The sequence below is a fragment of the Streptomyces sp. NPDC048197 genome, from assembly GCF_043202395.1.
Classification (GTDB): domain Bacteria; phylum Actinomycetota; class Actinomycetes; order Streptomycetales; family Streptomycetaceae; genus Streptomyces; species Streptomyces siderophoricus.
The window spans coordinates 1-110,756 of sequence record NZ_JBIDAJ010000007.1; the positions used below are offsets into that span (position 1 = coordinate 1).

Below are 110,756 nucleotides of genomic sequence, written 5' to 3' on the forward strand. Positions count from 1 at the left end.
GGTCGGACGAACTCCCACTCAGCATCGGATAGTTCATGGCGACGTATCACCCGACCATGGTCCACCACCCGAGATCATTTGAAGACACCCCCTAGAAGCCGTAGCGGCGGTGCCGGGCCGCGTAGTCGCGCAGCGCGCGCAGGAAGTCGACCTTCCGGAACGCCGGCCAGAAGACCTCGCAGAAGTAGTACTCCGAATGGGCGCTCTGCCACAGCATGAAGCCCGACAGCCGCTGCTCGCCGCTGGTCCGGATCACCAGGTCCGGGTCGGGCTGGCCGCGGGTGTAGAGGTGCTCCGCGATCCGGTCGATGTCGACGATCTCGGCCAGTTCCTCGAAGGAGGTGCCGCGCTCGGCGTGCTCCAGCAGCAGCGAGCGCACCGCGTCCGCGATCTCCTGCCGGCCGCCGTAGCCGACCGCGACGTTGACCAGGATGCCCTTGTTGTCGCCGGTGGCCGCCTCGGCCTCCTTGAGGACCGTCTGGGTGGCCTCGGGCAGCAGGTCGCGGTTGCCGACGTGGTGCACCCGCCAGCGGCCGTCGGCGGCCAGGTCCCGCACGGTGTTCTCGATGATGCCGAGCAGCGGCTTCAGCTCGGCCTCGGGCCGGTCGAGGTTGTCCGTCGACAGCAGCCAGAGCGTGACGACCTCCACATCGGTCTCCGCGCACCAGCCGAGCAGCTCGCCGATCTTGGCCGCGCCCGCCTGGTGGCCCTGCTCGGTCGTCCGCCCGTCGGCCCGCGCCCAGCGCCGGTTGCCGTCGAGGATGACGCCGATGTGCTTGGGCACCTGGGTGTGATCCAGGCGACCCTCCACCCGCCGCGCGTAAAGCCGGTAAACCAGATTCCGCAGTGCAGGCGGATACGGGATGCGCATCCCGGAAGATCGCAGCATGTGTGGTCCAGCCCCTCCGTGCCAATGGCGGTCGCCCCGTCGCCTCAAGTGGGCAACTTTACTTCTCGGCTGTCGAGACAGCCCCATCAGGTAGGTCAGTGGTACGTGATAGGGAGATGAGCATGACTGGCACCGACTACCGCGCCGCGGATTCCCGCTACGACTCGATGAAGTACCGGCGAACGGGCCGCAGCGGACTCAAACTCCCCGCTATCTCCCTTGGACTGTGGCACAACTTCGGGGACGACCGCACCCTGAGCTCCCAGCAGGCCATCCTGCGACGCGCCTTCGACCTGGGTGTCACCCACTTCGATCTGGCCAACAACTACGGCCCGCCGCCCGGCTCCGCCGAGCTGAACTTCGGAAAGATCTTCGCGCAGGACTTCCGCGGCTACCGCGACGAGATGATTCTCTCCACGAAGGCCGGATATCTGATGCATCCGGGCCCCTACGGCGAATGGGGTTCGCGGAAATATCTCCTCTCGTCGTTGGATGCGTCACTGAAGCGGATGGGCGTCGATTACGTCGATATCTTCTACTCGCACCGCTTCGATCCGGACACCCCGCTGGAAGAGACGATGGGCGCGCTGGCCTCCGCCGTCCAGCAGGGCAAGGCGCTCTACGTCGGCGTCTCCTCCTACAACGCCGAGCAGACCCGGGACGCCGCCCGCATACTGCGCGAAATGGGCGTACGGCCGCTGATCCACCAGCCGTCGTACTCGATGATCAACCGCTGGACCGAGGACGACCTGCTGCTCGACACCCTGGAGGACGAGGGCATGGGCTGCATCTCCTTCGCTCCGCTGGCCCAGGGCCTGCTCACGGACAAGTACCTGAACGGCATTCCCGAGGGCTCGCGCGCCTCCCAGGGCAAGTCCCTGGACCCGAACCTGCTCTCCGAGGATGTCGTGGGCCGGCTGCGCGGCCTCAACGAGATCGCCGGCCGGCGCGGGCAGTCGCTGGCCCAGCTGGCCCTGCGATGGGTGCTGCGCGACGAGCGGATGACCTCCGCACTGATCGGCGCCAGCAGCGTCGCCCAGCTGGAGGCCAATGTCGCGGCCCTCGACGCCCCGGCCCTCACGGACGCCGAGCTCGCCGAGATCGATCGGTTCGCGACGACCACGGACGGGGTCAACATCTGGGCCCGCCGGGGCTGACCCGGCCGGCGGACCACCGCCCGGAAGCACTGCTTTCCGGCCATCCCCGAAAGGGGTCCGCGACCCTCCCGCGGGCCGCAAAGAAAAGCGGGCCGGTCCGTGGGGGGGATACGGACCGGCCCGAGGGGGGGTTTCCACCATAACCCCGCGGAAGGGGTGCTGTGTGCACCGGCGCGCGCGGCGGCGTGGCTCCGGCGCGGCGACGGGGGTGGGAGGCGGGCCATGCGCCCCTGCGCCCGCGCGGGCGTACGGGCCCGGCGGCGCCCCGGCGGACCGGGGTCAGCGGGCCGCCAGTGCGGCCGGCAACAGGCCGCAGAACGCCCCGGCGATCAGGAAGGGCCCCAGCGGTACGGCGGTTTCCCGGGCGCCGCGCCGCACGATCAGCAGCCCGGCGGCGTAGAGCCCGCCGAGCAGGATCCCGGCCGCGCCGCCGGTGACCAGGGTGCGCCAGCCGTACCACCCAAGGGCGACGCCCAGGCCGAGTGCCAGCTTGACGTCACCCAGTCCGAGTCCCGCCGGGTTGACGAGGTGCAGGACCAGGTAGCAGGCGGCGAGCACGAGACCGGCCAGGAGGGCCCGCCACCAGGCGCCGGTGTCGCCGGTGAACCGGCCGGCGAGGCCCAGTGCCGCCGCGAGGACGGCGGCCAGCGGCAGCGTCAGCACGTCCGGGAGCCGCCGCACCCGCCAGTCGACGATCACCAGCAGCACCGCGGCCGGCGCCGCCAGCAGCCAGGCGGCGAGTTCCGGCCGCGGCCCGGTGGCCGCCGCCAGGGCCGCGCAGACCAGCGCGGTGACCGCGGCCGTCGGCACCCCGGCGGGCCCGTACGCCCCGCAGGCCGGGCAGCGCCCCGGCCCCAGCCAGCCGCGCGCCGCGCCGGTGATCGGGTGTCCCCCCGGGCACTGCGCGCGCCACTCCTCCTCGGGGCCGACGGCCATCCGGTGGGCGGGCCGCGGTATGAGCAGCCCGGCCGCGGCCCCGTAGGCGGCGGCGAGCACCATCAGCATCACTGACACGGTCCGACCCTATGGGGACGTCTCCCGGGGCACGCCGGGAGCTGATAGAACGCGGGGCATGGCGCGTTGGAGGAACGGACCGGGGGTTCTGTACGGCGCGGGGCGTGCGGTGCCGGTGGAGATCGCGGCCTCGTACCGTGCCCGGGCCCGCGGTCTGCTGGGCCGCGACGGCATCGAGGGGGCCCTGCTGCTGACCCCGGCGAGCGGGGTGCACACCTTCCGGATGCGGTTCGCCATCGATGTGGCCTATCTGGGCCGGGACTTCCGCGTGCTGGCGGTGCGCACCATGCCGCCGGGCCGCCTGGGCCGCCCGCGGCTGCGCGCCCGGCACGTCCTGGAGGCGGCGGCCGGTGCGATGACGGAGTGGGGCCTGCGCCCGGGGATGCGGCTGCGCGTCGAGCCGGCGCCCGCGCCGGAGGCCGCCGGGCGCTGAGCCCCGTACCGCCGGGTGCTGAGCCCCGTACCGCCGGGTGCGGTCACTGCTGCCAGTCGGCCACCAGTGCCAGCAGTCCGGGGAAGCGCGCCTGAAGGTCGTCCACCCGGACGTGGCTGCGCCGCTCCAGCCCGTACTGCCGCTGCCGGATCAGACCGGCCTCGCGCAGTGTGCGGAAGTGGTGGGTGAGCGAGGACTTGGGCCGGTCCAGGCCGAACCAGCCGCAGGTGTGGTCGAACTCCTCGGACTCCAGCAGCAGCGTGCGCACGATGCGCATCCGCAGCGGATCGCTCAGCGCGCCCATGACGACCTCCAGCCGCAGCGCGTCCCGCGCCGGCTCCGGCAGCGGTTCGGGCGCACCGGCCGGCACCGGTCGCTGCGCCCACTCGGTCCGGGCACGTGGGGTGGACGACATGCGGTGCTCCTCCGGTTCGGGGCGGTCGAGGCGGTCGGGCGGCAGTGGCGGGCAGTCGTTCCGCCGCCTCCTGCGCAGCCCACTTCGCAGTACGACTTGCATCGTACTGCGGTATGGCTGTACGAATCTCTTCGTACTGACTGTACGACTCGACTCGTACAGCGCGATGAGGAGGGGACACCCATGCCCGCAACACGCACCGCGCGGCCCGAGAGCAGGCCCACCGCGAGCCCGGCGCCGGCCGCGACCACCGCCGTACCGCCCGTGCGGGAGGTCTGGTTCGCCGCCTGGCCGGTGGTCGCGATCTTCGTGCTGTCGAACGCGGCGATGCCGCTGTACGCGGTCTGGCAGCGCCAACTCGGCTTCAGCTCCGGCACCTTGACGCTGATCTACGCCGCGTACGTGGTCGGTCTGCTGGGTGCGCTGCTGGTGGCGGGCGTCGCCTCGGACCGGCTCGGGCGCAAACCGGTGCTGGTCCCGGCGCTGCTGCTGGCCCTCGTCGCCTGCCTCGTCTACGCCACCGCACCCTCGGTGGCCGCGCTCGCCGTCGCCCGGCTGCTGACCGGCGTGGCCACCGGCGCCGCCGTCTCGGCCGGGATGGCCGCGGTCACCGATCTGGCCGCGGGCCGCCGGATCGGCCCGCTGCTGGCCTCCACCGCCATGGTGCTGGGCGCGGGGATCGGCCCCGTACTGGCCGGGGTGCTCTCACAGACCGCGCCCGCGCCGACCGTCACGGTCTTCGTCGTCGAGGGCGTCCTGCTGGCCACGGCACTGGCGGCGGTGGTCCGGATGCCGCTGCCGCGGCGGAGCGGGACGGCCGGCGCCGCGCCGGGCGGCTGGGTGCGGCTGCCCGCCGTGCCGCACGCCAACCGCCGCCATCTCGCCCTGGGCCTGGCCGCGTTCGCGCCGGGCATCAGCGCCACCGCCTTCGTGCTGTCGCTCGGCCCGTCGCTGCTCGCCGGACTGCTCGGTACGACCAACCGCGCACTGGCGGGCGGGCTGGCGCTGGCGATGTTCCTGTCCGCCACCGGCGTGCAGTTCGCGCTGCGCCGCCTCGCGGTCCGTACGGTCCTGCTCGCTTCCGGGGCGGCCACCGTCACCGGCACGCTCGCCCTGGTCACCGCGATCCACACCGGCACCCTGGCGCCGCTCGTCGTCGCGGTACTGCTGGCCGGGGCGGGGCAGGGTGCGGGCCAGCTGGGCGGGCTGACGCTGCTGAGCCGCGAGGTCCCGGCCGGCCGCCGGGCGGAGGCCAACGCCGCGCTGAACGCGGGCGGTTACTTCCTGGCGGGCGCCCTCCCGGTCGCCGACGGCTACCTCAGCGATGCCATCGGCCTCCCGGCGGCCGCCACCACCTTCGGCCTCGCGGTCGCCGCGCTGGCCGCGGGAGGTGTGGTGCTGGTGGCGCTACGGGGCGGGCAGGCGCGGTAGCCAGCGGGGCGGTGCGGGCTCCCGGCCCGTACCGCCCCGACGTCCGGCCGGCTGCTCAGAACCCGCTCATCGCCGCGTCCGCCACGCCCTCCAGCGCCGCGCGACCGATCCCGGCCCGGGCCGAGACCCGCAGCCCGCCGATCGTGGCGATGAGGAGGTGGGCGAGCGTGCCGGCGTCCGTCCGCGAGGTGAGGTCACCGGCCCGCTGCCCCGACTCGATCACCGCCCGGAGCGCCGCCAGCCGTGCGCCGTAGTCCCGTTCCAGCGTGGCCGCGACCGACGGGTCGTGGGCCGACACCTCGATGCAGGTGTTGACGACCAGACAGCCGCGGCCGTCCGCACCGGCCGCGCACTCGTCGTCGATCGTCCGCTGGAGCAGCGCGCGGATCTTCTGCCGGGCCGGCAGCTCGCTCTCCAGCAACGCGTACATCTCGGCGTTCTTGCGCTCCATGTAGCGGGCCAGGGCCCGTTCGAACAGGTCGTGCTTGCTCTTGAACGTGTTGTAGATGCTGCTGCGTCCCAGCCCGGTGGCGTCACAGAGGTCCTGGGTGGACGTCGCCTCGTAGCCGGTGATCCAGAACGCTTCCATCGCGGCGTCGAGCGCCCGGTCCTCGTCGAACTGCCTGGGTCGCGCCATGACATCAACCTAGCACGATTTGAATCACTCGGTCCAATATTGTCCGGCCGGCCCCCGTGGGCAGCTTGCCGTCCCCCGCCCCCGAGTGATCACATGCGCGGATGAACGCACGCCCTCCCGTCCTCGCCAACCCGGGCCGGCGGCTGCTCGCCGTCGTCATCGACGTGGTGATCGCCGTCGTCGCACTGTCCGTCCTCTCGGCGGCCATCGGCCTGGTCGTCACCCTGGGCCGCCCGGCGGACAACTCGCCCTTCTACCTGACCCTCCTGGCGGCCGTGGCGATGGTGTTCCTCTACTCGCCGCTGCTGACGGCCGGGTGCGGCGGCACGGTGGGCAAGCTGATCTGCGGTCTGACCGTCGTCCGGGTGGCCGACGGCCGCCGGCTGCCCTACGGGACGGCCCTGGCACGGCACCTCACGCACCTGGGGATGTGGGCGGTGCCGGTGCTCAGCCAGCTCGACGCGCTGTTCTGCCTCTGGGACCGGCCGTACCGGCAGTGTCTGCACGACAAGGCCGTGGGCACCCTGGTCCTGCGCACCCGGATGCCCGCCCCGTCCTTCCCGCCGCCGTACCCGCCCCCGGGCAACTACCCGCCGCCGGCCGGCTGTCCGGCCCCGGCACCCTTCCCGCCCGCGGCCGCCGTCCCGCCTCCGGCTACGAATCCGCCCGCGGGAAGCTGACCTCGACCCTGCGGTTCTTCTTGCGGCCTTCCTCGGTGTTGTTGTCCGCGATCGGGTACTGCTCGCCGTAGCCGCGGATCTGGAAGCCGACCTCCGAGCCGAGGTCCTTGGCCAGTTCCTCCTGGACGGCGGTGGCCCGCTTCTTGGACAGCACCAGGCCGTGACTCGCCGAGCCGAGGTTGTCGGTGAAGCCGAAGACCCGCAGGGTGGTGGCGTGCTGCTTCCTGACCTCGTCGGCGATGGTGCCGATCCGGGACACCGCGTCCCCGGTCAGCTCGGCGCTGTCCTTGCCGAACAGCACCTCGGCCTGCAGCGCGAACGTCACGTTGTCGTTGGTGTCCTGCCGCCGCTCCGAGCCGTCGTCGGTCTCCACGATCGACTTGATGTTCAGCACCTTCGCCGGCGCCAGCTCGGCCCCCTGCACCATCCGCAGATCGGGGTCGTGGGGGTCGATGCGCACGGGCGGGCCGGAGTCCTCGGTCACGCCCGGCGGATCGGCGTGGGCGGGGGGTGCCGACAGCGCGGCGGCCAGCAGCAGCGCGACGGCGGCCGGGACGGCGCCGCGGGGCATCCGGCGCGAACGGGGAGAACGGGGGGAACGGGACGTGGGATTCACGGTCATCGGGCGGCCCGCTCAGTCCGTGATCTGCACGGTCGCCGGCGGCAGGGTCGGCAGCTGGAAGTCGACCTCGGTCACCTTGGCCGGTGGCGCCGGGAACTGCGCGAATATCGGGCGGCTGGCCCCCGGCATCAGCCCGCTCAGGCCCGTCGTGCACAGGCACTCGCCGTTGGTGTCCCGCAGCACCAGATAGCGCTTCTTGCCCGCCTTGTCGACCAGGGTGGCGCCCGAGATGGACGAACGTGACCGCAGCTCGGTCTCGTTGGAGCGCCAGTCGATGGCGTTGAAGGCGCGGCTGCCGTGGTTGCTGACCGTGCCGTTGACGGTGACGAAGCCGCCGGAGTCGCGGACCACGGAATTCAGGGTGACCACGATGCCGTCCGGGCCCTTCATCTCGCCGATCACCTTGCTGGAGTCGGCCGCCGGGGTGCCGGGGCCGCCGTCCTTGGGCGTGCTGCTACGGGCCGGCGGCTTCTTGTCGTCCGTCCGCGCACCGCCGTCCCCGCCGCCACCGCAGCCGGACACGACGAGAGCCAGGCCGACAGCGCTCGCCATGGCGACCGCTCCCCTGGCGGCCTTCGTGGTGCGCCGAATGCTCATGGATGCGATTCCTTCGATCGTCGGGTGCCCGGTGCGGGTCGGTGGGGTGGTCGATGTGGTGCTCTGGGGCGGTCAGTGGGCCAGCCGTACGGAGAAGAGGTCGGAGGCGTCGGGGAGGTGCGTCGGGTCGCCGGCGTCGAGGAGCCATTCCTTGCCGTCACAGGTGATCGTGACGGGGGCGGGCCCGGGGTCGTCCTTGCCGGCGCCCTTGCCGTCCTTGCCCCCTCCGTCGTCCTTGCCGCCCTTGCCGCGGCCGTCGTCCTTGCCGTCCTTGCCGTCCTTGCCGTCGGCGTCGCCGCCGTCAGGTGCGGGGGCGCAGCGCGGGCCGACCACCGAGGTCGCCTCGGCCCGCGCGTGCTTGCCCGAGGTGCCGGGGATGACCGAAGCCCCCACGGTGTTCCGGGTCTTGACGGTCACTGCGAACGAGGTCGGCCAGGAGTCCGGGACGCAGCGGGAGACCTCGGCGTCGTTGCGTCCGGCGAACCAGTCCGCGCTCGCGCAGGCCGCCGGGGAAAGAACCCCGCGCCCGTTCAGCAGGTCCTCCCAGGCGGCCTTGTCGGTCTCGTAACTGCCGTCGCGGACGCCGTCGAGCAGGCCCTTGGTCAGCAGGTCGCGGTACTTCTGCCCGGCGGCGAGCGCGGCGGCGTCGGCGGCGGTCTGGGCACCGTTGCGGGTGGCCGCCGCCTGCCCCACGGCGAAGAAGGCGAGCGCGAGGAAGAGCAGGCCCGCGACCGCCACGAGGTAGAGCGGGAAGGCCTGCCCGGCGTCACGCGCGCCGCGGCGCGGTTCGGCGACCGTCATGGCGGTGGGGGCCCGGGGCCCTAGATGCCGACGACGTCGGAGATCTTGTTGGCGATGGCATTGGCGATCTGGCTGCCGAAGTCCGTGGTCGACAGGACCAGGACGATCGCCACGACCACCGCGATGATGCCGAGGTACTCGATCGAGGTCTGTCCCCGGTCGTTCCCCAAAAACCGCTTCGCCATCGTCTTCCCCTCCATGGGCGGCCGCACCGCTCTGGTCCGGCTGGTCTGCCCCCGTGGTGTCGGCGCGGTCGGCCGCGCTCATGACACCAGAAAAGTACGCCGGAACGGTGTTCCCCGGACAGGGATTCCGTACCCAATCCTCTTTCGGGGACACGGGCGGAAGATACAACGGCGCCTTTCGGCCACGCTCATGCACCTCGTCCACCCCCGCTCCCCCTCCGGACCGCGTCCCGCGCCGATGCCCATGCGGACCGGCCGGCCTCCCCGCGCCCGAGCGCGGCGGTGACCGCCGGTCCACCCACTGTGACACAACTCGTTGCTGTTGCGAAGGCGTTGACGGGAAAGCGGGCCGTGCACCGCACGCATCCGGCCGGGCCCGGCACGGCGTTCGGCCGACCGCCGCACGCCCGGACCGGCCGCCGCTACGGCGCCGCGCGGGTGCCGCCTCAATCCCCCATCAGCGAGCCGAAATTGGTGCCCGAGCCGAGGAAGAAACCCGCGATGAGCAGGATCATCGTCGCCGGCACCATGAACGTGGTGACCACCATGGTGGCCTTGGGGACGGCCCGGGCAGCGCGCCGGCGGGCGTTCTGGGCGTCGGTCCGGCGCATGTCGTTGGCGATCTGGATCAGGGTGTCGACGATGGGCGAGCCGAGTTCCTCGCCCTGCTGGAGGGCGGTGACGAACTGGGCGACCTGTTCGGAGTCGTTGCGTTTGCGCAGTTCCTCGAAGGCGGCGCGGCGGCTGACGCCCATGTCCATCTGCCGCAGGGTGATCCGGAGTTCATCGGCCCACGGGCCTTCGTATTTGTCCGCGACCCGGTCGAGTGCCTGGCGGAAACTCAGCCCGGCGCTGACGACGACCGCGAGCACGTCCAGGAAGTCCGGCAGGGTCCGCTCGATCGTGTCCTTGCGCTGGCGGATCGCGGCCCAGATGCCGACCTCGTTCCAGAAGAGGCCGAAGAGCACCATCAGGACGCCGAGAACCGGCTGACCGCGCAGGAACATCACCAGCGCGCCGATGAAGCCGAGGGCGCCGTAGACGGCACGGCGGGCGGCGTAGCGGTCGACGGTGAGGCCGCCGGGGTTGCCCGCCAGGTCGATCCGGCGGCGGATGCGGGCGGTGCGCTTCTCGCCCATCAGGCGCAGCACGAGCGGGGCGTAGCGCATGCCGAGGCGGTCCACGGCCGAGCCGACGGCCGTCGTCCGGGTCGCACCGACCTCCAGGGACAGCGCCAGGTCGGGCGGCAGCCGGGCCTCGCGGCGGTACAGGGCGACGCCGCAGGCGATGCCGACGACCGAAAGGGCGAAGGCCGCGGCCAGCAGAATTCCGATTCCCATTCCGTTTCCCATCCCGCTTCCCCTCCCGGCCCGTCAGACGTCGATCTTGGACAGTCGGCGGATGAAGAAGAAGCCCAGCCCGTAGAGGACGAAGGCGACCACGACCGCGAGCTGGCCGAGGAAGGAGGACGTCATCCGGTCGATCGCGCCGGGGGCGATGCGGTTCATCAGCAGCAGGGTGCCGACGCCGAGGAGCGGGACGACGTAGGCGGTGACGGTGACCTGGGAGAGCTGGGTGCGGACCTCGCGACGGGTCTCCTTGCGCTCCTCCAGCGTCGTGGTGAGGTTGCGCAGCGAGCCGACGACGGTGCCGCCGGCGCGGTTCGACAGGACGAGGGTGGTGACGAGGACGACCAGTTCGCGGGAGGGCAGGCGTTCGGCGAGTTCGCCGAGGGCCTCGTCGATGGAGTGGCCGACGGCGAGCTTGGCCGCCACCTTGGCCAGTTCCTCGCCGGCCGGTGCCTCCAGTTCCTCGGCCGCCATCCCCAGGGCCGTGCGCAGCGCCAGCCCGGCCTGGGTGGCGTTGGCCAGAATCCGGGAGAGTTCGGGGAGCTGGTTGATGAACTTCTCGATGCGTTTCTGGCGCTGCCAGTTGAGGAACGCGAAGGCCGCCCAGACGGCGACCAGCGCGGCGATCGGCCCGAAGAAGGGCGCCAGGACGGCATGCGCGACCAGCCAGAGGGCGACGACCGCGACGAGCATGCCCACGAAGAACTCACCGGGGGTGACGTCCAGGCCGGTGGCGGCCAGCCGGAGTTCCAGGCGGCGGCCGAAGCGGGTGCCGCGCAGGGCCCGGTCCACGGACGGGAAGCGGCGGCGCTTCCCGGTCGCCGGCAGTCCGTGCTCGTCGGCGAGGCGGTCGACGACGGCCTGCCGCTGGGCGCGCCCGGCCGCGTAGCTGCGGACGCCGACGACGGCGAGCACCGCGCACAGCAGGGTGGCCCCGACGGTGAGCTGGACGAGGGGGGTCGTGGAGGCCGTGGTGGGTCCCCCGGCGGCGGTGGTCAGGGCCCAGCCGGTCATGAGGTGGCCTTCCGGGTGGCGAGTTGGTCGTCGGTGGCCGCCACCCCGAAGGCGGGCGGGGTGGGTTCGCTCGCCATGAAGAGGCGCTCGGCCACCCGCCGGGGCAACGGGAAGTAGCGGAAGCGGCCGTGCACGATCCGGTCGGCGCCCATCGGCTCGGCGTCGAACCGGCAGACCGTCGCGATCCGGTAGTCCTCGTGGCCGCGCGAGTCGAGGATGGCGATCTCGCTGATCCGGCGGGAGCCGTCGGCGTGCCGGGTGAGCTGGACGATGCAGTCGACGGCGCTGTTGATCTGGTCCCGCAGCGCCTCGAAGGGGATCTTCACGTCCGACATGGAGGCCAGCGTCTGCAGCCGCATCAGGGCGTCCTCGGCGCTGTTGGCGTGCACGGTGGCGAGCGAGCCGTCGTGGCCGGTGGACATCGCCTGCAGCATGTCGAGCGTCTCCCCGCCGCGCACCTCGCCGACGATGATGCGGTCGGGGCGCATGCGCAGGGAGTTGCGTACGAGGTCGCGGATGGTGATCCGGCCCTTGCCCTCCACGTTGGGCGGCCGGGCCTCCAGCCGGATGACGTGGGTCTGCTGGAGCTGGAGTTCGGCGGCGTCCTCGACGGTGATGATCCGCTCGCCCTCCGGGATGAGGCCGGAGAGGGCGTTGAGCAGGGTGGTCTTGCCGGCGCCGGTGGCACCGGAGACCACCACGTTGAACTTGGCGCGCACCAGCCCGGCCAGCAGCAGCAGCATCTGCTCGTCGAGCGTGCCCCGGCCGATGAGTTCGGCGAGGGTGTAGGCGCGCGGGAAGCGGCGGATGGTGAGCGTGGCGCCGTTCAGGGCGAGCGGCGGGATGATGACGTTGACGCGCTCGCCCGAGGGGAGGCGGGCGTCGACCATCGGATTGGACTCGTCGACACGGCGGTTGACGGTGGAGACGATCCGCTCGATGGTCTGCATCAGCTGTTCGTGCGAGGCGAAGCGGACCGGGACCAGCTCGACCCGGCCGGCGCGTTCGACGTAGACCTGGTCCGGCCCGTTGACCATGATCTCGGTGATCGAGGCGTCCTCCAGCAGCGGTTCGAGCACGCCCAGGCCCAGCGCCTCGTCGACCACCCGGCGGATCAGCTGGGCCCGTTCGGCGGTGGAGAGCACCGGGCCCTCGCGGCTGATGATGTGGCCGAGGACGCGCTCCAGCCGGGACCGGCGCTCGGCCGCGGCCAGCGAGGACATCTCGGCGAGGTCGATCTCCTCCAGCAGCTTGGCGCGGTAGGTGGCGACCAGGTGGCTGTCGTGGCGCGGCTCGCCGGCCGGCTCGGGCGCGACGATCCGGGCTTTCAGACTCATCGCGGGGGTGCTCCTTCGTACGTGCTCGCTGCTGCCGCGCCCTGCGGGTCGGCGGGGCGGGGCATGGTGGCGCTGCGGCTGGCGGAGCCGAAGTCGTCGACGCCGGGGATGATCGAGGGGATGGTGACCCTGGCCGTGGCGCTGACCGCGTCGCCGCCCTCGCTGACGGAGATCGTCGCGCCCTCCGCGACCCAGCCGCTCATCGCGGCCCGGCCGGCGGACCGCGGATCGGTCTCCCGGTCGGCCCGGTCCATCGAGGCGGTACGGGCCGCGGCGCGCGCGCCGGTGCCGGCCTGCTGGACGGCGTAGGCCGCCAGCCCGAGTTGGACCACGGCCAGCCCGACGATCAGCAGGATCGGCAGGAAACCGAGGAACTCGATGGAGGCCTGGCCCCGGTCGCGGCCGTGGCGGAGCCTTGGGGCGGGACCGCGGAACCCTCCCGGAGCCCCGGCAGCACGACGACGGGAAACGGCCCCCGGGCGGCGCACCGTCCTCATCGGCTGTCCTCCTTCACGGCGCCGGCCGAGCCCGTGATGTGCCCCGGGAAGCTGGCCACGCCGGGGAAGAGCACCGGGACGCTGATCCGGACGGTGGCCTTCCACAGGCCCGCCTCGGTGGTGCAGGAGGCCGAGGAACCCGCCTGCCAGGCGGGCGGCAGCTGGTCCTCGGCGGCGGTACGGCAGGCGCCCGCGCCGCCGTCCCGAGTGGCGGTGGCCGCCCGCGCGCCCCGGTCGGCGGCGTGCGCGGCGAGCGAATAGCTGTAGCCGACCAGTACGAGCTGCCAGAGCAGCACCAGGACCAGCAGGATCAGCGGCAGCAGTCCCAGGAACTCCACGGAGACCTGTCCGCGGTCGTCGCCGCCCAGCGGGCGCCGCACCGCTCAGCCCTCCTCGTACGGGCCGGCCGGGTCGAACGGCCCGGGCCCGCCGGCCGCCGTCGCCGGCCCCCGCCGGACCCCGAACCGTCCGGCGCCCGACCCCGGTACCGAACCCGACGCGGCCCCGGAGGCCGTACCCGGACCCGTCCCGGAACCGGAAGCCGCCCCCGTCGTGAGCGCCTTGCGCTTGCGCCCCGTCAGCGACGGGCGCGCCCGGTGGCTGCCCCGGCCCTGCCGCGCGGCCGGTGACTCGACCAGCCCCAGCTCACCGGCGAGCGCCCAGAGCGCCTGCTTGACCGTCGACCGGGCGTCCAGGTCCTGCATCCGGCCGGCGTCCACACACGGCTGGAGTTCCTTGTACGCCGCCGGGACGTGCGCCCGGGCCGTCCGGGTGCCGGTGGCCTTGGCGACCACCGGCGGCTGGATCTCGGTGCTGCGGGTGAGCCGGTTGACGACCGTGGTGGTGTCCTCGGCCTTGCGGATCTGCAGCCGGTCCCACAGCCGCACCTGCCGCTTGGCGGCCCGTACGGCCACCACGTCCGGGGTGGTCACCAGCAGGGCGACGTCGGCGAGTTCGACGGCCGCGGCGTTCGCCGACTGCATCTGGGAGCCGCAGTCGACCACCACGACCTCGTAGCGGGAGCGCAGCGCGCCGAGGATCTGCCGGGCGGCCCGGTCGTCGACCTCCTCGCCTCGCTCGCCCTCCTCCGGCGCCAGCAGCAGCGCCAGGCCGGTGTGGTGGTCGTGCACCGCGTCCTGGAGGACCCGTACGGACAGGTCCTGGATGCCGGCCAGGTCGACGACCGAGCGGCGGAACTGGACGTCCAGGTAGGAGGCCACGTCCCCGGACTGCAGGTCGAGGTCCACCAGCGCGACGCTGCGGCCCGCGGCCCGGGCGGCCAGCGCCAGCTGGACGGCGGCGACGGTGGTGCCGACCCCGCCCTTGGCGCCGGTCACGGTCACCAGCCGGCCGGCCGGTCCGGGCCGGGCCTCCGGGTTTCCCCCCAGGTGCACCCGTACGCCGGCGGCCCACTGGGCGGCGGCCTGCACCCGGGCGGCCAACTCGTCGTAGCCGAGCGGCAGTCCGACGATGCCCCGGGCTCCGGCGTCCATCGCCGCGGAGAACAGCGCGGGCCCGGCGTCGGTGGTGATCAGTACGACGCCGACGGCGGGGAAGCGGAGCGCGATCTCACGGATCAGCTCCAGCGCCGGTGTCGGCCCGATCCGCTCGTGGACCAGGACGACCTCGGGCAGCGCCTCGACGGCGGGGCCCGGGCCGGTGTCCACGGCGGGCTGCGCCGCGGCCCCGGCCAGCGCGTCGAGCAGTGCGGTGCCGTCGGCGACCGCGGGCGCCGGTTCGGCGTCCGGCAGCTGGTTGAGCAGCGAGGTCACCGCGCGGGCGGCGTCCGGGTCGCCGATCGCCGGGAGGATGCGGATGGTCACCTGGGCCTCCGGGTCACTTGTCGCCGTCGAGGGTGTACGTGCGCTGGCTCGGCGGGATGGTGGCCTCGCTGCCGGGCGCGAGCAGCGCCAGCCGTACGTGGGAGGCGAACGACTCGGCGTACGCGACCCGCTGGGCGTCCTGGGTGTTGAGCGCGAAGGTGATCGGCACGGCCTCGCCGGCCTGCCGGTTGGCCGCGTTCGTGTCGCCGGGATCCTTGGCCTCCAGGGGCGTCAGCTTGCCGACGTCGATGACCTGGGCGCCGGACACGATCACCTTGGAGACCGGCTTGTCCTCGGGGCGCTTGCCCTCGAAGGTGGCGTAGATGTTCACCCGGGCCCCGGGGGTGATCTTGCCGGCCACACCGGTCGCGGCGTCGATCATGATGGCGATCTCCTGCTGCCCGGCCTTCAGCGCCGGCCGCTCGACGATCATGTCGTCCTGGAGCAGCGACCCCTTCTTCAGCGGGGTCACCGCGATCTTGCCGCTGACCTGGTCCAGATCGGTCACGGCGGTGGGCGGCAGCCAGCGCTGCGGCATCTTCACCTTCTCGAACTGCCCCGGATCCAGCGCTTTATAGGCCGCGACGTCCGTCTTCAGCCGGTACGCGGTCTTCTCCGGACCGACCTTGGACTCGACGTTCCTGATCACCGACAGCACGCCGACGAACGCGCCGACCGCACAGAGAACCGACAGGAGCAGCAGGATCACTCCGCGGCGCTGGCGTGAGTTCATGGGGGAGGGACCTCGATCGGGACGGGGGTGGGGCGGGAACGGGACGCGGACGGGACGGGGGACGGTCGGATCGGCGGGGGCGGACCGGTGGGTCGGTGGGTCGGTGGGTCGGTCGGCTCTGCGGGCCGGTTCGGGGGGCCGGATCGGCCGGGGTCAGCGGGCGCGGGCCACCGTCCGTGGGGCACCGGGGATTCCGGGAACGTTCGGCGCGTCCGGTTCACCGGCGAAATCGGGGTGGCCGGGGAGGTACCGGCGGCCGGGGGCGGTGCGGGGGACGTCGGTCGCGTACGGGTTGCCCGGGACGGGGCGGCCGGACCCGTAAGGGTTCCCCGGAACTCCCGCCCCGGGGACGCCGTTCGGGAGCTCCGGCCCGCGGACGTCCACCTGCCCCGGTACGCGCCGGCCGGCGGGCGCACCACCGTATCCGTCCGTCACCTCCGGCCCGCCGGGCACGCCCGACGGCGCCACCGGTGCCAACCCCCGCTCACCCCAGGGCGCGGACGGCGGCGGACCGGGCTGCGGTGCCGGGACGGAGGACGGCGAGGCGGATGGCGGGGCGGACGGGGCCCAGGAAGGGTCGGGGGCGGGGGCCGGCGGCGCGGGCGCCTCCGCCGTGGGTCCCGGGGCCGCGGGCGCCTCGCCGGCCGGACCGGGGGCCGGGAGCGACTGCGGGCCGGGGCCCTGGGCCGGGAGCCGGTCCGCCGCCGGGTGCGGGGCGTTCGCCGTCCCGGCGGCCGTCTCCGCTCCGGTCCCCGCCTCCGGCCCGGCTATGGCCGCGGGGCCGCGCCCGGCCGGGCCGCCGCCGCGCGCCGAACGGTCCCTGGCCAGCGGTGCCGTGCAGAACGCGCACCGGTCGCCCAGCACTTCCAGCCCGCACCAGCCGCACTCCTCGCGCCGTACCGACGCGACCAGTTGGCGGAGGACCGCCGGGTCGGGGATGCCCGCGGCGAATTCGATCAGCTTCTGGGTGCCCCACCAGCGCGCGGACTCGGCGGGCAGCCGCACCTCGTACGCGCCCTGCACCTGCCAGGCCGGGGCGAGGGCGCCGGTGACCCAGTCCGCGGTGAGCTGGCCGCGGGCGACGGCGAGTTCGGTGGCGAATCCGGGCGGCCGCAGCCCGGCCTCGGTGGCGTGCCGGTCCAGGTGCACCAACTGCGGTGCGGGGTGGGCCAGGACGGCGAAGTGGGCACCCGGCAACCAGGACTTCACATGGGCCCGCAGATCGACCTCGATGTGGTCCAGCCCGGTGACGCTGCCCAGCAGGGCACCGGCATGGATGTAATGGCTCAGCAGCCGGGCCGCGCTGGCCAGTACGCCGGGGCTGAAGTCGTACAGGGACAACTGCCGCAGCTGACGGGCCAGCAGGGCGACGCCCAGCGGCGGCAGGGACACCGGAACGATGGCGATCCGGTCGCTCTCCAGGACGGCGCGGAGGGTGTGCAGCCGCCGGACGTGCTCGGGCGGGCAGGCGGAGGAGTACAGCACGACCAGATGGCCGTGGTGTTCCAGCACCGCGCTGGTCTCCGTCAGCGCGTCGTCCAGGGGCGTCAGGTGCGGGGCGGGCAGGACGACGGCGGCGGGTGTCCGCCGGTCGACGGGGGAAGGCAGCGTGAGGTCAGGGCTGGTGACTGCAATCGCGGTCGGCACGTCGCTCCCCCACTCCCTCCGGCCGCCGGGGGTCCCGGGACCGCGGATCGGCACAGCTCTGCGCCATCGGCGCCATACGCTCAGCACTTTATCCACAGAGATACGTCCCGGAGAACACGTTCTGGGCTACTCGTCATGACCATCCGGAGGACCACCGTGATGACCTCATGGCCGGGGCCCGAACTCCCGCTTGACGCACGGGTATTGACATGAGCATTGGTCTGGACCACGTTGTACGGCACGCACAGGGGCCCCTGCGCTCACACCAGCACCGCCCCTCACATTCCCCCCACTCCCCCCATGGAGGCATCCGTGGTTCGTGCACCATCAGATGCGGTTCGGGCTCGGTCACTTCCGGACGGACGCAAGGTCACAAGGAGGCTGCTCGCCGGGCTGGCCGCCGCGGTACTGAGCTCGGCCGGCCTCGTGGCCGCCGGCACCGCCCGGGCCACGGAGGGGCACCCGGCCGCCGCCCCGGCCGCCCGCTCCGCGGCGCACCCCGCCGCCGTCCCCGCCCACGCCCTCACCGGCTACTGGCAGAACTTCAACAACGGCGCCACGGTGCAGAAACTCAAGGACGTCGACGACGCCTACGACGTCATCGCGGTCTCGTTCGCCGACGCCGCCGACCGGCCCGGGGCCGTCACCTTCCACCTCGACCCGGCCGTCGGCTACGGCTCCGTCGACGACTTCAAGGCGGACATCAAGGCCAAGCAGGCGGCCGGCAAGTCCGTGATCATCTCGGTCGGCGGCGAAAAGGGGGCGATCTCGGTCAACGACGACGCCTCCGCCAAGAACTTCGCCGACTCGGTCGGCACGCTCATGGACGAGTACGGCTTCGACGGCGTCGACATCGACCTGGAGAACGGCCTCAACGCGACCTACCTGACCCAGGCCCTGAAGGCGGTGCACGCCGCACACGGCGACGTCGTGGTGACCATGGCTCCCGCAGACCGTCGACATGCAGTCACCGCAGAACGAGTACTTCAAGACGGCGCTCGGCATCAAGGACTTCCTGACCGCCGTGAACATGCAGTACTACAACAGCGGCTCCATGAACGGCTGTGACGGCAAGGTCTACGCCCAGGGCTCGGTGGACTTCCTGACCTCGCTCGCCTGCATCCAGCTCGAGAACGGCCTGGACCCGTCGCAGGTCGGCATCGGCGTCCCGGCGTCCGACCGCGCGGCGGGCAGCGGCCATGTCGCCCCGTCCGTCGTCAACAACGCACTCGACTGCCTGACCAAGGGCACCGGCTGCGGCTCGTTCAAGCCGTCCAAGCAGTACCCGGGGCTGCGCGGCGCGATGACCTGGTCCACCAACTGGGACGCCGCCAACGGCAACGAGTTCGCCCACCAGGTGGGCGCCCACGTCCACGGCCTCCCGTAGGGAGGACCACCGGCAAGAACTGCCAGGTCCCGCGCACGCCGTGCCCGGGACCTGGCTCCGCTCCGTTCCGTTATCCGGCTCCGTTCCGTCAGTGCCTGCGGCAGATCACTTCCGCACGCCCGCCGGCTTCGGCAGCGCACAGCCCGCCGCGCTCAGGTCCAGCTTGTTCCCGGCGCCGAAGCACTTCGGGATCCCGTAGGTCTCCTCGGCGTAGTTGGTGCCCTGGTGCACCGTGACGTTGCCGTTCTCGTCGACCTCGCACGGGTTGTTGACGGTGCACTTCTCGCCGTCCTCATTGCCCGTGTTGTTGATCGCCGCGACCTTGCCCGTCGTGGTGTCGACCACCGGCGAACCGGACGTGCCACCTATGGTCTTGCACTCGGGGGTGTAACGGACCGAGTCCTTCCAGGTCCAGTCGCCCTCCTTGAGGGTGGGCACGAACCCGTCGATGCTGCAGGTGTAGATCTTCTTCCAGTAGCCGGAGACCACACTGATCCCGGCACCCTTGGCCGGGTGCTCGGTGGCCAGTTCCAGCGGCTTGATCCCGTACTTCTGCTCGATCTGGGCGTACGTGGAGCCGGTCTGGTAGATCGTGACGTCGGTGTCGGTCATCGTCGCGTAGGCGACCTTGGTGGCCCTGATGGTGCCCACGCCGCGCGCCGACCTGTCGAGCAGGGTGAAGCTGCGGCTGGACCGCTGGTCGACGATCACCTCGCCCGCGCCGGGCATGCCGCTTTCCAGACAGTGGCCGTTGGACATCACCAGGGCCGGGTCGTTCGCCTGCGAGGTGGGCATCCGCACCACCGAGCCGGAGCAGTTGCTCAGCGCCACGGTGCCGGCGAAGTTGACCGCCTTGGTCCGGTACTGCCCGTGGTGCGACGCCGCCCGCTCGGGCGCGGCCTGCGCCGTCGGGACGGTGCCCACCAGGGCTGCGGCTCCCAGCACGGCCGTGGCCAGGGTGCCGACGAGAGGTCTGTTCATGTGGGGGTCCTCTCAGCTCTGTCACCGAGAGCCCGCACGAACCCTCGGTTTTGTCGTGCGCATTGTCAGTGCCACGCCCCACCGGGGCAACCAATCCACCGGAATCGATGGGAAGTTGACGGACGCCGCAGCCGCCCCGACCTCTTCCACCCCCGCCACATCTGGCCGTCCCCCGCCTTGACCCGCCCATGCCAACCCCAAAACACTGGCGGCGTCGCTTCGACTCACACCCCACAGGAGACCGCATGCGACCACGGATACGCGGCGGACGGTCGACCGTCCTCGCCGCGCTGCTCTCCCTCGCGCTCGCCGCCCCGATCACCGCCGCACAGGCCCTGGACTCTCCGGCCGGGGCCGCCGCCGGTGCCACGGCGACGGGTGGCGCGGACCGGACGAACCCCGAACGGCAGCCCCATCAGTACGAGGTGACCGGGCCGGCCACGCCGGCGGCCCGTACCGCGCTCGCGGCGACCGGTGTCAGCATCGACGAGGTGCACGCCCGGTCCGTCGTCATCACCGCCGACCGGACCCAGGCCGGCACTCTTCGACAACTCGGTTATCGGGTGCGGCAGTTGCCCGACCTACCGGCGGCCAACCCGGCCACGCCGGCTGCTCCGGGGGCCCGCGTCAAGGATTTCCCGCCCGGCTACACCGGCTACCACACCTACGCCGAGGCCACGAAGGAGATCGACACGCTCGTCGCCAAGTACCCGGCGATCCTGTCCAAGCAGGTCATCGGCAAGTCCCACGAGGGCCGCGACATCCTCGCCCTCAAGCTCAGCAAGAACGTCACCAAGGACGAGAACGAACCCGAGGTCCTCTTCACGGCCCACCAGCACGCCCGGGACACCTCACCGTGGAGATGGCCCTCTATCTGCTGAACGAGCTGACCTCGAAGTACGGTTCGGATCCGCGGGTCACCAAGATCCTGGATTCCCGTGAGATCTGGATCGTGCCGGACCTGAACCCTGACGGGGGCGAGTACGACATCGCTTCCGGGTCGTTCCGCAGCTGGCGGAAGAACCGGCAGCCCAACGCCGGGAGCAGCGAGGTCGGCACCGACCTCAACCGCAACTGGGACTTCAAATGGGGCTGCTGCAACGGCTCCTCGGACGACCCGGGCGACGAGACCTACCGCGGGGCCTCCCCCGCCTCCGCCCCCGAGGTGCAGGTCGTCTCGAAGTTCGTGCGCAGCCGCATCGTCGGCGGTACGCAGCAGATCAAGGCCGCCATCGACTTCCACACGTACAGCGAACTCGTCCTGTGGCCCTTCGGGTTCACCAACGACCCCACCGGCCCCGGCATGACCCAGGACGAGCACGACACCTTCGCCACGCTCGGCAAGAAGATGGCCGCCACCAACGGCTACACCCCGGAGCAGTCCAGCGAGCTCTACATCACCGACGGCGCCATCGACGACTGGCTGTGGGGGGACCAGAAGGTCTTCGCGTACACCTTCGAGATGTACCCGTCCTCGGGCCACGGCGGTTTCTATCCGAAGGACTCGGTGATCGCGAAGGAGACCGCACGCAATCGTGAGGCGGTGCTCCAGTTCCTGGAGACCGCGGACTGCGTGTACCGCGTGATCGGCAAGGAAGGGCAGTACTGCAAGGGCAGGTGAGCCGGAACACACGAGGAAGGCACGGGCCGCCGCGGCGCTGCGGGGATGCCGGGAGGCGGCGGCCCGTGCCCTTCACACCAGCAGGCTCACCAGCGCCGCCACCGCGAACCCCGCGACCGACAGGACGGATTCCAGCACCGTCCAGGTCTTCAGCGTGTCGCGTTCGGTGATGCCGAAGTACTTGCTGACCATCCAGAAACCGCCGTCGTTCACATGCGAGGCGAAGATCGAGCCCGCCGAGATCGCCATGATGACGAGTGCGGCGAAGGGCTGCGAGTGGTGGCCCGCCTCGATCAGCGGCCGGACGATGCCGGCCGTGGTGACGATGGCGACGGTCGCCGAGCCCTGGGCCACGCGCAGGACGAGGGAGATCAGGTACGCCAGGACGATCACCGGCAGGCCGATGCCCTTGAAGGTGTCGGAGAGGGCCTGGGCGATGCCGCTGCCCTTGAGGACCGCGCCGAAGATCCCGCCCGCGCCGACGACCAGCAGGATGTTGCCGACCGGCTTCAGGGATGCGGTGGACACCGTCTCCAGGGACTTGCGGGACCAGCCGCGGCGGACGCCGAGCAGGTAGTACGCGAGCAGCAGCGCGAGGGTCAGGGCGACGAAGGGGTGGCCGACGAACTCGATGACCGAGCGGGCGGTGGAGGGCCCGAGGGCGATCGAGGAGAAGGTGGCGAGCAGGATCAGGACCAGCGGGGTGCCGATGATGGCGAAGACGGTGCCGAGCGGGACCGGCTTCTCCGTCGGCGTGACGCCGGCCTTCCGCTGTTCCTCGGTGAGTGCGGCCTTCGCCTCCCGTGCGGCCTCGACCATGTCCTGCGGTACGGGCACGAAGATCCGCCGGCCGATCCAGGCGGCCCAGCCCCAGGCGGCGAGCACGGCGGGGATGCCGCAGACGATGCCCATGAGGATGACCCAGCCGAGGTCGACGTGGAGCAGGCCCGCCGCCGCCACCGGTCCCGGGTGCGGGGGCAGGAAGGCGTGCGTCATGGACAGGCCGGCGAGCAGCGGCATGCAGTAGAGGACGATCGACCTGCCACCGCGCTTGGCGGCCGCGTAGACGATCGGTGCGAGGACGAAGATGCCGACGTCGAAGAAGACCGGGATGCCGAAGATCAGGCCGGTCAGGCCCATGGCGAGCGGCGCCCGCCGTTCGCCGAAGAGGTGGAGCAGACGGGTGGCCAGCACCTCGGCGCCGCCGGAGACTTCGAGCACCGCCCCGAGCATGGTGCCGAGGCCGATGATGATCGCGACGTGGCCGAGGGTGCCGCCCATGCCGGACTCGATGAGCGAGACGGCGTCGGACTTCTGGACGGTGCCGAAGAGTTCGGTGACGGAGAGGCCGGCGCCGAGGCCGACGGCTATCGAGACCGCCAGGAGGGCCACGAACGGCTGGAGCCGGACCTTGATGATCAGGAAGAGCAGCAGCACGATGCCGAGCGCGGCGACGGTCAGCAGTCCGGCGGTGCCGCCGAGGAGCGGGAGGATGCCGCCGGTGTGGGGTGGGGCGGGGGGCGGCGCGGGGGCGGCCGCGGCGAGGAGCGACAGGGGCATGAGGGGGGACCTCGTAATTCCATGAGTCTTTCGGGAGGCAGGGGGGATCGCGGCACGGCGTACCCGGGTGGGGCGCCGTGCCGTGGCGACCTATGAACGGCGGGACGGACAAACGGAGTTGAGCGGGTCGGCTCAGCCCAGGACGGCGAGGGCGTCGATCTCGATGAGCAGGCCCTTGGGCAGACCGACGTAGACGGTCGTGCGGGCGGCCGGGGCCTGGGTCAGGCCCTGCTCCTCGAAGTACTGGTTGTAGATCTCGTTCATCTCGGCGAAGTGGCCGGTGTCCGTGAGGTAGACGCGCATCATCATCACGTCGTCCCAGGTGGCGCCGCCCTCTTCGAGGATCGCCTTGACGTTCGCGAAGGTCTGCAGGGTCTGCTCGCGCAGGGTCGGGCCGGCCGGGGTGGGGGCCTGGCCCGCGACCGCGGGGAGGAAGCCGACCTGGCCCGCGACCTGGAGGATGTTGCCCTTCTTCACGCCGTGGGACAACTTCGCGGGCGGGGTGGTGTGGGTGGCCGGGGTGAGGGCGGTCTTCTCGCTCATGCTCATGCTTCCTTGGTCGGTGGACTGCCGGAGTACTCCCGGCTGATGGCGTCGGCGGTGCGGCGCACCAGGGGGAGCAGGGTGAGGAGTTCCTCGGCGGAGACGACGACGTTCGGTGCGGAGACCGACATGGCGGCGACGGCGCGTCCATCCGCGCCGCGGACCGGAGCCGCCACGCAGTTGATGGACTCCTCGTGGCCACCGAGGTCGGTGGCCCAGCCCTGTTCGCGGACCTTGGCCAGTTCGGCGAGGAAGGCCGTGGCGTCGGGGGTCGAACGGGCCGTGTAGCGGGGGTAGTCGAGCGTCGCGGCGAGGGTGCGGCGCTCGGCTTCCGGAAGGTCGGCGAGGAGCAGCTTGGCGACCGCGGCGACGGTGATCGCGACGGGCTTGCCGATCCGGGAGTACATCCGGACCGGGTAGCGGCTCTCGACCTTGTCGATGTAGAGGACCTCGTTCTCCTCGTGGACGGCGAGGTGGACCGTGTGGCCGCACTTCTCGTTGAGTTCGACGAGGTGCGGGTGGGCGATCTCGCGTACGTCGAGGTTCTCGGCGGCCTCCTGGGCGAGCGCGAAGAGGCGGGCACCGAGGCGGTAGCGCTGGTCGGCCTGCCGGTGGACCAGGCCGTGTTCGTGGAGGGTGCGCAGCAGCCGGAGGGCGGTCGACTTGTGCACGCCGAGCCGGTCGGCGACCTGGCCGAGGTCGGCGGGTCCTTCGGCGAGCAGTGGCAGGATGCTGAGCGCGCGGTCGACGGTCTGGCTCATGGGCTCGGTACCTCCTCGGCGGCCCTGCGGTCGGCTGCGACGGTCCAGCCGGGGCCGAGGTGCAGTTTCCCCCAGGCGGCGTCGTCGAGCGCGGCCAGCCCGTCGGCAAGGGCCCGGCCGGGCGGGGCCGCGAGGTCGCCGGGGACGGTGAGGGCGGCGGCGGCGAAGAGGTGGCCGTACCGGGCGCGGGCGCGCAGCGGCAGGCCGCGGAGGGTGGCGGAGAGGAATCCGGCGGCGAACGCGTCACCGGCGCCGACGGCGGCCACGACCTCGACGTCGAGCGAGCGGACCGTGGTGGCGGTGGCACCGCCCGGGCCCCCGTCGTGGAAGACGACGGCTCCTCCCGCGCCCCGCTTGACCACCAGGACCTCCGGCTCGGGCAGGGCCGCGCGGATCGCCCGGCTGCCGTTGAGGCCCCAGGCGTCCCGGGCCTCGTCCTCACCGACGAACACCAGGTCGGCGCCGCGCGCGAGGTCGAGCAGGACCCCCGGACCGATGGGGGTACCTCCCGGCTCAGGGGGGCGCCCCCGCTCGAACGAAGTCGAGGGTGGAAAGGATGGGGGAGGAGCCGAGAGCTTGGGGGAGCCGCGCCACAGGCCGGGCCGGTGGTTGACGTCGAACGAGACGAGGGGGCGGCGGCCGGGGCGGCGCGCGGTCAGGGCGCGCAGCAGGTCGAGGCAGTCGGTGGACAGGGCCGCGGTGATGCCGGAGAGGTGCAGGATGCGGCCCTCCTGGAGGGCGCCGGTGTCCAGGGTGGTCACGGACATGGCGGAGGCCGCGGAACCGGCGCGGTAGTAGGCGACCTCGTGGGCGTCGGTGGCGCGGTCGCCGGCGGTGCGGAAGTAGATGCCGGTGGGGCGGTCGCGGTCGCGGCGCACCGCGGAGGTGTCGACGCCGTAGCCGGCGATGGTCGCCACGAGGTGGTCGCCGAAGCCGTCGGCGCCGACCCGGCTGATCCACTTCGTGCGGTGGCCGGCGGCGGCGAGCATGCAGGCGACGTTGGACTCCGCACCGCCGATGGCGCGGTCGAAGGAGGGGACGTCGGCGAGCCGTCCGGGCCGGCCGGGCAGGAAGGTGACCATGGACTCGCCGAGGCAGACGACATCGGCGGCCGGGGCGGGGGTGCCGCCCGGGCCGTGGGTGCCGCTGCCGTCCGGGGTCGTGGTCACGGTCGTGTGCACTCCTTCGCTGGGCTTGTCCGGGCGGGCCGTGCTCGGCCCGCCGGCCCCGGAGGTCTTCCCGGCGGAGTCGGCGATGTCCTGCGGTTTTCTGCGGTTTCCCGCCGCGTTTCCCACCATTGACCGGGCGATGGGCCGGATGTTAGACAGCTGTCAGCGATATGCGCAATGGTCGTTGCAGAGCATGCAACATGATCTTTGAGGAGGCCCCATGACGGGGGATCGGCTCGCGCAGGGACTTGCGGAACTCGCCGACGAACGCGTCGATCACCGCTTCAAGGGGCTTCCCCCGGACGCCGAGGGGCTGACCGTCGGCGAGCTGGCCGCCGAGCGCCGCAACCTCTTCGACGGCGGTTTCACCACCCCCGTCCTGGCCCTCTCCGCGGAGGCCGTCGAGCACAACCTGGCCGCCCTGGAGACCTATTCCACCCGGCACGGCCTGGCCTTCGCCCCGCACGGCAAGACCTGTATGGCCCCCCAGCTCTTCGCCCGCCAACTGGAGCACGGTGCCTGGGGCATCACCGCGGCCGTCCCGCACCAGGCCCGGGTCTACCGCACGTACGGCATCCAGCGGATCTTCCTGGCCAACGAGTTGGTGGACGCCGCCGCGCTGCGCTGGCTGGCCGGTGAGCTGGCCGCCGACCCCGACTTCCGCTTCGTCTGCTACGTCGACTCGCTGCCCGGCATCGCGCTGATGGACGCCGCGCTGCGGGAGGCCGGAGCCACCCGCCCGGTCGACGTGGTCATCGAACTGGGCGCGGGCGAGGGCGCGCGCACCGGCGTCCGCACCGAGGCCGAGTGCCTCGAACTCGCCGACGCCATCGCGGGCGTGGACACCCTCCGGCTGGTGGGCGTCGCCGGGTACGAGGGCGAGGTGCCGGACGCCGACGGCGAGCGGGTGCGCGCCTGGCTGCGCCGACTGGTCGCCCTGGCCGTGGAGTTCGACAAGGCCGGCCGGTTCGCCGACCTGGACCGGATCATCGTCAGCGCCGGCGGCAGCGCCTGGTTCGACGCGGTCGCCGAGGTCTTCGAGGAGATCCCCGCGCTGTCGGCGCCGGTCCTCAAGCTGCTGCGCTCGGGCGCGTACGTCTCGCACGACGACGGCCACTACCGCCGGCTGACCCCCTTCAACCGCGTCCCGGAGGAGGGCGATCTGCAGCCCGCCTTCCGGCTGTGGGCGCAGGTCGTCTCCCGCCCCACGCCCGACCAGGCGTTCCTCAACGCGGGCAAGCGCGATGCGGCCCACGACCTGGACCTGCCGCGGGCCCAGGTCGTGCGCTCGGGCCGGGACGGCACCGAGCGGCCGGCGGCCGGGATCACCGTCACCGGGCTGTCCGACCAGCACGCCTGGCTGGCGACCGAGCGCGCCGGCGACGTCGAGGTCGGCGACTGGGTCGGGCTGGGGCTGTCCCACCCGTGCACGTCGTTCGACAAGTGGCAGCTGATCCCGCTCGTCGAACGGGACGGCACGGTCGTCGACTTCGTCCGCACCTTCTTCTGACCGCCCGCGCCCGCCGGAGCTCTGCTCTTCCCCTTCCGCCCGCCCCAAGAGGACCCGCCATGGACCTGGTCATCCGCGACGTACGCGTCCTCGACGGCACCGGCGGCGCCTCCTACCGGGCGGATGTCGCGCTCGACGGCGGCCGGATCGCCGCCGTCGTGCGCGAGGGCGCCGGCCGCCGCCCCACCGCCCGCCGCACCCTGGACGCCGGCGGCCTCGCCCTCTCCCCCGGCTTCATCGACATGCACGCCCACAGCGACCTGGCGCTGCTGCGCGACCCGGCGCACGAGGCCAAGACCGCCCAGGGCGTCACCCTCGAAGTCCTCGGCCAGGACGGCCTGTCGTACGCGCCGGTCGACGACCGCACCCTCGCCCAGGTCCGCCAGGCCATCACCGGCTGGAACGGCGGCGGCCCCGGGGACACCTCCCTCGACTTCGACTGGCGGACCGTCGGCGGGTACCTCGACCGCCTGGACCACGGCTTCGACGGACAGGGCATCGCGGTCAACGCCGCCTACCTCGTCCCGCAGGGCACGGTCCGGATGTACGCGGTCGGCTGGGACGACCGGGACCCGACCCCGGCCGAGCTCGACCACATGAAGCGCCTGGTGGCTTCCGGCCTGGAACAGGGCGCCGTCGGCATGTCGTCCGGCCTCACCTACACCCCCGGCATGTACGCCAAGGACGCCGAACTCACCGAACTGTGCCGGGTCGTGGCCGCGTACGACGGCTACTACTGTCCCCACCACCGCAGTTACGGGGCCGGCGCCCTGGCCGCGTACCAGGAGATGGTCGACCTCACGCGCACCGCCGGCTGCGCCCTCCACCTCGCCCACGCCACCATGAACTTCGGGGTGAACAAAGGCCGAGCCACCGACCTCCTCGCCCTCCTCGACGACGCGATCACCGCGGGCGCGGACATCAGCCTCGACACCTACCCGTACACCCCCGGCGCCACCACTCTCGTGGCGATGCTGCCCAGTTGGGCCAACGAGGGCGGCCCGGAGGCCACCCTCGCCCGGCTGCGGGACGACGGGACCGCCGAACGCATCCGCCACCACATCGAGGAGCTCGGCTCCGACGGCTGCCACGGCGTTCCGATCGACTGGGACACCATCGAGATCTCCGGCGTCGCCGACCCCGCCCTCGCCCCCTGCGTCGGCAAGACGCTCGCGCAGGCCGCCGCCGCACGCGGTGAGACCCCCTGGGCCACGGCCCGCGGCCTCCTCCTCGACGACCGTCTCGGCCCGACGATCCTCCAGCACGTCGGCCACGAGGAGAACGTCCGCGCGATCATGCAGCACCCGGTGCACACCGGCGGCAGCGACGGCATCCTCCAGGGCGACAAGCCGCACCCGCGCGCGTACGGCACCTTCCCGCACTACCTCGGCCACTACGCCCGCGAGCTGGGGGTGCTGTCCCTGGAGGAGTGCGTGGCCCATCTGACGGGCCGTCCGGCGGCCCGGCTGCGGCTGCCCGACCGCGGGCTGGTCCGCGAGGGCCACCGCGCCGACCTGGTCCTCTTCGCCCCGGACACGGTCGCGGCGGGCTCGACGTTCGACGCCCCGCGCACGCTACCCGTCGGCATCCCGCACGTCCTGATCGACGGCCGCTTCGTCATCGAGGACGGCCGCCGGACGGACGTCCTGGCGGGGCGGGCGGTGCGACGGACCCCTTAGGGCGCCTCGGGCACGCCCCGCTCCCGGAGAGCGGCCAGCACGAGGTCGGTCAGCTCCTGCGCGTTGTTGGTGAGCGAGGCACCGAGAGCCGCGGCACGTTCCTCGCGTTCCGGGGACCGGCGGATGGTGAAGAAGACCACCGGCCCGCTGTAGTTCTCGTCCTCCTTGAGGCGTTCCACCATGACGAAGCCCGCGGTGTGGGCCCGCCCCCGGCTGATGTCGGAGATCAGCAGGTCGGGGGTGCGGGTCCGCAGGGCCTGAACGGCGTCGGCGCTGTTATCGACATGCGTCACCTGCGCCCCGAGGGTCTCCAGCACCGAGCGCACCACGGCCTTGCGGTCCGGCTGGTCGTCGACCCACAGGACGTCCAGCGGCGGTGCCTGGTACCCACGGCCCTGCTGCGGATACCCGCCCTGCTGCATCTGCGGCGGATACGCGGGCTCCTGCATCGGCGGCGGGTAGCCGTCCTGCGGCCCCGGCACCGGGTACCCGGACTGCCCGTACGGCGACGGAGGCTGCTGCCGAACCGCCGGTGCCGGCTGCGGCGGCATCCCGTACGCCGGCTGCTGCTGCCCGTAACCGCCCACCCCCACATACGGCTCCCCGCCCGGCCAGGCCAGCGGCGGGCCGAACCCGGTGGCGTAGCCGTCCACCTGGACGTCCGGCAGGCTCTGCCACATGGGCGCCCATTCCCGGGACATCCGGGTCGGCTCGCCGCCCGTCCCCTGCGGGCCCTCGCGCAGCCGTTGCAGCAGCCGGTCCGCGTCCGGGCGGGCGGTCAGCTCGTCGACCAGCGAGGTGAACGCCGGGTTCATCACCAAGTTCGGGAATTCCGTGGGGAGTTGGCGCTCCAGCGCGGCCAGCACCGGCTCGCCCGACCCGCCGATCGGGTCCGGCGCCGGCAGGTCGTACGAGGCCAGGAAGCTCCGCACCGTCCTGAGTTCCCGGTCCGGGACCGGGGCCGTGGCCGCGGCCAGCAGCGTCCGCCGCACCTCGCGGTAGGTACGGAATTCGGCCACCACATCGCCGTCCACCGTGCCCGACGGGCCGGTCATCATCCGGTAGAAGTCGGGATAGAAGTACTGCAGGAGCAGCGTCCTGATCACCGCGTCGGGGCCGAAGTCACGCCAGACCGGGTTCAGGGTCGCTTCCAGGACGAAGCCGTTGACCAGGCGTTTGATGCGGCGCGGGTTGCGGTCCGAGCGCTGGACCAGCAGATCCACCAGGGCGTCGTCGAGCAGCGGCTCGATGCCCGCGGTCCGGGCGCACCACCGGATGTAGTCCTTGACCCCGTGGTTGTCGGGGGCCGGAATCCGGTAACTGGTCTGGAAGATCTTCTCCATGAACGCCGAGCCGGCCGGCGACAGATCACGCAGCAGCCCGTTGGGCCCCAGCGCCGACCGGTCACAGCCGATCATGAACGCCAGTCCGGGCACGTCCAGATAGACCTTCACCGCCTCGCAGACCGCGAGCACCGTCTCCTCCGAGCAGCGGTCGAGGTCGTCGATGAAGACCACCAGGAGCCGGCGCGGCCGGTTCTCGGTGTTTTCCGACCACTCCCGCACCAGCTCGCCGATCGCCCCGCGCATCTCGTTGCGCGCCTGGGAGTCGACCGAGAGGCTCTTCCACAGCTCGTCGACGAGACCGGCCACCCCGAGCGGCCCGGCGACGACCGTGGTCAGCGCCCGGGCCGCCCGCAGCAGGGCGCGCCGCTCGCTGACCCGCGCCAGGCCACGGCGCAGCACCCGCCGGTCGAAGCGCATCAGGACGGACTTGATCAGCCCTTCCAGCGCGTCGGCACCGGTCGAGGTCCAGGCGTTGTACCAGACCGTGTGGACGTCGGGGGCGTGCGCCAGGTCCGCGTCGACCAGCCGCATCAGGCTGCTCTTGCCCATGCCCCAGCCGGCGTCGACGGCGAGGGTGAACGGGGTGGACCCGCGGGAGGCGACGAGCAGGCCGGCGAGCTGGCGGGCGGCGCGCCCGGCGCCGAGCAGATCCGCGGCGGACTCGGCCACCGGCTCGTCGTTGAGCAGGGCGAACGGGCCGTGCGGCAACGGCGCGGGCACGGCAGGCGCGGGCGCGGCGGGGACGGGCGCGGCGGGAGGTAACGGAGCCGAGGTGGGCATGCGCCCGGAGCGTACCGGGGCGGCCGTACGCCCGCGCACCCCGCCGCGGAATCAGCAGCAACCCCGCCGGCCGACCGTGCCGGCCGGCCAGGTCAGCGCGAGGTCCACGCCTCCGGCCATCACCACGCGTGAGGAACTCCACACCCTGCGCTGATCAACGTGGGGAAAAACACCGGGCGGGCCGCGAAACGCGCCCGTAAGGTGGCGGACATGCAGGTGATCCAGTCAACGAAGCTCGCCAACGTCTGCTACGAAATCCGTGGCCCGGTGCTCGAGGAGGCCATGCGGCTGGAGGCGGCGGGTCACCGCATCCTCAAGCTGAACACCGGCAACCCGGCGGCGTTCGGCTTCGAGTGCCCGCCCGAGATCCTGGAGGACATCCTCCGCACGGTCGGGACGGCGCACGGCTACGGCGACGCGAAGGGCCTGCTGTCCGCCCGCCGCGCGGTCATGCAGCACTACCAGACCAAGGGCATCGATCTCTCCGTCGACGACATCTACCTGGGCAACGGCGTCTCCGAGCTGATCCAGATGTCGATGCAGGCACTGCTGGACGACGGCGACGAGGTACTGGTGCCGGCCCCGGACTACCCGCTGTGGACCGCGTCGGTCTCGCTGTCCGGCGGCACGGCCGTGCACTACCGCTGCGACGAGCAGGCCGACTGGATGCCGGACCTGGCCGACATCGAGCGGAAGGTCACCGACCGCACCAAGGCCATCGTCGTCATCAACCCCAACAACCCCACGGGCGCCGTGTACGACGACGCGCTGCTCCAGGGCATCGCGGAGATCGCCCGGCGGCACAACCTGATCGTCTGCGCCGACGAGATCTACGACAAGATCCTCTTCGACGGGGTCACCCACACCCCGTTCGCCGCGCTCGCCCCGGACCTGCTGACCCTGACCTTCAACGGCCTCTCCAAGGCGTACCGGGTCGCCGGCTACCGCAGCGGCTGGCTGGCGGTCTGCGGCCCGAAGGCGCACGCCTCCTCGTACATCGAGGGCCTGACGATCCTCGCCAACATGCGGCTGTGCGCCAACATGCCGGCCCAGCACGCGGTCGCCACGGCGCTCGGCGGCCGGCAGTCGATCAACGATCTGGTGCTGCCCGGCGGCCGGCTGCTGGAGCAGCGCGACACCGCGTACGAGCTGCTGACGCAGATCCCCGGGGTCAGCTGTGTGAAGCCGAAGGGCGCGCTGTACGCCTTCCCGCGGCTGGACCCCAAGGTGTACAAGATCAAGAACGACCGGCAGATGGTGCTGGACCTGCTGCGCGCCGAGAAGATCATGATCGTGCACGGCACCGGCTTCAACTGGCCCGAGCCGGACCACTTCCGGCTGGTCACCCTGCCCAGCAAGGACGACCTGGCGGACGCGGTGACCCGGATCGGCACCTTCCTCGACGGTTACGGACAGTACTGAGCCGGACCGACTTCTATACGGCCCACAACTTTAGACAGCGTCTAAGCTAGGATGGCTTCCTGGACTTTTTTCAGGAGGCCGTCCCATGTACGAACCGATCCGCACCAAGTCGGTCCACACCATGGCCGCCGCCCCGGAGTTCCCGCACCGCTCCCGCGAGGAGGAGCTGGACATCCGGCTCGCCGGACAACTGACCGCGCTGCTCACCGTCACCGACGAGCTGCACGCCCTGGCGCGGCGCCCCGACGCCCGCCCGGCCGGCGACCCCGGCACCGGGCCGGCCCTGGACGCCGCCGCGCTGGCCGACGCCGCCGAGCGCATCGCCGAGCAGGTCGCGCGGCTGAGCGGCGGCCACTACCCGCTGCGCGCCGAACCCTCCGACGCCGGCAGCCCGTCCCGCGCCGCGGCACTCCAGCAGCGCGCCCGCACCCTGGCCGGCAACGCCCTGGCGGTCGCCACGTCCCGGGGCGACGCCGCGGTGATCGCCCTGGCGGCCGAGCGCATGGAGGCCCACGCGGAGCCGGTGCGCGACCTCGCCAGGACCTGAGCCGACTGGAGACGGCCGGAGTGCCGCGGGGCGGGCCTGGGACGGGCCCGTGATCGCCACCGCCCCGGCCCGGCCGGCACGACCGGTTCACTCCCCCGGCCCATCGGCCCCGCCCCGCTTCACGACCACCCCGCGTACCGGCCTCCGCCCGGCCTGGCCGAACAAGCCGGGGCCCCGCACCATCGGTGCGGGGCCCCGGCCGGCTGCCCGGCGGCAGCGGCGGGCGGCGGCGACGGTCAGCCGAGCCGCTTCACCAGCGCGCGGTATTCGTCCCACAGCTCCTTCGGCGTGTGGTCACCGAAGGTGTTGAGGTGCTCGGGGACCAGCGCCGCCTCCTCGCGCCACACGTCCTTGTCGACGGTGAGCAGGAAGTCGAGGTCGGACTCGGACAGGTCCAGGCCGTTCGTGTCCAGCGAGCCCTTGGCCGGCAGCACGCCGATCGGGGTCTCGACGCCCTCGGCCTTGCCGTCCAGCCGCTCCACGATCCACTTCAGGACGCGGGCGTTCTCGCCGAAGCCCGGCCAGACGAACTTGCCCTCGTCGTTCTTGCGGAACCAGTTGACGTAGTAGATCTTCGGCAGCTTGGACTGGTCCTTGTCCTTGGCGACGTCGACCCAGTGGCCCATGTAGTCGCCCATGTTGTAGCCGCAGAACGGCAGCATCGCGAACGGGTCGCGGCGCAGCTCACCGACCTTGCCCTCGGCGGCGGCGGTCTTCTCGGAGGCCACGTTGGCACCGAGGAAGACGCCGTGGTTCCAGTCGAACGACTCGGTGACGAGCGGCACCGCGCTGGCCCGCCGGCCGCCGAAGAGGATCGCCGAGATCGGCACGCCCTTGGGGTCCTCCCACTCCGGCGCGATGATCGGGCACTGCGAGGCGGGGGTGGTGAAGCGGGCGTTGGGGTGCGCGGCCGGCTCGGCGGAGTCCGGGGTCCAGTCGCGGCCCTTCCAGTCCGTCAGGTGGGCCGGGGTCTCCTCCGTCATGCCCTCCCACCACACGTCGTTGTCGTCGGTGAGCGCGACGTTGGTGAAGACGGAGTTGCCCCACAGGGTCTTCATGGCGTTGGCGTTGGTGTGCTCGCCGGTGCCGGGCGCGACGCCGAAGAAGCCGGCCTCGGGGTTGATCGCGTAGAGGCGGCCGTCCTCGCCGAAGCGCATCCAGGCGATGTCGTCGCCGATGGTCTCGACCGTCCAGCCGGAGATCGTGGGCTCCAGCATGGCGAGATTGGTCTTGCCGCAGGCGGACGGGAAGGCGGCGGCCACGTACTTCGGCTCACCCTGCGGCGGGGTCAGCTTGAGGATCAGCATGTGCTCGGCCAGCCAGCCCTCGTCGCGGGCCATCACCGACGCGATGCGCAGCGCGTAGCACTTCTTGCCGAGCAGGGCGTTGCCGCCGTAGCCGGAACCGTAGGACCAGATCTCGCGGTCCTCGGGGAAGTGCGAGATGTACTTGGTGGAGTTGCACGGCCACGGAACGTCGGCCTCGCCCTCCGCCAGCGGGGCGCCGAGGGTGTGCACCGCCTTGACGAAGAAGCCGTCCTCGCCGAGCTCGTCGAGCACCGGCTGTCCCATGCGCGTCATGGTGCGCATGGAGACCGCGACGTACGCGGAGTCGGTGATCTCCACGCCGAGGGCGGACAGCGGCGAGCCCAGCGGGCCCATGCAGAACGGAACGACGTACATCGTCCGCCCCTTCATCGCGCCGCGGAAGATGCCGCCCTCCCCGCCCGCGCCGGTGAAGATCTCCCGCATCTCGGCGGGGGCCTTCCAGTGGTTGGTCGGGCCGGCGTCCGCCTCCTTCTCGGAGCAGATGAAGGTGCGGTCCTCGACGCGGGCCACGTCCGAGGGGTCGGACGCGGCGTAGTACGAGTTGGGGCGCTTGATCGGGTCGAGCTTCTTGAACGTGCCCTTGTCGACGAGCTCCTCACACAGGCGCTCGTACTCCGCCTCCGAGCCGTCACACCAGACGACCCGGTCGGGCTGGGTGATCGCTGCAATTTCGTCGACCCAGGCGATGAGGCCCTGGTGACGGGTCGGGACGGTGGGAGCCGCGTTGTCGCGCGCCACGATCGCTCCTAGATGAGGGTGTGGACGGATATATGCCCGGTGTGCCGGGAAAATCCGCTTCTTTTGGTTGTTGCCCCTTGGGGGCCGCGACCCGGATGCTTCGTGACCGCTCATCCGGTGCCGTCCGCACTCATTTGATCATCCGACCCGAATACCGATCTGTCCAGAGGGCGCCTTCGTGACCGTCACCACTCGTGGACGAACCGATAACCTACGGTCGCGTAGCTAGCATTGCGCCATGACTTCCGCGCCCGACGCCGCCGAGAACCGGCCCGCCACCGCGTCCCCCGCGATCGCGGCGGTCGCCGCCGCGGCCGAACCGCTCAAGCCCAAACTCCGTGGCTGGCTGCATGCCGGGATGTTCCCCGCCGTCCTGCTCTCCGGCGTGTTCCTCACCGCACTCGCCGACAGCCCCCGCGGCCGCCTGGCCTGCGCCATCTACACCCTGACCGCCTGCCTGCTGTTCGGCGTCAGCGCCCTTTACCACCGCGGCAATTGGGGCCCGCGCGCGGACCGCGTCCTGCGCCGCCTCGATCACGCCAACATCTTCCTGATCATCGCCGGCACCTACACCCCCTTCACCATGCTGCTCGTGCCCGGATCACGCGGGCAGCTGCTCCTCTGGGCGATCTGGGCGGCCGCGCTCGCCGGCATCATCTTCCGCGTCTTCTGGGTCGGCGCGCCCCGCTGGCTGTACACCCCCTGCTACATCGCCATGGGCTGGGCCGCCGTCTTCTTCCTCCCCGATTTCCTGCGCACCGGCGGGATCGCCGTCCTCGTGCTGGTCGTCGTCGGCGGTCTGCTCTACAGCGCCGGCGGCGTCATCTACGGCATCAAGCGCCCCAACCCCTCCCCCCGTTGGTTCGGCTTCCACGAGGTCTTCCACTCCTTCACGCTCGCCGCCTTCGTCGTCCACTACGTCGGCATCTCGCTGGTCGCGTACACACACGCCTGACAGGCACGCCCGAGACGCATGTCCGAGGCTCACGCCCGAGATGCACACCTGAGGCACCGGCACCCCACGCCACACCCGCAGTTCACGGAGCTCAGCCGGCTCGCGGCTCACGCTCCGTGGACCACCTCGCTTCACAGCGTGACACGCGCCACTGACAACGGCGGTGGCCCGGCCGCTGCGCGGGCCCGGTCCCGACCGTGGCCCGGCGGACGACCGGTACCCGAGAATGCTGTGCATGGTCTCCGCACGCACCGCCGCCACCCGAACCGGAACGCCGAAGCCCGGGCTGCGGGAACGGAAGAAGATCAAGACCCGGCAGGCGATCCGGCGGGCCGCGTACCGGCTCTTCGCGGAGCAGGGCTACGACGCGACCCCCGTCGACCGGATCGCCGAGGCCGCCGACGTCTCGCCGAGCACGGTCTTCCGCTACTTCCCCACCAAGGAAGACCTCGTGCTCACCGACGAGTACGACAGCGTGCTGGCCACCGGGCTGCGGTCCCGGCCGGCGGACGAGCCGATCGTCGAGTCGGTCCGCCAGGTCACCATCGAGGCGCTGCACAGCCTGTCCCCGGAGGACCGCACCGACCTCGTCCAGCGCATCCGGCTGGTCCGCGAAGTGCCCGCCATCCGCGGCCGTACCGCGGAGAACACCGCCCGGAACACCGCCACGATCAGCGCCGTCCTGGCCGAGCGCACCGGCCGCCCGGCCGACGACCTCGAACTACGGGTCATCAGCGCGGCGGTCCTGGCCGCCCTGCAGGAGGCGATGCTGGCCTGGGTGGCGGGGAGCGGGGCACTTGGGGAAGGCCGAACACCCGGGGAGGACCGGGCGCCCGGTCTGGAGGAGCTGGTGCGGCTGACCCACCAGACGATGGATGTGCTGGCGCGCGGGCTCACGCCGTAGCGGCGGGGGCCTCAGGCGGCGGCGCGGCACCTGGACCGTCCACCGGCTCGCCCAGGCGTGCCGCGAGCCGTGCCCGTAGTTGGGAGAGCCGCTCGATGCGGTCGTCCAGGTCGGCGAGCCGGCGCCGGGCCACCGCTTCGGCCGTCGCACACCGCTCCGCGCCCGGATCCTTGGGAATCAGTGCGGGCACGCCCTCGGGCGGCATGGTGCGCAGCAGATGCGCGAAGGCCCGTACGTCGCCCACCGTCAGCCCGGCTTCCCGCAGTTCGCGGACCGCCCGGAGCCGGCGGATGTCGTCGGCGTCGTAGACCCGGTGCCCGGCGGGGGTCCGCCGGGCCGTCACCAGGCCCTGCTGCTCGTAGTAGCGCAGCGCCCGCGGTGTCATCCCGGCGGCCGCCGCGGCGTCCCCGATCCGCATCGGCGTCTCCCGTGGCGGGACGGCCGGCTGCCTCTCGTCCCGCGGGCTCCCCCGGCCCTCCGCTCCCTCGTGGTCCCCCGTCCCGCCGTTCAGCGCCGGCTCGCCTCCTCGCCATCCGCCCCGTTCAGTACGCGTTCGATGCCGGTGGCCGCGTCCAGCAGGGCCTCGTCCGCGCCTTCGGCGGCGATGAGTTGGAGCCCCAGCGGCAGCCCGTCGGCGGCCCGTCCGGCGGGCAGGCTGAGGGACGGCAGACCGGCGTTGCTCCAGGGCAGGCACATGATCGACGTGCCGGTGGTGGTGAGGTCGGCGGGGGCCGGGCCGGTGGCCGCCGGGGCGAGCCACAGGTCGATGCCGGCGCCGGCCGACACCGCGGCGAGCTCCGCGCGGAACGCGGCCCGCCGCGTCCTGGCCGCTTCGTAGGCGGCGTCCCCGATCGCCTGGCCCTGCCGGATGGCCGCCGTGGTCTGCTCGCGGTAGCGGTCGCCGAAGCGCGCGAACCAGTCGGCGTGGGCCCGGGCGACCTCGTAGCGGTTCATCGTGAACAACTGCTCCACGACCGCGTCGAAATCGTCCATCACCGGGACTTCACGAACCTCGTACCCGGCGGCGCCGAGCAGCCCGCGCTGCTCCTTGAAGGCGCGCAGCGCCTCCTCGCCGGCCCGCTCCAGATAGGGGCCCACCGGTACGCCCAGCACCGGGCGCGAGGCCCGGCCCGGTCGCGGGTCCGGCTCCGGCTCCGGACGTCCCGGGCCGCCGCCCCCGCGGCGCCAGCCGTCGAGCAGCACCGAGGCGGCGAGGGCGACGCCTGCCACGTCCGTGGCGTACCACCCCAGGGTGTCGAAGCTGAGGGCGTTGGGGATCACGCCGTCGAGCGGTATCCGCCCGTAGGTGGGCTTGAAGCCGACCACGCCGCAGAAGGCGGCGGGCCGGATCATCGAGCCGACGGTCTGCGTCCCGATGGCCAGCGGCACCATGCCGGCCGCGACCGCGGCCGCCGAACCGCTGCTGGAACCCCCGGGCGTATGGGCGGGGTTGTGCGGGTTACGCGTCGGGCCGGGCGCCGTGACGGCGAACTCCGCGGTCACGGTCTTGCCCGCCACCAGGGCACCGGCCGCGCGCAGCCGGTCCACCACGACGGCCTGTGCACCGGCCAGCACCTCGGGCGGCAGGGCCGATCCGGCGCGGGTGGGCAGGCCGTCCACCCGCACGATGTCCTTGATGCCGACCGGTACGCCGTAGAGCGCGGGCCGCCCGGCGGGGTCCGGCGGACCGGCCGCCGCCAGCTCCCGCGCCGCCTCCAGGAGCCGCGTACGCCGGCCGTCCTCGGGCACGAAGGCCCGCACCTGCGGATCGACGGCGTCGATGCGGTCGCAGGTGCGCCGCACCGCGTCGACGGGGTCGTCCGCGCCGGACCGCAGCGCCGCGGCCTCCTGGGCAAGGGGCCGGTGCCCCAGCAAGGTCGTCACGCCTGCAGGCTACAACCGGCCGCTGACAACGGCCGGTTGGGTGACGACCGCGGCGACGGCCCACGCCCGGACGGCTGCCCGGCCTCACAACTCCACGACGACCGCGCCAAGATGGCGCCCCTCCGTGAGCTCGCGCAGCGCCCGCGGCGCCTGTTCGATGCCCTGCAGCCGGGCGTGCGGGAAGGTGAGGGTGCCGTCCCTGAGGCCCGCGGCGAACCGCCGGTTCCACTGGGGGATCAGATCCAGGTGGTTGTAGAGGGCGATACCGCGCAGGGTGATGCTCCGGACGAGCAGCGAGAGGCTGTCGACCTCCACCTTGACGGTCGTGCCGTCCTGGGAGAGCTGGCTGGCCAGCGCGCCCACGATGGCGACCCGGGCGTTGCGGTTGGCGAGGGCGAGGGCGGCCTCCAGCTGCTCGCCGCCGACGTTGTCGAAGACCGCGTCGATGCCGTCCGGGGCCGCCTCGCGCAGCTGCTCCTCGATGGGGCCCGCGCCGCGGACGACCACCGCGTCGTAGCCCAGTTCCTTGATCAGGCGGTCGGCCTTCTGCTGTGACCCGGTGCTGCCGATGACCCGGGTCGCGCCGAACTGACGGGCGACCTGGCCGGCCAGGGTGCCCACGCCGCCGGCCGCGCCGGTGACGAACACGGTGTCGCCGGGGCGCACTTCGGCGCCGCGCTCGATGCCCATCAGGGCGGTGGAGCCCTGGGAGAGGTACGCGGCGGGGTCCGGCATCAGATCCGGGTCGAGGCGGGTCGCCGCGGCCGCGTCGAGCAGCGCGTACTCACGCCAGCCGAGTTGGTGTTCCACCAAGTCACCGGGGTTGAGGTCGGTACCGGGGGCGGCCACGACCTCGCCGATCGCGTGGCCGTGCAGCGGTGCCCCGACCTCGTAGGAGGGGATGGGCACGTCGTTGTGCTCGTCCATCAGGCTGCGCATCACGGCGCCGAGGCCCATATGGGTGTTGCGGACCAGCACCTGGCCGGGCCCGGGTTCGGGGACCGGCACCTCCACGATCTCGAAGAGGTCGTCGGTGACCGGCCCCGTGGGGCGGGCGGCCAGGCGGACTTCACGGTATGTGCGGTTCGTCATGACCCGAGGCTAAAACTTGACGCGCACGTCAAGGTCAAACCGGTCATTGGTCCTAGGACTTGGGGCGGTGGTCCCGGCGCGCCGGCCGAACGACCGGGGACCGGGGCCGCCCCTGGGCGGCCCCGGCTCATGGCGTCACCCCCGGAGGCGCTCCGCCAGCTCCTCCGGGTCCGTGGTGGGCCGCTCACAGGTGAAGTGACGGCACACATAGGCGGCGGGTCGGCCGTCGACCAGTGGGCGGTCCTTGAGGAGCGGCACCGCGTCGGCCTCCTCGGTCCCGGGTGTGCCCAGCGCGAGGACCGCGCCCGGTGCCGGGCCGAGCAGCGCGGCGCGGTGCAGGGCGGCGGTGGCCGGGTCCCCCTGCGGGCCGACGACCGCGATCTCCCGCGGCCCGTCCAGCGCCGCCTCGGCGACCGCGAGCCCCCAGCCGATGAAGCGCGGGGCCCGGCCGCCGAGCGCGGTGACGATGCCCAGGGCGCGTTCCGCCGCGCTCCGGTGGAGGCCGCTGCCGGTCAGCGCCCCGTAGGAGAGGAGCGCACCGGCCGCCGCGGTCCACCCGGAGGGCGACGCGTTGTCGGTGGGGTCCTGGGGGCGGCGGATCAGCGACTCGGCGTCGGCGGCGGTGTCGTAGAGCGCGCCGTCCTCGGTGGTGAACTGGAGCAGCACGGTGTCCAGCAGGAGCCCCGCGAAGTCCACCCAGACGCCTTCGCCGGTGACCGAGGAGAGGGCGAGGAAGCCCTCGGCGACGTCGGCGTAGTCCTCCAGGACGCCGGAGTTGGCTCCGGGCACCCCGTCGCGGGAGGTGCGGTGCAGCCGGGCGTGCCAGTCCATGTGGACGCGGACCAGCAGGTCGGCGGCGTCCGTGGCGGCCTGGACGAGATCGGGGCGGTCGAAGTAGGCGCCGGTCTCGGCGAGTGCGGCGATGGCCAGGCCGTTCCAGGCGGCGACGACCTTGTCGTCCCGGCCGGGGCGCGGCCGCTGGTCACGCGCCGCCAGCAGCCGCTGCTTGACGGACACCACCCGCTCGGCATCGACCGGCCCGTCCGCGTCGGGGAGTTGGAGCACCGAGGCGCCCTCCTCGAAGGTGCCCTCCTCGGTGACGCCGAAGTACGTGGCGGCGAACTCCGCGTCCTTCTCCCCCAGTACGGCGCGCAGCTGCTCCGGCGTCCATACGTAGTAGGCGCCCTCGACATGCCGGCCGGTGCCGTCGTCGCTGTCGGCGTCCAGGGCCGAGGCGAAGCCGCCCTGCTCGGTGCGGAGTTCGCGGACCATGAAGTCGGCGGTCTCCACGGCGATCCGGCGGGCCAGGTCCGAGCCGGTGGTCCGCCACAGGTGCGCGTAGGTCCGGCACAGCAGGGCGTTGTCGTAGAGCATCTTCTCGAAGTGCGGCACGGTCCAGGTGGCGTCCACCGCGTAGCGCGCGAAACCGCCGCCGAGCTGGTCGTAGATGCCGCCGCGGGCCATCGCCGCGCAGGTCGCCTGCACCATCTCCAGGGCCCCCGCCGAACCGGTGCGGGCGTGGTGGCGGAGCAGGAACTCCAGCACCATGGACGCCGGGAACTTGGGCGCTCCGCCGAATCCGCCGTGCACCGCGTCGAAGTCCCGGGTCAGCCCCATCAGGGCGGCGTGCAGCTCCTCGGGCCGGGGCGGGCGCCGGTCGGCGGGCAGCGACTCGGTCAGCGAACGGCCGGCCAGGTCGGCCACGATCCGCCCGGCGACCTCGCCGACCTCGTCCCGGCGGTCGGCCCAGGCGGCGCGTACCCCTTCGAGGATCTGACCGAACGACGGCATGCCGTGTCGCGGCTCGGGCGGGAAGTACGTACCGAAGTAGAACGGCTCGGCGTCGGGGGTCAGGAACACGGTCATCGGCCAGCCGCCCTGGCCGGTGGCGGCCTGCACGGCCTCCATGTACACCGCGTCCACGTCCGGCCGCTCCTCGCGGTCGACCTTGACCGCGACGAAGTGCTCGTTGAGCAGCGCGGCGGTGTCCGCGTCCTCGAAGCTCTCGTGGGCCATGACGTGGCACCAGTGGCAGGAGCTGTAGCCGACGCTGAGCAGCACCGGCACCCCGCGCCGGCGGGCCTCGTCGAACGCCTCGGCGGACCACGGCCACCAGTCGACGGGGTTGTCTGCGTGCTGGAGCAGATACGGGGAAGTCTCATGGGCCAGGCGGTTCGGCATGAGTCCATCCTCTCCCACCGGGGCCCGCCGGGGCGGGAGCGGAGGGAGTTATCCACAAGCCTGCCGGAATCCGCGCGGAGGCGGAACACTGTTCGTACGGCGAAGATCGCCGCCGGAGATCGCGGGTAACTGCGGAGGGGGACGTCATGCCGGTCTCACTGGCTGCGCTGCGCGAGGACCATCGCGCGGACGCGGAGGCCCTGTTGACCAGGGCCGTCGAGGAGGAGGTGCGCCGCTCGGACGGGCGGCTGGACGGGGCGGCGCTGCTCGGCAGAGCGCGGGCGGCGCTGGACGGTGTGGCGGGCAGCGCCGCCGAGGAGTACACCGCCTATGTCCGGGCGCTGGACGAGGCGGCCGCCGGCCGGCCGTCGCTGGGGCGGCGGCTGGCGCCGAAGGAGCTGGGCACGCCCGCGGTAGCGACGGCCGTCGCGGCGGTGGCGGCGTTCGGCACGGACCTGGCGTACGGCACGGGCGGGGGCGCGGCGCTGGGGGTCGGGGCCGCGGTGCTGGTGGCGGGCGCGGCGGCGACGGTCCTGAAGCTGACCGCGGGCCACTGGCCGGCCGCGCACCGTGAGGCGGGGCGGCGGGGGCAGCCCGGCGGTGCGGAGCAGTTGCGGCTGCAGTGGCTGACGGCGCTGGAGGTCCGGGGCATCCGGCCGTTCCTGGACCAGCAGCGGATGCTGACGGCGGCGGCCCGGAACGGCGGCTCGAAGGACAAAGCTGCGGCCGCCAAGACCACCCGGGGGCCGCAGCTGCGCGGCGCCGACCGGAGCGCGGCGGCCCGGCAGCGGTCCGTACTGGAGCACTCGTTCTCCCAACTGCCGCAGCCGGACGGCCCCTTCGCCGGCCGGCGGGCCGAGCTGGCCCGGATCGCGCAGTGGGTGCAGGCGGCCCGCGCGTCCACGGAGACCCGGCCGACCGTGGTGGTGCTGCACGGCGAGCCGGGATCGGGGCGCACGGCGCTGGCGGTGCGGGCCACCCATCAGCTGCGCGACCAGTTCCGCGGCGCCTGTGTGGTGGACCTGCGCGGCGACACCCCGGGCGAGGTGCCGCTGCCGACCCGGGACGCGCTGCTGCATCTGCTCAACCGTCTCGGCGCGCCGCGCGAGCAGCTGCTGTTCCGCGAGCGCCCCTCCCAGGAGCAGCACGTCAAGCGGCTCACCGAGCTGTACCACCAGCATCTGACGGGCCTGCCGGTGACGGTCCTGCTGGACGACGCCGCGGACCCGGAGCAGGTGCGCACGCTGGTGCCGGAGCGGTCCGACAGCCTGGTGCTGGTGACGTCCCGGGAGCCGTTGAAGCTGCCCGAGGACCTGGAGGCGTGGGTGCACCACCTCCCGGTGGGGCCGCTGGACGCCGCGGGCACCGAGGAGCTGCTGCGCGCCGCCGCGGCGGCCGGCGAGGGGACGGCGGGCGCGCCGGATTCCCGGGCCCGGCCGGCCAACGCCCCGGCGGAGCCGTACGACGCCCGGGCGCTCGATGGGATCTCCCGGCTGTGCGGCGGTCTGCCGCTGGCCCTGCGGGTGGCGGGCTCCTCGCTCGGCTCGCGCACCCCCGCCGAGCTGGCCACCGTCCTGGCGGCCGGCCCCCCGGCGCCGCCGGTGGAGCGGGCGCTGGCGCTGGGCTACGCCGACCGCCCCGAGCCGGCCCGGCGGCTGCTGCGCCGGCTGGCGCTGGTGGGCCGGGCCAGCCTGGGAGCGGCGGCCGCCGCGGCACTGCTCGGCGTGCCGAACGCCGAGGCCGAACGGCAGCTGACGGCCCTGGCCCGGGCCGGCCTCATCGAGCACGTCCGCGGCGAGCGGTACCGCCTGCACACCCTGGTGCACGCCTTCGCGCACGCCCGGCTGGTGGACGAGGAGGAGCCCGGCGAGCGCGCCGCGGCCCAGGAGCGGCTGATCCGTGGCTATGCGGAGCTCGCCGACTCGGTCATCCGGCTTGTCGACGGCCGTACCTCGACCCGCGCCGACCGCTTCGGTTCGCACGGCTTCACGTCCCTGGACGCGGCCCTGCAGTGGCTGGACGACGAGTCCAGCTTCATCACGGCCGCGCTGCGCCACGCCGACCAGGACGTCGACCAGGCCGCGGTCTCGCACCTGCTGGGCGCCCTGGCCGACTACTGCCTGCTGCGCGGTGACCTCTACCGCCTCGGGGAGCTGAGCGAGCTCACCCGGGCCGTCGGCCAGGGCCTGCTGGTCCGCTCGGTGCAGTGGCGCACCGGTGTGGCGGCCCGCCAGCTCGGCGAGCTGGACAAGGCACGCACGACCCTGTCGTCGGTGGTCGATCTCTACTTCGAGGCGCAGCACCCGGCGGGCGCCGCACGGGCGTTGCGCGATCTGGGCATCACCCTCCAGCAGCAGGGCAATCTCCAGGAGGCCGCGGTCAAGCTCCGGGAGGCGCTGGAGCTGCAGTCCGGCCCGGACATGCACGGCGACCGGGCCTGGACGCTGCACGCCCTGGCGGCCGTGGAGCGGGACCGGGCGCAGCTCGCCGAGGCCCTCGCCATGCTGCGCGAGTCCCTGGAGCTGCACGAGGAGAGCGAGAGCCTGCACGGCCAGGCGTGGGCGCACTTCCAGCTCGGCCAGGTGTATCTGCGCACGGGCGAGGTGCCACGGGCCGAGCAGGCGCTGCACGCGGCGCTGGAGCTGTACGGCCGCACCCAGGACGAGCGCGGCGCGGCCTGGGCGATGACCCAGCTGGCCCGGGCCCGGCTGGTGGCCGGCGAGCCGGGGCCGGCGGCCGACCAGCTGCGGCAGGCGCTGCCGCTGCACCACCAGCACGAGGACGCCCGTGGTGAGGCGTGGACGATGTACTACCTCGGCCAGGCGCTGGAGGAGCGCGGCGAGCGGGACGCGGCGCTGCGGCAGCTGGAGCGCTCGCGGACGATGTTCTCCCGGATGCAGGACGGCTACGGTCTGGCCTGCGCCCGGCACCACTCCGGGCGGGTCACCCGCGATCTGCGGGCCGAGCAGACCGGTTCGCTGCGCAACAGCGGCTTCGCCCGGCAGTTGCTGCAGGACGCCCGCAAGGACTTCGCGCGGATCGGAGTGCCGCACGGGGAGGCGTGGTCCTGCCTGGAGCTGGTGATCATCGACGCCGGCAACGGGCGGGCGGCCCAGGCGCTGGAGCTGGCCGACGAGGCCGCCGGGACCTTCGCCGGCTACGGCGACCGGCGCGGCGAGGACTGGGCGCGCTTCCTGCGCTGCACGCTGCTGCCGTTCGCCTCGGCGGGCGGTTCGGTGGTGGGCACGGCCGTCGCCCAGGAAGAGCTGGCCGGGCTCATACGGGACAAGCACCCGACCCGCGACGCGAAGCTGGAGGACTGCGCGGAGGCGTTCGCCCTGCTGCTGGAGCGCGGCGTGGAGCCGGAAACGGGCTGGCAGGCCTGGCGACTCGGCATGGTCCCGGACCGCCACGCCCGCGAGATCATGGGCGTCCTGACCACCCCGGCGGTCGGGGACTGAGGGGGCGGGGACAGGGGCGGTCGGAGACTGGGGGCAGTCGGAGACTTAGGCGGGCGGGGACTCACGGACCCCGCCGGGAGCGCGCGCCCACCGGCGGCCCCGGCAGGTCCGGCCCCGGCCCCGGCCCCGGCCTTCAGGAGCCGCCCGCAAGTACCTGGCCGCGGCCTGAAGCCGGGACCAGGCCCGTGCCGACTCGCGACGGGCGCGCACACCAGCCCGACGCCGCACGCAGCTCGGCGCCGCACGCACAAGCTCGACGCCGCACGCACAAACGCGACGCCCCACGCGGCAGCTCTTCGCCCCACGCAACGGCTCGTCGCACGCAACGGCTCGCCGGCCGCTTGGGTCGGCGAGCCGCCGGGGCGGTCAGCCGGTCGCTGCCAGGAGACCGGCCGTCGACCGCGCCCGGTCTCCGGGCGTCCTCAGCCGGTCTTCGGCTTCGCGGCGGACGGGGCGGCGGAGGCGGCGGTGCCCGCCTCGCCCTCCTCCGGCTGCTCCTCGAAGTTGACCTTCTTCATCTGCTTGTTCATGGACTTCATCAGCAGCCACACGGCGCCGCCGATGACCGCGAAGACGATGAAGCCGAGGACGCCGGGGGTCACCTTGTCCTTGTCGAAGCTGTCGGCAAGGGTGACGAAGTGCGTCAGGGCGAGGGTGCTGGTCGCGCTCATCATGGGGTCAATTGTTGCGGATACCCGCGAAGAGGTCGTCCTCGGGGAGGGAAGTGTCCACGAGCGACTTCGCGAGCTCGTACTCCTCCGTCGGCCAGACCTCGCGCTGGATGTCCATCGGCACCCGGAACCACCCGCCGTCGGGGTCGATCTGGGTGGCGTGCGCGATCAGCGCCTTGTCGCGGATCTCGAAGAACTCGTCGCACGGGATGTACGTGGTCAGCGTGCGCTCGCGGCGCTCGAACTGCTTCCAGCGCTCCAGCCACTCCCCGTACGGCGACTCCATGCCGCGGGCCAGCAGCGCCTCGTGCAGCGCGATGGTGCGCGGCTTGTTGAAGCCCTGGTTGTAGTAGAGCTTCTGCGGCTGCCAGGGCTCGCCGGCCTCCGGGTACTTCTCCGGGTCGCCGGCCGCTTCGAAGGCCACCATCGTGATCTTGTGCGTCATGATGTGGTCCGGGTGCGGGTAGCCGCCGTTCTCGTCGTAGGTCGTGATGACCTGCGGCCTGAACTCCCGGATCAGCTTGACCAGCCGCCCGGCCGCCTCGTCGACGTCCTGCAGGGCGAAGCAGCCCTCGGGAAGCGGCGGCAGGGGATCGCCCTCGGGCAGCCCGGAGTCGACGAAGCCCAGCCACTCCTGCTTGACGCCGAGGATCTCCCGGGCCTCGTCCATCTCCTTCCTGCGCACCTCGTGGATGTGCTCCTCGATGTACGGGTCTCCCTGGAGCTTGGGATTGAGGATGGAGCCTCGCTCACCGCCTGTGCAGGTGGCGACCAGCACGTCCACCCCCTCGGACACGTACTTGGCCATGGTGGCCGCACCCTTGCTCGACTCGTCGTCGGGGTGGGCGTGCACCGCCATCAAACGCAGCTGCTCAGTCAAGACTCGATCCTCAGTTAAGGGCCGGAGAAGATGCCTCCTATAGTGACCGAAGCGAGGGGGCACTGTATTCCCTGTATTTCCCGGGCCAGGGACCCCCCGGGGGTTCCCGAGCCGTTCCCGGGCCCCCGTACCAGGAGGATGGATCGATGGCCGCGGTGCGCGAAGGGCTCCCCGACGGACGCTACGGCCGCTCCGCGGACCAGCGCGCGGACCGCAAGCTCAAGATCATCGGCGCGGTGCTCGGCGCCGGGCTGCTGGGTGTGGTCGGCTGGGCAGGTGTGTCGTACATCTCCGGGCAGGAGCTCAGCGGCCGGGTGATCAGCTGGGACGCGGTGTCCGACCACGCCGTCAAGGTCCATCTGGAGGTCGTCAAGGGCGCCGACGACAAGGGCGTGTGCACGCTGCGCTCGCAGGCGGCGGACGGTTCCGAGGTCGGCCGCAAGGACGTCACCGTCGACCAGCGCACGGGCCAGGTGGACACCGAGGTCACGCTCCGGACGACGAAGCGCGCGACCAACGCCGTGCTGGTCGGCTGCACATCCTCGTCCGCAGGCTCGCCCTCATCCTCGTAATGTCACAGCTCCGGTCCTCGACCCAGAGGAGCGGTAGATCCAGCGGAGTCGTACCTCCAGGGGGCGTTCCCGTCCAGAGGCGGGCCGAGGCGCGCGCGGGGTGCACCAGTGCCGCCACAGCTACCCTCCGCCACCGTCCGCCCCTTGGGTGCCTCGCGCGCCGTACTCTGGCATGGCGTGTCGTGACCGCCTCTGATCAGCGATGATGCGTTCCTGTGCGGTCACTGTGAATTTCCTCTTCCCCGTTTTGTGCCGGAATTGTTAGGCTCGTGGTTTCGCCCACCCGTGAAGGCGCAAACCTTCCTGGTAGGGCGTTTGATTTATCCCCAGTACCGACGAGGAGCACCTGTGACCCAGACCAGCGAGAACGTCACCTGGCTGACCCAGGAGGCGTATGACCAGCTCAAGGCCGAGCTGGAGTACCTGTCTGGTCCCGCACGCGCCGAGATCACCGAGAAGATCCAGGCGGCCCGCGAGGAAGGTGACCTGAAGGAGAACGCCGGGTACCACGCGGCCAAGGAAGAGCAGGGCAAGCAGGAGCTTCGGGTCCGGCAGCTCACCCAGCTGCTGCAGACCGCGAAGGTCGGCGAGGCCCCCGCCGCCAACGGCGTCGTTGCTCCCGGCATGGTCGTCACCATCGCGTTCGACGGGGACCCGGACGACACGCTGTCGTTCCTCCTGGCCTCGCGCGAGTACGCGAGCTCGGACATCGAGACCTACTCCCCGCAGTCGCCGCTGGGCACCGGCGTGAACGGCAAGAAGATCGGCGCCGACGCGGAGTACGAGCTCCCCAACGGCAAGAAGGCAAGCGTGAAGATCCTCGACGCCAAGCCGTACACCGGCTGACCCGGACCGGGCCGGCCGGTCCGGCCCCGTTCCGGCTCGTCGGCGGGACGCCCGCAGACGGAACGAAGCGGCCCGGAGCCTTGCGCTCCGGGCCGCTTCGCCGTGTGCGCGGGCCGCTCCGCCGCGTGCGCGGGGAGGGCCTCTGCCGGGTTGTGGGGCTCCCCCGGGCCCGTCGCTCCGCTCAGGCCGTCGCCGAGCGGTACTTGCGGACCGCCAGCGTCCGGAACGCCGCGATGATCAGGACCGACCAGATCACCGAGGCCAGCACCGGGTGCTGCATCGGCCAGGCGTCCGGCACCGGATAGTGCGGCGGGAGGTTCCCGAACAGATCGCGGCAGGCCATGACCGTTGCACTGAACGGGTTCCAGTCCGCGACGGTCTGCAGGAACGACGGCATGTTCTCCGACGGCACGAAGGCGTTGGAGATGAACGTCAGCGGGAAGAGCCAGATGAGCCCGCCGGACGTGGCCGCCTCCGGCGTCCGCACCGAGAGGCCGATCAGCGCGCCGATCCACGAGAAGGCGTAGCCGAGCAGGAGCAGCAGCGCGAAACCCGTCAGCACCTTGGCGAGGTTCTCGTGGGTGCGCCAGCCGATCAGCAGCGCCACGACCGCCAGCACCACCAGCGTCAGCGCGCTCTGGACGAGGTCGGCCAGGGTCCGGCCGGTGAGCACCGCGCCCCGGGACATCGGCAGCGAGCGGAACCGGTCGATGAGCCCCTTGTGCATATCGTCCGCGATGCCCGCGCCGGCGCCCGCCGTGGCGAACGTGACGGTCTGGGCGAAGATCCCGGCCATCAGGAACTCGCGGTATCCGGAGGGGGAGATGCCCGCGCCCGGGATGCTGATGGAGCCGCCGAACACATAGCTGAACAGCACCACGAACATGATCGGCTGGATCAGCCCGAAGATCACCACCTCGGGGATCCGCACCATCCGGATCAGGTTCCGCTTGGCCACGACCAGGGAGTCGCGCACCAGCCGGCTGAGGCCGCCGCGTGACGGCGGGGCTCCGAGCGGCGTACCGCCGGCGCCCCCGGTCGCGGTGCTCGCCGTACTCGCCGTGGTCATCGCACGCCCTCCTTACGGTGCCCGGCGGCGCTCGCCGGGCGACTGCCGCCCGTGGTCCCGCTCCGTTCCGTCCCGCCGCCACCGGCGCCCGCGCCGCCGCCACGGCCGCCGCCGTCGCCGTCCGCGGACTCGGCGGCGTGCCCGGTCAGCGCGATGAAGACGTCGTCGAGGGTCGGGCGGCGCAGGCCGATGTCGTCGATCTCCACGCCGCGCACGTCCAGTTCGCGGATCACCTCGGCGAGCAGCTTGGCGCCGCCGGCGACCGGGATCGTCAGCTTGCGGATGTGCGGCTCGACCGTGCCCTCCCCCTTGGCGAAGCCGCGCAGCACCTCGTCGGCGACGGTGAGGTGCTCGGGGGCGTGCACCACGACCTCGACGCGCTCGCCGCCGGTGCGCGCCTTGAGCTGGTCGGAGGTGCCGCGGGCGATGACCTTGCCGTGGTCGACGACGCAGATGTCGTGCGCGAGGCGGTCGGCCTCCTCCAAATACTGGGTGGTGAGCAGCAGGGTCGTGCCGCCCGCGACGAGCTCCTGGATGACGTCCCACAGCGCCTGGCGGTTGCGCGGGTCCAGGCCGGTGGTCGGCTCGTCCATGAACATCACCGGTGGGCTGACGACCAGCGCGGCCGCGAGGTCGAGCCGTCGGCGCATCCCGCCGGAGTAGGTCTTGGCGGTGCGGTCCGCCGCGTCGCCGAGGTGGAAGCGTTCCAGCAGCTCGGCGGCCCGGCGCTTGGCGTCCCGGCCACTCATCTGGTAGAGCTGCCCGACCATCGTCAGGTTCTCGCGACCGGTCAAGTACTCGTCCACAGCGGCGAATTGGCCCGAGAGGCCGATGGACCGGCGTACCTTGTCGGGATGGGCGAGCACGTCGATCCCGGCAACCTCCGCCTTGCCGCGGTCGGGTCGGAGCAGGGTCGTCAGGACACGTACGGCGGTGGTCTTGCCGGCACCGTTAGGGCCGAGCATGCCGAGGACGGTCCCTTCGGGAACGTCCAGGTCGACGCCGTCCAGTGCCCTCACGTCGCCGAAGGTCTTCACCAGGCCTTCGGCGTAAATGGCGCCTGGCATATGGGTACCCCCATGGCTTGGGTGAGTTCCAGGTCGAAATATGTCGAATGTTACGTTCGGCGGACAGTGCCCGCTTCAGGCCGTTTGTCCGCAACGGGACGCCAGGACGCGCATGGCGCACCGGCACCCCGCACCCGGGATGCTACTCCCCAACGCGATACATCGCGATACAAATAATCAGATCGGTTCCCGACCCCTGCCGGGCCCGTGCCCGCCTCACTCCAGGACGACGTAACCCGCCTCCGCGAGTGCCGTGCGCACCTCGTCGCAGTGCTCCGGGCCCTTGGTCTCCAGGTGCAGTTCCACCTCGACCTCGGTCAACCCGAGCCGCGGATCGGTCCGTACGTGCCCCACGTCGAGGATGTTCGCGTCGACCACCGTCAGCACCCCGAGCAGGGTCTCCAGCGCCCCCGGCCGGTCCGTCAGCCGCAGCCGCAGCGAGAGGTACCGGCCCCCGGCGGCCATGCCGAACCGCAGGATGCGCTGCATCAGCAGCGGATCGACGTTCCCGCCGGACAGCACCGCCACCACCGGCCCCTCGAACGACCCCGGATCCGCGAGCAGCGCCGCCACCGGGCTCGCCCCGGCCGGCTCCACCACCAGCTTCGCCCGCTCCAGGCAGAGCAGCAGCGCGCTGGAGAGGTCGTCCTCGGAGACCGTACGGACCTCGTCCACCAGCCGCTCGACGATCCCGAAGGGCACGTCGCCGGGTCGGCCGACCTTGATGCCGTCCGCCATCGTCGACAGCCCCTCGACCGCCACCGGGTGCCCGGCCGCCAGCGACGGCGGATAGCAGGCCGCGCCCGCCGCCTGCACCCCGACGACCTTCACGTCCGGCCGCAGCGCCTTGACCGCCAGCGCGATCCCCGCGGCCAGCCCGCCGCCGCCGACGCCGACGACGATGGTGCGGACCTCCGGGCACTGTTCCAGGATCTCCAGCCCGACCGTGCCCTGACCGGCGATGATGTCGCGGTGGTCGAAGGGGTGGATGAAGACCGCGCCGGTCTCCCGGGCGTACTCCTCGGCAGCGGCCAGCGTCTCGTCCACCACATGGCCGTGCAGCCGCACCTCGGCACCGTATTCGCGGGTCGCCGCGACCTTCGGCAACGGGGCGCCGACCGGCATGAACACCGTGGACCGCACACCGAGCAGGGACGCCGCGAGGGCCACGCCCTGGGCGTGGTTGCCGGCGCTCGCGGCCACCACGCCGGCCGCCCGCTCCTCGGCGGAGAGCCCGGCGATCCGTACGTAGGCGCCGCGGATCTTGAACGAACCGGTGCGCTGGAGGTTCTCGCACTTGAGGTGGACGGGCGCGCCGACCAGCCCGGACAGGTAGCGGCTGCCCTCCATCGCGGTGGCCCGGGCGACGCCCGAGAGCATCTTGTGCGCTTCCCGGACGTCCTCGATGGTGAGCGCGGTGGCGGCCGGGGTCGTGACCGGGCCGGCATCGGGCAGGCCGGCGTCGGTCGGGCCGGCGTCGGTCGGGCCGTCGGCACAACGGGCATCGTCGGCACAACGGGCATCGTCGGCACGACGGGCATCGTCGGGACGGGACGACGGGCGGGGCTCGTGCGGCGGACGCGGCGGATGAGGCGTATGAGCAGCCATACCGCCAGTCTCGCAGTTCGACGGTGCGCGGGCCCGCCCGCCCACGGGCACGAACGAGGGGGACGGCGCGTTATCGGAATGGACGGCGCAGGTACGCCGTGCGCCGGGTCCGCGTACGCTGTCCTCCCATCCATACGCACTTCCATCGAAGCGAGCTCCCGGCCATGCCCACCTCTTCGGACATGACGACCCACACCGACCCCGCTCTCCTCGACGCGCTGCAGCACCAAGTGGCCGTCTTCGCCCGCCGCGCCGAACAGAGCCGGCTCGGCGGCGTCGGGCAGGCGCGCAATTCCATGGACCGCGCCGCCTACCTGCTGCTCAACCGCCTCGACCAGGAAGGCCCGATGGGCGTCAAGGCCCTGGCCGCCGGCATGGGCATCGACTCCTCCACGGTCACCCGGCAGGTCGCCCCGCTGGTCGACTCCGGGCTCGTCAGCCGGGCCACCCACCCGGAGGACGGCCGCGCCGTGGTGCTCGAACTGTCCGAGCGCGGCCACGCCCGGCTGGACGAGGTGCGGGCCTCGCGCCGTGCGCTGATGGCACTGGTCACGGAGAAGTGGAGCGACGAGGAGCGCGAGGCGTTCACGACCCTGCTGACCCGCTTCAACGCCTCCCTCTCCGACATCACCGCGTCCCTGACGCCTGCGGGACCGACCTCCTGACACCGGCCGGCCCGGCCGGCGGCACACTGCAGCCCGGTTGGAGGCAGGCCGCGGCCCGGGCCCGGGTAAGTCGTCGCGCCTCTTGACCGGGTGGCCGCACTGCCGTGCTATAGGAGCCCAGGGGGTCGGGCGTCCGTCATCCGGGAGGCGCGGTGCGAGAGCGGCGGCCGGCGCAGCAGCGCCGCCACGCCCGGGAGTTCGAGTCGTTCGTGGCGGGCGCGGCGGGACGGCTGTTCCACGCCGCCACCCTCCTGACCGGCGAGCCCGCCGCCCACCCCGCCCCGGCCGCCGAGGACTTGCTGATCCGGGCGCTGGCCCGGACGTACGCCGACTGGGACCGGCTGCGCGGCGAGGACCCGTACGAGCGCACCCGCCGGGAGCTCGCCGACCGTTTCGCCCGCACCGCCCGGCGGCACCGCCGGCCGCGCGGCGGACCGCTGGACCGGCTGACCCCACAGGAGCGCCTGGTCCTCGTACTGCGGCTCCACGAGGGAGTGGCCGAGGAACAGGCCGCGGCCCAACTCGGCCTGCCTGCCGAGCGGTTGCGCACGCTGTACCTGCACGCGGTCGCCGCGTTCCGCAGCCACCGGCCGGCGCGCCGGGTCCGCGAGGGCGAAGCGCCGACCCGGGTCCGCGGCGGCGAAGCGCCGTGAACCTCTACCCCGAGGCCGCCGTGCCGGACCCGGGCGTCCCCGACCGCAAACAGGCCGAGGCCCGGCGGATGCTGGCCGGGCTGCCGCTGCCGCCGGTACCTCCGGACCTGGCCGCCCGGGCCCTCGCCCGCGGCCGGCGGCTGCGGGCGCACCGCCGGCTGCGGCGCCGCCTCGGCTGGCTGCTGGCGCTGCTCGCCGTGGCGGCGCTGACCTGGACGGCCGCGGCCCAGCCGTGGGTCCCGCCGCCGTCCCGCACCACCCCTCCCGTCGAGGGGTGGTGACGGGCCCCTCCTCCGGCAGACCGGCACGGGGGCGGCGGGCACGCGGCAGCAGGCCGTAGGCGCAGGCGGTAGGCCGTTGGGCGGGAGGCAGTACGCGGTGGGCCGTGGGCGTCAGCCCAGCGCCTGCGCCAGGTCGGCCAGCAGGTCCTCGCCGGACTCGATGCCGACCGAGAGGCGTACGAGGTCGTTGGGGACCTCCAGCTGCGAGCCGGCCGTCGACGCGTGCGTCATCCGCCCCGGGTGCTCGATCAGCGACTCGACGCCGCCCAGCGACTCACCGAGGGTGAACAGCTCCGACCGGTTGCAGACCTCGATGGCGGCCTGCTCCCCGCCCGCGACCTGGAACGACACCATGCCGCCGAACGACCGCATCTGCTTGGCCGCGACCTCGTGCCCCGGGTGCTCGGACAGGCCCGGGTAGTAGACCCGGGTCACCTTCTTGTGCGAGGTCAGCAGCTCCGCGATCCGCTCGGCGTTGGAGCTGTGCCGGTCCATCCGTACGGCGAGGGTCTTGATGCCGCGCATCACCAGCCACGCGTCGAACGGTCCGGCGACCGCGCCCATCGCGTTCTGGTGGTAGGCGAGTTCCTCACCGAGGGTGTCGTCGTTGACGACCAGGGCACCGCCGACCACGTCCGAGTGGCCGCCCATGTACTTGGTCGTGGAGTAGACCACCACGTCCGCGCCGAGGGCGAGCGGCTGCTGGAGATAGGGGCTGGCGAAGGTGTTGTCGACGACGAGCCGGACCCCGGCGTCCCGCGACACGGTGGCCAGCGCCTCGATGTCGCTGATCCCGAGGAGCGGGTTGCTGGGCGTCTCCACCCAGATCAGCTTCGTACGGGGCCGCAGGGCCTCGCGTACCGCCTGCGGGTCGGAGGTGTCGGCCACCGACCACTCCACGCCCCACCGCTCGACGACCTTGGAGATCAGACGGAACGTTCCGCCATAGGCGTCGTTGGGGATGACGATGTGGTCACCGGGGACCAGCAGGGTGCGCAGCAGGGTGTCCTCGGCCGCGAGGCCGGAGGCGAAGGCGAGGCCGCGACGGCCGCCGTCGAGGGCGGCGAGGTTTTCCTCCAGGGCGGTACGGGTCGGGTTGGCGCTGCGGCTGTACTCGTAACCGCCGCGCAGCCCGCCCACACCGTCCTGCTTGTAAGTGGATACCTGGTAGATGGGCGGAACCACCGCGCCGGTCGTGGGGTCGGGTTCCTGACCTGCGTGGATGGCAAGGGTTTCGAAATGCTGGTGGCGCTGTTCGCGCTGATCGCTCATGCCTGCCGAGGGTAGTCGGCCGCGCGGCCGGCGTTCCCGGAACTTTCTGCTTCGCTTGTTAGTGGATACGTACGAGGGGTCGCACACTGGTTCCCGCCACGTCCCCTCAGCCCCGCCCGACCCCACCCGCCGCCCCAGCCATCCCGCCACCACCACCAACCCACCAGGTACAGGACACAGGACACACACCCCATGGACGCTCTGCTGGTTCTCCTCGCCGCGCTCGCGCTGGGCGGCCTCGTCTTCCTGCCCTGGATGCGCCGCCGGCGCGCCGTCCAGCAGACCCGGCAGGGGCTCGCGGTGGCCTCCGACCCGATGGCGGGCTACGGCTTCGTCCCGCTGGAGGAGCTCGACGTACGGCTGCCCGGACCCGACCGGGCACTGGAGGAGGCGCTCGACGCGGTGCGGCGTACGCACGACTGGCGGCCGGCGGCCGAGCTGCTGAAGTCCACCGGTGACGACTGGGAGCGCCGCTGGCAGCGGGTGCAGACGCTGGCCGGCGCGGCCGCTTTCGAGCTGGCCGCGGACGGACCGGCGCAGCAGGGCGGGCCGGCGCAGCAGGGCGGGCAGCGGACCGGCGGCATCTGGCTGCGCACCTGGCGCTCGGAGGCGCCGAAGGATCCCGGCGGCGCCGAGACGCACGCCCAGTTCCTGGTCGTCCAGGCGCTGCGGGACCCCGGCTCGCAGGACTTCCGGATGATCCTGGAGGAGGCCCGCACGGTCTGCCGGGAGGCGGGCCTGCTGGCACCGGGCAGCCCGATCCCGTACATCGTCGAGCTGGCCGTGGCCCGAGGGCTGCACGAGCGGCCCGCCGACTACCAGGAGCTGTGGTCCGAGGCCGCCCGGCGCGCCCCGCACCACATGGGCGCCCACCTCGCGGCCCTCCCCTACTGGTCGCAGAAGTGGCACGGCTCCCGCACGGAGGCCGAGGAGTTCGCCGAACGCGCCGCGGCCGGCGCCCCCACCGGCTCCCTCCTCCCGGCCCTCCCCCTCTTCGCGGTCTACGAGCACCTGCCCGAGGCCAACATGGTCCGCAGCCTGTACCAGAGCGCGGTCGTCGAGCGCGCCATCGAGGGCGCCCACTTCGCCCTCCGCGAGGCCCCGGCCGACCACCCCATGGCCCCGCACGTCCGGCACCTGCTGATCTGGTTCCTGGTCCGCGCCGAACGCTACGCCGAGGCCATGGAGCAGCTGCGCCTGGTCGACGGCCACGTCGGCGCCGTGCCCTGGTCGTACGGCCGCAGCCCGGCCGCCGAGTACGCCGCCTACCGCGCCCTGGCCATCGCCGGCTGGGAACAACTGGGCGGCACGTCGACGGGCTTCCCCCAGGACCGCCCGTAGACACGGCCGGCCGCGCCCGCACCAGGAATGCGCTCCCGGCAGCTGACGTTGTAGAAGGACCCGCCCACCCACCCCGACCCCGGAGCCGTCCCATGCTTTTCTCCCGCTTCAAGACCCAGCTCCCGACCCCCGAGGAAGCGCTCGAAGGCCGCCCCGAACCGGCCTTCGCCGTCCCCGAGCGGCACACCGTCCTCGGCAACCCGCTCCTGGGCCCGTACCCGGACGGCCTGGAGATCGCCGACTTCGGCCTGGGCTGCTTCTGGGGCGCCGAGCGGAAGTTCTGGCAGACCGAGGGCGTCTGGACCACCCTCGTCGGCTACCAGGGCGGCCACACCCCGAACCCGACCTACGAAGAGGTCTGCAGCGGCCACACCGGCCACACCGAGGCGGTCCGCGTCGTCTACGACCCGGCAGTGGTCCCCTACACGTCCCTCCTGAAGCTCTTCTGGGAGTCCCACGACCCCACCCAGGGCTTCCGCCAGGGCAACGACGTCGGCACCCAGTACCGCTCCGCCATCTACACCCACTCCCCCGCCCAACAACAGGCCGCCGAAGCCTCCCGCGACGCCTACCGCACCGTCCTCCACAACTCCGGCTACACCAACATCACCACCGAAATCCTCCCCGCCGACAACACCCGCCCGTTCTACCCGGCGGAGGCTTACCACCAGCAGTACCTGGACAAGAACCCGACGGGGTACTGCGGGATCGGGGGGACTGGCGTGAGCTGCCCGGTCGGTGTAGCCCCCGCAGAGGGCTGACAGCTTCGAGCGAGCTGCAGAACCTACGCACGCAGGGTGCGCGACGAGCAACTGCCACTCCCCCGACGGCACACGGCCCTGAGGTGTGCCGTCGGGCACTACTGCCCGCTCGGCTTCCACGCGACCTGGGCCTACCTGGCTGCGACGGCACGCCCCTCCCCCGATCTCCACAGGGACCCGGCGGCCCTGCTGCACACACTGGAAACATCGAAAGACAGCCGAACCTTCCGACTCAACGAGCTCGCCGCCATCGCCGCCCGACTCCACGCGGAGAAAGCAGCCGGCCGACGAACCCCACGCCCCACCGACCCAACGCAGTTGCAGGGGCCTCACTGGCCGAGCGAAACGGCGCCCTCTGGGACTCGTCGCTGCCGTGGCCAACGCCAGCCACAGCTCAGGTACACATGATCGCTCAGAGGTCACCCCGGTCGGCGAACCACCGGCGAGCGGCCTCAAGCCCTGCCTCGTTGACCGCCGGTCCGTCGATGCCCGTGAAGTCCTTGCGGGCGATCCGCTCGGCGAAGTAGACGGCCTGGCCGGCCCAGCGGTAGTCCAGCAGGGGATCAAGTGCCCACTCGACCTCGTCACGGGTCAGCGCGCCCTCCGTTACATAGGCATCCAGCAATGGCCGCATGGAGTCTGTCCCCCGGTACATCACCAGCGCCGCCAGATCGTACGCCCGCGGCCGCAGCCCGGCCCCGCTCCAGTCGATCACCCCGCAGTTGCCACTGGCCGGATCGAGGCGAAAGACATCCGGAGCCGGGTCCCCGTGCACCGGCCCCCAGGTCAGCCCCCGGAGGTCGAGCCCGTCGAGCCGGGCCATGACCTTGGTGATCACGGGCCTCAGCCAGGGAGTTACGTCCAGGTGCTCCGTCGAAAGGTACAGACCGGCGAACGGTGCTCCGGCATCGCCGTCGTGGCCGCCGAGCGCGCGATGGGCACGGGCCAGGGTGGAGCCGATCACCGCCAGTTCAGCATCCGACTCACCGGTCAGCCCACGTCCTTCGACCCAGCGCAGCAGAGCGAGCGCCTGGCGGCCGAAGGGCACAACCTGTTGCCCGCCAACGGTTGGCACGGGGGCACCAGCCGGTATGCCCGCCTGCTCCAGCCGCGCTGCCAGGCCGAGTCCGTAGACAAAAGCGTCCTTGGCCTCCGGTGTCACCGCCTTGGCCACCCAACGAGCCTTTTCCGAACGGACCTCCCACGTCAGGGAGTTCATACCTCCTTCGAGGCGCATAATCCCGCATCCACGAAGGCCCCAATTTTCTGCCAGAAGTTGGCCAATGAGCCGAGAGCTGTCGGGCACCGTATCGCGGCCGGCAGCGTGGTCAGGTAAGGAACGGCGATCGTCCGTCATGGTGCTCCTCCTTGCCGGGCTCGGTCCGTCCCACGCTAGGCCAAGTGGCCATTGGCCCACCTGCCCTCATCGACGACGGGCTTCTGGCTCGGAGGTCGGTCACCGGACGGGCCCTCGCTTGGCAGGACGGATGTCCAAGCCGCATCGCACTTCAACAAGATTGCTTAGTGAGTGTCTCCACCAGCAGTACGTGGGCAAGAACCCGACGGGCTATCGCGGGGCGGGCCACGCGGTGCCTGCCCGGGGGTGCAGGGACGGGTGACTGAGCATCGGGCTGAAGCCGCCCGCGTCGCCCCGCGGTGCCCGTGGGCGGATCACGTTCGCGCCGTCAATCGGTCGTTGCGGTGTTGTCGAAATAGATCACGAGGGTTTGTTCCGGCTGTTCTGCCAGGTGGAAGGCGGTGTAGTGGTAATTGACCGGGCCGCGGATGGGGTGGTGCAGGCGTTTTTGGCCGCTGTGGCGGGGTTGTAGTTCGTAGTGGGGCCACCAGGTGCGGGCTTCGGGGCTGCGGGTGTGGAGTTCGTCGATCAGGTGGGTGTAGCGCGGGTCGTCCGGGTGGCGGGTGGAGAGGGTGCGGAGCCGCGCGAGGAGGGCGCGGGCCTCGGGTTCCCAGTCGACCAGGACCTCGCGGGCCGCGGGTTCGAGGAAGACCCAGCGGACCAGGTTCGGCGGGCGGTCCGCCTCAGTGGTGAGGTGGGGGAAGAGGTGGGGGAAGAGCTGGGCGGCTGCGTGGTTGTGGCTGAGTACGTCGTAGTTGCCGGCGATGACGTACGCCGGGTAGGGCTGGAGGAGGAGGGGGACGGCTGCCACCTCGGCGGGGAGCGGCTCGGGGTGTTCGGCCTCGGGTAGGGGGGCGTGGCCGGCGAGTTGGAAGAGGTGGTCGCGCTCGTGGCGGTCGAGCCGTAGTGCTGAGGCGAGGGCGTTCAGCACCTGCTCGGAGGCGCGGATCTTGCGGCCTTGCTCCAGGTACGTGTACCAGGTGGCGCTGATTCCGGCGAGCAGGGCGAGTTCCTCACGGCGGAGTCCCGGCGTCCGGCGGCGGCCGGTCGGGGGCAGGCCGACCTCGTCGGGGGTGAGGCGCTCCCTGCGGGTGCGCAGGAACGTGCCTAGTTGGCGGCGTAGTTGGTCCGGCTGCTGTTTCGACATGCGTGGGGCACCTCCGGGTTACGGATGCCTCTTGGGGACGGAGACCGATTGGTGACGGGTGCCTCTCGGGTCGCGCATTCGTCATCGCGTGACGTCGTTCGCCTCTCGGGTCGCACTGGCACCGCTGGTTCCAGAATAAGTGCGGTCTGGATACCAGGGTGAGGGCCTTTCAGACTGGCGTTGTCGGGCAACTGGCCCGTGCGGCAAGGGAGGAGACCATGTCCGGTATCGAGGGGAAAGTCGTGGCGATCACGGGGGCCAGCAGTGGCATCGGGGAGGCGACGGCGTTGCTGCTTGCCGAGCGGGGGGCACGGCTCGTGTTGGGGGCGCGTCGGTCCGAGCGTCTTGCGGAACTGGTGGGGCGGATCGAGGAGGCGGGTGGCTCGGCGGTGCAGGTCCGTACCGATGTGACTCGGAGGGAGGATCTGGAGGGGTTGGTTGCGCTGGCGGTTGAGCGGTTCGGGCGGCTTGATGTGCTTGTCGGCAATGCTGGGGTGGGGACGATTTCGCCGCTCGACGATCTGCGGGTCGAGGAGTGGGACCACATGGTCGACGTGAATGTGAAGGGGGTGCTGCACGGGATCGGCGCCGCGCTGCCGGTCTTCCGGGCGCAGGGCACGGGTCACTTCGTCACCACCGCCTCCACGGCCGCGTTCCGTGTCGTGCCGACCATGGCGGTCTACGCCGGTACGAAGTTCGCGGTCCGGGCGATCTGCGAGGGGCTGCGCCAGGAAGCCGGCGAGGGGCTGCGGGTGACCACCGTCTCGCCCGGCCCCATCGCGACCGACTTCGCCGAGGCGTCGACCAACAGCCGGGTGCGGGCCGAGATCACGGCCATGCGGGACCGCCTCGCCATCCCGCCCGACGCGATTGCCCGGGCCATCGCGTTCGCCGTCGAGCAGCCCGCGGACGTCGACGTGAACGAGGTCGTGGTGCGGCCCACCGCGCAGGGCTAGCCCTTGCTGGATGCTGGATGCTGGATGCTGGAGGAGCTTCGCTCAGGGCTAGCCCTCCCTGGATGGTGGAGGGGCTTCGGGACGTGTGCGCACAGGGAGGGTCCGCGGCTCGTCCTACAGTCGGCTGTCATGGACTGGATCGAGCGGGTGGGGAAGCTGCGGCAGTGGTCGCGGAACGGGGCTCGGGCGCCGCACAAACCGTTGTTGATGTTGTACGCGCTGGGGCGGTTCCGGCGGCAGCCCGACGGGGTCATGCGGTACTCGGATGTGGAGCGGGATCTGCGGGATCTGCTGGCGGATTACGGGCCGGCGCATCAGACGTCGCCGGCGTACCCGTTCCACCATCTGGTGAGTGACGGGGTGTGGGAGGTCCGGACGGACAGCGGGGCGGGGAGTCCGGGGACCGGGGTGCAGGTGTTGCGGGCGAGTGGGGCGCGGGGGCAGTTGGTGCCCGGGTTGCGGTCTGCGTTGTCCGAGGATCCCGCCCTGCTCGGGCGGCTGGCGCAGGTGTTGCTGGACGTTCATTTTCCGCCGTCGATCCATGGGGACATCGCCGCCGCCGTGGGGCTCGATCTGGAGACCGGCGGTGCGGCGGTACTGCCCGGCGGCGGTGCGGGGCCGGAACGGCGGCGGGCGGAGGATCTGCGCAGGCAGGTACTGATCGCCTACGAATACCGTTGTGCGTTCTGCGGGTTCGACGGGGCGATCGGCCGGGTGCCGGTCGGACTGGAGGCGGCCCATGTGCGGTGGTGGGCCTTCCAGGGGCCGGACGACCTCGCGAACTGTCTGTGCCTGTGCTCGCTGCACCACAAGCTGTTCGACCGGGGGGTGCTGGGGCTGGACGCCGGGCGGCGGATCACGGTCTCCCGGGAGTTCGTCGGGCGGAGCGACACCGCAAAGGGGCAGGTGCTGGACCTCACGGGGCGGACGCTGATCGGTCCGCAGAGCGGCAGTGCGCGGGTCGCGGGCGAGCACATCGCGTGGCACACGGACCAGGTTTTTCGTGGTCGGCCGCGCGTTGTTGAGGAGTGTGTGCCACCAACCCCCGTGGCCGGCCGCGCGTTGTAGCGGAATGTGTGTGAGGGCCCCCGCTCCCCCTGCGCCCCCCTCATTCCCCCCTCAGTCGGGCCCGGTCCGCTGCCGCGCGGCCCTGGTGCCAGCCGGCCTCGTCGCGGATGCCGCGGAGGCGGACCGGGGCGGTGTCCGGGAAGAGGGCGCCGGTGGTTTCCTCGACGGCGAGTTCGCGGGCGGCGAGGACGGGGAGGAGGTCCGGGGCGGTGGTGGCGGACTCGGCGGTGGCGGCTGCCGTGGCGGCCGCGGTCGCCGCGGCGAGCCGGTCGCGGATGCGGTCCGCGTACGCGACGAGGAAGGTCTGGCGGAAGTCCCGGGTGCGGCGGGCGCGGCCGCGGGCGTGGTGGGCGTCGCCGGCGCGGTTCATGGCCGTGGTGGCCTGCAACAGCAGCGAGGTGTAGAGGAGTTCGGCCGCCTCCAGGTCGGGCGGGAAGCCGACGACCGTGGAGAAGCCGGCCTCGGCGGCCCAGACGGCCTGGCAGCGGTTGGCGGCCGCGACCGCGTCCAGGAGCAGCGCCTTGGCCTGTTCGTACGGGCCCTCGATGCCGATGCGGACCGCCGACGGGCCGCCGGCCGGGCCGCCCGCAGGGCCGTGTCCGCCGTCCAGCAGCGCCTCGTCGATGCTGTGCCGGGCCATCAGCTCCTGGGCCTTGGCGGAGAGCGCCTCGGCCTCCTCGGCGTAGGTCGTCGCCTCGGCCTTGGCGAGCAGGGCGCGGATCCGGCCGAGCGCCCGGGAGGCGGCGGTGCGGGCGGTGCCCGACGGGGAGCCGGCGGCCGGCCCGGACGGGGGCGGCGGGAGCGGGGTGATGCGGGGCAGCCGGGCGAGCAGGCGCAGCGCCGCCAGGACGGCGTAGGCGGCCTCGAAGCGGGAGGTGCGGCCGCGCCGGGCGAGGGCGTCCAGGTAGCCGCGGTCGCCGTCCCACCAGACGTCGGCGTCGAGCCGGCGCAGCTGCTCCTGCCAGCGGGGGTCGCGGGCGGGGCGGGTCCCGGACGGCCGGGCGGCCTCGGCGGCGATGGCGTCCACGACGATCGCGACGGGGGTGGGACCGTCGGCCTCCCGGCGGACGATGCGTTCCAGGTCGGCGGGGTGCCAGCCGCCCGCCCAGCACTGCCGTACGGCGGCGACGGCGGCCCCGACCAGCGCCGCGCTCACCGCCTCGGGCCCGGAATCCGGGCCGCCCCCCGATCCAGGCCTTGGCCCTGCCGGCGGTCCGGACTCGCCGGCGGCCAGGATCGAGGCGCCCGCCTCGATGGCGTCCTCGGCCGCGGTGCCGTCGGGCGCGTAACGGACCCGGCCGAGCACCTCGGCGACCAGTTCGTCGGCCGCCGGGGGCCGGGGCCCGCCGCGTCCTCTGTTTCCGCGCTCGCTCACCCGTTCACTCTACGGAGGGGCCGGGCCCGGCCGTGCTCCGGTGGCCGATGGCCGGTGGCCGATGGCCGGTAGCGGCTGCCCGGCCTGCTCGGACCGCTGCGTCAGTGGTGACGGGTCACTTCACCGGGCCGTCACCACACCGCGCGGTCACTTCACCGCGCTGCCCGCCACCCACTGGGACCAGTCCATGTTCCAGCCGTTCAGGCCGTTGTCCGGCTTGATGGTGCGGTCCGGGGAGTTGATCACCCGGACGACGTCGCCGGTCTGGGAGTGGGTGAAGAACCAGGCGCCGTCCGTCTTCGGGTTGTCGGCGCCCTTGACGTCCTCCAGGCCGATGCAGCCGTGGCTGGTGTTGGCGGTGCCGAAGATGCCCTTGCCCCAGTAGTTGCCGTGGATGAAGGTGCCGGAGGAGGTCAGGCGCTGGGCGTGCGGGACGTCGGGGATGTCGTACTCGCCCTTGCCGTCCTTCTTCTTGAAGCCGACGGTCGAGCCGTCCATCCGGGTCTGCTTGAAGCGCTCGGAGATGACCATCTTGCCGTTGTAGGTCGGGTGGTCGTCGCTGCCGGCCGAGATCGGGATGGTCTTGATCCGATGGCCGTCGCGCACCACTGCCATCTCGTGGCGCTTGGTGTCCACGGTGCTGATCTGCGAGTGGCCGACGGTGAAGCTGACGGTCTTGTTCTGGATGCCGGTGATGCCGGGGGACGCCTGGACGCCGTCCAGGCCGAGGGTCATGGTGACCTTGGAGTGGGCCTTCCAGTACTCCTGCGGGCGGAAGTCCAGCCGGGTGTCGCTGAACCAGTGGCCGACGACCTGCTGGTTGCTGCTCGACGAGACCTTGATCGCGGATTCCACGGCGGCCTTGTTCGTGACCGGCTTGTCGAAGTTGAGCGACACCGGCATGCCGACGCCGACGGTCGAGCCGTCCTCCGGCGTGAAGTTCCCGATGAAGCTGTGCGCCGGGGCGATGGTGGTGAAGCGGGAGTTCTCCACCGCCTTGCGGCCCTGGGAGTCCACCGCGTGGGCGGTGACCTTGTACGTGGTGGAGCGCTGCAGCGGCTGGTTCGGCTGCCAGGAGGTGCCGTCGGCGGAGAGTGTGCCGTCGATGGTGCGCCGGGAGTCGACCGAGGTCATGGTGACGTCGGTGAGTTTGCCGCCACTGACCGTGACCTTGGCGTCGTCCCTGTTGATGCCCGCGTCGGTCGCCCCGTCCTTGGGCGAGACGGTGATCCTGGCGTCGGAGGCGTCCTTGGCGGCCGCCTCGTCCACCTGCTTGACGTTCTCGTGACGGGTGCCGCCCGCACCGCCACTGCCTCCCTCAGCCGCATCGCTGCCGCCACACGCTGCCAGCGTGAGTACGCCCCCGAGCAGCGCGGCACTGGCTATGAGGCCCTTGCGGCGCTTGCTGTCCGTCATCACACGCATCTCCATTGCTACCGGTTTCGCAGGTTTTCCCCGAGCGAGGCGCCAACTGAACGCAGGCATATCTGGACGCAGGCATTCCGGCCGACGCCATATGAACGCCTTTTCCGTTTCGCCCGTTCCATTCCTCCGCAAAGTGTGGGGTAGGCCACTAAGAGAACTTCTTAGACATGTGGGGAGCACTTCACCGGCCCGCCCCCGGCCGACCCCCCGGGCCGCCGACGCCCGGGCGGCCGGTGCGCCCACGTCATCGGCCCCCGCACGGCGGGGACCGTACGGGGGCCGGGGCCTGGGTCGGGGGGACTCGATGCGGTGTCGGGGAGCTCGATGCGGTGCCCGGGGTCAGCCGGCTCCCTCCGAGTCGTCCGCCAGGTCCCACTCCGCGGCCTCCCACTCGGCGTCCGGGTCGTAATCGGTCAGTTCCTCGCTGCTCCAGGACGCCTGGGCGAGCTCGGCACCCGGTACGGCGGCGACGAGGTCGAACGGGTCGACCAGCTGGGCCAGCGCCTCGGCCGGCTCCTCCCGTACGGTCTCCTGCGACTGCCGGCGCTCCTCCTCGGGCAGCGACGGGTCACCGTCGATACGCGTGAGGGCGGCGCCGGTCAGCAGGTCGGGGTCCGTGACTTCCATGATCAGTTCGACATGAAGCCGCACAAAACGTGATGTCTCACCATTGCTCATAGCACGGAGGTTAGGCATGACCGGCTCCTGACTTCCCCGCGACCCGCGGCGGTCATTAACATCTGAGGTCAACGGCCAATTCGTCGAACCCACAAGGTCGAACCCACAAGGGGGATCGTTCGCCGTGACCGCACGCCGACCACTGCTGACCGCCGCAGCCGCGGGATCGGTGCTGTTCGCCCTGTGGTTCGTCCCCTCCGCGCATGCGATCGTCGGCGCCTCGGGACCCGATGGAACGAAGAATTCCGCGGCGGACCGGGACCAGCGGACACGGTCCGCGCCGGCCGGCCCGGGGGCGGCCGGCGGTACGCAGCCGGGCCGCGCGGCCGGGTCCCCGGCGACCCCGTCGCACTCCCTCGCCGACACCGGCGGCCCGGACACCACGCCGTACGTCTTCGGCGGCGCCGCCTGTCTCGCCCTCGGGGCGGGCCTGGTCAGCTACTCCGTGCGCCGCGGCCACGACAGAGTCGTCTGAGCGCCGTCCGGGAGTCGTCCGAGAAGGGCCCAGGAACGTCACGGGGCGCCCGGTGCGGGAATGCCCCCGCGCCGGGCGCCCCGCGCCGTGTTCAGGCCAGCTCTCCGGTGACCGCCTCCACGGCCGCCACCAGATTCCCGTCCCGGACGAAGGCGTACGCGGCCTCCAGGTCGGGCGCCAGGAAGCGGTCCTCGCCGGGGCCCTGGATGCCCGCGGCACGCACCGCGTCCAGCACCGCGCGGGTGGCGGGCGCCGGGGTCAGGCCCTCGCGCAGTTCGACGGCGCGGGTCGCGGCGAACAGCTCGACGGCGACGACCCGGGTCAGGTTGTCGACGGCGGTGCGCAGCTTGCGCGCCGCCGACCAGCCCATCGAGACGTGGTCCTCCTGCATGGCCGAGGACGGGATGGAGTCCACCGAGGCGGGGGCGGCCAGCCGCTTCAGCTCGCTGACCAGCGCGGCCTGGGTGTACTGGGCGATCATCAGGCCCGAGTCGACGCCCGGGTCGCCGGCCAGGAAGGCGGGCAGGCCGTGCGAGCGGTTCTTGTCCAGGAGGCGGTCGGTGCGGCGCTCGGCGATCGAGCCGAGGTCGGCCGCGGCGATGGCGAGGAAGTCCAGCACGTAGGCGACCGGGGCGCCGTGGAAGTTGCCGTTGGACTCGACCCGGCCGTCGGGCAGCACGACGGGGTTGTCGACCGCGGCGGCCAGCTCGCGGTCGGCGACCAGCCGGGCGTGCGCGAGGGTGTCCCGGCCGGCGCCGGCCACCTGCGGGGCGCAGCGGATGGAGTAGGCGTCCTGGACCCGTGGGGCGTCGTCCTGGTGGTGGCCGGTGAGGGCCGAGCCGGCCAGCACCTTGTGCATGTTGGCGGCCGAGGCGGCCTGGCCGGGGTGCGGGCGGATGGCGTGCAGCTCGGGGGCGAGGACCTTGTCCGTGCCGAGCAGCGCCTCCAGGGAGAGGGCGGCGGTGATGTCCGCGGAGGTGAACAGCCGGGCGAGGTCGGCGCAGGCCATGACGAGCATGCCGAGCATGCCGTCGGTGCCGTTGAGCAGCGCCAGCCCCTCCTTCTCGCGGAGTTCGACGGGCTCGATGCCGTGCGCGGCCAGCAGTTCGCCGGCCGGCCGGACCACCCCGTCCGGGCCCTCGGCGTCGCCCTCGCCCATCAGCGTCAGCGCGCAGTGCGAGAGCGGGGCGAGGTCGCCGGAGCAGCCGAGCGAACCGTATTCGTGCACGACCGGGGTGATGCCGGCGTTGAGTATCGCGGTCATGGTCTCGACGACCAGGGGGCGGACGCCGGTGTGGCCGCTGGCCAGGGTCTTCAGGCGGAGGAACATCAGCGCCCGGACGACCTCCCGCTCGACCCGCGGGCCCATGCCGGCCGCGTGCGACCGGACGATGTTCCGCTGGAGCTGGACGCGCAGTTCGGGGCTGATGTGGCGGACGGCGAGGGCGCCGAAGCCGGTGGAGACGCCGTAGACCGGGTCGGGCTTGGCGGCGAGTTCGTCGATGAAGGCGCGGGAGGCGGTGACGGCGGCGAGGGCCTCCTCGGACAGCTCGATCCGGGCCGCGCCGCGGGCCACCGCGATGACGTCCTGTGCGGTCGTGCCGGACGTCCCCAGCACCACAGTGTGCATATCCATATTCAGGCACCCTAGAGACTGAATCGCCGAATGTCACCACCGAGTTTTGCGATCACCCCTTACGGATCTCCGTGCGCCGGCCGCGCAGCCGCCCGGCCGGAACCGGCGGCTCATCTCCGGAAGCGCCGGCGCTCCGGGCCGGGCCGCCGGTCCGGGGCGTCCGCGAGCCGGACCACCGGGTCGTCCTTGCCCCCGTGGCGCCCGGCGACCACCGGCTCGCCCGACCGCGCCGCCTTGGCCTTGTACTGCGCGGCGTCCGCGAGCCGGAAGAGCCGGCGGGCGCTGTGCACCGGGCCGATCGGGTCACCGGTCGAGGCGACCCCCACCGCGACCCCCTCGCCGAGCTCCAACTCCCCCGCCCGTTCGCACAGTTCACCGGCCACCTTGACCACCTCGTCGGCCGGCGGCCCCACCGCGAGCAGACAGAACTCGTCGCCGCCGAGCCGGGCCGCGAGCGCACCGGGCAGCATCGCCCCGCACAACGACAGCACCGAGCCGAACCGTTCCAGCAGCCGGTCGCCGACCGCGTGGCCGCAGGAGTCGTTGACCCGCTTGAGCCCGTTGAGGTCGCAGACCACCAGGCTGACCACGGCCCCCTCGGTGCGGTGCAGCTCCAGCCCCTCGTCCAGCCGCATATCGACGGCCCGGCGATTGGCCAGCCCGGTCAGGGCGTCGGTGAAGGCCAGTCGACGGGCCTCGGCCAGCCGCTCGGTCTGGGCGATCCCGGCGGCCGTGACCGCGGCCAGCACGCTCGCGAAGTCGGCGTCCGCCCGGTCGAAGACCGGTGCGCCGGCCGGCCGGGCGACATACAGCTCGCCCCAGGCCCGGCCGTGCAGCACGATCGGGGCGACCACACAGGCGCCGCGGCCCCGGCGGCGCAGCGCGGCCACCCGCTGCCGGTTGGCGGCGCCGCCCCCGCAGTCCGCCGGGGCGCCGGGCGGCGGATCGGCGGTCTCCACCCAGGCACTGGGCTCACCGCCGCCGGCCCACTGCTCGTGGAGGAAGCCGACGATCTCCGGGAACTCGTGGACGGGATAGGCCTCGTCGTCCGGGAACTCCTCCTCGTCATCGGCGAGTTCACCGACGTTGACCAGCACCCGGAGCTGCCCCAGTTCGCGCTCCCATTTCGAGATCGCGGCGAACGACCCGGCCAGGGCCTGGCGCACACCCTGTGCCGCGGCGTGCGCCGATTCGCGCGGCGTGTGCGCGGCCGCCATCGCCTGCGCCAGCTCCACCACGGCCCGCAGCCTCGCATCGCCCTCGCCCTCAGCCGCCACCGGACCCTCACATTCCGTCACCGTGCGCACGCTCCGTACTACAGCGTAGGAATGTTTAACCCGTTTCGCCCCCTTTAAGTGTGCGAGCAACACCTGGGCGTTATCCGCTTCGTTGCTGGTGGCGGCCACGGATGCAGATGAGAATCGTGCGACTACCGAGAGTTACCCACGGGCTACTCCCCGGGCCATTCCGGATCCCGCTTCTCGTTGAAGGCCGCGACGCCCTCCGCACGGTCCCCGGAGAAGGCCACGCTGCGCCAGGCGCCGTCCTCCACCTCCAGTCCGGCCCGCAGGTCCAGCCCGTGCCCCAGCCGCAGGGCGCGCTTGGCGGCGCGCAGCCCGACCGGGGAGTTACGGGCGATCCGGGCCGCCAGCTCCAGCGCCTCGGCCCGGTCCTGCCCGTCCGCGACCAGCTGGTCGACCAGTCCCAGCTCCGCGGCCTCCGGCGCCGGCACCCGCCGGGCGGTGAAGACCAGCTCGGCGGCGCGCGCGGCGCCCACCCGGCGCGGCAGCAGCTGCGTCCCGCCGCCGCCGGGGATGACGCCCACCGAGACCTCCGGCAGGCCGACCACCGCGGTGCCGTCCGCGACGATCAGATCGCAGGCCAGCGCCAGTTCGAAGCCGCCGCCGAGCGCGAAGCCGTGCACCGCGGCGATGGTGGGCACCGGCAGTTCCAGTACGCCGGTGTAGGCGGCGCGGGTGTGCGGACGCTGGCGCATCAGGTCCGCGTCCGTGAAGGAATTGCGCTCCTTGAGGTCGGCGCCCACGCAGAACGCCCGGTCATGGGTGGAGCTGAGCACCACGGCCCGCACGGAGCGGTCCGCGGCCAGCTCGGCGCAGGCCTCGGCCAGTGCGTCGGCCATGGCCGTGGACACCGCGTTCATCGCCTTGGGCCGGTCCATGACCAGTTCCGCCGCGAAACCGTGGCGGCGGACGGCGACCCAGCCGTCCGCGCCGAACCGCCGCTCCTCTTCCTGACCCTGCATCCGGCCCTCCCTGTTAACGAGCGTGAACCTGACGGACTCCTGGGATCATGCCAGGTGGGCGCTCCGCGGAACAGGGCCGACCGCACACGGAACGAGCCTGCCGGAACGGACCCGCCTGGACGGAACCGGCCGGACGGACCCGCCGGAACGGGCACGCCTGAACGGACGCGGCGGGAAGGCGGCGGCCTCAGGTGCGGCGGGTCAGCAGCCAGGGCTCCACGACGCCCAGTCCGCGCACCGGGCGCTGCCACATCGGCTGGAGCGCGAAGCGGTACGACGGCGGCGGTTCGCCGGTGCCCTCCTCGGCGGCCTTCTCCGCGGCCGCGGCGTCCGCCTCGGACACCGGGGCGTCACCGATCCGGCCCAGCTCCTCGGCGAACGCCTCGTCCACCAGCACGGTGTCCTTCGGCGCTATCGAGGTGAGCCGGCTGGCCAGATTGACGGTCGTACCGAAGACGTCGCCCATCCGGGTCGTGACCGTGCCGAAGGCGATGCCGACCCGCAGCTCCGGCATGGTCTCGTCATGGGTCATGGTCTCGATCAGCCGCAGCCCGATCTCGGCGGCCACCCCGGCGTCGTCGGCGGAGAACAGCACCTCGTCCCCGAGGGTCTTGATCAGCCGGCCGCCGTGCGCCGCCACCAGGTCGGAGCAGGTGGTCTCGAACGCCTCGACCAGCTCGCCGAGTTCCTCCTCCTCCAGGCGCCGGGTCAGCCGGGTGAAGCCCACCAGGTCCGCGAAGCCCACGGCCAGCCGCCGGTCGACCATTTCGGCGTCGTCCTGGGCCCGGACGACCCGGCCGGTCGCGGCGGCGAGCTGGCGCCGCCAGACGTAGACCAGGAACTCCTCCAGCTCGGGGAGGAGCAGCTCGACCAGCGGGTACGTGATCTCGGTGCGGGTCAGGCCGGAGTCCTGGGGCTCGGTGAGGCCCTCCAGGAAGGAGTCGATCTGCCAGTCGGCCAGCCGGGCGGTGGTCTGGCCCGTGGAACGGGCCACCTGAATGGCCATCGCCTCGCTCAGCAGACCGGCCTCGACCAGACCGGCGAGCCGGCGCAGGGCCAGCACGTCGGCCTCGGTGAGCGCCTTGACCTGGCCGATGTCGGCGAAGCCCATGGCCCGCCAGAAGCGGGACGCGAGGTCCATCGAGACCCCGGCGCTGCGGGCCGCCTGGAACGGCGTGTACCGGCGGTCGGCGCCGAGGATGAGCTGTTCGAGGCGGACGGCGATGTTGTTCTCGTCGCCGTGTCCGTCACCGTCGCCGCCGGCCCCCGGGGGGTCGCCGGCCGGGACGTCGCGTACGGCATCGCCCTCGGTGGCCACATCGCGCGGGGTGGCGCCCGAGTCGTCGGCACTCACCGGCCGCTCCCTGTCCGATCCCTGCGCACTGCCCTTCCGATCACTGCTCGCCCGTGGCCCGCTCCCCGGCGGACCGCCTCAACGATACGGCAGGTGTGCTCTGGCTCACTCTCACATGTCGGCCCTGACCACGGAAGAGGTGGGGACGCGCCGCCCGGTGGGGCCGGTCGGCCCGCCCGGCGCGGGGGCTCACCGGGGGGCGCAGGCCGGGGGCCGGCAGGGGGCTCATCAGGAGCCGTCCGCCGGGCGCAGATGGATGATGTCACCCGCTCCCACGGGCTGCTGCACACCGTCGGCGGTGGCCAGCACCAGCCGCCCGTCACCGTCGATCGCGACCGCCTCGCCGGTGATCTCCTGATCGCCCGGCAGTTCGGCACGCACCGAACGGCCCAACGTGGCGCAGCCGGCCGCGTAGGTCTCCTGCAGACGGCTGCGGACCGGGTCGCCGTTCGCCTCCTGCCACCGGCCGTACCACTGCTCCAAGGAGCGCAGCACGGCGCGCAGCAGCGGGTCGCGGTCGGTGTTCCGGGCGCCGGCCAGGGCCAGCGAGCCCGCGGTCGGGACCGGGAGTTCCTCGGCGGTCAGGGACACGTTGAGGCCGATGCCGACGACGACGCCGGAGCCGGCCCGTTCGGCGAGGATGCCGCCGGCCTTGCGCTCGTGGTCATCGACCGTGACGAGCAGGTCGTTGGGCCACTTGAGTGCGGTGTCGACGCCGGCCGTGCGGGACAGGGCCGTTGCGGTGGCGACGCCGGCCAGCAACGGCAGCCACCCCCAGCGCTCCATGGGGACGCGGGGGGTGACGAAGACGGAGAAGAAGAGGCCGGAGCGCGGGGGCGCCGACCAGGTGCGGTCGAGCCGGCCGCGGCCGGCGGACTGCTCCTCGGCCACCAGAATGGCGCCCTCGTCCTCGCCCTTGGCGGCCCGGGCCGCCAGGTCGGTGTTGGTGGAACCGGTGGCGGGCACGACGTCCAGACCGGTCCACAGGCCGCCGGGCCGGACCAGCGCCCGCCGCAGGGCGGCGGCGTTCAGCGGGGGGCGGCCCAGATCGCTCCAGCGGCCGGCGTCTTTGTCCCGGTTTCCCGGTGGTTGAGGCGTCATGCCACCAGCCTAGGTGTGGTCAACGACGCAGTGCCGCTGAGCAGTCCCGCCGATACGCTACGGATTGGTAGCCACACACGTACCACCCTCAGTACGAGCACCAGTCCAGGACGAGCAGGAGCCGCATCCCGATGTCCGAGCCGGAAGCAAACATCCACACCACCGCGGGCAAATTGGCGGATCTGCAGCGGCGGATCGAAGAGGCCACCCACGCCGGTTCCGCCCGCGCGGTGGAAAAGCAGCACGCCAAGGGCAAGTTGACGGCGCGTGAGCGCATCGATCTGCTGCTGGACGAGGGCTCGTTCGTCGAGCTGGACGAGTTCGCGCGGCACCGTTCGACCAATTTCGGGATGGAACAGAGCCGCCCGTACGGCGACGGCGTGGTGACCGGCTACGGCACCGTCGACGGCCGCCCGGTGGCCGTCTTCTCGCAGGACTTCACGGTCTTCGGCGGGGCGCTCGGCGGGGTCTTCGGCGAGAAGATCGTCAAGGTGATGGACTTCGCCCTGAAGACCGGCTGCCCGGTCATCGGCATCAACGACTCCGGCGGCGCGCGCATCCAGGAGGGTGTGGTCTCGCTCGGCATGTACGGCGAGATCTTCCGCCGCAACACCCATGCCTCGGGCGTGATCCCGCAGATCAGCCTGATCGTCGGCCCGTGCGCGGGCGGTGCGGTCTACTCCCCCGCGATCACCGACTTCACCGTCATGGTCGACCAGACCTCGCACATGTTCATCACCGGACCGGACGTCATCAAGACGGTCACCGGCGAGGACGTGGGCTTCGAGGAGCTGGGCGGGGCGCGGACGCACAACACCACCTCCGGCGTGGCGCACCACATGGCGGGCGACGAGAAGGACGCCATCGAGTACGTCAAGGGCCTGCTGTCGTACCTGCCGTCCAACAACCTCTCCGACCCGCCGGTCTTCCCGGAGGAGGCGGACCTGGAGACCTCGGACGCCGACCGCGAGCTGGACGCGCTGATCCCGGACTCGGCCAACCAGCCGTACGACATGCTCACGGCCATCGAGCACGTCCTGGACGACGGCGAGTTCCTGGAGACCCAGGCGCTCTTCGCGCCGAACATCGTCACCGGCTTCGGGCGGGTCGAGGGCCACTCGGTCGGTGTGGTCGCCAACCAGCCGATGCAGTACGCGGGCACCCTGGACATCAAGGCCAGCGAGAAGGCCGCGCGGTTCGTGCGGACCTGCGACGCGTACAACATCCCGGTGCTGACCTTCGTCGACGTGCCCGGCTTCCTGCCGGGCACGGACCAGGAGTACGACGGGATCATCCGGCGCGGCGCCAAGCTGATCTACGCGTACGCCGAGGCGACGGTCCCGCTGATCACCGTCATCACCCGCAAGGCGTTCGGCGGCGCGTACGACGTCATGGGCTCCAAGCACCTGGGCGCGGACCTCAACCTGGCCTGGCCGACCGCGCAGATCGCGGTCATGGGCGCCCAGGGCGCGGTCAACATCCTGCACCGCCGCACGCTCGCCGCGATCGAGGACCCCGCGGCGCAGGAGCAGCGGCGCCAGGAGCTCATCCAGGAGTACGAGAACGCCCTGCTCAACCCGTACGTGGCGGCCGAGCGCGGCTACGTCGACGCGGTGATCATGCCGTCCGAGACCCGCCGGCACATCGTCCGGGGGCTGCGCACGCTGCGCAACAAGCGCGAGTCGCTGCCGCCGAAGAAGCACGGCAACATCCCGCTCTGACCGGCCGGTACACGGCGGGGACCGGCAGTACACGGCGAGGACCGGCGAAGGGAGCCGTCTCGATGATCAAGGTCGTACGGGGCAATCCGACCCCCGAGGAGCTGGCCGCCGCCCTGGCGGTGGTGCAGGCCCGGGCCGCGGCGGCCGCTGCCGCCGGGCCCGGGGACGGCGAGACAGGCAGGACCGAATGGGCCGATCCGGCGGCCACGGTCCCGGCGCGGTCACGGCTGCCGCACCCGGGGCCGCGGGCCTGGCGGACGAGCTACTGGCCGCGCTGACCGCTCACCGGCCGGTGCGTGCCGGCCGGCCCCTCCGGCTGATCGATGCATGATGCATTGACTAGTCCTTCGGACCGTGGCGCCTGAGTACGCGTACTCAGGCGCCACGAGCGTCATGGGCACAGGATCGTTACATGCTGTGGTCCGATCCGCCCGATGAGCCGCCCGAGGAGCTGCGCGACGCGCAGGCCAAGCTCCGCCGGCTGGGCATCGTGCTGGCCGTCGCCGCAGTGCTGCTGATGGTCCTGCTCTCGGAGCGCTGACCCGGCCGGACCGCATCGGACCCGCACCCGACCGGCGGGATGGCCGCCCCGGGGAGGTAACACTCACACCTCCCGACTGTTCCCGACCGCAACCATCCCCCCGCCTTTCGCATCTTTCCCTCCTGACAGCGCAATTCGGACGCCCGGCCTCCGGACCGGCCGCCGACGGGGAGTGGGAGAGCGATGAACAGGCCGCTGAGACACATAGCCGTCTTCTGCGGGGTACTGGTACTGGCTCTGCTGGTACGGGCGACCTGGGTCCAGTTCGTCCAGGGCGACGACCTGGCCAACGACCCGAACAACCGCCGCGTGAAGATCGAGGCGTTCTCCTACCCGCGCGGCAACATCATCGTGGGCGGCAAGCCGATCACCGGTTCCGTGGCGACCTCCGGCGACTTCAAGTACAAGCGGACGTACACCGACGGCCCGATGTACGCCCCGGTCACCGGCTTCGCCTCCCAGGCCCAGGGCACCACCTTCCTCGAAGGCATCTACAACAAGCTCCTCAGCGGCAAGGACGACAAGCTCGCGCTCAAGCGGGCCCAGGCGATCCTGACCGGCGAGAAGCCGCGCGGCGGCGATGTCATCACCACCATCGACCCCAAGGCGCAGAAGGCCGCTTACAAGGGGCTGACCGAGCTGAACGCCAAGGGCGCGGTGGTCGCCCTCGACCCGCGCAACGGCCGGGTCCTCGCGCTGGCCTCCACCCCCTCGTACGACCCCTCGGTCTTCTCGGGCATCTCCAACTCCGAGGCCGGGAAGTTCAAGGCGCTGGACGCCGACAAGGACAAGCCGCTCAGCAACCGGGCCCTGCGCGAGACCTACGCCCCCGGCTCCACCTTCAAGATCGTCACCGCCGCCGCGGCCCTGGAGCACGGCGTGATCACCGACATCGACGCCCACACCGGCGCCCCCGCCCCGTACCAGCTGCCGCTCAGCACCACCAAGATCGGCAACGACGTGGCCGGTGCGCCCTGCGACAAGGCGTCCCTCAAGACCGGTATGCAGTGGTCCTGCAACAACGTCTTCCTCGACACCGCGCTGAAGGTCGGCAAGGACAAGATGCGCGAGACCGCCGAGAAGTTCGGCTTCAACTCCAACGTCTACGACGAGGAGCTCGGCGACCTGCTGGCCACCAAGAGCCTCTACCCGGACAAGCTCGACAAGCCGCAGACCGCGCTCACCGGCATGGGCCAGGGCAGCCTGACCAGCACCCCGATGCAGATGGCGATGGTCGCCGCGGCGATCGCCAACGACGGCAAGCTGATGACCCCGCACATCGTCGACGAGCTGCGCGGCCCCGACCTGAGCACGATCCAGAAGTTCGAGCCGAAGACGATGTCCCAGGCCGTCTCCGCCGGCACCGCGAAGAAGGTGCAGGAGATGATGGAGTACACCGTCTCGGACGGCACCGCCGAAAAGGCCAAGATCGACGGCGTGACGGTCGGCGGCAAGACCGGCACCGCCCAGCACGGCGCCAACGTCAACGACGAGCGGCCCTACGCCTGGTTCGTCTCCTACGCCAAGCAGAGCGACGGCTCCTCCCCGGTCGCGGTCGCCGTCTTCGTCGACCCCAAGGACATGGACATCCCGCGCTCCGAGATCGCCGGCGGCAAGCTCGGCGGCCCGATCGCCAAGCAGGTCATGCAGGCCGTCCTCGGCAAGTAGTCCGCCCGACCCCGGCCCGGCCCGGCTCCGTACGATGGCGGGCATGACCGAACAGCCGCGCCCCCGCCGTCTCGTCCTCGCCTCCCAGTCCCCCGCCCGGCTGGGCCTGCTGCGCCAGGCCGGGCTGGCGCCGGAGGTCATCGTCAGCGGCGTCGACGAGGACGCGGTCACCGCCGACAGCGCCGCCGAGCTGGCCCGGGTCCTGGCCGAGGCCAAGGCCGCTGCGGTCGCCGACCGCCCGGAGGCGGCCGGTGCGCTGGTCGTGGGCTGCGACTCGGTCCTGGAGCTGGACGGCCGGGCGCTGGGCAAGCCGGCCGACGCCGAGGACGCCACCGCCCGCTGGAAGTCGATGCGCGGGCGGTCCGGCGTACTGCAGACCGGCCACTGCGTGATCGACACCGCGGCGGGCGGCCGCCGGGTCTCCGCCACGGCCTCGACCACGGTCCGTTTCGGCGAGCCGACCGACGCCGAGATCGCCGCCTACGTGGCGAGCGGCGAACCGCTCTTCGTCGCCGGCGCCTTCACACTCGACGGCCGCTCCGCGCCCTTCATCGACGGCATCGACGGCGACCCCGGCAACGTCATCGGCCTGTCCCTGCCGCTGCTGCGCCGCCTGCTGGCCGAACTGGACGTCCGCATCACCGACTTGTGGACCTGAGCCGCCGGGCCCGGCGGCTCGTCACGGGGGAACGCATCACACGGGGGGAACATGAACGACCACGCGCCGGCGCATGCCGCGACGGCCCACACCGCGCTCAACCACAACGTGAGCCTGCTCATCGGGCTGCTCATCGTCGCCCTGATCATCCGCCGCCAGCTGCGGACCCGTCCGGTGCGGCCCCGGGCGTCGCTGATCGGCCCGGCCGTGCTCGGCGTGCTGGGCGTGGCCGCGCTGGCTTTCGGCGTGGCCTCGGTCGTCAAGGAGCACCCGCTGACGCCGCCCGTCATCGCCCTGGTCGTCGCCACCCTGGTCATCGGGGTGCCGCTCGGCCTCGTCCGGGCGACGACGGTACGCGTCTGGCACGACCCGGAACGCGGCGTCCTGCGCCAGGGCACGCTGATCACCACCGCCCTGTGGCTGGTGTCCGCCGCCGTGCACGCCGGCATGGCGGAGTGGATCGACCACACCGCGGCGGCCGGCCTGCTGGGCTTCTCGACGCTCTACCTGTACCTGTGCGTGACGTACGGCGTGCAGGGCCATATGGTGCGCCGGCGGGCGGCCGGACTGCCGGGGTGACGCGGCCGCCGCGAGGGGCGTCCCCGGACGCGGATATCCGGACGCCCGGCGGCCGTCCGGCCTCTACGCTGCCCCCATGGCAACTGTCGTCGAACTGATCAGCTACCCCGTCAAGGGCTGCGCCGGTGTGCCGGCGGAGGGGGCGGAGCTCACCGAGGCCGGGCTCGCCCATGACCGCACCTTTCTGGTCGTCGGTGCGGACGGCGTCTTCCGCAGCCAGCGCACCGACCCGGGCCTGGCGGTGATCCGCCCGGAGGTCAGCGCCGACGGCACCCATCTCACCCTCTCCGCCCCGGGCGCCGGGCCGCTGCACCTCCGCATCGAGGACGGCACCGCCTCGCCCGCCAGGGCGGACGTGACCATGTTCGGCGCGCCCTACCGGGCCGTCGACCAGGGCGAGGCGGCCGCCGGGTGGCTGTCCGAGGTCCTCGGCGCGCCCAGCCGGCTGGTCCGCGTACCTCCGGAACACGACCGGGTCACCGACGGCCTGACCCCCGGCACCTCCGGCTTCGCCGACTCCAGCGCCGTGCACGTCCTCTCCCGCGCCTCCCTCGACGACCTCAACTCCCGTATCGCCGCGGCCGGTCGCGCACCGGTCCCGATGACGCGCTTCCGCCCCAACATCGTGGTGGACGGCTGGGACGCCCCGCAGACCGAGGACCGCGTCCGGCGGGTCACGGTCGGCGGCGGCGAGCTGGGCTTCACCAAGCTCGCCATCCGCTGCGCGGTCACCCTCGTCGACCCGGCGACCGGCACCAAGGCGGGCCCCGAGCCCCTGCGCACCCTCGCCGGCTACCGCCGGGTGCCGGAGGGCGGCGTCGCCTTCGGCGCGAAGTTCTCCGTGACGGCCACCGGAAAGCTGGCGGTCGGCGACGCATTCCACGTCACGTCCTGGGGAACCGATTGACCCGATAAGCCCGGTCGGTCCGACCGGGCCGGGTCCGTCCACCCAAGGAGTGCACATGCCCCGGATCCTGCTCATCGCCGGTGACGCCACCGAAGACCTGGAGTTCTTCTACCCGTACCAGCGGCTGCTGGAGGAGGGCTACGAGGTCCACGTCGCGGCCCCCGCCCGCAAGAAGCTGCGGTTCGTCGTGCACGACTTCGTCGAGGGCTTCGACACCTACGTCGAACGCGAGGGCCACTCCTGGCCGTCCGACGTGGCCCTGTCCGAGGTCGACCCGGCCGAGTACGCCGCGCTGGTCCTCCCCGGCGGCCGGGCCCCCGAATACCTCCGCAACGACACCGACTACCGCCGCGTCGTCACCCACTTCTTCGACGCCGACAAGCCCGTCGCCCACATCTGCCACGCGGCCATCACCCTGGCCCCCCTCGGCGTCCTCAAGAACCGCCGCACCGCCGCCTACCCCGCCTGCGCCCCCGACGTCGACCTCGGCGGCGGCACCTTCGTCGACGCCTCCGCAGTCGTCGACGGCAAGATCGTCTCCGCCCGCGCCTGGAACGACCACCCGGAATGGATGCGCGCCTTCATGGAGGTACTGCGGGAGCACGCGCCGGTGAAGGGGTGACCGGTGACACATGTCGGGGCCCGGGATTTCTCCCGGGCCCCGACCGTACCTGTGCCGGCACCGTCGGCCGCCACACTCCACCGCGACGTGCGACAGGGGTGACGCCACGTCAGGCGTCGCGGACGTCAGAGCGCGCCCGGGGCCGCCGGTCGGGGTCCGTTCGGGGGACCGCCGGCGGACGGACCGCCGGCGGACGGTTCGGCGGCCGGGTCGCCGTTCGCGGGGGCGCGCCCCTCCCCGTACGCCACCAGCGTCAGGACCAGGAGCGCCAGCACCACCATCAGCGCGAGGAACGCGGGCCAGCCGGCCAGGCCGACGGCGAGGGCGCCGACGATGCCGTGCACCACCGCGGCACTGATGAGGACGATCCGGGCGAAGCCGCCGGGAGCCCGGTCGCGGACCGCCGTGCGGACCAGGATGCCCGCGCAGAACAGGAGATAGAGCCCGAAGACGGCACCGGCTATCCAGGAGCCGGCGGACATCGCCCGTGGATCGAGGCCCGCCAGCGACATCTGCTGCTTGTCCACGACGATGCTCAGGATCCAGTTGAGCAGCACGATGCCGCACGCCTCCAGGACCAGTACCACCGCCGCGACCAGGGCCACCGGTCGTCGCGCCACCACATCCACCCACTTCCGCCAAGTGCCGGGCCCGATGCCGGTACCGCGCGCACAGCCGCCGCCCGGAGTCCAAGAAGGGCATCGCGCACGCTACTAATGGGTAATAGCCGGGGCAAGGGTTCTGCACGAGTGGGTGCGGGACGCCGCGCGGATCACGGCCCCCGGCCGCTCCCGGCGCGCCCGGCGTACGGAGCGGCCCGCAAAGTTTCCTTCGCCCATTCGTAGGGACTCCACAAAGAATTGACGATCCGCTGGCTGCGGAACGTTCGAGATCTAGGCCACACCGCGTCCCGCGCCGGAGCCCGGGAATCCGGGCCTACCCTGGGATACCAGGGGACTTAGGTCCCTCACTGGCGCCCCGAGCACACTCCGTGTGGGAAAGCTCACCCCAGGGAACGGGTCGGCACGCGGTGTCGCCAGTCCCTAAAATCGCCGCATCCCTTTGTTGCGGCGAAGCGCCAAGGAAGGACCCATCGTGCGCAAGGTGCTCATCGCCAACCGTGGCGAAATCGCTGTTCGCGTTGCCCGTGCATGCCGGGACGCGGGGATCGGCAGCGTCGCTGTCTACGCCGACCCCGACCGGGACGCACTGCACGTCCGCGCGGCAGACGAGGCATACGCCCTGGGCGGTGACACTCCTGCCACCAGCTACCTGGACATCGCCAAGGTCCTGGCTGCGGCCGCCGATTCGGGCGCGGACGCCATCCACCCCGGCTACGGCTTCCTCTCCGAGAACGCCGAGTTCGCGCAGGCGGTGCTCGACGCGGGGCTGACCTGGATCGGCCCGCCCCCGCACGCCATCCGCGACCTCGGCGACAAGGTCGCGGCCCGGCACATCGCCCAGCGCGCCGGTGCCCCGCTGGTCGCCGGCACCCCCGACCCGGTCTCCGGCGCGGAGGAGGTCGTGGCCTTCGCCAAGGAGCACGGCCTGCCGATCGCGATCAAGGCGGCCTTCGGCGGCGGCGGCCGCGGCCTGAAGGTCGCCCGCACCCTCGACGAGGTCCCGGAGCTGTACGACTCCGCGGTGCGCGAGGCGGTCGCCGCCTTCGGCCGCGGCGAATGTTTCGTCGAGCGCTACCTGGACCGTCCGCGGCACGTCGAGACCCAGTGCCTGGCCGACAAGCACGGCAACGTGGTCGTCGTCTCGACCCGTGACTGCTCGCTCCAGCGCCGCCACCAGAAGCTGGTGGAGGAGGCCCCCGCGCCGTTCCTGACGGCCGAACAGAACGCCGAGCTGTACCGCGCGTCCAAGGCCATCCTCAAGGAGGCCGGCTACGAGGGCGCGGGCACCTGCGAATTCCTCGTCGGCCAGGACGGCACCATCTCCTTCCTGGAGGTCAACACCCGCCTCCAGGTCGAACACCCGGTCACCGAAGAGGTCACCGGCATCGACCTGGTCCGCGAGATGTTCCGGATCGCCGACGGCGAGGAGCTCGGCTACGACGACCCGGCGCTGCGCGGCCACTCCTTCGAGTTCCGCATCAACGGCGAGGACCCGGGCCGCAACTTCCTCCCCGCGCCCGGCACGGTCACCCGGTTCGACGCGCCGACCGGCCCCGGTGTCCGGCTGGACGCCGGTGTCGAGGCCGGCTCGGTCATCGGCCCGGCCTGGGACTCCCTGCTGGCCAAGCTGATCGTCACCGGTGCCACCCGCGAGCAGGCCCTGCAGCGGGCCGCCCGGGCGCTGGCGGAGTTCACCGTCGAGGGCATGGCCACCGCCATCCCGTTCCACCGCGCGGTCGTCCAGGACCCCGCCTTCGCGCCCGAACTCACCGGCTCCGCCGACCCGTTCACGGTCCACACCCGCTGGATCGAGACCGAGTTCGTCAACGAGATCCCGCCGTTCGCCGCACCCGGCGGCGAGGAGTCCGAGGCCGACGCCCGCGAGACCGTCGTCGTCGAGGTCGGCGGCAAGCGGCTGGAGGTCTCGCTGCCGTCCTCGCTGGGGATGCCGCTGGCCCGGGCCGCGGTCGCCGGCGGCGCCAAGCCCAAGCGCAAGGCCGCCAAGAAGGCCGGCAGCGCCGCCTCCGGCGACGCCCTCGCCTCCCCGATGCAGGGCACCATCGTCAAGGTCGCCGTCGAGGAGGGCCAGCAGGTCACCGAGGGCGAACTGGTCGTCGTCCTGGAGGCCATGAAGATGGAGCAGCCGATCAACGCCCACCGCACCGGCACGGTCAAGGGCCTGACCGCCGAGGTCGGCGCCGCGCTCACGTCCGGCGCGGTGATCTGCGAGATCAAGGACTGATCCGCGGCAGCGCCACGCACGACGCGCAACGGGGCTCCCGGCAGCGATGCCGGGAGCCCCGCGCGCTTTTCCGCCCCGCCGCCACGGCTTGCCTGCTACGAGTTCCCCACCACGTCCTCCGGGAACGTCAGCTGCTCGTTCATCCAGGTGAGCGCGGCGGGCAGTTCGCGCCGCCAGGTGGCGAAGTTGTGGCTGCCGTGGTCGAGGACGACCGAGTCCGCCTTCATCGGGGGGCGCACCGCGGCCAGGAAGGCCCGCGCGGCCGGATAGTTCTTCTCGCCGGTACGGCTCGTGCCGATCAGCACGTTCACCTGCGGTGCGGGCAGGTGCCGCAGCCGCCACATCAGATCGTGCTCCAGGCGCCGCCGGGCCCGCTCCCGGCCGTCACCGAAGAGGTTGCCGGTGGTCGGGTCGTTGCTGACCTTGTAGTCGGGCGAGAGGGCGGCCGCCGAGGTGTACGTACGGTCGTGCCGCATGGCCAGCTGGAGGGCGCAGCTGCCGCCCGAGGAGTAGCCCAGGACGCCCCAGCCGCCCGGGTCGTGGCCGACGCGGTAGTGCGACCTCAGCGCCTCCGGCACGTCCCGCGCGAAGAACGTCTCGGCCTGCGGGCCGCCGGGCACGTCGACGCACTGGGTGTCGCGCGGCGGCGCGATCGTGGGCCGCAGCATCACGATGACCGTCGGCTGCATCCGGCCGGACCGGATCATCGCGGCGGCGGTCTGCGGCAGCCGCAGGTGCTGCCCCAGCAGGAACGTACCGCCCGGGTAGCCGCTCAGCGCGACGATGACGGGGAAGCGCTGGCGGGCGTACTGCGGCTGGAAGTACTGCGGCGGCAGGTAGACGTACGCCGGGTCCACCGCCCGGGTCCGCCGCCCGACGATCCGCACCGACTCCACCCGGCCCACCAGCTCCGGCCGGCCCTTCGGCAGCCCGTGCACCTTGTCCAGGCCGTCCGGGCCGGACGTCTGCACCAGCCCCTTCGACGGGTCGCCGGCCGGGCCCGCCGCACCGCCGTCGCCCCACTTCCCGAGCGCGGCCGGCGCATCGTCGTACAGGCCGAGCAGCTCGTGCCACGACGCGTAGAACTGGAAGTTGGCGTTCACCGCCAGGCCGAGTGCCGAGACGACGGCCAGCTGGGTCGCCGCGATCGAACCGAGCCGCCCCAGCAGCGCCCGCGGGCCGCGCCCGGCGAACCGCGGCCACAGCCAGAGCGTGAGCGCCACGCAGACCACGGCGACCGCGGCCATGGCGTACAACAGCGACCGGCTGGTCAGTCCCATGACGTATTTCCCCAGACGTCCCGCGCCGCGCGCCGCTCCCCCGGCGGCCCGCCACGGCGTATTCCGCGGTCCTCCGGAAGAGCCCGGAAGACCTCATTGCGCCAGGTTTGATGTCCCTTGACGCCCCGGCGTTGCGGGCCCCCGCAGGAGTTCGGCCGCGCGACCGCTGCGGTACGCCGGGACTTCACACGGAGGCCGCCGGGTGGCTACGGGAGGCGGGCGCGCGGGGGCGGAGAGGGGGCCGACGAGGGCCGACGAGGGCCGACGAGGGCCGCGCGACGACAAGTGGAGGCGTCCTCCGCACCGGCCCGGAAATCCTTGCCCGCCGCACCGGATCACCCCGCAATCCGGCAATGGCATCCTGGAGCCACCGGGCCGCAACGGCCGGGTCGAGGGAGGACGGCGATGGCGACCGAGACGGCAGGGCAGCGGCAGGTGGGCGGGCCGCCGGCGACCGCGGCGGTGCGGTCACCGGACGTGCGACCGATGCGGGCCGATGCCCGCCGCAACTACGAACGGCTGCTGACCGAGGCCCGTACGGCCTTCACCGAGCACGGCACGGACACCTCGCTGGAGGACATCGCGCGCCGCGCCGGAGTCGGCATCGGCACCCTCTACCGGCACTTCCCCAACCGCACCGCCCTCATGGGCGCGGTCTTCCAGAGCGAGGTCGACGCCCTGCTCGGCTACGCCAGGGAGCTCGCCGACGCCCCGCAGCCGTGCGCCGCGCTGGTCGACTGGCTGCGCGCGATCATCACCCACGCCAGCACCTACCGCGGACTGTCCCGCGCCCTGATGACGGCGTCGGCGGACGAGAGCTCGGGGATGGCGCGGTGCAGCGTGCCGATGCGGGAGGCCGGCGGCGCGCTGCTGGCCCGCGCGCAGCAGGCCGGGGCGGTACGGCCCGACGTGAACATCAGCGATCTGATGCAGCTGACCAACGGCATCGCGCTGGCCGTCGAGGAGTCCCCGGACGACCCGCAACTCGCCGACCGGCTGCTGACCCTGACCCTGACCGGCCTGAAGCCCTGACCGGGTTGACGCTCTGACCCGGCAGGCACGCCGACCGGGCCGGAACTCCGGTGCCTGCGGTCCTCAGCGCCGCCGCGGGGCGAGGTCCGCGACCCGGCCGCCCGGCGCCTCGGACAGCGACGGGGCCGACCGCAGCTGCGGTCCGCCACCCCCGCCCGGCCCGTGGCTGCGCCGCTGGCCCGGCAGCGGGACGTCCCGCCGGTGGCCCCGGCGGTCACCCGCCCCGCCGTCCATGCCCGGCTGACCGGTACCGTGCCCGGCACCCGTACCGCCGGCGACGGCGATCTGGACGCCCTGGTCGGCCAGCGCCTGGAGCTCCGTCGCGGCACGGTCGTCGTGGGCCGGCGGCTCGTCCGTCACCAGGAGGGTGATCACATCCGTCGGCACGGTCTGGAACATCGTGTCGGAGCCGAGCTTGGTGTGGTCGGCGAGCACCACCACCTCCCCCGCCGCTTGCACCAGCGCCCGGTCGACGCTCGCGGAGAGCATGTTGGACGTGGACAGCCCGCGCTCGGCGGTCAGCCCGCTGCCCGACAGGAAGGCGCGGGACACCCGCAGGCCCTGGAGGGACTGCTCGGCACCGCTGCCGACCAGCGCGTAGTTGGAGCCGCGCAGGGTGCCCCCGGTCATCACCACCTCGACGCGGTTGGCGTGCGCCAACGCCTGGGCGACCAGCAGGGAGTTGGTGACGACGGTCAGCCCGGGCACCCGGGCGAGCCGGCGGGCCAGCTCCTGGGTGGTCGTTCCGGCGCCGACGACGATGGCCTCGCCCTCGTCGACGAAACCGGCCGCGAGATCGGCGATGGCCGTTTTCTCCGCGGTCGCTAGATGGGATTTCTGCGGGAATCCGGATTCGCGGGTAAAGCCTCCCGGGAGGACCGCGCCGCCATGCCGGCGGTCGAGCAGTCCCTCTGCCTCCAGCGCCCGCACGTCCCGCCGTACGGTCACTTCGGAGGTCTGGACGACGCGGGCGAGCTCACGGAGCGAAACCGCTCCGTTGGCGCGCACCATTTCAAGGATCAATTGGCGACGTTCTGCAGCGAACACGAAACTGACAGTAACGCCAACGACCGTCTGTTTTCAGCAGGTTGCACCAATTAACGGAAGTTGTTCACACCGCACAGCGTGACGTGGTATGCGCCGTGCATATGTCGCGCGTACGTCGAACTCCCTTGCCCCGCAGAGCGCTTGCTGCCTGGTCAACCGGCCTGGCGACCGGAGGCGACGGAGCCGGACGACGACCCCGCAGCCACCCTCGCACGAGCGGGCTGCAGGGACGTTTCATCCCAAGTGCTCACCGGCAGCACAAAGTTTTCAATCGCCGCCGGCCGGCCGCATATCGGCCCTTTATCGGTTGTTCACCGCGCGGCCCGGCCGGACTGCGCCGCGCCTACTCGCTGCCCGTCTTCCGTGCGTGCAGCTGGCGGGCGACCTCGGCGATCGAACCGGACAGCGACGGGTACACGGTGAACGCGCTGGCGATCTGCTCGACGGTCAGATTGTTGTCGACCGCGATCGAGATCGGGTGGATGAGCTCGCTGGCGCGCGGGGAAACGACCACACCGCCGACCACGATGCCCGTACCGGGACGGCAGAACAGCTTCACGAAACCGTCGCGGATGCCCTGCATCTTCGCCCGCGGATTGCGCAGCAGCGGAAGCTTCACGACCCGGGCGTCGATCTTCCCGGCGTCGACATCGGCCTGCGAATAACCGACCGTGGCGATCTCGGGGTCGGTGAAGACGTTCGCGGAAACCGTCTTGAGGTTCAGCGGCGCGACCGCGTCACCGAGGAAGTGGTACATCGCGATCCGGCCCTGCATCGCCGCGACCGACGCCAGCGCGAAGACGCCGGTGCAGTCACCCGCCGCGTACACGCCCGGCGCGCTGGTCCGCGAGACCTTGTCCGTCCACACGTGGCCGGACTCCTTCAGCTTGACCCCGGCACCCTCCAGGCCCATGCCCTCGGTGTTGGGGATCGAACCGACCGCCATCAGGCAGTGCGTACCGGAGATGGTCCGGCCGTCGGCCAGCGTCACCTCGACCCGGTCGCCCACCCGCTTGGCCGACTGCGCCCGCGAACGCGCCATGACGTTCATGCCGCGCCGCCGGAAGACGTCCTCCAGGACCGCGGCGGCGTCCGGGTCCTCACCCGGCAGCACCCGGTCCCGGGACGAGACCAGCGTGACGCGGGAGCCGAGCGCCTGATAGGCACCGGCGAACTCGGCGCCCGTGACACCCGACCCGACCACGATGAGCTCCTCGGGCAGCTCGTCGAGGTCGTAGACCTGCGTCCAGTTCAGGATCCGCTCGCCGTCGGGCAGCGCGTCCGGGATCTCGCGGGGGTGCGCGCCGGTGGCGATCAGCACCGCGTCCGCGATCAGGCCCTCGGTCGTCCCGTCCGCCGCGGTCACCGTCACCTTGCGCGAACCGTCCGGCGCCTGGCCCGGCTCCAGCCGGCCGCGGCCACGCATGACCCGGCCGCCGGCGCGGGTCACCGACGCCGTGATGTCATGCGACTGGGCGAGCGCGAGCCGCTTGACCCTTCGGTTGACCTTCCCCAGGTCCACGCCCACGACGCGGGCCGGCCGCTCGTTGTACGGGGTGTCGTCCTCGACGATGATGCCCAGCTCTTCGTACGACGAGTCGAAGGTCGTCATCACCTCGGCCGTCGCGATCAGGGTCTTCGACGGCACGCAGTCGGTGAGCACCGACGCCCCGCCCAGACCGTCGCAGTCGACGACGGTCACCTCCGCGCCGAGAGAGGCAGCCACCAGGGCCGCTTCGTATCCGCCGGGTCCGCCACCGATGATCACGATCCGAGTCACGTACTCCATTGTCCCGCACGCCCGTACGTCCCTCGCGCCCGGGGGCGGAGTGAGGCGCTTACGTGCGCCGGGGCGCGCGCTGCCCCGCCTTGTACGAACCTCCGGTACCAAGAGCCCGGCGGGCATCCTCCCGTACCCTCGGAACCATGTCGCTCTACGCCGCGTACGCCGGCAACCTCGACGCGCGGCTGATGTCCCGCCGCGCACCGCACTCGCCGCTGCGCGGCACGGGCTGGCTCAGCGGCTGGCGGCTCACCTTCGGCGGCGAGCAGATGGGGTGGGAGGGCGCCCTCGCGACAGTCGTCGAGGACCCGGACTCCCAGCTCTTCGTCGCGCTCTACGACATCGCCCCGATGGACGAGGAGTCCATGGACCGCTGGGAGGGCGTCGGCATGGGCATCTACCGCCGGATGCGGGTCCGGGTGCACACCCTCGAAGGCGACGAGACCGCCTGGATCTACGTCCTCAACGGCTACGAGGGCGGCCTGCCCTCCGCCCGCTACCTGGGCGAGATCGCCGACGCCGCCGAGTCCGCCGGCGCCCCGCACGACTACGTGATGGAACTCCGCAAGCGGCCCTGCTGAGGGGCGGGCGGGCGGTCCGGCCCACCTCCTGTCCGGGCCGGGACCGCGGCATGTCCCGGGCAAGCCGTTCGTCAAAAGCCACAAGAGAACGTTCCCAGCACCGTGAGCAGCGACATCTACGCGCGTAGGGGAATACCGGCTACCCTCGTCCGCGTGAACGCATCTGTTACCCCGGACATCGCGCGCGACCCCCAGGGCGCCGCCGACGCCGCCGCCGCCCGCCTGCGCGAGCTGACCGGCGCCGAGACCCACGACGTCGCCCTGGTGATGGGCTCCGGCTGGGCGCCGGCAGCCGAGGCCCTGGGCGCGCCCGAGCACGAATTCCCCGTCACCGAGCTGCCCGGCTTCCCGCCCCCGGCCGTCGCCGGCCACGGCGGCAAGATCCGCTCCTACCAGATCGGCGAGAAGCGCGCCCTGGTCTTCCTCGGCCGCACGCACTACTACGAGGGCCGGGGCGTCGCCGCCGTCGCGCACGGCGTCCGCACCGCCGTCGCCGCCGGTTGCAAGACCGTCGTGCTCACCAACGGCTGCGGTGGCCTGCGCCAGGGCATGCGCCCGGGCCAGCCGGTCCTCATCAGCGACCACCTCAACCTCACCGCCACCTCCCCGATCGTCGGCGCGAACTTCGTCGACCTGACGGACCTGTACTCGCCGCGGCTGCGCGCGCTGTGCAAGGAGATCGACCCGAGCCTGGAGGAGGGCGTCTACGTCCAGTTCCCCGGCCCGCACTACGAGACCCCGGCCGAGATCAAGATGATCCGGACCCTGGGCGCCGACCTGGTCGGCATGTCCACCGTCCTGGAGGCCATCGCGGCCCGCGAGGCCGGTGCGGAGGTGCTCGGGCTGTCGCTGGTGACGAACCTCGCCGCCGGCATGACGGGTGAGCCGCTCAACCACGAAGAGGTCCTGCAGGCCGGCCGCGACTCCGCGACCCGGATGGGGACCCTGCTCGGACAGGTCCTCAGCAAGATCTGAGATCCGGCCGAGGGCCCGGCCACGGCCGCACGCCGCCGCCATGGCCGGACCACCGAGGGCCCGGCCGCGGCCGGGCGGGGCCGGGCCGGGCCGGCTCCCCGCACCCACCTCACCCACCGCATCCACTAGGCAGGAGCATGACGTGGCTACCGAATCCGCGGAGCTGATCGACCGGGCCCGGACCTGGCTGGCCGAGGACCCCGACCCGGAGACCCGGGACGAGTTGGCCAAGCTGATCGCGGCCGAGGACACCGACGAGCTGGCGGCCCGGTTCGCCGGCACCCTGCAGTTCGGCACGGCCGGGCTGCGCGGGGAGCTGGGCGCGGGCCCGATGCGGATGAACCGTTCGGTGGTCATCCGGGCCGCGGCCGGCCTCGCCGGGTACCTCCGGGCGAAGGGCGAGGGCTCCGGCCTGGTCGTGATCGGTTACGACGCGCGCCACAAGAGCGCCGACTTCGCGCGGGACACCGCGGCCGTCATGGTCGGCGCCGGCCTGCGCGCCGCGCTGCTGCCGCGCCCGCTGCCCACCCCTGTCCTGGCCTTCGCCATCCGGCACCTGGGCGCGGTGGCCGGCGTCGAGGTCACCGCCAGCCACAACCCGCCGCGCGACAACGGCTACAAGGTGTACCTGGGCGACGGTTCGCAGATCGTGCCGCCGGCCGACGGGGAGATCGCCGCGGAGATCGCCGCGATCCGCTCGCTGGCCGACGTACCGCGCCCCGAGGCCGGCTGGGAGACCCTCGACGACACGGTCCTGGACGCCTACCTGGCGCGTACGGACGCGGTGCTGACGCCCGGCTCGGCCCGGGACCTCGACGTCGTCTACACGCCGATGCACGGCGTCGGCCGGGACGTGCTCGTCGCCGCCTTCGCCCGGGCCGGCTTCCCGGCCCCCGTGGTGGTGGCGGAGCAGGCCGAGCCGGACCCGGACTTCCCGACCGTCGCGTTCCCCAACCCGGAGGAGCCGGGCGCGATGGACCTCGCGTTCGCCACCGCCCGGGCGCGGGGCGGGGACGTCGACCTGGTGATCGCCAACGACCCGGACGCCGACCGCTGTGCCGTCGCCGTCCCCGCCCCCGGCACCCCCGAGGGCTGGCGGATGCTGCGCGGTGACGAGGTCGGCGCGCTGCTCGCCGCCCACCTCGTCAGCAAGCAGGCGGCCGGCACGTTCGCGACGACCATCGTCTCCTCGCAGCTGATGTCCCGTATCGCCGCGGCCTCCTCGCTGCCCTACGAGGAGACCCTGACCGGCTTCAAGTGGCTGGCCCGGGTGGACGGTCTGCGGTACGCCTACGAGGAGGCGCTCGGCTACTGCGTCGACCCGGAGGGCGTCCGCGACAAGGACGGCATCACCGCCGCCCTGCTGGTCACCGAGCTGGCCGCGGAGCTCAAGCGGGCCGGCCGGACGATCGCCGATCTGCTGGACGACCTCGCGGTGGAGTTCGGGGTGCACGCGACCGACCAGCTGTCGGTGCGGGTCGAGGACCTGACGCTGATCGCCGACGCGATGCGCCGGCTCCGCGAGCAGCCGCCGGCCGCGCTGGCCGGTCTGGCGGTGACCCGGGCGGACGACCTGAACCAGGGCACCGACGCCCTCCCGCCGACCGACGGACTGCGCTACTACCTGTCCGGCTCCCCGGAGGCCGGCATCGAGTCCGCCCGCGTCGTCGTGCGCCCCAGTGGCACCGAGCCCAAGCTGAAGTGCTACCTGGAGGTCGTCGCGCCGGTGTCCGGGCCGGAGGCGCTCGACGCGGCGCGTACGAGGGCGGCCGCCACCCTGGCCGCCATCAAGGAGGACATGTCGGCGGCGGCCGGGATCTGACGGCCCCCTGCCACCTGCGGCAAGGCCCCTCGCCCTCGGGCGGGGGGCCTTCCCCGTAGGGGAGCCGGAGTCCGGGTGGGTCAGAGCGCGAGCATCACGACGAGGCCGACCGCACCCGCCACGAGGGGCGCGAGGATCGCGTACGCCCAGCGGACCACCGGCTCGCCCTGGGCGTCCGCCCGGCCCGCGACGCGTTCCTTGATCTCGCGCAGTTCGTCGAGGGCCTGGTCGGCCAGGGCACGCGGGGCCGGTCCGGCGCCGGCGTCCGGGCCGAACCGGGGGGTGTCCGCGCCGGCGCCGCGCAGCGCCTGCCGGTTCGCCTTCTTGCGCTGCCGCAGGGAGACCGGGATGGCCCAGAGCTGGAATTTCCCGGCGGTGGTGAAGACCTCGGTGGAGAACGAGGCCCGCAGTTCCTCGACCGCGCCCCAGGGCAGCGTGATCGTTCGGAACGGGTTGCGCACGGTCAGCCGCTCGTCGCCGGCCCGCACCAGCGGCCGCAGCGTGAAGGCGGCCACCAGCGGGACGCCGAGGAGCAGCGCGAACACCGCGGTCAGCCTGGCGTGCGGGGTGCCGTGCAGCAGGGCGTCGGCGCCGAGCCAGCCGCCGAGCAGCAGGAGCAGGACGCCGCCGACGAGGGCCGCGGGCGAGCGGTAGCTGCGCTCGGCGTACTGCTGCGGTGGCGGGGTGGTCCGGTCCTGGCGCGTCATGCCGCCGATTCTGCCTGACCGTCCGGATGCCGGACATTGCGTTACGGCATCATTCGGGCTGTGGCCGGAATGGCGGCGCCCAGGGGGATGACATTGCGCTACGCGCGTAGATATGCTCCCCTCGTGACCATGCCCATCACTGTTCCCGCATACGGCAAGGAAGCCGCGGGGCGTCTGGCGTCAATGGCGGCCGTGACCGCCGACGACGGTGCGCTGCGCCGCTTCCTCCACGGCCTCCCCGGCGTCGACGCGGTCGGCCTCGAGGCCCGCGCCGCCACCCTCGGCACCCGCTCGATCAAGACCACGGCGAAGGCGTACGCCATCGACCTCGCCCTGTCGATGATCGACCTGACGACCCTCGAAGGCGCGGACACCCCGGGCAAGGTCCGGGCGCTGTGCGCCAAGGGCATCAACCCGGATCCCACCGACCGCACCACCCCCAAGGTCGCGGCGATCTGCGTCTACCCCGACATGGTCGCGACGGCCAAGGAGGCGCTCGGCGACTCCGGCATCCACGTCGCGTCCGTCGCCACCGCCTTCCCGGCCGGCCGCGCCGCGCTGCCGGTCAAGCTGGCCGACACCCGGGACGCGGTCGCGGCCGGCGCCGACGAGATCGACATGGTGATCGACCGGGGTGCCTTCCTCTCCGGCCGCTACCTGCAGGTCTTCGAGGAGATCAAGGCCGTCAAGGAGGCCTGCGCCCGCCCCGACGGGAGCGCCGCCCACCTGAAGGTCATCTTCGAGACCGGCGAGCTCCAGACGTACGACAACGTCCGCCGGGCCTCCTGGCTGTCGATGCTGGCCGGCGCCGACTTCATCAAGACCTCCACCGGCAAGGTGGCCGTGAACGCCACCCCGCCCGTCACGCTGCTGATGCTGGAGGCGGTCCGCGACTTCCACGCCGCCACCGGCGTCCAGGTCGGTGTGAAGCCGGCCGGCGGGATCCGCACCACCAAGGACGCGATCAAGTACCTGGTGATGGTCAACGAGACGCTCGGCGAGCCCTGGCTGACCGCCGACTGGTTCCGCTTCGGCGCCTCCAGCCTCCTGAACGACCTGCTGATGCAGCGCCAGAAGCTCAGCACCGGCCGCTACTCCGGCCCCGACTACGTCACGGTGGACTGAGGCACCCATGACCTTCGAATACGCACCCGCACCCGAGTCCCGCTCGGTCGTCGACATCGCGCCGTCCTACGGGCTCTTCATCGACGGCGAGTTCGCCCCGGCCGCCGACGGCAAGGTCTTCAAGACCGTCTCCCCCTCCTCCGAGGAGGTCCTGTCCGAGGTCGCCCAGGCCACCGCCGACGACGTCGACCGGGCCGTGAAGGCCGCCCGCAAGGCGTTCGAGAAGTGGTCGGCGCTGCCGGGCGCCGAGCGCGCCAAGTACCTGTTCCGGATCGCCCGGATCATCCAGGAGCGCTCGCGCGAGCTGGCCGTGCTGGAGTCGCTGGACAACGGCAAGCCGATCCGCGAGTCCCGCGACGCCGACCTGCCGCTGGTCGCCGCGCACTTCTTCTACTACGCGGGCTGGGCCGACAAGCTCGACCACGCCGGCTACGGCCCGAACCCGCGCCCCCTGGGCGTCGCGGGCCAGGTCATCCCGTGGAACTTCCCGCTGCTGATGCTGGCGTGGAAGATCGCCCCGGCGCTGGCGACCGGCAACACGGTCGTGCTGAAGCCGGCCGAGACCACCCCGCTGTCCGCCCTGTTCTTCGCGGACATCTGCCGCCAGGCCGGCCTGCCCAAGGGCGTCGTCAACATCCTCACCGGGGACGGCTCGACGGGCGCCGCGCTGGTGGGCCACCCCGACGTCAACAAGGTGGCCTTCACCGGCTCCACCGAGGTCGGCAAGGCCATCGCCCGTACGGTCGCCGGCACGGACAAGAAGCTCACCCTCGAACTGGGCGGCAAGGCGGCGAACATCGTCTTCGACGACGCCCCCGTCGACCAGGCCGTCGAGGGCATCGTCAACGGCATCTTCTTCAACCAGGGCCACGTCTGCTGCGCCGGCTCCCGCCTCCTGGTGCAGGAGTCGGTCCAGGACGAGCTGCTGGACGCGCTCAAGCGGCGGATGCAGACCCTGCGCGTGGGCGACCCGCTGGACAAGAACACCGACATCGGTGCGATCAACTCGGCCGAGCAGCTGGCCCGGATCACCGAGCTGGCCGACGCGGGCGAGGCCGAGGGCGCCGAGCGCTGGGCCCCGGCCTGTGAACTCCCCTCCTCCGGCTACTGGTTCGCGCCCACGCTCTTCACGGGCGTCACCCAGGCCCACCGGATCGCCCGGGAGGAGATCTTCGGCCCGGTGCTGTCCGTACTGACCTTCCGCACCCCGGCCGAGGCCGTGGAGAAGGCCAACAACACCCCCTACGGTCTCTCCGCGGGCATCTGGTCGGAGAAGGGTTCGCGCATCCTGTGGATGGCGAACAAGCTCCGTGCGGGTGTCATCTGGTCCAACACGTTCAACAAGTTCGACCCGGCCTCGCCGTTCGGCGGCTACAAGGAGTCGGGCTTCGGCCGCGAGGGCGGCCGGCACGGTCTGGAGGCGTACCTCGATGTCTGAGCGTCTGTCGGTCTTCAAGACCTACAAGCTGTACGTGGGCGGGAAGTTCCCGCGTTCCGAGAGCGGCCGGGTGTACGAGGTGAGTGACGCGAAGGGCAACTGGCTGGCGAACGCACCCCTGTCCTCCCGCAAGGACGCGCGGGACGCGGTGGTCGCCGCCCGCAAGGCGTTCGGTGGCTGGTCGGGCGCCACGGCGTACAACCGCGGGCAGATCCTCTACCGCATCGCCGAGATGCTGGAGGGCCGCCGCGACCAGTTCGTCGCCGAGGTCGCCGACGCCGAGGGACTGTCGAAGTCCAAGGCCACCGCCCAGGTGGAGGCGGCGATCGACCGCTGGGTCTGGTACGCGGGCTGGTCCGACAAGGTCGCGCAGATCGCCGGCGGCGCCAACCCCGTCGCGGGCCCGTACTTCAACCTCTCCTCGCCCGAGCCGACCGGTGTGGTCGCGGTCCTGGCCCCGCAGGAGTCGTCGTTCCTGGGCCTGGTCTCGGTGATCGCGCCGGCGATCGTCACCGGCAACACCGTCGTGGTGGTCGCCTCGGAGAAATCCCCGCTGCCGGCCCTGTCGCTGGGTGAGGTGCTGGCCACGTCCGACCTGCCGGGCGGTGTGGTCAACGTCCTCTCGGGCCGTACGGCGGAGATCGCCGCGCCGCTCGCCGCCCACCAGGACGTCAACGCGCTCGATCTCGCGGGGGCGGACGCCGGGTTGGCCAAGGAGCTGGAGACCGCGGCGGCCGACAACCTCAAGCGGGTGCTGCGTCCGCGCACGGAGGACTGGAGCGCCGACCCGGGCACGGACCGGCTGCTGGCCTTCCTGGAGACGAAGACGGTCTGGCACCCGATGGGTGTCTGATCCGGCGCGTCCACGACGTACCACCGCCCCGGGTGCCGCGGCACCCGGGGCGGTGGTGTGTCCGGACCAGGACGGGAGTTCGCGGCTAGCCGGGCAGGATCCGTTCGACCTTGTTGACCAGCGGGACGTCGCGGACCGCCGCGCCGTGCGAGAGGCCGCCGGTCAACACGGTGGTGCTGAGCGGCTTGAAGTCGGCGACCCGGGTGCCGACGGCGTTGGCGAGCGGGTCGACGCCCGTATTGGCCAGCGGGTCCACCTGGATGTTCTTCAGCGGCCCGACACCGCCGGCCGCGGACGTCAGCAGCGCGCCGGTCAGCGCGTGGGCGGTGGCGCCGGTGTCGGTGCCGTGCCGGTCGGGCCCGTGGCCAGGGCCGTGGTCAGGACTGTGGTGCGGGGTGGACGCGGGCGCCGCGCCTGCCGTCGCCGCACCGCCCCCCGCGAGCGCGGCGCCGGCCGCGGAGACCACCAGGCCGGCGCGCAGCAGGGTGCGCGGAACGCGGCTGGGCTTGGGACGTGCGTGGGAGGGCATCTGCCACCTGCCTGTGGTTCGAAAAGCGTCGGAATGCGTCGGAATGCGTCGGAAGCGTGCGGCGTTCCAAGGGTGTGGGGTAATCGTCTGACCGCGTAGCGTAGTTGAGCTGCGGGTGGGCGGGCCACCTCGCGCGCCAGGGGTAGCCCACACGGCGCAATGCGGGACAATGGCTGTCCGTGACCACCGACTCCGCCGCCCGGCCGCCCTCCTCCGAGCCCTCGACCCCGGTCGAGCCGGGAGGTGACCGTACCCGCGTCATCCTGCTGACCGGCCCGTCCGGCACCGGCAAGACGTCCCTGGCCGCCCACAGCGGGCTGCCCGTCCTCCGTCTCGACGACTTCTACAAGGAGGGGACGGACCCGACGCTGCCCCAACTGCCGGACGGCGGCGGCGCGGACTGGGACTCGCCGCTCTCGTGGGACGCCGGTGCCGCCGTCGCCGCGATCGAGGAGCTGTGCCGCACGGGGCGCACGGACGTCCCGGTGTACGACATCTCGCTCAGCGCCCGAGTCGGCGCCGCGGAACTCGATCTCGGCGGTGCCCCGCTGTTCATCGCCGAGGGCATCTTCGCCGCCGATGTGATCGCGGCGTGCCGGGCGGCGGGCCTGCTGGCCGATGCGCTGTGCCTGCGCGGGCACCCGGTCACGACTTTCCGCCGGCGGCTGCAGCGGGATCTGCAAGAGGCCCGCAAACCGGTCCCGTACCTGATCCGCCGGGGGCTGCGACTGCTGCGCGCCGAGCGGTCCGTGGTGGCCCGCCACACGGCGCTGGGCGCCCACCCGTGCGCGAGGCCGGAGGCGCTGGACCGTATTTCCGCCGCGGGCGCGGGCCATGGCGCGGGTGCACAACGGGCGGCCGTAGGCTCCTGACCGCCGGCCGGGCACGTCGGGTGCCCCGGCACCTCATGGGAGGACGTACCGATGCCGAGGGAACACCACTACCGCACGACGGTCACCTGGACCGGCAACAACGGCACGGGGACCAGCAACTACCGGGCGTACGGCCGCGATCATGAGGTCAGCGCCGAGGGGCTGCCGCCGCTGCCGGGCACCGCGGACCCGGCGTTCCGCGGGACGGCCGACCGCTGGAACCCCGAGCAGCTGCTGCTCGCCTCTCTGGCGCAGTGCCACATGCTGTCCTATCTGGCGCTGTGCGCGCTGGCCGGCGTGGTGGTGACCGGGTACGCGGACGACGCGGCGGGCACGATGGCGGAGGACGGCAAGGGGGGCGGGCGGTTCTCGGAGGTGGTGCTGCGACCGCGCGTCGAGGTGGCCTCGGCGGACGACCTCGAACGGGCCCGGGCGCTGCACCACGACGCCCACGAGAAGTGCTTCATCGCCAACTCGGTGAACTTCCCGGTCCGGAACGAGCCGGTGGTGACGGTGCGGGGCGCATAGCCACGCCGGCGGCGGACGCACGGAAGCGGGCTCGGGCAGACCCCCCGGCCGCCCGAACCCGCTCATTTCCCCCGTACTTCCCCCGTATGCCCGACCCCCCCTCGGGCCTTTCCCCCCTCGGGCGTCCTTTTCAGGTCCCCCTCGGGCCTTTCCCCCGTTGGCGCGGCCCGTTCCCCCGGCGGGCCGCGCCGTTCCTTCAGGCCACCAGCTCGCCGAAGGACTCTTCCTCGTCACGGCCGAAGCTGAGCACCTCGTCGTCGCGCAGCCGTCGCAGCGCGCGCCAGATGCTCGACTTCACCGTGCCGACACTGATGTTGAGGATGTCCGCGATCTCCGGGTCCGTGCGGCCCTCGTAGTAGCGCAGCACCAGCATGGTGCGCTGCGTCTCGGGCAGCCGGGCCAGCGCCTGCCACAGCACCGCGCGCAGCTCGGTGCCGCGCATCGCGTCGACGTCGCCGGCGGTCTCCGGCAGCTCCTCGGTCGGGTACTCGTTGAGCTTGCGCCGGCGCCAGGCGCTGATGTGCAGGTTGGTCATGGTGCGGCGCAGATAGCCGCCGAGCGCCGCCTTGTCACTGATCCGGTCCCAGGCCCGGTAGGTCGAGAACAGTGCGCTCTGCAGCAGGTCCTCGGCCTCGTGGCGGTCACCGGTCAGGTGGTAGGCGGTGGCGTACAGGGAGGCGCGGCGCTCCTGGACGTAGGCGGTGAAGGCCGCTTCGGCCTCGGCCGCCTCCGACGCGGAACGCCGTTCCCCCGTGCCCTCCCCGTACTCCGCTCCCCCGTTGTTCCCCCCGTGGACGGCGCTTCCCCCGTGCCGTCCCGTTCCCCCGTTGATCTCCACCGTCGTCGCGTCGATGGCCACCATGTACGGCGGCCGCTGACGCCCGATGCCGCGAGCACACCCCCGCAGGCTCACGGCACCGGACTTCTCCGGTGTCCGCGCCACGTCGTGGAGTCGCGTGATAACTGCGCTGGAAGTGGTGCCGTGCGTGGTCATCTCGCGCCCCCCGTCGTAGAGCCGGCTCGTTCGGTCCGTTTCGGTGTCCCGGGCGGTGATCGGTGTTGATCTCTCCCGGTGACCCAAAGCCTGCCAACGCAGTTTCATCGCGTTGTCCGCCGACTGTCACAGCCCTGTCACAGGGGCAGGTCCGGCGCGGCGGACGGTTCGCGGGGGCGGCGGCCCGGGTAGGGCGGGGCCACTGGTCGATGTCCCGGCGTCCCATGGGCCAGAATGGCGGACGTGCCTTTCCTGTTGCTGATCGAGGACGACGACGCCATCCGCACGGCCCTCGAACTCTCGCTGTCCCGCCAGGGTCACCGTGTGGTGACCGCGGCGACGGGCGAGGACGGTCTGAAGCTGCTGCGCGAGCAGCGCCCGGACCTGATCGTGCTGGACGTGATGCTGCCGGGCATCGACGGTTTCGAGGTGTGCCGCCGGATCCGGCGTACGGACCAGCTGCCCATCATCCTGCTCACCGCGCGCAACGACGACATCGACGTCGTGGTGGGACTGGAGTCCGGGGCGGACGACTACGTCGTCAAACCGGTCCAGGGGCGGGTGCTGGACGCCCGGATCCGGGCCGTGCTGCGCCGCGGGGAGCGCGAGTCCAGTGACTCGGCGACCTTCGGTTCGCTGGTGATCGACCGGTCGGCGATGACCGTCACCAAGAACGGCGAGGATCTGCAACTGACACCCACCGAGCTGCGGTTGCTGCTGGAGCTGAGCCGGCGGCCCGGCCAGGCGCTGTCCCGGCAGCAGTTGCTGCGGCTGGTGTGGGAGCACGACTACCTGGGCGACTCGCGCCTGGTGGACGCCTGTGTGCAACGGCTGCGGGCGAAGGTGGAGGACGTGCCGTCCTCGCCGACCCTGATCCGTACGGTCCGCGGTGTCGGCTACCGGCTGGACTCGCCGCAGTGAGGGAACGCGGCACGGACGGCGGGACGGCGCAGGAGCGCGCGCAGGGCCCGGCCGGTGACCCTGACGCGCCCGCATCCACGCCCGGGCCCGGCAGCCGGCTGCTGCGGCTGCTCGGCCGCGCGCCGGGGCTGCTGCGCTGGACGAGTCTGCGGCTGCGGCTGGTGGTGGTCTTCGCGCTGGTGGCACTGACCGCGGCGGTGTCCGCGTCCGGCATCGCGTACTGGCTGAACCGCAACACGGTGCTGGACCGCACCCAGAACGCGGTGCTCAAGGACTTCCGCAAGGCGCTGGAGGACAGTACGCGCTCGCTGCCGCTGCGTCCGCGGTGCGCCGAACTCCAGGACGCGGCACGGCAGATGGCGGCCGGACCGCAGAACTACGCGGTACTGCTGATCGGCGTGGACCGGTCGGGCAAGGACTGCGCGGCCACCACGGACAAGGACCTGCTGACGCTGGCGACGGTGCCGGCCTCGCTGCGCAAGGCGGTGAACGAGGTCCGCCCGGTCGACGAGTCCAACCGCTATGCGCACCACCTGTACTGGCAGCGCAAGCAGATCGGGGACACCCCGTACCTCGTCGCCGGCGCGAAGGTGATCGGCGGCGGGCCGACCGGCTACATGATGAAGTCGCTGGCCACCGAACGGCAGGACCTCAACTCGCTGGCCTGGTCGCTGGGGATCGCGACCGCGCTCGCGCTGGTCGGCTCGGCGCTGCTGGCGCAGGCCGCCGCGACGACCGTGCTGCGGCCCGTACAGCGGCTGGGGCACGCGGCGCGGCAGCTCGGCGAGGGACGGCTCGACACCCGGCTGCGGGTGACCGGCACCGACGAACTCGCCGATCTTTCCCGGACGTTCAACCGCACGGCGGAGCGGCTGGAACAGCGGGTCGAGGAGCTGAGCGGCCGGGAGGCGGCCTCCCGCCGCTTCGTCGCGGACATGTCGCACGAGCTGCGCACGCCGCTGACGGCGATCACCGCGGTCTCCGAGGTGCTGGAGGAGGAGGCCGAGTCCCTCGACCCGATGATCGCGCCCGCGGTCCAGCTGGTGGTGAGCGAGACCCGGCGGCTGAACGACCTGGTGGAGAACCTGATGGAGGTCACCCGCTTCGACGCGGGGACGGCCCGGCTGGTGCTGGACGACGTCGACGTCGCGGACCAGGTCACGGCGTGCATCGACGCGCGGGCCTGGCTGGACGCGGTCGACCTGGACGCCGACCGCGGCATCGTGGCCCGGCTGGACCCGAGGCGGCTCGACGTCATCCTGGCCAACCTGATCGGCAACGCCCTCAAACACGGCGGCTCGCCGGTCCGGGTGTCGGTGCGCACCGAGGACACGGCCGGCGAGGAACCGGACGGCACGGCCGGTACGGAGACGCCGGGCGGCGCCGACCAGGAGGCTCCCGCGACGGCGAGCGGCCCGGCGGGCCCGTTCCGTACCGGGGACGGGCCGGAGCAGGCCGCCGACGGGCCGCAGGGGGCCGGACAGCCGGCGGGCGGCGCCCGGCCGGGCAGCGGCCGGCTGGTGATCCGCGTACGGGACCACGGCCCCGGCATCCCCGAAGAGGTCCTGCCGCACGTCTTCGACCGCTTCTACAAGGCGAGCGCCTCCCGCCCGCGCTCCGAGGGCAGCGGCCTGGGCCTGTCCATCGCCCTGGAGAACGCGCACATCCACGGCGGCGAGATCACCGCGGCCAACCTCCCCGAGGGCGGTGCGGTCTTCACCCTGCGCCTGCCGATGGACGCCTCCCCCCTGGCCGAAGACGACCGACGCGACGGCTCCCCGGCCGGGTCCGGGTCCGGGTCCCGCAACAACGGTTCGAAGGACGGGCGATGACGCGGCGGGAAGATCTGACGGGACGGGGAGGTCTGACGGGACGGCCGGCGGGACGCCGGGCCGGACGCGGGTGGCGGCGGGCCGCCGGGGCGGTGGCGCTGCTGACGCTGGCGGCGACCGGCTGCGGGATCCGCGGTACGTCCGTACCGGTGGACGCGGGCGGGGCACCCGCACGGGTCAGCTGCAAGGCGCCGGCAGGCGAGGCCGCGCCGGGCGAGGGCACCCGGGCCACCTTGTACCTGGTGTGCGGCTCGGCCCTGGCCCAGGTGGAGCGAACCCTCCCGCCGGCCAAGGCCCCGGCCGGCGCCGACGTCCGCCTGCGGACCGCCCGTGCCCTCCTGCGGGCGCTGCAGCAGCCACCCTCCCCCGACGAGGAGAAGGCGGGCTTCAGCAGCGCACTGCCCGCCGACCTGAAGGTCGAGGGCCCGCACCCGGGTGACCCGGCGGACGCCCTCCGCCTGAGCCTCCCCCCGGACGACCTCCCGTCGTTCGCCCTGGCCCAACTGGTGTGCACCTACGGCGCCAGCCCGGCCCTCGGCCGCACCCACGCAGCCGTCCTCTCCGGCCCCGACCGCACCACCCCCCACCGCTACGACTGCTCCGCCGACGTCCTCTCCAACCCGGACATCGCCGAACACGCGGGGTGGGGGGACACACTGACGGGGAACGGCTGAGGGAGCGGGCCGGAGGGGCTGAGCGACGGGCTTCGCCCGCCGTGCCAGGGCTTCCCCCGCCCCCTCCCCCTCTCCCCCTTCGGGGGAGGGGGCGGGGGGTGGGTTCGGGGGTGGGGGGATGCGGCCCCTGCGCGCGCGGCCACCCCGGCGGGCCCGCCCGAGCCACCGCGCCCGAGCCACCGGCCCGACGGCCCCGCCGCCCGAGACAACGCCGTACCCCCCCGAGGCGCCCCGCCCGCCCCGCCCCGCAACGCCTCACGCCCCCACCGACCCCCCACGCCCCAAGACGGGTGCAATAGGGCGGAACCATGGCCACCGGTCCTGGCGTCCTGGGCTTTGTGCAGCGTCATGGCCACGGCACCGCCGCCTCCCCCCGTATGCGCGTCACCGGACTTCTTCTCCTTGTGGCGCATCTGTCGATCGTCGGCTGGCTCACGCTGCGTCCCCGGACCGTGCCCTGGGTTCCGGCGGCGAACCTCGAACCGCTGGCCACGATCCGGGCCGAGCTGGCGCACGGGGCATCGTGGGAGGCCGTGCAGCATCTGGGCGGCTCGGTGCTGCTGCTGGCGCCGCTGGGCGTGCTGCTGCCGCTCTCCGCCGGCCGCCTGAACGTTTCGCCGCTGGTCTCCTTCACCCGTACCGCCTTCGCCGGCGCGATGATCGCGCTGGCCATCGAACTGCTGCAGTCAGGGATCCCCGGACGGGTCCCCGATGTCGACTCGGTGCTGCTGAACACCCTGGGCGTGGCGGTGGTGCACCTGCTGGTCGTCCCCGGGGCCCGGTGCCGGCTCCGCCGGCGGTACGAGCGTCTCGGGGGTACGACCCCGAAGATCTCCAGGGTCGGCCTCACACCACAGGCTGACGTGCTCTCGGGCAGTCGGACCTACCTTTGAGACATCGGGCAAACGCCCCACGTAGTCGCAAAGGAGTCCTCCCTCATGGCCGCCGCACTGGTCCGTCCCCGCAACAACCGAATGATCGCCGGAGTGTGCGCGGGCCTGGCCCGTCGCTTCGGTACGACGCCGGTCACGATGCGCGTGATCTTCCTGGTGTCGTGTCTGCTCCCCGGCCCGCAGTTCCTGGTCTACCTCGCACTGTGGATACTCCTCCCCTCGGAGGAGAAGGCCCACGGCGCCGCCGCCTGGTAGGCCCACCGCGCCCGGCGGGCCGCCCCCTGGCGACCCACCGCGCCGCGTGACCCACCGCACCTGAAGCAAGCCGACGGCCCGTACGCCTGCGGAGGCGTACGGGCCGGGGACGGTGCGCCGCGCACCCCTGAGGGCGGCGGGGGTGCGGGGCTCAGCCCAGCGGGAGGGCCTTGCCGACGGCGCCGGTGGGCAGCCCGCCGAGGAGCTTGTTGCCCTTGGAGTTCAGGTGCGTCTTGACGCCGTTGCTGCCCGGCTTGGCGTTGGTGCCGCCGTTGACGTTCTTGGTGGCCCCCGAGACGGTGTCGGTGGCGCTGTGCAGCAGACCGCCGGCGGTGTCGGCGGCACCGGCCACCGGGGCGGCGGAGGCGGCGCCCGCGGCGGTGACGGCAAAGGCGGCACCGAGCGCGGCGACACCGAGAGTCTTGATCGTTCCCTGCTTCATCGAATTACGTCCTCATTGATGGGGGCTTGACCGGCCCATCAACCTAGTGAGGCGGCAACCGGCGTCGCAAACAGCCAAAAGGAAACAAAAAACGGCCGGTGGACATTCCACCGGCCGTTGCGCTATATGCTCGCGCCGTCCCCGTTACATACGGTCAGAAGCGCTGCTGGGAGCGGATGTTCAGCCCATCGGGCGGAAGAGCCACTCGGCCCGCAGTTCCGCGTAACCGGGCTTGATGACGTCATTGATCATTGCCAGACGTTCATCGAAAGGAATGAATGCTGATTTCATCGCATTGACTGTAAACCACTGCATGTCATCGAGCGTGTAGCGGAATGTCTTGACCAGGTGCTCGAATTCCCGGGACATGTTCGTACCGCTCATCAGCCGGTTGTCGGTGTTGACGGTGAGGCGGAACTGGAGCCGGCGCAGCAGGCCGATGGGGTGCTCGGCGTAGGAGGGGGCGGCGCCGGTCTGGAGGTTGGAGGTGGGGCACATCTCCAGCGGGATCCGCTTGTCGCGCACGTAGGAGGCGAGCCGGCCGAGCTTGACGGTGCCGTCGTCGGCGACCTCGATGTCGTCGATGATCCGGACGCCGTGACCGAGGCGGTCGGCGCCGCACCACTGGAGCGCCTGCCAGATGGAGGGCAGCCCGAAGGCCTCCCCCGCGTGGATGGTGAAGTGGTTGTTCTCCCGCTTGAGGTACTCGAACGCGTCGAGGTGGCGGGTGGGCGGGTAGCCGGCCTCGGCGCCCGCGATGTCGAAGCCGACGACGCCGGAGTCGCGGTAGCGGTTGGCGAGTTCGGCGATCTCCAGGGCGCGGGCGGCGTGCCGCATGGCGGTCAGCAGGGCGCCGACGCGGATGCGGTGGCCGTTCTCGCGGGCCCGCCGCTCGCCCTCGCGGAAGCCCTCGTTGACGGCCTCGACGACCTCTTCGAGGGTCAGGCCCTGCTCCAGGTGCTGCTCGGGCGCGTAGCGGACCTCGGCGTAGACCACGCCGTCGGCGGCCAGGTCCTCGGCGCACTCGGCGGCCACCCGGGCCAGTGCGTCGCGGGTCTGCATGACGGCGCAGGTGTGCGCGAAGGTCTCCAGGTAGCGCTCCAGCGAGCCGGAGTCGGCGGCTTCGCGGAACCAGATGCCCAGCTTCTCGGCATCGGTCTCGGGCAGACCGGTGTATCCGGTCTCGCGGGCCAGGTCGACGACCGTGGCGGGGCGCAGGCCGCCGTCGAGGTGATCGTGCAGCAGCACCTTGGGGGCGCGGCGGATCTGTTCACTGCTCGGAAGGGTGGTGGTCTCGCTCGTCATTTCGGCACTGTAGCCCCTACGCGCGTAGATCTCACCGAACGATACGTAACAGTGACCCGTCCACAGGGTGGCGGGCCGGTCTCCTTCTGCCATCGTTCTGGTCATGGCTCAGCAAGCGCTGCCGGTGCGCGAGGCCCGGCTGGGAAAACCGCTGGGAGCGAACGGCAAGGAGGGGACGGTCAGCGGCGTTGCCCTGTTACTGCCGGGGGGCGGACCGACCGGGATCCGCCGACCGTCGCCGGTGACCGCGCTCGCGGTACGCCCCCTCGCCCTCCGGCTGGCCCGGGCGGGACGCCCCGAAGGGCTGGCCACCCATGTGGTGCACTACCGCTGCCGCGGCTGGAACGGTTCCGCCGCCCACCCCGCGCGCGACGCCACCTGGGCCCTGGAAGAGGTGGTGCGCCGCTACGGCGACGTCCCGGTCTGCCTCGTCGGTACGGGCATGGGCGCCCGCGCCGCCCTGCACGCCGCCGGCCACCCCGCCGTCCACTCCGTACTGGCCATCGCACCGTGGCTGCCCGACCACCGCGCGACCGGCGAGCAACCCGATCCGGTGAAGCAGCTCGTCGGCCGTCAGGTCCTGCTCGTGCACGGCACCAACGACGAGCGCCACGACCCCGACCTGTCCTACCGCTACGCCGAGCGCGCCAAGAAGATCAACCGCGACACCTGCCGCTTCGAGGTGCACTCCGACGGCCACTCCCTCCATCAACACCGCGCCGAAGTCCTCGCACTGGCCACCGACTTCCTCCTCGGCTCCCTCTTCGCCCGCGACTACGCCCGCCCCGTCAGGGACGCCCTCGCCGCGCCCCCACCCCTGGGCCTGCGCATGCCCCTGGCCACCGGCTTCGGGGCGTCGTTGCGGCACTGAGCGGTGCTCCAACCCGGGTGCCGGTGCGGTGCGTTGCGGGTAGCCTCCCTGGCGGCAGCACCAGCAACCGGGGGGATACGGCATGCCGATCGGGCCGCGATACCGACGGGTTTCCGCACTGCAACGGCAGTTCTTCGACCGGGAATCGGTGCTGGCCGCGTACGAGGCGGCTCTGGGCCGGCTGCCCGCCGGCCCGGACCCGCAGGTCTTCAACGTCGTGGGCATCGGAGGGATCGGAAAGTCCCGGCTGCTGCAGGAGCTGCGGAACCGCACCGGCCAGAGCTACCGTACGGCCCGCCTCGACCTGCAGGTCCCGGCGTTGCGGCAGCAGGAGGACGCACTGGCCGTGCTCCGTACCGAGTTCGGTGCGCAGGGCGTGAAGTTCGACCGCTTCGACATCGCGTACGCGGTCCTGTGGCAGCGGGTCCACCCCCAGCTGCGGATGGACCGTTCCAGTACGCCGTTCGCGGAGCAGAGCGACGTCCTGTCGAAGATCCTCGACGACGCCATGGGGTTCCCGGTGTTCGGTACGGCGGCGGGGCTGGTCCGGCTGACGGACCGGGCGCTGTCCAACCGGCAGCGAAAGCAGCGCATCAAGTCCGACCCCACGCTGCAGGACCTCGACAACCTCACCAACGCCGAGCTCGGCTACGCCGTTTCGTACCTGCTCGCCGAGGAACTGCGGGAGGCGAGCGGCGACCGGCCCTATGTGCTCTATGTCGACGCCTACGAGGCGCTGGTGCCCACTCCGTTACCGGGTGGCAAGAGCTTCGGTGCCGATGCCTGGCTGCGTGATCTGCTGGGCCAGCTGCAGGGCGGACTGACCGTCGTGGCCAGCCGCGAGCCGCTGCAGTGGGCGGCGTACGACGAGGACTGGGCCTCGGTGATCCAGCACGTCCCGGTCGAGGGCCTGCCGATGGACGCCCGGCTCGATCTGCTGTCCGCCGCGGGCATCACCGAGGGCGGCCGGCAGCGGTCGATCGCCGAGGCCAGCGCCGGAGTGCCGTTCTATCTGCACCTCGCCATCGACACCTACCTGCAGAACCCCGCCCGGCTGGAGACGACGATCACCTCCGAGCACATCGTGCAGCGGTTCCTGCAGCACGTACCGCCGGACGAGGTACGGATCCTCGAACTGCTCAGTGTGGCCCGCACCTTCGACTTCGGGGCCTTCCGCGCGCTGGGGCGGGCGTTCAACCTGCCGGCGCACCTGCTGACCTGGGAGTCGCTGACCGCCTATTCGTTCGCCTATCCGCTCTCCCAGGGCTGGTACCGGCTGCACCAGCTCATGGTGGCCGCTCTGCAGTCCCACCTCTCCCCCGCGGTGAAACGGTCGGTCCACGACCGGCTGCGCGCCTACTGGGAGGACGTGGCCGACCGCCTCGAAAGCAGCCCCGACCGTGCCGGCGTCTCCCGTTCGTCACCCCTGCGCGAGGCCGTCTACCACGGTCTGCACGCGGAAGCGATCAGCGCGGAGCAGATCCACGAGTACGCCGACCGCGGGATGGCCATGGGTGGCCGGCAGGTGGTCGACGGCATCGTGAAGGACCTGCGGGACTATCTGGCGGCCCGGCCCGGAGGCGACAGTTCCGTCCGGGAGGCCGCCGACTGCCTCGAAGCCGAGTCCCTGCTGTCGCTGGGCAATGCCCGGGCGGTGATCGAGCTCGCTCCCGAGGTGGACCGGCGGGCCGGCACCGCCGTCTCGGCGAGGCTCTCCCTCGCCGCCGCCAATGCCCGCAGGATCGCCGGTGAGAGCCGCACGGCCGCCCGGATCTTCCAGCAGGTCTGGGAGGAACAGTCCGGACCGGTGCGGGTCTCCGCGGGGTTCTGCCTGGCCGACATCAGGATGTGGCAGGGGGACTTCGCCGAGGCCTTCGACCTGGCCGAGGCCGTGTACGGGATGAGCCGGGCGGACAAACCCGTCGTCCGTGCGGATGTGAAACGGCTGCTGCACCTCGGCCACCGGTTCCTGCTCTCCTTCGACGCGGCAGCGGACCTGCTGCAGGAGGCCGAGGCGGAATACCGGCGCGCCGAGGACCCCTTCGGCCTCGCGAACATCCGGACCAACCGCGCCGAGCTGCTGGCCTTCACCGATCCGGAGGCGGCCGTGGCGGAGGCCGCCGAGGCGCTGGCCGTCCAGCGGGAGCTGGGGGCCCAGCACGAGATCGGCAAGGCGTACACCGCCATGGCGATGGCGCAGATCCGGCTCGGGCAGCCCGAGCGCGCCTCCTCGTCCTTCCTCAGCGCGTACGCGGCGCTCGACCGGGCCGGCTACCGCTCCGGGAGGGCGCGCGCCGACATGTACCGGGCCTTCCTGCTGCTGCAGCAGGGCGACCGGGGCGGGGCGCTGTCGACATGGCGCCGGGCGGTGGCCGAGTTCAAGGCGTGCGACGTCTATCCGTCCCTGGTGATGGCCATCCACCGGGCAGCCGTCCGGCTCGGCGAGGAGGACGGCTGGCTGGCCGACGCCGCGCTGCGCGCCCGGGCCGGCCTCCGGCCCCTGGGCACGCTGGACGCGCTGGAACACCGCACGGACGAGGTCCTGTCCCTGTTCCTCGGGGCAGCCGCATGAGCTGGCACGCGCTGTACAACGCGGCTCTGCGCAGCACCGACGCGGCGGCGGGCTACTACAACCGCAATGCCGCACTGGACACCCCGGACGGCCGGGTCAACGTCCGCATTCCCCTCGCGGCCGCCGACGTGATGGACGTCCGGGTCTGGCGCGAGGAGGAGGTGCTGGCCGCCGTCCGCCCGTATGTGGACTACGCGCCGGAACTCCGCCACGTCTCCCACGCCCCGCGCTTCCAGGTCCAGAGCTTCATCGCGGGTGACATCCTCAACGACTTCTCCCCGCGCCGGAGCGCCGTACCGGACCATGTGATCGACGATACGGTCGCGCTGATGGGGCAGCTGACGGCGATCCCCCAAGGGAAGATGCCGCCGCTTCCGGAGGGCTGGCCCGCGCCGGGGGACGCACCGGCCTTCGGGCAGCGCCTGGCGCAGCTGACGCGGACGATCCACGCGGACCACCTGCCGGCGTACGGCCGGGTCTTCGACCACTTCGGGTTCCCGGCGGATCCGCTCGCCCCGGTCAGCGGACGGTGGAACGCCCTGACCCCACGGCCGTTCGCCGTGCTCCACGCCGATCTGCACCGCAAGAACATGATCGTGACCGCCGGCACGACCTGGTTCATCGACTGGGAACTCGCCCTGTGGGGCGACCCGGTCTACGAAGTCGCCCTCCACCTCCACAAGATGGACTACCCGGACGACCAGCGCGAGGACCTGCTGCGCCACTGGCTCCGGGCCCTGCCCCCGGAGACCACCGCCGGCTGGCGGCGCGACCTCACGACGTACCTGTGGCACGAGAAGATCAAGTCGGCCATCGTGGACACGGTCCGGTACTCCAAGCAGCTGGCCGCTCCCGGAACGGATCCGGCCACACGGGACGGCCTCATCGCCCGTCTGGCGAAGAAGGTGAATGCCGCCCGCCTGGTGTGGGGACATGTTCCCGACGTGACTCCGGCGCGGATCCGCTCCGGACTGCGCTACGGACCGACGCACCCAGGCCCCTGAAAGGGCGGTGGACAGCGGATGGACGCGATGGCCTTGTACCAGGAAGCGCGCGTACGGCAGGACGCGCTTTCCGGGTACTACAACAGCAATGTCCGCGTGGACTCGGCCGACGGGCCCGTGATGGTCCGCATCCCGGCAGGCGGGGCGCCGACGATGGACCTGACGATGTGGCCCGAGCACGCGGTCCTCGAAGCCATCCGCCCCTACGTCACCTCGGCACCGCAGCTGCTCCACGTAGAGGCGGACCCCCCGTTCCAGATCCACGAGTACATCGCGGGGACCTGCCTCGACGAGGTCTGCCCGGCCGGCACCCCGCTGCCCGCCGGCGTGCTCCGCGACATCGGCACCCTGTTCTCCCAGTTGCTGCGCGTGCCCGCCGCCAAACTGCCCGGCGTGCCCGCCGACTGGCCCGCGGACGGCGACACCGCCGGATTCGTGGCCCTGCTCCTGCGTCTGGTGCGGACCATCCGCGCCGACGGCGACGAGGCGACCGGGCAGCTCTACCGCGACCTGGGCGTCCCGGAAGACCCGTGTGCGCTCCTGGAACAACGGGCGGAAACGCTGCGGAGCCGGCCCTTCCGCCTCCTCCACGCGGACATCCACCGGCGCAACGTGATCACTCACCGGCATCGCACGGTCTTCCTCGACTGGGAACTCGCGCTGTGGGGCGACCCGGTCTACGACCTGGCGGACCACCTGCACAAGATGTCCTACCTGCCCGCCGAGCGGGACCGGACGGTCGCCGCCTGGCAGCGGGTGGCACCCGCGGGGTGCCGGGTGGGGTGGGAGGACGCGCTCGCCTTCTACCTGGCCTTCGAGCGCATGAAGTCCGCGGTGGTGGACACCGTCCGCTGGGCGCGACTGATCGCCGCCGCTCCCACGGCGGCCGAGCGCCGGACCCGCGCCGGCGAACTCGCGGACAAGCTCCGGGCCGCCCGCCCCTTCTGGCCCCCGGGCCCCCGCTCCGGCAGCTCCCCGTCCGACATCGAGCACGCGGTGGAGCGCTGGACCGGCCGTCGGGAACCGCAGGGCTAGGGCGGCGGCGCCCGTCATCGTGGCAGCAGGCGTCCCCGTCTGCTCAGCAGGAACTTCTTGAAGGCGGCGACCGGTGGGGTGTCGGGGTGGCCGTCCAGCCAGGCCACGCCGATCTCGCGGACCGCGCGCGGGGCGGTCACCGTCAGTTCGGCAACTCCCGGGCGCGGTACGGCCGGTGGCGGCAGCAGGGCCACGCCGAGACCGGCCGCGACCAGTCCGCGGAGCGTCTCGGCCTCCTCGCCCTCGAACGCCACCCGCGGGGCGAAGCCCGCCTCGGCGCACAGCGCGTCGGTGATCCGGCGCAGCCCGTAGCCCGGTTCGAGGGTCACGAACAGTTCACCGGCGGCCTCCGCGAGCCGGATGCGTTTGCGGGCGGCCAGCGGGTGGTCGTCCGGGACGACCAGCCGCAGCTTCTGCTCGTCGAGCCGGCGGGCGACCAGGTCCGGGTAGTCCGGCACCGGCGAGGTCAGGCACAGGTCGAGGTCGCCGGCGCGGAGCCGTTCGATCATCGCCTCGCCGTAGTTCTGCACGAGCTGGAAGCGGACGCGGGGGTGGTCGGCGCGGAAGCTGCGGATCAGCCCCGGTACGGTCTCCGGCCCGAGGGTGTGCAGGAAGCCGAAGGCGACCTTGCCGGCGGCCGGGTCGACGTCGGCGCGTACCGACTCGGTGGCCCGCTCCAGGTCCGCCAGCGCCCGTTCGGCGGAGGCGAGGAAGGACCGGCCGGCCGGGGTGAGGGAGAGCGTACGGCCGTGCCGGGCGAAGAGCGCGACGCCGAGGTCGTCCTCCAGCCGGACGATGGCGCGGCTGAGGGTCGGCTGCGGCACGCCGAGCTCCTGCGCGGCCCGGGTGACGTGTTCGTGCCGGGCGACGGCGGTGAACTGGGCGAGCCGCGGGGCGAGCACCGCCGCCCACGACCCGACACCGAGCTCGGCCGCCTCGCCGGCCTCCGCGCCGCCCGCCCCGCCCCGGCCCGCTTCCGTTCCCCGGTTACGCCTCCCCGCCGCAACATCATTTCTGTTGCGACCTTGCAACAGCGACCCCTCTGACCTCTGCTCATGCGACACAGCATCGATTATGCCGTTTCCATGCATTGGACGCATGAACTGTCGGGTCCTACGGTCGAAGCATGCCTCCCGCTGATACCGGGGCGTCCGTCACCGACCGTGCGGCCGCCTCTCCCCAGTCGTCCACCAGCTCCTCTTCCTCCGCCGCCGCGCCCGACCCCGAAGCGGGCAAGCTGCGGCCGGGCGGCCCCGGTTACCGCCGGATGAGCTTCGCCCTCTTCGCCGCCGGAGTGGCCACCTTCGCCCTCCTGTATTCCACCCAGGCACTGCTGCCCGCCATCTCCGGCGACCTCGGGGTCTCCCCGGACCAGGCGAGCTGGACGGTTTCGGCGGCCACCTTGGGACTGGCCCTCGGCGTGATCCCGCTGAGCGCGGTGTCCGAACGCTTCGGGCGGCGCACGCTCATGACCGCATCGCTCTCGGTGGCCTCGGTGATCGCCCTGCTGGTGCCGTTCGCGCCGTCGCTCGGCGTCCTGATCGCGCTGCGCGCCGTCCAGGGCGTGGCGCTGGCCGGCCTGCCGGCGTCGGCGATGGCCTTCCTGGCCGAGGAGGTACGCGCCAAGGCGCTGGTGGCGGCCATCGGACTGTTCGTGGCCGGCAACAGCATCGGCGGGATGTCCGGCCGGATCGTGACCGGCTGGGTCGCCCAGGGCTGGGGCTGGCGGGCCGCGCTCGGCGCGGTGGGGCTGATGGCCGTGGTGTGCGCGGTGACGTTCCGGCTGCTGGTCCCCAAGGCCCGGCACTTCGCGCCCCGTTCGGTCGGCCCGCGGGCACTGGCCCGCACCCTCGGCGGCCACCTCGCCGACCCGCTCCTCCGTCGCCTGTACGCCATCGGCGCCCTGTTCATGACGGTCTTCGGCGCGGTCTACACGGTCATCGGCTACCGGCTGGTCGCCGAGCCGTTCAACCTCCCGCAGGGCATCGTCGGTTCGGTCTTCGTGGTCTACCTCGTGGGTACGGCCTCCTCGGCGGCGGCCGGCCAGTTGGTCGCCCGGGTGGGCCGCCGCGGCGCGCTCTACCTGGCCGTCGGCACCACCTCGACGGGCCTGCTGCTCACCCTCGCCGACTCGGTCGGCGCGGTGCTCGCGGGCCTGGTCCTGATCACCGCCGGTTTCTTCGCGGGCCACGCG

102 protein-coding genes and 2 pseudogenes (1 of these 104 running past the window's edge) are annotated in these 110,756 nt (G+C 72.4%); 51 read left to right on the plus strand and 53 right to left on the minus strand.

Annotated features, from left to right (window positions below; genetic code table 11):
* Positions 1-91: 91 nt before the first annotated feature.
* Positions 92-871, minus strand: coding sequence for an isoprenyl transferase (locus tag ACGF4C_RS11930; protein ID WP_030412176.1), 780 nt, complete (start codon positions 869-871; stop codon positions 92-94).
* Positions 872-1,011: 140 nt separating this feature from the next.
* Here ACGF4C_RS11930 and mgrA point away from each other — a divergent pair, with 140 nt between their 5' ends.
* Entirely contained in the window at positions 1,012-2,046 is a 1,035-nt protein-coding gene (gene mgrA, locus ACGF4C_RS11935; protein ID WP_393565484.1) for an L-glyceraldehyde 3-phosphate reductase, read from the plus strand.
* A gap of 279 nt (positions 2,047-2,325) precedes the next feature.
* Here the strand turns inward: mgrA and ACGF4C_RS11940 are convergent, their stop codons facing one another.
* On the minus strand, positions 2,326-3,060 hold the full coding sequence (locus ACGF4C_RS11940; RefSeq protein ID WP_393565486.1) for a prepilin peptidase: 735 nt from the start codon (positions 3,058-3,060) through the stop codon (positions 2,326-2,328).
* Positions 3,061-3,118: 58 nt separating this feature from the next.
* Between ACGF4C_RS11940 and ACGF4C_RS11945 the strand changes: the two genes are divergently transcribed.
* Positions 3,119-3,493 carry a DUF192 domain-containing protein gene (locus ACGF4C_RS11945; protein ID WP_393565488.1) on the plus strand — a complete coding sequence of 125 codons (375 nt, stop codon included), beginning with the start codon at positions 3,119-3,121 and terminating at the stop codon, positions 3,491-3,493.
* Positions 3,494-3,536: 43 nt separating this feature from the next.
* Here ACGF4C_RS11945 and ACGF4C_RS11950 read toward each other — a convergent pair whose 3' ends face one another.
* On the minus strand, positions 3,537-3,908 hold the full coding sequence (locus tag ACGF4C_RS11950) for an ArsR/SmtB family transcription factor (RefSeq protein ID WP_393565490.1): 372 nt from the start codon (positions 3,906-3,908) through the stop codon (positions 3,537-3,539).
* Positions 3,909-4,091: 183 nt separating this feature from the next.
* Between ACGF4C_RS11950 and ACGF4C_RS11955 the strand changes: the two genes are divergently transcribed.
* On the plus strand, positions 4,092-5,339 hold the full coding sequence (locus ACGF4C_RS11955; protein WP_393565492.1) for an MFS transporter: 1,248 nt from the start codon (positions 4,092-4,094) through the stop codon (positions 5,337-5,339).
* A 55-nt stretch (positions 5,340-5,394) separates the two neighbouring features.
* Here the strand turns inward: ACGF4C_RS11955 and ACGF4C_RS11960 are convergent, their stop codons facing one another.
* Positions 5,395-5,976 (minus strand): TetR/AcrR family transcriptional regulator, encoded by a 582-nt coding sequence (locus tag ACGF4C_RS11960; protein WP_351540741.1) that lies wholly within the window; start codon positions 5,974-5,976, stop codon positions 5,395-5,397.
* Between the two features lie 101 nt (positions 5,977-6,077).
* On the opposite strand from ACGF4C_RS11960, the gene ACGF4C_RS11965 reads away from it, so the two are divergent.
* On the plus strand, positions 6,078-6,656 hold the full coding sequence (locus ACGF4C_RS11965) for an RDD family protein (RefSeq protein WP_393565494.1): 579 nt from the start codon (positions 6,078-6,080) through the stop codon (positions 6,654-6,656).
* Here the strand turns inward: ACGF4C_RS11965 and ACGF4C_RS11970 are convergent.
* From ACGF4C_RS11970 to ACGF4C_RS12025, 12 genes are all read right to left on the minus strand, one after another.
* On the minus strand, positions 6,631-7,227 hold the full coding sequence (locus ACGF4C_RS11970) for an OmpA family protein (RefSeq protein WP_393565495.1): 597 nt from the start codon (positions 7,225-7,227) through the stop codon (positions 6,631-6,633). The two genes, ACGF4C_RS11965 and ACGF4C_RS11970, sit on opposite strands and share 26 nt — an antisense overlap.
* A gap of 63 nt (positions 7,228-7,290) precedes the next feature.
* On the minus strand, positions 7,291-7,875 hold the full coding sequence (locus ACGF4C_RS11975) for a hypothetical protein (RefSeq protein WP_393565497.1): 585 nt from the start codon (positions 7,873-7,875) through the stop codon (positions 7,291-7,293).
* 72 nt (positions 7,876-7,947) lie between these two features.
* Entirely contained in the window at positions 7,948-8,676 is a 729-nt protein-coding gene (locus ACGF4C_RS11980; protein ID WP_393565499.1) for a pilus assembly protein TadG-related protein, read from the minus strand.
* A gap of 20 nt (positions 8,677-8,696) precedes the next feature.
* Positions 8,697-8,861: a hypothetical protein gene (locus ACGF4C_RS11985; RefSeq protein ID WP_006603411.1), complete on the minus strand. Its 165-nt coding sequence runs from the start codon at positions 8,859-8,861 to the stop codon at positions 8,697-8,699.
* A 446-nt stretch (positions 8,862-9,307) separates the two neighbouring features.
* Positions 9,308-10,201 (minus strand): DUF5936 domain-containing protein, encoded by an 894-nt coding sequence (locus tag ACGF4C_RS11990; protein WP_030800891.1) that lies wholly within the window; start codon positions 10,199-10,201, stop codon positions 9,308-9,310.
* A 33-nt stretch (positions 10,202-10,234) separates the two neighbouring features.
* Complete coding sequence (locus tag ACGF4C_RS11995; RefSeq protein ID WP_393565501.1) at positions 10,235-11,224, minus strand: type II secretion system F family protein; 990 nt, start codon at positions 11,222-11,224, stop codon at positions 10,235-10,237.
* Entirely contained in the window at positions 11,221-12,561 is a 1,341-nt protein-coding gene (locus ACGF4C_RS12000; RefSeq protein WP_393565503.1) for a CpaF family protein, read from the minus strand. The genes ACGF4C_RS11995 and ACGF4C_RS12000 overlap by 4 nt, the downstream gene beginning before the upstream one ends.
* Positions 12,558-13,058, minus strand: a complete 501-nt coding sequence (locus ACGF4C_RS12005) for a TadE family protein (protein ID WP_393565505.1) — start codon at positions 13,056-13,058, stop codon at positions 12,558-12,560. The genes ACGF4C_RS12000 and ACGF4C_RS12005 overlap by 4 nt, the downstream gene beginning before the upstream one ends.
* Positions 13,055-13,438 (minus strand): TadE/TadG family type IV pilus assembly protein, encoded by a 384-nt coding sequence (locus tag ACGF4C_RS12010; RefSeq protein WP_393565507.1) that lies wholly within the window; start codon positions 13,436-13,438, stop codon positions 13,055-13,057. The genes ACGF4C_RS12005 and ACGF4C_RS12010 overlap by 4 nt, the downstream gene beginning before the upstream one ends.
* A 3-nt stretch (positions 13,439-13,441) precedes the next feature.
* Positions 13,442-14,881: a CpaE family protein gene (locus ACGF4C_RS12015; RefSeq protein WP_393565508.1), complete on the minus strand. Its 1,440-nt coding sequence runs from the start codon at positions 14,879-14,881 to the stop codon at positions 13,442-13,444.
* A gap of 13 nt (positions 14,882-14,894) precedes the next feature.
* The gene (gene cpaB / locus ACGF4C_RS12020) at positions 14,895-15,614 is read right to left on the minus strand and encodes a Flp pilus assembly protein CpaB (protein ID WP_393565509.1); all 720 of its coding nucleotides are present in this window, start codon (positions 15,612-15,614) and stop codon (positions 14,895-14,897) included.
* 153 nt (positions 15,615-15,767) lie between these two features.
* A complete protein-coding gene (locus ACGF4C_RS12025; protein WP_393565511.1) occupies positions 15,768-17,261 on the minus strand; it encodes a hypothetical protein in 1,494 nt (497 codons plus the stop codon).
* Between the two features lie 300 nt (positions 17,262-17,561).
* Between ACGF4C_RS12025 and ACGF4C_RS12030 the strand changes: the two are divergent.
* Positions 17,562-18,648 (plus strand): annotated as a pseudogene (locus ACGF4C_RS12030) (chitinase).
* Positions 18,649-18,753: 105 nt separating this feature from the next.
* Here ACGF4C_RS12030 and ACGF4C_RS12035 read toward each other — a convergent pair.
* Positions 18,754-19,629 carry a serine protease gene (locus tag ACGF4C_RS12035; RefSeq protein WP_393565513.1) on the minus strand — a complete coding sequence of 292 codons (876 nt, stop codon included), beginning with the start codon at positions 19,627-19,629 and terminating at the stop codon, positions 18,754-18,756.
* 245 nt (positions 19,630-19,874) lie between these two features.
* On the opposite strand from ACGF4C_RS12035, the pseudogene ACGF4C_RS12040 reads away from it, so the two are divergent.
* A pseudogene (locus tag ACGF4C_RS12040) lies at positions 19,875-21,250 on the plus strand (M14 family metallopeptidase).
* Positions 21,251-21,322: 72 nt separating this feature from the next.
* Here the strand turns inward: ACGF4C_RS12040 and ACGF4C_RS12045 are convergent.
* The 4 genes from ACGF4C_RS12045 to ACGF4C_RS12060 form a co-directional block, all read right to left on the minus strand.
* Positions 21,323-22,810: a GntP family permease gene (locus ACGF4C_RS12045; protein ID WP_393565514.1), complete on the minus strand. Its 1,488-nt coding sequence runs from the start codon at positions 22,808-22,810 to the stop codon at positions 21,323-21,325.
* A gap of 132 nt (positions 22,811-22,942) precedes the next feature.
* Positions 22,943-23,353: a RidA family protein gene (locus ACGF4C_RS12050; protein ID WP_393565516.1), complete on the minus strand. Its 411-nt coding sequence runs from the start codon at positions 23,351-23,353 to the stop codon at positions 22,943-22,945.
* 2 nt (positions 23,354-23,355) lie between these two features.
* Positions 23,356-24,114, minus strand: coding sequence for an IclR family transcriptional regulator (locus ACGF4C_RS12055; RefSeq protein ID WP_393565518.1), 759 nt, complete (start codon positions 24,112-24,114; stop codon positions 23,356-23,358).
* Complete coding sequence (locus ACGF4C_RS12060; protein ID WP_393565860.1) at positions 24,111-25,196, minus strand: sugar kinase; 1,086 nt, start codon at positions 25,194-25,196, stop codon at positions 24,111-24,113. The genes ACGF4C_RS12055 and ACGF4C_RS12060 overlap by 4 nt, the downstream gene beginning before the upstream one ends.
* A gap of 307 nt (positions 25,197-25,503) precedes the next feature.
* On the opposite strand from ACGF4C_RS12060, the gene ACGF4C_RS12065 reads away from it, so the two are divergent.
* Both ACGF4C_RS12065 and ACGF4C_RS12070 read left to right on the plus strand, forming a co-directional pair.
* Positions 25,504-26,793 (plus strand): amino acid deaminase, encoded by a 1,290-nt coding sequence (locus tag ACGF4C_RS12065; protein ID WP_393565520.1) that lies wholly within the window; start codon positions 25,504-25,506, stop codon positions 26,791-26,793.
* A gap of 59 nt (positions 26,794-26,852) precedes the next feature.
* Positions 26,853-28,472: an amidohydrolase family protein gene (locus ACGF4C_RS12070; RefSeq protein ID WP_393565522.1), complete on the plus strand. Its 1,620-nt coding sequence runs from the start codon at positions 26,853-26,855 to the stop codon at positions 28,470-28,472.
* Here ACGF4C_RS12070 and ACGF4C_RS12075 read toward each other — a convergent pair.
* Positions 28,469-30,598 carry a P-loop NTPase fold protein gene (locus tag ACGF4C_RS12075; protein ID WP_393565524.1) on the minus strand — a complete coding sequence of 710 codons (2,130 nt, stop codon included), beginning with the start codon at positions 30,596-30,598 and terminating at the stop codon, positions 28,469-28,471. The two genes, ACGF4C_RS12070 and ACGF4C_RS12075, sit on opposite strands and share 4 nt — an antisense overlap.
* 210 nt (positions 30,599-30,808) lie before the next feature.
* Between ACGF4C_RS12075 and ACGF4C_RS12080 the strand changes: the two genes are divergently transcribed.
* Together ACGF4C_RS12080 and ACGF4C_RS12085 are read left to right on the plus strand one after the other, a co-directional pair.
* On the plus strand, positions 30,809-32,020 hold the full coding sequence (locus tag ACGF4C_RS12080) for a pyridoxal phosphate-dependent aminotransferase (RefSeq protein WP_393565526.1): 1,212 nt from the start codon (positions 30,809-30,811) through the stop codon (positions 32,018-32,020).
* An 85-nt stretch (positions 32,021-32,105) separates the two neighbouring features.
* Positions 32,106-32,567 (plus strand): hypothetical protein, encoded by a 462-nt coding sequence (locus ACGF4C_RS12085; RefSeq protein ID WP_393565527.1) that lies wholly within the window; start codon positions 32,106-32,108, stop codon positions 32,565-32,567.
* Positions 32,568-32,803: 236 nt separating this feature from the next.
* On the opposite strand, the gene ACGF4C_RS12090 is transcribed toward ACGF4C_RS12085, so the two are convergent.
* A complete protein-coding gene (locus ACGF4C_RS12090; RefSeq protein ID WP_393565528.1) occupies positions 32,804-34,633 on the minus strand; it encodes a phosphoenolpyruvate carboxykinase (GTP) in 1,830 nt (609 codons plus the stop codon).
* A 238-nt stretch (positions 34,634-34,871) separates the two neighbouring features.
* Here ACGF4C_RS12090 and ACGF4C_RS12095 point away from each other — a divergent pair, with 238 nt between their 5' ends.
* On the plus strand, positions 34,872-35,588 hold the full coding sequence (locus tag ACGF4C_RS12095) for a hemolysin III family protein (RefSeq protein ID WP_393565530.1): 717 nt from the start codon (positions 34,872-34,874) through the stop codon (positions 35,586-35,588).
* A 235-nt stretch (positions 35,589-35,823) separates the two neighbouring features.
* The gene (locus ACGF4C_RS12100; RefSeq protein WP_393565531.1) at positions 35,824-36,492 is read left to right on the plus strand and encodes a TetR/AcrR family transcriptional regulator; all 669 of its coding nucleotides are present in this window, start codon (positions 35,824-35,826) and stop codon (positions 36,490-36,492) included.
* Here the strand turns inward: ACGF4C_RS12100 and ACGF4C_RS12105 are convergent.
* From ACGF4C_RS12105 to ACGF4C_RS12120, 4 genes are all read right to left on the minus strand, one after another.
* Complete coding sequence (locus tag ACGF4C_RS12105; protein WP_393565533.1) at positions 36,482-36,910, minus strand: MerR family transcriptional regulator; 429 nt, start codon at positions 36,908-36,910, stop codon at positions 36,482-36,484. The genes ACGF4C_RS12100 and ACGF4C_RS12105 overlap by 11 nt on opposite strands.
* Before the next feature lie 89 nt (positions 36,911-36,999).
* Positions 37,000-38,376 (minus strand): amidase, encoded by a 1,377-nt coding sequence (locus ACGF4C_RS12110; RefSeq protein ID WP_393565535.1) that lies wholly within the window; start codon positions 38,374-38,376, stop codon positions 37,000-37,002.
* Between the two features lie 84 nt (positions 38,377-38,460).
* Positions 38,461-39,468, minus strand: coding sequence for an MDR family NADP-dependent oxidoreductase (locus ACGF4C_RS12115; protein ID WP_393565536.1), 1,008 nt, complete (start codon positions 39,466-39,468; stop codon positions 38,461-38,463).
* Between the two features lie 135 nt (positions 39,469-39,603).
* Positions 39,604-41,649, minus strand: a complete 2,046-nt coding sequence (locus ACGF4C_RS12120; protein WP_393565537.1) for a thioredoxin domain-containing protein — start codon at positions 41,647-41,649, stop codon at positions 39,604-39,606.
* Between the two features lie 146 nt (positions 41,650-41,795).
* On the opposite strand from ACGF4C_RS12120, the gene ACGF4C_RS12125 reads away from it, so the two are divergent.
* Positions 41,796-45,110 carry a tetratricopeptide repeat protein gene (locus ACGF4C_RS12125; RefSeq protein ID WP_393565538.1) on the plus strand — a complete coding sequence of 1,105 codons (3,315 nt, stop codon included), beginning with the start codon at positions 41,796-41,798 and terminating at the stop codon, positions 45,108-45,110.
* Between the two features lie 422 nt (positions 45,111-45,532).
* Here ACGF4C_RS12125 and ACGF4C_RS12130 read toward each other — a convergent pair whose 3' ends face one another.
* Positions 45,533-45,784 (minus strand): hypothetical protein, encoded by a 252-nt coding sequence (locus ACGF4C_RS12130; RefSeq protein WP_201801771.1) that lies wholly within the window; start codon positions 45,782-45,784, stop codon positions 45,533-45,535.
* A 4-nt stretch (positions 45,785-45,788) separates the two neighbouring features.
* Positions 45,789-46,661: a mycothiol conjugate amidase Mca gene (gene mca, locus ACGF4C_RS12135; RefSeq protein ID WP_393565539.1), complete on the minus strand. Its 873-nt coding sequence runs from the start codon at positions 46,659-46,661 to the stop codon at positions 45,789-45,791.
* A 146-nt stretch (positions 46,662-46,807) separates the two neighbouring features.
* Between mca and ACGF4C_RS12140 the strand changes: the two genes are divergently transcribed.
* Together ACGF4C_RS12140 and greA are read left to right on the plus strand one after the other, a co-directional pair.
* Positions 46,808-47,233, plus strand: a complete 426-nt coding sequence (locus ACGF4C_RS12140; RefSeq protein WP_393565541.1) for a DUF4307 domain-containing protein — start codon at positions 46,808-46,810, stop codon at positions 47,231-47,233.
* Positions 47,234-47,581: 348 nt separating this feature from the next.
* Positions 47,582-48,079 (plus strand): transcription elongation factor GreA, encoded by a 498-nt coding sequence (greA, locus tag ACGF4C_RS12145; RefSeq protein WP_030800956.1) that lies wholly within the window; start codon positions 47,582-47,584, stop codon positions 48,077-48,079.
* A 181-nt stretch (positions 48,080-48,260) separates the two neighbouring features.
* On the opposite strand, the gene ACGF4C_RS12150 is transcribed toward greA, so the two are convergent.
* The 3 genes from ACGF4C_RS12150 to ilvA form a co-directional block, all read right to left on the minus strand.
* On the minus strand, positions 48,261-49,148 hold the full coding sequence (locus ACGF4C_RS12150) for an ABC transporter permease (protein ID WP_393565544.1): 888 nt from the start codon (positions 49,146-49,148) through the stop codon (positions 48,261-48,263).
* Positions 49,145-50,215, minus strand: coding sequence for an ATP-binding cassette domain-containing protein (locus ACGF4C_RS12155; RefSeq protein ID WP_393565546.1), 1,071 nt, complete (start codon positions 50,213-50,215; stop codon positions 49,145-49,147). Before ACGF4C_RS12155 ends, ACGF4C_RS12150 begins: the two co-directional genes overlap by 4 nt.
* Before the next feature lie 216 nt (positions 50,216-50,431).
* A complete protein-coding gene (gene ilvA / locus ACGF4C_RS12160) occupies positions 50,432-51,595 on the minus strand; it encodes a threonine ammonia-lyase (protein WP_393565862.1) in 1,164 nt (387 codons plus the stop codon).
* Between the two features lie 392 nt (positions 51,596-51,987).
* Between ilvA and ACGF4C_RS12165 the strand changes: the two genes are divergently transcribed.
* The 3 genes from ACGF4C_RS12165 to ACGF4C_RS12175 all read left to right on the plus strand — a co-directional run bounded on the left by ACGF4C_RS12165 (position 51,988) and on the right by ACGF4C_RS12175 (position 53,422).
* The gene (locus ACGF4C_RS12165) at positions 51,988-52,488 is read left to right on the plus strand and encodes a MarR family winged helix-turn-helix transcriptional regulator (protein ID WP_393565547.1); all 501 of its coding nucleotides are present in this window, start codon (positions 51,988-51,990) and stop codon (positions 52,486-52,488) included.
* 152 nt (positions 52,489-52,640) lie between these two features.
* Entirely contained in the window at positions 52,641-53,141 is a 501-nt protein-coding gene (locus tag ACGF4C_RS12170) for a sigma factor-like helix-turn-helix DNA-binding protein (RefSeq protein ID WP_393565549.1), read from the plus strand.
* Positions 53,138-53,422, plus strand: coding sequence for a hypothetical protein (locus ACGF4C_RS12175; protein WP_374102735.1), 285 nt, complete (start codon positions 53,138-53,140; stop codon positions 53,420-53,422). The genes ACGF4C_RS12170 and ACGF4C_RS12175 overlap by 4 nt, the downstream gene beginning before the upstream one ends.
* 111 nt (positions 53,423-53,533) lie before the next feature.
* On the opposite strand, the gene ACGF4C_RS12180 is transcribed toward ACGF4C_RS12175, so the two are convergent.
* Positions 53,534-54,694, minus strand: a complete 1,161-nt coding sequence (locus ACGF4C_RS12180) for a cystathionine gamma-synthase (RefSeq protein WP_393565551.1) — start codon at positions 54,692-54,694, stop codon at positions 53,534-53,536.
* 192 nt (positions 54,695-54,886) lie between these two features.
* On the opposite strand from ACGF4C_RS12180, the gene ACGF4C_RS12185 reads away from it, so the two are divergent.
* Positions 54,887-56,035 carry a hypothetical protein gene (locus ACGF4C_RS12185; protein ID WP_393565553.1) on the plus strand — a complete coding sequence of 383 codons (1,149 nt, stop codon included), beginning with the start codon at positions 54,887-54,889 and terminating at the stop codon, positions 56,033-56,035.
* 92 nt (positions 56,036-56,127) lie between these two features.
* Positions 56,128-56,796: a peptide-methionine (S)-S-oxide reductase MsrA gene (msrA, locus tag ACGF4C_RS12190; RefSeq protein WP_393565555.1), complete on the plus strand. Its 669-nt coding sequence runs from the start codon at positions 56,128-56,130 to the stop codon at positions 56,794-56,796.
* Positions 56,797-57,208: 412 nt separating this feature from the next.
* Here msrA and ACGF4C_RS12195 read toward each other — a convergent pair whose 3' ends face one another.
* Positions 57,209-58,153 (minus strand): phosphotransferase enzyme family protein, encoded by a 945-nt coding sequence (locus ACGF4C_RS12195; protein WP_393565556.1) that lies wholly within the window; start codon positions 58,151-58,153, stop codon positions 57,209-57,211.
* A 328-nt stretch (positions 58,154-58,481) separates the two neighbouring features.
* Complete coding sequence (locus ACGF4C_RS12200) at positions 58,482-59,300, minus strand: helix-turn-helix transcriptional regulator (RefSeq protein ID WP_393565558.1); 819 nt, start codon at positions 59,298-59,300, stop codon at positions 58,482-58,484.
* 218 nt (positions 59,301-59,518) lie between these two features.
* On the opposite strand from ACGF4C_RS12200, the gene ACGF4C_RS12205 reads away from it, so the two are divergent.
* On the plus strand, positions 59,519-60,256 hold the full coding sequence (locus ACGF4C_RS12205; RefSeq protein ID WP_393565560.1) for an SDR family oxidoreductase: 738 nt from the start codon (positions 59,519-59,521) through the stop codon (positions 60,254-60,256).
* A 129-nt stretch (positions 60,257-60,385) separates the two neighbouring features.
* Positions 60,386-61,324, plus strand: a complete 939-nt coding sequence (locus ACGF4C_RS12210; protein ID WP_393565561.1) for a phosphorothioated DNA-binding restriction endonuclease — start codon at positions 60,386-60,388, stop codon at positions 61,322-61,324.
* A 40-nt stretch (positions 61,325-61,364) separates the two neighbouring features.
* Here ACGF4C_RS12210 and ACGF4C_RS12215 read toward each other — a convergent pair whose 3' ends face one another.
* From ACGF4C_RS12215 to ACGF4C_RS12225, 3 genes are all read right to left on the minus strand, one after another.
* A complete protein-coding gene (locus ACGF4C_RS12215; protein WP_393565563.1) occupies positions 61,365-62,699 on the minus strand; it encodes a DUF2786 domain-containing protein in 1,335 nt (444 codons plus the stop codon).
* A 147-nt stretch (positions 62,700-62,846) separates the two neighbouring features.
* Positions 62,847-64,115: an Ig-like domain-containing protein gene (locus tag ACGF4C_RS12220; RefSeq protein ID WP_393565564.1), complete on the minus strand. Its 1,269-nt coding sequence runs from the start codon at positions 64,113-64,115 to the stop codon at positions 62,847-62,849.
* A gap of 348 nt (positions 64,116-64,463) precedes the next feature.
* The gene (locus ACGF4C_RS12225) at positions 64,464-64,802 is read right to left on the minus strand and encodes a hypothetical protein (RefSeq protein WP_393565565.1); all 339 of its coding nucleotides are present in this window, start codon (positions 64,800-64,802) and stop codon (positions 64,464-64,466) included.
* Positions 64,803-64,926: 124 nt separating this feature from the next.
* On the opposite strand from ACGF4C_RS12225, the gene ACGF4C_RS12230 reads away from it, so the two are divergent.
* A complete protein-coding gene (locus tag ACGF4C_RS12230) occupies positions 64,927-65,277 on the plus strand; it encodes a hypothetical protein (RefSeq protein WP_393565567.1) in 351 nt (116 codons plus the stop codon).
* 91 nt (positions 65,278-65,368) lie between these two features.
* Here the strand turns inward: ACGF4C_RS12230 and hutH are convergent, their stop codons facing one another.
* The 5 genes from hutH to ACGF4C_RS12255 form a co-directional block, all read right to left on the minus strand.
* A complete protein-coding gene (hutH, locus tag ACGF4C_RS12235) occupies positions 65,369-66,913 on the minus strand; it encodes a histidine ammonia-lyase (protein WP_393565569.1) in 1,545 nt (514 codons plus the stop codon).
* 110 nt (positions 66,914-67,023) lie between these two features.
* Positions 67,024-68,130, minus strand: a complete 1,107-nt coding sequence (locus ACGF4C_RS12240) for a diguanylate cyclase domain-containing protein (protein ID WP_393565864.1) — start codon at positions 68,128-68,130, stop codon at positions 67,024-67,026.
* Between the two features lie 233 nt (positions 68,131-68,363).
* Positions 68,364-69,176, minus strand: a complete 813-nt coding sequence (locus ACGF4C_RS12245) for an enoyl-CoA hydratase/isomerase family protein (RefSeq protein WP_030413125.1) — start codon at positions 69,174-69,176, stop codon at positions 68,364-68,366.
* Between the two features lie 187 nt (positions 69,177-69,363).
* Complete coding sequence (locus ACGF4C_RS12250; RefSeq protein ID WP_030413126.1) at positions 69,364-70,530, minus strand: adenylate/guanylate cyclase domain-containing protein; 1,167 nt, start codon at positions 70,528-70,530, stop codon at positions 69,364-69,366.
* A gap of 228 nt (positions 70,531-70,758) precedes the next feature.
* A complete protein-coding gene (locus ACGF4C_RS12255) occupies positions 70,759-71,631 on the minus strand; it encodes a biotin--[acetyl-CoA-carboxylase] ligase (RefSeq protein WP_393565572.1) in 873 nt (290 codons plus the stop codon).
* Between the two features lie 131 nt (positions 71,632-71,762).
* Between ACGF4C_RS12255 and ACGF4C_RS12260 the strand changes: the two genes are divergently transcribed.
* From ACGF4C_RS12260 to ACGF4C_RS12295, 8 genes are all read left to right on the plus strand, one after another.
* Positions 71,763-73,352, plus strand: coding sequence for an acyl-CoA carboxylase subunit beta (locus tag ACGF4C_RS12260; RefSeq protein WP_362140290.1), 1,590 nt, complete (start codon positions 71,763-71,765; stop codon positions 73,350-73,352).
* 62 nt (positions 73,353-73,414) lie between these two features.
* Complete coding sequence (locus ACGF4C_RS12265; RefSeq protein ID WP_393565573.1) at positions 73,415-73,630, plus strand: acyl-CoA carboxylase epsilon subunit; 216 nt, start codon at positions 73,415-73,417, stop codon at positions 73,628-73,630.
* A 134-nt stretch (positions 73,631-73,764) separates the two neighbouring features.
* Positions 73,765-73,893: a morphogenic membrane protein MmpB gene (gene mmpB, locus ACGF4C_RS12270; protein ID WP_267881485.1), complete on the plus strand. Its 129-nt coding sequence runs from the start codon at positions 73,765-73,767 to the stop codon at positions 73,891-73,893.
* Between the two features lie 183 nt (positions 73,894-74,076).
* Positions 74,077-75,561: a peptidoglycan D,D-transpeptidase FtsI family protein gene (locus tag ACGF4C_RS12275; RefSeq protein WP_393565574.1), complete on the plus strand. Its 1,485-nt coding sequence runs from the start codon at positions 74,077-74,079 to the stop codon at positions 75,559-75,561.
* Positions 75,562-75,604: 43 nt separating this feature from the next.
* Positions 75,605-76,219, plus strand: coding sequence for a Maf family protein (locus tag ACGF4C_RS12280; protein WP_393565576.1), 615 nt, complete (start codon positions 75,605-75,607; stop codon positions 76,217-76,219).
* A 51-nt stretch (positions 76,220-76,270) separates the two neighbouring features.
* Positions 76,271-76,798: a hypothetical protein gene (locus ACGF4C_RS12285; RefSeq protein WP_393565578.1), complete on the plus strand. Its 528-nt coding sequence runs from the start codon at positions 76,271-76,273 to the stop codon at positions 76,796-76,798.
* 76 nt (positions 76,799-76,874) lie between these two features.
* The gene (locus tag ACGF4C_RS12290) at positions 76,875-77,705 is read left to right on the plus strand and encodes an MOSC domain-containing protein (protein WP_393565580.1); all 831 of its coding nucleotides are present in this window, start codon (positions 76,875-76,877) and stop codon (positions 77,703-77,705) included.
* A gap of 55 nt (positions 77,706-77,760) precedes the next feature.
* Positions 77,761-78,327, plus strand: a complete 567-nt coding sequence (locus tag ACGF4C_RS12295; protein WP_393565582.1) for a DJ-1/PfpI family protein — start codon at positions 77,761-77,763, stop codon at positions 78,325-78,327.
* Between the two features lie 125 nt (positions 78,328-78,452).
* Here ACGF4C_RS12295 and ACGF4C_RS12300 read toward each other — a convergent pair whose 3' ends face one another.
* Positions 78,453-78,947: a hypothetical protein gene (locus ACGF4C_RS12300; protein ID WP_393565584.1), complete on the minus strand. Its 495-nt coding sequence runs from the start codon at positions 78,945-78,947 to the stop codon at positions 78,453-78,455.
* A gap of 475 nt (positions 78,948-79,422) precedes the next feature.
* Between ACGF4C_RS12300 and ACGF4C_RS12305 the strand changes: the two genes are divergently transcribed.
* On the plus strand, positions 79,423-81,192 hold the full coding sequence (locus ACGF4C_RS12305; RefSeq protein WP_393565585.1) for an acetyl/propionyl/methylcrotonyl-CoA carboxylase subunit alpha: 1,770 nt from the start codon (positions 79,423-79,425) through the stop codon (positions 81,190-81,192).
* Between the two features lie 95 nt (positions 81,193-81,287).
* Here the strand turns inward: ACGF4C_RS12305 and ACGF4C_RS12310 are convergent, their stop codons facing one another.
* Complete coding sequence (locus tag ACGF4C_RS12310; RefSeq protein WP_393565586.1) at positions 81,288-82,472, minus strand: alpha/beta hydrolase; 1,185 nt, start codon at positions 82,470-82,472, stop codon at positions 81,288-81,290.
* A 405-nt stretch (positions 82,473-82,877) separates the two neighbouring features.
* Between ACGF4C_RS12310 and ACGF4C_RS12315 the strand changes: the two genes are divergently transcribed.
* A complete protein-coding gene (locus ACGF4C_RS12315) occupies positions 82,878-83,504 on the plus strand; it encodes a TetR/AcrR family transcriptional regulator (protein WP_374102736.1) in 627 nt (208 codons plus the stop codon).
* Positions 83,505-83,567: 63 nt separating this feature from the next.
* Here ACGF4C_RS12315 and ACGF4C_RS12320 read toward each other — a convergent pair whose 3' ends face one another.
* Positions 83,568-84,551: a DeoR/GlpR family DNA-binding transcription regulator gene (locus ACGF4C_RS12320; protein WP_393565588.1), complete on the minus strand. Its 984-nt coding sequence runs from the start codon at positions 84,549-84,551 to the stop codon at positions 83,568-83,570.
* Positions 84,552-84,894: 343 nt separating this feature from the next.
* The gene (locus ACGF4C_RS12325) at positions 84,895-86,340 is read right to left on the minus strand and encodes an NAD(P)H-quinone dehydrogenase (RefSeq protein WP_393565590.1); all 1,446 of its coding nucleotides are present in this window, start codon (positions 86,338-86,340) and stop codon (positions 84,895-84,897) included.
* A gap of 137 nt (positions 86,341-86,477) precedes the next feature.
* Here ACGF4C_RS12325 and ACGF4C_RS12330 point away from each other — a divergent pair, with 137 nt between their 5' ends.
* The 3 genes from ACGF4C_RS12330 to ACGF4C_RS12340 all read left to right on the plus strand — a co-directional run bounded on the left by ACGF4C_RS12330 (position 86,478) and on the right by ACGF4C_RS12340 (position 89,712).
* The gene (locus ACGF4C_RS12330; protein ID WP_030413146.1) at positions 86,478-86,915 is read left to right on the plus strand and encodes a gamma-glutamylcyclotransferase; all 438 of its coding nucleotides are present in this window, start codon (positions 86,478-86,480) and stop codon (positions 86,913-86,915) included.
* 153 nt (positions 86,916-87,068) lie between these two features.
* Complete coding sequence (locus ACGF4C_RS12335) at positions 87,069-87,890, plus strand: purine-nucleoside phosphorylase (protein ID WP_030413147.1); 822 nt, start codon at positions 87,069-87,071, stop codon at positions 87,888-87,890.
* Positions 87,891-88,032: 142 nt separating this feature from the next.
* The gene (locus ACGF4C_RS12340) at positions 88,033-89,712 is read left to right on the plus strand and encodes a phospho-sugar mutase (RefSeq protein WP_393565592.1); all 1,680 of its coding nucleotides are present in this window, start codon (positions 88,033-88,035) and stop codon (positions 89,710-89,712) included.
* Between the two features lie 80 nt (positions 89,713-89,792).
* Here ACGF4C_RS12340 and ACGF4C_RS12345 read toward each other — a convergent pair whose 3' ends face one another.
* On the minus strand, positions 89,793-90,419 hold the full coding sequence (locus tag ACGF4C_RS12345) for a PH domain-containing protein (protein WP_393565593.1): 627 nt from the start codon (positions 90,417-90,419) through the stop codon (positions 89,793-89,795).
* A gap of 129 nt (positions 90,420-90,548) precedes the next feature.
* Between ACGF4C_RS12345 and deoC the strand changes: the two genes are divergently transcribed.
* Genes deoC through ACGF4C_RS12360 form a run of 3 tightly spaced genes read left to right on the plus strand, consistent with a single transcriptional unit; the run spans position 90,549 to position 93,835 of the window.
* Entirely contained in the window at positions 90,549-91,544 is a 996-nt protein-coding gene (gene deoC, locus ACGF4C_RS12350; RefSeq protein WP_030413150.1) for a deoxyribose-phosphate aldolase, read from the plus strand.
* Between the two features lie 7 nt (positions 91,545-91,551).
* Positions 91,552-92,982, plus strand: coding sequence for an aldehyde dehydrogenase family protein (locus tag ACGF4C_RS12355; protein WP_393565595.1), 1,431 nt, complete (start codon positions 91,552-91,554; stop codon positions 92,980-92,982).
* On the plus strand, positions 92,975-93,835 hold the full coding sequence (locus ACGF4C_RS12360) for an aldehyde dehydrogenase family protein (protein WP_393565597.1): 861 nt from the start codon (positions 92,975-92,977) through the stop codon (positions 93,833-93,835). The genes ACGF4C_RS12355 and ACGF4C_RS12360 overlap by 8 nt, the downstream gene beginning before the upstream one ends.
* 85 nt (positions 93,836-93,920) lie before the next feature.
* Here the strand turns inward: ACGF4C_RS12360 and ACGF4C_RS12365 are convergent, their stop codons facing one another.
* Entirely contained in the window at positions 93,921-94,364 is a 444-nt protein-coding gene (locus ACGF4C_RS12365) for a hypothetical protein (protein ID WP_393565599.1), read from the minus strand.
* A gap of 260 nt (positions 94,365-94,624) precedes the next feature.
* Between ACGF4C_RS12365 and ACGF4C_RS12370 the strand changes: the two genes are divergently transcribed.
* On the plus strand, positions 94,625-95,236 hold the full coding sequence (locus ACGF4C_RS12370) for an ATP-binding protein (RefSeq protein ID WP_393565866.1): 612 nt from the start codon (positions 94,625-94,627) through the stop codon (positions 95,234-95,236).
* Positions 95,237-95,287: 51 nt separating this feature from the next.
* Entirely contained in the window at positions 95,288-95,764 is a 477-nt protein-coding gene (locus ACGF4C_RS12375) for an OsmC family protein (RefSeq protein WP_393565601.1), read from the plus strand.
* 196 nt (positions 95,765-95,960) lie between these two features.
* Here ACGF4C_RS12375 and ACGF4C_RS12380 read toward each other — a convergent pair whose 3' ends face one another.
* On the minus strand, positions 95,961-96,758 hold the full coding sequence (locus tag ACGF4C_RS12380; RefSeq protein WP_393565603.1) for a SigE family RNA polymerase sigma factor: 798 nt from the start codon (positions 96,756-96,758) through the stop codon (positions 95,961-95,963).
* A gap of 243 nt (positions 96,759-97,001) precedes the next feature.
* Between ACGF4C_RS12380 and afsQ1 the strand changes: the two genes are divergently transcribed.
* From afsQ1 to ACGF4C_RS12405, 5 genes are all read left to right on the plus strand, one after another.
* Entirely contained in the window at positions 97,002-97,679 is a 678-nt protein-coding gene (afsQ1, locus tag ACGF4C_RS12385; protein WP_026169550.1) for a two-component system response regulator AfsQ1, read from the plus strand.
* Positions 97,676-99,511: an ATP-binding protein gene (locus ACGF4C_RS12390; protein WP_393565605.1), complete on the plus strand. Its 1,836-nt coding sequence runs from the start codon at positions 97,676-97,678 to the stop codon at positions 99,509-99,511. The genes afsQ1 and ACGF4C_RS12390 overlap by 4 nt, the downstream gene beginning before the upstream one ends.
* A complete protein-coding gene (locus tag ACGF4C_RS12395; RefSeq protein ID WP_393565606.1) occupies positions 99,508-100,185 on the plus strand; it encodes a hypothetical protein in 678 nt (225 codons plus the stop codon). Before ACGF4C_RS12390 ends, ACGF4C_RS12395 begins: the two co-directional genes overlap by 4 nt.
* A 377-nt stretch (positions 100,186-100,562) precedes the next feature.
* A complete protein-coding gene (locus ACGF4C_RS12400) occupies positions 100,563-101,078 on the plus strand; it encodes a VanZ family protein (RefSeq protein ID WP_393565868.1) in 516 nt (171 codons plus the stop codon).
* Positions 101,079-101,123: 45 nt separating this feature from the next.
* Entirely contained in the window at positions 101,124-101,333 is a 210-nt protein-coding gene (locus ACGF4C_RS12405) for a PspC domain-containing protein (protein ID WP_030416988.1), read from the plus strand.
* A gap of 151 nt (positions 101,334-101,484) precedes the next feature.
* Here the strand turns inward: ACGF4C_RS12405 and ACGF4C_RS12410 are convergent, their stop codons facing one another.
* Both ACGF4C_RS12410 and ACGF4C_RS12415 read right to left on the minus strand, forming a co-directional pair.
* The gene (locus tag ACGF4C_RS12410) at positions 101,485-101,775 is read right to left on the minus strand and encodes a hypothetical protein (RefSeq protein WP_393565608.1); all 291 of its coding nucleotides are present in this window, start codon (positions 101,773-101,775) and stop codon (positions 101,485-101,487) included.
* Between the two features lie 180 nt (positions 101,776-101,955).
* A complete protein-coding gene (locus tag ACGF4C_RS12415) occupies positions 101,956-103,080 on the minus strand; it encodes an adenosine deaminase (RefSeq protein WP_393565610.1) in 1,125 nt (374 codons plus the stop codon).
* A 103-nt stretch (positions 103,081-103,183) separates the two neighbouring features.
* Here ACGF4C_RS12415 and ACGF4C_RS12420 point away from each other — a divergent pair, with 103 nt between their 5' ends.
* The 4 genes from ACGF4C_RS12420 to ACGF4C_RS12435 all read left to right on the plus strand — a co-directional run bounded on the left by ACGF4C_RS12420 (position 103,184) and on the right by ACGF4C_RS12435 (position 108,562).
* Positions 103,184-103,951, plus strand: a complete 768-nt coding sequence (locus ACGF4C_RS12420) for an alpha/beta hydrolase (RefSeq protein ID WP_393565611.1) — start codon at positions 103,184-103,186, stop codon at positions 103,949-103,951.
* Positions 103,952-104,033: 82 nt separating this feature from the next.
* On the plus strand, positions 104,034-106,523 hold the full coding sequence (locus tag ACGF4C_RS12425) for a hypothetical protein (RefSeq protein WP_393565612.1): 2,490 nt from the start codon (positions 104,034-104,036) through the stop codon (positions 106,521-106,523).
* Complete coding sequence (locus tag ACGF4C_RS12430) at positions 106,520-107,527, plus strand: phosphotransferase family protein (protein ID WP_393565614.1); 1,008 nt, start codon at positions 106,520-106,522, stop codon at positions 107,525-107,527. Before ACGF4C_RS12425 ends, ACGF4C_RS12430 begins: the two co-directional genes overlap by 4 nt.
* 18 nt (positions 107,528-107,545) lie before the next feature.
* Complete coding sequence (locus ACGF4C_RS12435) at positions 107,546-108,562, plus strand: aminoglycoside phosphotransferase family protein (protein ID WP_393565616.1); 1,017 nt, start codon at positions 107,546-107,548, stop codon at positions 108,560-108,562.
* A 14-nt stretch (positions 108,563-108,576) separates the two neighbouring features.
* Here ACGF4C_RS12435 and ACGF4C_RS12440 read toward each other — a convergent pair whose 3' ends face one another.
* Positions 108,577-109,626 (minus strand): LysR substrate-binding domain-containing protein, encoded by a 1,050-nt coding sequence (locus ACGF4C_RS12440; protein WP_393565618.1) that lies wholly within the window; start codon positions 109,624-109,626, stop codon positions 108,577-108,579.
* A gap of 62 nt (positions 109,627-109,688) precedes the next feature.
* Between ACGF4C_RS12440 and ACGF4C_RS12445 the strand changes: the two genes are divergently transcribed.
* Positions 109,689-110,756, plus strand: partial view of an MFS transporter gene (locus tag ACGF4C_RS12445; protein ID WP_393565619.1) — the 5' portion only. Its footprint extends 252 nt past the window's final position; 1,068 of the gene's 1,320 nt are visible here — the first part of the coding sequence; its start codon is at positions 109,689-109,691; the stop codon falls past the right edge of the window.

Bases quoted from the DNA above. Each gene is read 5' to 3' on its own strand.
- ACGF4C_RS12095 (WP_393565530.1), top strand. From the start codon at position 34,872: ATGACTTCCGCGCCCGACGCCGCCGAGAACCGGCCCGCCACCGCGTCC.
- ACGF4C_RS12425 (WP_393565612.1), top strand. From the start codon at position 104,034: ATGCCGATCGGGCCGCGATACCGACGGGTTTCCGCACTGCAACGGCAG.
- ACGF4C_RS12125 (WP_393565538.1), top strand. From the start codon at position 41,796: ATGCCGGTCTCACTGGCTGCGCTGCGCGAGGACCATCGCGCGGACGCG.
- ACGF4C_RS12405 (WP_030416988.1), top strand. From the start codon at position 101,124: ATGGCCGCCGCACTGGTCCGTCCCCGCAACAACCGAATGATCGCCGGA.
- ACGF4C_RS12435 (WP_393565616.1), top strand. From the start codon at position 107,546: ATGGACGCGATGGCCTTGTACCAGGAAGCGCGCGTACGGCAGGACGCG.
- msrA (WP_393565555.1), top strand. From the start codon at position 56,128: ATGCTTTTCTCCCGCTTCAAGACCCAGCTCCCGACCCCCGAGGAAGCG.
- ACGF4C_RS12245 (WP_030413125.1), bottom strand. From the start codon at position 69,176: ATGCAGGGTCAGGAAGAGGAGCGGCGGTTCGGCGCGGACGGCTGGGTC.
- ACGF4C_RS12325 (WP_393565590.1), bottom strand. From the start codon at position 86,340: ATGGAGTACGTGACTCGGATCGTGATCATCGGTGGCGGACCCGGCGGA.
- ACGF4C_RS12005 (WP_393565505.1), bottom strand. From the start codon at position 13,058: ATGAGGACGGTGCGCCGCCCGGGGGCCGTTTCCCGTCGTCGTGCTGCC.
- ACGF4C_RS11955 (WP_393565492.1), top strand. From the start codon at position 4,092: ATGCCCGCAACACGCACCGCGCGGCCCGAGAGCAGGCCCACCGCGAGC.
- ACGF4C_RS12085 (WP_393565527.1), top strand. From the start codon at position 32,106: ATGTACGAACCGATCCGCACCAAGTCGGTCCACACCATGGCCGCCGCC.
- ACGF4C_RS12140 (WP_393565541.1), top strand. From the start codon at position 46,808: ATGGCCGCGGTGCGCGAAGGGCTCCCCGACGGACGCTACGGCCGCTCC.
- hutH (WP_393565569.1), bottom strand. From the start codon at position 66,913: ATGGATATGCACACTGTGGTGCTGGGGACGTCCGGCACGACCGCACAG.
- ACGF4C_RS12045 (WP_393565514.1), bottom strand. From the start codon at position 22,810: ATGCCCCTGTCGCTCCTCGCCGCGGCCGCCCCCGCGCCGCCCCCCGCC.
- ACGF4C_RS12415 (WP_393565610.1), bottom strand. From the start codon at position 103,080: ATGACGAGCGAGACCACCACCCTTCCGAGCAGTGAACAGATCCGCCGC.
- ACGF4C_RS12330 (WP_030413146.1), top strand. From the start codon at position 86,478: ATGTCGCTCTACGCCGCGTACGCCGGCAACCTCGACGCGCGGCTGATG.
- ACGF4C_RS12400 (WP_393565868.1), top strand. From the start codon at position 100,563: ATGCGCGTCACCGGACTTCTTCTCCTTGTGGCGCATCTGTCGATCGTC.
- ACGF4C_RS12115 (WP_393565536.1), bottom strand. From the start codon at position 39,468: ATGACGAACCGCACATACCGTGAAGTCCGCCTGGCCGCCCGCCCCACG.
- ACGF4C_RS11990 (WP_030800891.1), bottom strand. From the start codon at position 10,201: ATGGGAATCGGAATTCTGCTGGCCGCGGCCTTCGCCCTTTCGGTCGTC.
- ACGF4C_RS12360 (WP_393565597.1), top strand. From the start codon at position 92,975: ATGTCTGAGCGTCTGTCGGTCTTCAAGACCTACAAGCTGTACGTGGGC.
- ilvA (WP_393565862.1), bottom strand. From the start codon at position 51,595: ATGCTCTCGGGCGTCGCCCGGGCCACCGCGATGGAGGGCAGCCGCTAC.
- ACGF4C_RS12205 (WP_393565560.1), top strand. From the start codon at position 59,519: ATGTCCGGTATCGAGGGGAAAGTCGTGGCGATCACGGGGGCCAGCAGT.
- mmpB (WP_267881485.1), top strand. From the start codon at position 73,765: ATGCTGTGGTCCGATCCGCCCGATGAGCCGCCCGAGGAGCTGCGCGAC.
- ACGF4C_RS12105 (WP_393565533.1), bottom strand. From the start codon at position 36,910: ATGCGGATCGGGGACGCCGCGGCGGCCGCCGGGATGACACCGCGGGCG.
- ACGF4C_RS12200 (WP_393565558.1), bottom strand. From the start codon at position 59,300: ATGTCGAAACAGCAGCCGGACCAACTACGCCGCCAACTAGGCACGTTC.
- ACGF4C_RS12355 (WP_393565595.1), top strand. From the start codon at position 91,552: ATGACCTTCGAATACGCACCCGCACCCGAGTCCCGCTCGGTCGTCGAC.
- ACGF4C_RS12185 (WP_393565553.1), top strand. From the start codon at position 54,887: ATGGACGCTCTGCTGGTTCTCCTCGCCGCGCTCGCGCTGGGCGGCCTC.
- ACGF4C_RS12165 (WP_393565547.1), top strand. From the start codon at position 51,988: ATGCCCACCTCTTCGGACATGACGACCCACACCGACCCCGCTCTCCTC.
- ACGF4C_RS12065 (WP_393565520.1), top strand. From the start codon at position 25,504: ATGACGGGGGATCGGCTCGCGCAGGGACTTGCGGAACTCGCCGACGAA.
- ACGF4C_RS12070 (WP_393565522.1), top strand. From the start codon at position 26,853: ATGGACCTGGTCATCCGCGACGTACGCGTCCTCGACGGCACCGGCGGC.
- ACGF4C_RS11970 (WP_393565495.1), bottom strand. From the start codon at position 7,227: ATGCCCCGCGGCGCCGTCCCGGCCGCCGTCGCGCTGCTGCTGGCCGCC.
- ACGF4C_RS12315 (WP_374102736.1), top strand. From the start codon at position 82,878: ATGGCGACCGAGACGGCAGGGCAGCGGCAGGTGGGCGGGCCGCCGGCG.
- ACGF4C_RS12395 (WP_393565606.1), top strand. From the start codon at position 99,508: ATGACGCGGCGGGAAGATCTGACGGGACGGGGAGGTCTGACGGGACGG.
- ACGF4C_RS12150 (WP_393565544.1), bottom strand. From the start codon at position 49,148: ATGACCACGGCGAGTACGGCGAGCACCGCGACCGGGGGCGCCGGCGGT.
- ACGF4C_RS12195 (WP_393565556.1), bottom strand. From the start codon at position 58,153: ATGACGGACGATCGCCGTTCCTTACCTGACCACGCTGCCGGCCGCGAT.
- ACGF4C_RS12080 (WP_393565526.1), top strand. From the start codon at position 30,809: ATGCAGGTGATCCAGTCAACGAAGCTCGCCAACGTCTGCTACGAAATC.
- ACGF4C_RS12050 (WP_393565516.1), bottom strand. From the start codon at position 23,353: ATGAGCGAGAAGACCGCCCTCACCCCGGCCACCCACACCACCCCGCCC.
- ACGF4C_RS12260 (WP_362140290.1), top strand. From the start codon at position 71,763: ATGTCCGAGCCGGAAGCAAACATCCACACCACCGCGGGCAAATTGGCG.
- ACGF4C_RS12380 (WP_393565603.1), bottom strand. From the start codon at position 96,758: ATGACCACGCACGGCACCACTTCCAGCGCAGTTATCACGCGACTCCAC.
- ACGF4C_RS12280 (WP_393565576.1), top strand. From the start codon at position 75,605: ATGACCGAACAGCCGCGCCCCCGCCGTCTCGTCCTCGCCTCCCAGTCC.
- ACGF4C_RS12225 (WP_393565565.1), bottom strand. From the start codon at position 64,802: ATGAGCAATGGTGAGACATCACGTTTTGTGCGGCTTCATGTCGAACTG.
- ACGF4C_RS12295 (WP_393565582.1), top strand. From the start codon at position 77,761: ATGCCCCGGATCCTGCTCATCGCCGGTGACGCCACCGAAGACCTGGAG.
- cpaB (WP_393565509.1), bottom strand. From the start codon at position 15,614: ATGAACTCACGCCAGCGCCGCGGAGTGATCCTGCTGCTCCTGTCGGTT.
- ACGF4C_RS12310 (WP_393565586.1), bottom strand. From the start codon at position 82,472: ATGGGACTGACCAGCCGGTCGCTGTTGTACGCCATGGCCGCGGTCGCC.
- ACGF4C_RS12060 (WP_393565860.1), bottom strand. From the start codon at position 25,196: ATGGTCACCTTCCTGCCCGGCCGGCCCGGACGGCTCGCCGACGTCCCC.
- ACGF4C_RS12420 (WP_393565611.1), top strand. From the start codon at position 103,184: ATGGCTCAGCAAGCGCTGCCGGTGCGCGAGGCCCGGCTGGGAAAACCG.
- ACGF4C_RS11980 (WP_393565499.1), bottom strand. From the start codon at position 8,676: ATGACGGTCGCCGAACCGCGCCGCGGCGCGCGTGACGCCGGGCAGGCC.
- ACGF4C_RS12120 (WP_393565537.1), bottom strand. From the start codon at position 41,649: ATGCCGAACCGCCTGGCCCATGAGACTTCCCCGTATCTGCTCCAGCAC.
- ACGF4C_RS12180 (WP_393565551.1), bottom strand. From the start codon at position 54,694: ATGAGCGATCAGCGCGAACAGCGCCACCAGCATTTCGAAACCCTTGCC.
- ACGF4C_RS12285 (WP_393565578.1), top strand. From the start codon at position 76,271: ATGAACGACCACGCGCCGGCGCATGCCGCGACGGCCCACACCGCGCTC.
- ACGF4C_RS12220 (WP_393565564.1), bottom strand. From the start codon at position 64,115: ATGACGGACAGCAAGCGCCGCAAGGGCCTCATAGCCAGTGCCGCGCTG.
- ACGF4C_RS11985 (WP_006603411.1), bottom strand. From the start codon at position 8,861: ATGGCGAAGCGGTTTTTGGGGAACGACCGGGGACAGACCTCGATCGAG.
- ACGF4C_RS12375 (WP_393565601.1), top strand. From the start codon at position 95,288: ATGCCGAGGGAACACCACTACCGCACGACGGTCACCTGGACCGGCAAC.
- ACGF4C_RS12035 (WP_393565513.1), bottom strand. From the start codon at position 19,629: ATGAACAGACCTCTCGTCGGCACCCTGGCCACGGCCGTGCTGGGAGCC.
- ACGF4C_RS12255 (WP_393565572.1), bottom strand. From the start codon at position 71,631: ATGACGCCTCAACCACCGGGAAACCGGGACAAAGACGCCGGCCGCTGG.
- ACGF4C_RS12410 (WP_393565608.1), bottom strand. From the start codon at position 101,775: ATGAAGCAGGGAACGATCAAGACTCTCGGTGTCGCCGCGCTCGGTGCC.
- ACGF4C_RS11950 (WP_393565490.1), bottom strand. From the start codon at position 3,908: ATGTCGTCCACCCCACGTGCCCGGACCGAGTGGGCGCAGCGACCGGTG.
- ACGF4C_RS11965 (WP_393565494.1), top strand. From the start codon at position 6,078: ATGAACGCACGCCCTCCCGTCCTCGCCAACCCGGGCCGGCGGCTGCTC.
- mgrA (WP_393565484.1), top strand. From the start codon at position 1,012: ATGACTGGCACCGACTACCGCGCCGCGGATTCCCGCTACGACTCGATG.
- ACGF4C_RS12155 (WP_393565546.1), bottom strand. From the start codon at position 50,215: ATGCCAGGCGCCATTTACGCCGAAGGCCTGGTGAAGACCTTCGGCGAC.
- ACGF4C_RS11945 (WP_393565488.1), top strand. From the start codon at position 3,119: ATGGCGCGTTGGAGGAACGGACCGGGGGTTCTGTACGGCGCGGGGCGT.
- deoC (WP_030413150.1), top strand. From the start codon at position 90,549: ATGCCCATCACTGTTCCCGCATACGGCAAGGAAGCCGCGGGGCGTCTG.
- ACGF4C_RS11995 (WP_393565501.1), bottom strand. From the start codon at position 11,224: ATGACCGGCTGGGCCCTGACCACCGCCGCCGGGGGACCCACCACGGCC.
- ACGF4C_RS12075 (WP_393565524.1), bottom strand. From the start codon at position 30,598: ATGCCCACCTCGGCTCCGTTACCTCCCGCCGCGCCCGTCCCCGCCGCG.
- ACGF4C_RS12210 (WP_393565561.1), top strand. From the start codon at position 60,386: ATGGACTGGATCGAGCGGGTGGGGAAGCTGCGGCAGTGGTCGCGGAAC.
- ACGF4C_RS11960 (WP_351540741.1), bottom strand. From the start codon at position 5,976: ATGGCGCGACCCAGGCAGTTCGACGAGGACCGGGCGCTCGACGCCGCG.
- ACGF4C_RS12430 (WP_393565614.1), top strand. From the start codon at position 106,520: ATGAGCTGGCACGCGCTGTACAACGCGGCTCTGCGCAGCACCGACGCG.
- ACGF4C_RS11975 (WP_393565497.1), bottom strand. From the start codon at position 7,875: ATGAGCATTCGGCGCACCACGAAGGCCGCCAGGGGAGCGGTCGCCATG.
- ACGF4C_RS12000 (WP_393565503.1), bottom strand. From the start codon at position 12,561: ATGAGTCTGAAAGCCCGGATCGTCGCGCCCGAGCCGGCCGGCGAGCCG.
- ACGF4C_RS12290 (WP_393565580.1), top strand. From the start codon at position 76,875: ATGGCAACTGTCGTCGAACTGATCAGCTACCCCGTCAAGGGCTGCGCC.
- ACGF4C_RS12265 (WP_393565573.1), top strand. From the start codon at position 73,415: ATGATCAAGGTCGTACGGGGCAATCCGACCCCCGAGGAGCTGGCCGCC.
- ACGF4C_RS12055 (WP_393565518.1), bottom strand. From the start codon at position 24,114: ATGAGCCAGACCGTCGACCGCGCGCTCAGCATCCTGCCACTGCTCGCC.
- ACGF4C_RS12130 (WP_201801771.1), bottom strand. From the start codon at position 45,784: ATGATGAGCGCGACCAGCACCCTCGCCCTGACGCACTTCGTCACCCTT.
- ACGF4C_RS11930 (WP_030412176.1), bottom strand. From the start codon at position 871: ATGCGCATCCCGTATCCGCCTGCACTGCGGAATCTGGTTTACCGGCTT.
- ACGF4C_RS12275 (WP_393565574.1), top strand. From the start codon at position 74,077: ATGAACAGGCCGCTGAGACACATAGCCGTCTTCTGCGGGGTACTGGTA.
- ACGF4C_RS12100 (WP_393565531.1), top strand. From the start codon at position 35,824: ATGGTCTCCGCACGCACCGCCGCCACCCGAACCGGAACGCCGAAGCCC.
- ACGF4C_RS12345 (WP_393565593.1), bottom strand. From the start codon at position 90,419: ATGACGCGCCAGGACCGGACCACCCCGCCACCGCAGCAGTACGCCGAG.
- ACGF4C_RS12365 (WP_393565599.1), bottom strand. From the start codon at position 94,364: ATGCCCTCCCACGCACGTCCCAAGCCCAGCCGCGTTCCGCGCACCCTG.
- ACGF4C_RS12240 (WP_393565864.1), bottom strand. From the start codon at position 68,130: ATGGCGGCCGCGCACACGCCGCGCGAATCGGCGCACGCCGCGGCACAG.